Source organism: Streptomyces sp. NPDC025833 (assembly GCF_055558055.1).
This window is the reverse complement of record NZ_JBVHNF010000005.1, coordinates 57672-170594: the sequence shown is the minus strand read 5'-3', so window position 1 is coordinate 170594 and position 112923 is coordinate 57672. Positions and strand designations below refer to the sequence as shown.

Annotated in this window: 101 protein-coding genes, 2 tRNA genes, 1 other RNA gene, 2 pseudogenes and 1 riboswitch (2 of these 107 running past the window's edge); of the genes and pseudogenes, 40 read left to right on the top strand and 66 right to left on the bottom strand. The window is 72.2% G+C overall.

The window, feature by feature from the left end; all coding sequences use genetic code 11:
• Both ACZ4K2_RS10245 and ACZ4K2_RS10240 read left to right on the top strand, forming a co-directional pair.
• Positions 1-677 carry the 3' portion of a DNA cytosine methyltransferase gene (locus ACZ4K2_RS10245; RefSeq protein ID WP_467471535.1) on the top strand. The gene continues 298 nt to the left of window position 1, outside the view, so the window shows 677 of its 975 coding nt (coding positions 299-975); the start codon falls outside the window, past its left edge; its stop codon occupies positions 675-677.
• 32 nt (positions 678-709) lie between these two features.
• The gene (locus ACZ4K2_RS10240) at positions 710-2053 is read left to right on the top strand and encodes a DNA cytosine methyltransferase (RefSeq protein WP_467471533.1); all 1344 of its coding nucleotides are present in this window, start codon (positions 710-712) and stop codon (positions 2051-2053) included.
• Positions 2054-2103: 50 nt separating this feature from the next.
• On the opposite strand, the gene ACZ4K2_RS10235 is transcribed toward ACZ4K2_RS10240, so the two are convergent.
• From ACZ4K2_RS10235 to ACZ4K2_RS10225, 3 genes are read right to left on the bottom strand one after another with little or no spacing between them, the layout of a single operon-like run.
• Positions 2104-2979 (bottom strand): DUF6339 family protein, encoded by an 876-nt coding sequence (locus tag ACZ4K2_RS10235; protein WP_467471531.1) that lies wholly within the window; start codon positions 2977-2979, stop codon positions 2104-2106.
• Complete coding sequence (locus tag ACZ4K2_RS10230) at positions 2976-3971, bottom strand: hypothetical protein (protein WP_467471529.1); 996 nt, start codon at positions 3969-3971, stop codon at positions 2976-2978. The genes ACZ4K2_RS10235 and ACZ4K2_RS10230 overlap by 4 nt, the downstream gene beginning before the upstream one ends.
• Entirely contained in the window at positions 3968-6121 is a 2154-nt protein-coding gene (locus ACZ4K2_RS10225; RefSeq protein WP_467471527.1) for a helix-turn-helix transcriptional regulator, read from the bottom strand. Before ACZ4K2_RS10225 ends, ACZ4K2_RS10230 begins: the two co-directional genes overlap by 4 nt.
• Before the next feature lie 542 nt (positions 6122-6663).
• On the opposite strand from ACZ4K2_RS10225, the gene ACZ4K2_RS10220 reads away from it, so the two are divergent.
• The 5 genes from ACZ4K2_RS10220 to drmB all read left to right on the top strand — a co-directional run bounded on the left by ACZ4K2_RS10220 (position 6664) and on the right by drmB (position 18783).
• Positions 6664-6852, top strand: a complete 189-nt coding sequence (locus ACZ4K2_RS10220; protein ID WP_467471524.1) for a hypothetical protein — start codon at positions 6664-6666, stop codon at positions 6850-6852.
• A 153-nt stretch (positions 6853-7005) separates the two neighbouring features.
• The gene (locus ACZ4K2_RS10215) at positions 7006-11769 is read left to right on the top strand and encodes a sacsin N-terminal ATP-binding-like domain-containing protein (RefSeq protein WP_467471522.1); all 4764 of its coding nucleotides are present in this window, start codon (positions 7006-7008) and stop codon (positions 11767-11769) included.
• Positions 11766-13670 (top strand): UvrD-helicase domain-containing protein, encoded by a 1905-nt coding sequence (locus tag ACZ4K2_RS10210; protein ID WP_467471519.1) that lies wholly within the window; start codon positions 11766-11768, stop codon positions 13668-13670. The genes ACZ4K2_RS10215 and ACZ4K2_RS10210 overlap by 4 nt, the downstream gene beginning before the upstream one ends.
• Positions 13667-16921 carry a helicase-related protein gene (locus ACZ4K2_RS10205; RefSeq protein WP_467471517.1) on the top strand — a complete coding sequence of 1085 codons (3255 nt, stop codon included), beginning with the start codon at positions 13667-13669 and terminating at the stop codon, positions 16919-16921. The genes ACZ4K2_RS10210 and ACZ4K2_RS10205 overlap by 4 nt, the downstream gene beginning before the upstream one ends.
• On the top strand, positions 16918-18783 hold the full coding sequence (gene drmB / locus ACZ4K2_RS10200; protein ID WP_467471515.1) for a DrmB family protein: 1866 nt from the start codon (positions 16918-16920) through the stop codon (positions 18781-18783). Before ACZ4K2_RS10205 ends, drmB begins: the two co-directional genes overlap by 4 nt.
• A 60-nt stretch (positions 18784-18843) precedes the next feature.
• Here the strand turns inward: drmB and ACZ4K2_RS10195 are convergent, their stop codons facing one another.
• Positions 18844-19329 carry a DUF2267 domain-containing protein gene (locus ACZ4K2_RS10195; RefSeq protein ID WP_467471512.1) on the bottom strand — a complete coding sequence of 162 codons (486 nt, stop codon included), beginning with the start codon at positions 19327-19329 and terminating at the stop codon, positions 18844-18846.
• Between the two features lie 244 nt (positions 19330-19573).
• Positions 19574-19915, bottom strand: a pseudogene (locus ACZ4K2_RS10190) (Hsp20/alpha crystallin family protein); the annotation flags it as partial.
• 140 nt (positions 19916-20055) lie between these two features.
• Here ACZ4K2_RS10190 and ACZ4K2_RS10185 point away from each other — a divergent pair.
• Positions 20056-20361 (top strand): hypothetical protein, encoded by a 306-nt coding sequence (locus ACZ4K2_RS10185; RefSeq protein ID WP_467471509.1) that lies wholly within the window; start codon positions 20056-20058, stop codon positions 20359-20361.
• 160 nt (positions 20362-20521) lie between these two features.
• Here the strand turns inward: ACZ4K2_RS10185 and ACZ4K2_RS10180 are convergent, their stop codons facing one another.
• A complete protein-coding gene (locus ACZ4K2_RS10180) occupies positions 20522-21493 on the bottom strand; it encodes a GlxA family transcriptional regulator (protein WP_467471506.1) in 972 nt (323 codons plus the stop codon).
• A 163-nt stretch (positions 21494-21656) separates the two neighbouring features.
• Between ACZ4K2_RS10180 and ACZ4K2_RS10175 the strand changes: the two genes are divergently transcribed.
• Positions 21657-22151: a hypothetical protein gene (locus tag ACZ4K2_RS10175; RefSeq protein WP_467471503.1), complete on the top strand. Its 495-nt coding sequence runs from the start codon at positions 21657-21659 to the stop codon at positions 22149-22151.
• Between the two features lie 94 nt (positions 22152-22245).
• Here the strand turns inward: ACZ4K2_RS10175 and ACZ4K2_RS10170 are convergent, their stop codons facing one another.
• Together ACZ4K2_RS10170 and ACZ4K2_RS10165 are read right to left on the bottom strand one after the other, a co-directional pair.
• A complete protein-coding gene (locus tag ACZ4K2_RS10170; RefSeq protein WP_467471500.1) occupies positions 22246-23775 on the bottom strand; it encodes an MFS transporter in 1530 nt (509 codons plus the stop codon).
• Positions 23776-23997: 222 nt separating this feature from the next.
• On the bottom strand, positions 23998-25311 hold the full coding sequence (locus tag ACZ4K2_RS10165; RefSeq protein WP_467471498.1) for a DUF445 domain-containing protein: 1314 nt from the start codon (positions 25309-25311) through the stop codon (positions 23998-24000).
• Positions 25312-25505: 194 nt separating this feature from the next.
• On the opposite strand from ACZ4K2_RS10165, the gene ACZ4K2_RS10160 reads away from it, so the two are divergent.
• Both ACZ4K2_RS10160 and rdgB read left to right on the top strand, forming a co-directional pair.
• Positions 25506-26825: an SGNH/GDSL hydrolase family protein gene (locus ACZ4K2_RS10160; protein ID WP_467471495.1), complete on the top strand. Its 1320-nt coding sequence runs from the start codon at positions 25506-25508 to the stop codon at positions 26823-26825.
• 26 nt (positions 26826-26851) lie between these two features.
• Positions 26852-27454 carry an RdgB/HAM1 family non-canonical purine NTP pyrophosphatase gene (rdgB, locus tag ACZ4K2_RS10155; protein ID WP_467471493.1) on the top strand — a complete coding sequence of 201 codons (603 nt, stop codon included), beginning with the start codon at positions 26852-26854 and terminating at the stop codon, positions 27452-27454.
• Positions 27455-27510: 56 nt separating this feature from the next.
• Here the strand turns inward: rdgB and ACZ4K2_RS10150 are convergent.
• The 4 genes from ACZ4K2_RS10150 to bcp form a co-directional block, all read right to left on the bottom strand.
• A tRNA-Leu gene (locus ACZ4K2_RS10150) sits at positions 27511-27586 on the bottom strand.
• 15 nt (positions 27587-27601) lie between these two features.
• Complete coding sequence (locus tag ACZ4K2_RS10145; RefSeq protein WP_467471491.1) at positions 27602-28261, bottom strand: HNH endonuclease signature motif containing protein; 660 nt, start codon at positions 28259-28261, stop codon at positions 27602-27604.
• Positions 28258-28914, bottom strand: a complete 657-nt coding sequence (locus tag ACZ4K2_RS10140) for an HNH endonuclease signature motif containing protein (RefSeq protein ID WP_467471489.1) — start codon at positions 28912-28914, stop codon at positions 28258-28260. Before ACZ4K2_RS10140 ends, ACZ4K2_RS10145 begins: the two co-directional genes overlap by 4 nt.
• A 140-nt stretch (positions 28915-29054) precedes the next feature.
• On the bottom strand, positions 29055-29522 hold the full coding sequence (gene bcp, locus ACZ4K2_RS10135) for a thioredoxin-dependent thiol peroxidase (protein ID WP_467471487.1): 468 nt from the start codon (positions 29520-29522) through the stop codon (positions 29055-29057).
• Positions 29523-29615: 93 nt separating this feature from the next.
• Here bcp and ACZ4K2_RS10130 point away from each other — a divergent pair, with 93 nt between their 5' ends.
• The 3 genes from ACZ4K2_RS10130 (at position 29616) to ACZ4K2_RS10120 (ending at position 30824) form a co-directional block, all read left to right on the top strand.
• Positions 29616-29945, top strand: a complete 330-nt coding sequence (locus ACZ4K2_RS10130; protein WP_467471485.1) for a DUF3618 domain-containing protein — start codon at positions 29616-29618, stop codon at positions 29943-29945.
• 22 nt (positions 29946-29967) lie between these two features.
• On the top strand, positions 29968-30327 hold the full coding sequence (locus tag ACZ4K2_RS10125) for a GroES family chaperonin (protein ID WP_201830343.1): 360 nt from the start codon (positions 29968-29970) through the stop codon (positions 30325-30327).
• A 77-nt stretch (positions 30328-30404) separates the two neighbouring features.
• A riboswitch (guanidine-III (ykkC-III) riboswitch) is annotated at positions 30405-30467 on the top strand.
• A gap of 36 nt (positions 30468-30503) precedes the next feature.
• On the top strand, positions 30504-30824 hold the full coding sequence (locus ACZ4K2_RS10120; RefSeq protein ID WP_225810301.1) for a DMT family transporter: 321 nt from the start codon (positions 30504-30506) through the stop codon (positions 30822-30824).
• An 18-nt stretch (positions 30825-30842) separates the two neighbouring features.
• Here the strand turns inward: ACZ4K2_RS10120 and ACZ4K2_RS10115 are convergent, their stop codons facing one another.
• Positions 30843-33929 (bottom strand): transglycosylase domain-containing protein, encoded by a 3087-nt coding sequence (locus ACZ4K2_RS10115; protein WP_467471480.1) that lies wholly within the window; start codon positions 33927-33929, stop codon positions 30843-30845.
• A 1205-nt stretch (positions 33930-35134) separates the two neighbouring features.
• Here ACZ4K2_RS10115 and ACZ4K2_RS10110 point away from each other — a divergent pair.
• The 4 genes from ACZ4K2_RS10110 to ACZ4K2_RS10095 are packed head-to-tail and all read left to right on the top strand — an operon-like array spanning position 35135 to position 38481.
• Positions 35135-35935, top strand: a complete 801-nt coding sequence (locus tag ACZ4K2_RS10110; protein ID WP_467471478.1) for an ABC transporter permease — start codon at positions 35135-35137, stop codon at positions 35933-35935.
• Positions 35928-36776 (top strand): ABC transporter permease, encoded by an 849-nt coding sequence (locus ACZ4K2_RS10105; protein ID WP_467471476.1) that lies wholly within the window; start codon positions 35928-35930, stop codon positions 36774-36776. The genes ACZ4K2_RS10110 and ACZ4K2_RS10105 overlap by 8 nt, the downstream gene beginning before the upstream one ends.
• A gap of 1 nt (position 36777) precedes the next feature.
• Positions 36778-37740 (top strand): ABC transporter ATP-binding protein, encoded by a 963-nt coding sequence (locus tag ACZ4K2_RS10100; protein ID WP_467471474.1) that lies wholly within the window; start codon positions 36778-36780, stop codon positions 37738-37740.
• A 9-nt stretch (positions 37741-37749) separates the two neighbouring features.
• Positions 37750-38481 (top strand): DUF1707 SHOCT-like domain-containing protein, encoded by a 732-nt coding sequence (locus tag ACZ4K2_RS10095; RefSeq protein ID WP_467471472.1) that lies wholly within the window; start codon positions 37750-37752, stop codon positions 38479-38481.
• 50 nt (positions 38482-38531) lie between these two features.
• Here ACZ4K2_RS10095 and ACZ4K2_RS10090 read toward each other — a convergent pair whose 3' ends face one another.
• From ACZ4K2_RS10090 to ACZ4K2_RS10080, 3 genes are all read right to left on the bottom strand, one after another.
• On the bottom strand, positions 38532-38939 hold the full coding sequence (locus ACZ4K2_RS10090) for a hypothetical protein (RefSeq protein ID WP_467471470.1): 408 nt from the start codon (positions 38937-38939) through the stop codon (positions 38532-38534).
• 114 nt (positions 38940-39053) lie between these two features.
• Positions 39054-39788, bottom strand: coding sequence for a ribonuclease PH (rph, locus tag ACZ4K2_RS10085; RefSeq protein WP_467471467.1), 735 nt, complete (start codon positions 39786-39788; stop codon positions 39054-39056).
• A 77-nt stretch (positions 39789-39865) separates the two neighbouring features.
• Positions 39866-40099, bottom strand: coding sequence for a PTS sugar transporter subunit IIB (locus tag ACZ4K2_RS10080; RefSeq protein WP_467471465.1), 234 nt, complete (start codon positions 40097-40099; stop codon positions 39866-39868).
• A gap of 186 nt (positions 40100-40285) precedes the next feature.
• Between ACZ4K2_RS10080 and ACZ4K2_RS10075 the strand changes: the two genes are divergently transcribed.
• Entirely contained in the window at positions 40286-41587 is a 1302-nt protein-coding gene (locus ACZ4K2_RS10075) for a PTS transporter subunit EIIC (protein WP_467471463.1), read from the top strand.
• A 169-nt stretch (positions 41588-41756) separates the two neighbouring features.
• Complete coding sequence (locus ACZ4K2_RS10070) at positions 41757-43022, top strand: PTS transporter subunit EIIC (protein ID WP_467471461.1); 1266 nt, start codon at positions 41757-41759, stop codon at positions 43020-43022.
• Between the two features lie 65 nt (positions 43023-43087).
• Here the strand turns inward: ACZ4K2_RS10070 and ACZ4K2_RS10065 are convergent, their stop codons facing one another.
• The gene (locus ACZ4K2_RS10065; protein WP_467471459.1) at positions 43088-43840 is read right to left on the bottom strand and encodes an MBL fold metallo-hydrolase; all 753 of its coding nucleotides are present in this window, start codon (positions 43838-43840) and stop codon (positions 43088-43090) included.
• 237 nt (positions 43841-44077) lie between these two features.
• Here ACZ4K2_RS10065 and ACZ4K2_RS10060 point away from each other — a divergent pair, with 237 nt between their 5' ends.
• Entirely contained in the window at positions 44078-44536 is a 459-nt protein-coding gene (locus tag ACZ4K2_RS10060; RefSeq protein ID WP_467471457.1) for a type II toxin-antitoxin system PemK/MazF family toxin, read from the top strand.
• Between the two features lie 38 nt (positions 44537-44574).
• Here the strand turns inward: ACZ4K2_RS10060 and ACZ4K2_RS10055 are convergent, their stop codons facing one another.
• The 8 genes from ACZ4K2_RS10055 to clpS form a co-directional block, all read right to left on the bottom strand.
• Complete coding sequence (locus ACZ4K2_RS10055; RefSeq protein ID WP_467471454.1) at positions 44575-45021, bottom strand: hypothetical protein; 447 nt, start codon at positions 45019-45021, stop codon at positions 44575-44577.
• Positions 45022-45179: 158 nt separating this feature from the next.
• A complete protein-coding gene (locus tag ACZ4K2_RS10050; protein WP_467471452.1) occupies positions 45180-46130 on the bottom strand; it encodes a PLP-dependent cysteine synthase family protein in 951 nt (316 codons plus the stop codon).
• A 17-nt stretch (positions 46131-46147) separates the two neighbouring features.
• The gene (locus ACZ4K2_RS10045; RefSeq protein WP_467471450.1) at positions 46148-46426 is read right to left on the bottom strand and encodes a MoaD/ThiS family protein; all 279 of its coding nucleotides are present in this window, start codon (positions 46424-46426) and stop codon (positions 46148-46150) included.
• Positions 46427-46541: 115 nt separating this feature from the next.
• A complete protein-coding gene (locus ACZ4K2_RS10040) occupies positions 46542-46637 on the bottom strand; it encodes a putative leader peptide (RefSeq protein WP_467471448.1) in 96 nt (31 codons plus the stop codon).
• Between the two features lie 121 nt (positions 46638-46758).
• Positions 46759-47181 (bottom strand): M67 family metallopeptidase, encoded by a 423-nt coding sequence (locus tag ACZ4K2_RS10035; protein WP_467471445.1) that lies wholly within the window; start codon positions 47179-47181, stop codon positions 46759-46761.
• Positions 47182-47362: 181 nt separating this feature from the next.
• Positions 47363-48790 (bottom strand): amino acid permease, encoded by a 1428-nt coding sequence (locus ACZ4K2_RS10030; protein WP_467471443.1) that lies wholly within the window; start codon positions 48788-48790, stop codon positions 47363-47365.
• Between the two features lie 328 nt (positions 48791-49118).
• Positions 49119-49724 (bottom strand): DUF2017 domain-containing protein, encoded by a 606-nt coding sequence (locus ACZ4K2_RS10025; protein ID WP_467471441.1) that lies wholly within the window; start codon positions 49722-49724, stop codon positions 49119-49121.
• 12 nt (positions 49725-49736) lie between these two features.
• Positions 49737-50054 carry an ATP-dependent Clp protease adapter ClpS gene (gene clpS / locus ACZ4K2_RS10020; RefSeq protein WP_467471439.1) on the bottom strand — a complete coding sequence of 106 codons (318 nt, stop codon included), beginning with the start codon at positions 50052-50054 and terminating at the stop codon, positions 49737-49739.
• 57 nt (positions 50055-50111) lie between these two features.
• On the opposite strand from clpS, the gene ACZ4K2_RS10015 reads away from it, so the two are divergent.
• On the top strand, positions 50112-51443 hold the full coding sequence (locus tag ACZ4K2_RS10015; RefSeq protein WP_467471437.1) for a nicotinate phosphoribosyltransferase: 1332 nt from the start codon (positions 50112-50114) through the stop codon (positions 51441-51443).
• 99 nt (positions 51444-51542) lie between these two features.
• Entirely contained in the window at positions 51543-52136 is a 594-nt protein-coding gene (locus tag ACZ4K2_RS10010; RefSeq protein ID WP_467471435.1) for an isochorismatase family protein, read from the top strand.
• 19 nt (positions 52137-52155) lie between these two features.
• On the opposite strand, the gene ACZ4K2_RS10005 is transcribed toward ACZ4K2_RS10010, so the two are convergent.
• Entirely contained in the window at positions 52156-52479 is a 324-nt protein-coding gene (locus ACZ4K2_RS10005) for a hypothetical protein (protein WP_467471433.1), read from the bottom strand.
• Between the two features lie 121 nt (positions 52480-52600).
• Positions 52601-54961 carry an immune inhibitor A domain-containing protein gene (locus ACZ4K2_RS10000; RefSeq protein ID WP_467471432.1) on the bottom strand — a complete coding sequence of 787 codons (2361 nt, stop codon included), beginning with the start codon at positions 54959-54961 and terminating at the stop codon, positions 52601-52603.
• A 367-nt stretch (positions 54962-55328) separates the two neighbouring features.
• Here ACZ4K2_RS10000 and ACZ4K2_RS09995 point away from each other — a divergent pair, with 367 nt between their 5' ends.
• Positions 55329-55565: a hypothetical protein gene (locus ACZ4K2_RS09995; RefSeq protein WP_467471430.1), complete on the top strand. Its 237-nt coding sequence runs from the start codon at positions 55329-55331 to the stop codon at positions 55563-55565.
• 18 nt (positions 55566-55583) lie between these two features.
• Here ACZ4K2_RS09995 and ACZ4K2_RS09990 read toward each other — a convergent pair whose 3' ends face one another.
• Positions 55584-56264 carry an RDD family protein gene (locus tag ACZ4K2_RS09990; protein ID WP_467471427.1) on the bottom strand — a complete coding sequence of 227 codons (681 nt, stop codon included), beginning with the start codon at positions 56262-56264 and terminating at the stop codon, positions 55584-55586.
• Between the two features lie 70 nt (positions 56265-56334).
• Positions 56335-57912 carry an RDD family protein gene (locus tag ACZ4K2_RS09985; protein WP_467471425.1) on the bottom strand — a complete coding sequence of 526 codons (1578 nt, stop codon included), beginning with the start codon at positions 57910-57912 and terminating at the stop codon, positions 56335-56337.
• A 150-nt stretch (positions 57913-58062) separates the two neighbouring features.
• Here ACZ4K2_RS09985 and ACZ4K2_RS09980 point away from each other — a divergent pair.
• Positions 58063-58292 (top strand): annotated as a pseudogene (locus tag ACZ4K2_RS09980) (SsgA family sporulation/cell division regulator); the annotation flags it as partial.
• A 29-nt stretch (positions 58293-58321) separates the two neighbouring features.
• On the opposite strand, the gene ACZ4K2_RS09975 reads toward ACZ4K2_RS09980, so the two are convergent.
• Positions 58322-59728: an FAD-binding oxidoreductase gene (locus ACZ4K2_RS09975; RefSeq protein ID WP_467471424.1), complete on the bottom strand. Its 1407-nt coding sequence runs from the start codon at positions 59726-59728 to the stop codon at positions 58322-58324.
• A gap of 92 nt (positions 59729-59820) precedes the next feature.
• Between ACZ4K2_RS09975 and ACZ4K2_RS09970 the strand changes: the two genes are divergently transcribed.
• The gene (locus tag ACZ4K2_RS09970) at positions 59821-61293 is read left to right on the top strand and encodes a tetratricopeptide repeat protein (RefSeq protein WP_467471423.1); all 1473 of its coding nucleotides are present in this window, start codon (positions 59821-59823) and stop codon (positions 61291-61293) included.
• Between the two features lie 7 nt (positions 61294-61300).
• Here ACZ4K2_RS09970 and hppD read toward each other — a convergent pair whose 3' ends face one another.
• Positions 61301-62449: a 4-hydroxyphenylpyruvate dioxygenase gene (hppD, locus tag ACZ4K2_RS09965; protein ID WP_467471422.1), complete on the bottom strand. Its 1149-nt coding sequence runs from the start codon at positions 62447-62449 to the stop codon at positions 61301-61303.
• 122 nt (positions 62450-62571) lie between these two features.
• On the opposite strand from hppD, the gene ACZ4K2_RS09960 reads away from it, so the two are divergent.
• The 5 genes from ACZ4K2_RS09960 to ACZ4K2_RS09940 all read left to right on the top strand — a co-directional run bounded on the left by ACZ4K2_RS09960 (position 62572) and on the right by ACZ4K2_RS09940 (position 66791).
• The gene (locus ACZ4K2_RS09960; RefSeq protein WP_467471420.1) at positions 62572-63042 is read left to right on the top strand and encodes an Lrp/AsnC family transcriptional regulator; all 471 of its coding nucleotides are present in this window, start codon (positions 62572-62574) and stop codon (positions 63040-63042) included.
• 87 nt (positions 63043-63129) lie between these two features.
• Complete coding sequence (locus tag ACZ4K2_RS09955; protein WP_467471417.1) at positions 63130-63777, top strand: ABC transporter permease; 648 nt, start codon at positions 63130-63132, stop codon at positions 63775-63777.
• Positions 63770-65008 carry an ABC transporter ATP-binding protein gene (locus tag ACZ4K2_RS09950; protein WP_467471416.1) on the top strand — a complete coding sequence of 413 codons (1239 nt, stop codon included), beginning with the start codon at positions 63770-63772 and terminating at the stop codon, positions 65006-65008. The genes ACZ4K2_RS09955 and ACZ4K2_RS09950 overlap by 8 nt, the downstream gene beginning before the upstream one ends.
• Positions 65005-65835: an ABC transporter permease gene (locus tag ACZ4K2_RS09945; protein ID WP_467471414.1), complete on the top strand. Its 831-nt coding sequence runs from the start codon at positions 65005-65007 to the stop codon at positions 65833-65835. The genes ACZ4K2_RS09950 and ACZ4K2_RS09945 overlap by 4 nt, the downstream gene beginning before the upstream one ends.
• On the top strand, positions 65832-66791 hold the full coding sequence (locus ACZ4K2_RS09940; protein ID WP_467471412.1) for a glycine betaine ABC transporter substrate-binding protein: 960 nt from the start codon (positions 65832-65834) through the stop codon (positions 66789-66791). The genes ACZ4K2_RS09945 and ACZ4K2_RS09940 overlap by 4 nt, the downstream gene beginning before the upstream one ends.
• On the opposite strand, the gene ACZ4K2_RS09935 is transcribed toward ACZ4K2_RS09940, so the two are convergent.
• From ACZ4K2_RS09935 to ACZ4K2_RS09920, 4 genes are all read right to left on the bottom strand, one after another.
• On the bottom strand, positions 66792-67583 hold the full coding sequence (locus ACZ4K2_RS09935) for a YlbL family protein (protein WP_467471410.1): 792 nt from the start codon (positions 67581-67583) through the stop codon (positions 66792-66794).
• A gap of 68 nt (positions 67584-67651) precedes the next feature.
• On the bottom strand, positions 67652-68293 hold the full coding sequence (locus tag ACZ4K2_RS09930) for an IclR family transcriptional regulator (protein WP_467471408.1): 642 nt from the start codon (positions 68291-68293) through the stop codon (positions 67652-67654).
• Between the two features lie 321 nt (positions 68294-68614).
• Positions 68615-70423: a DEAD/DEAH box helicase gene (locus ACZ4K2_RS09925; protein ID WP_467471406.1), complete on the bottom strand. Its 1809-nt coding sequence runs from the start codon at positions 70421-70423 to the stop codon at positions 68615-68617.
• Positions 70424-70614: 191 nt separating this feature from the next.
• A complete protein-coding gene (locus tag ACZ4K2_RS09920; RefSeq protein WP_467471404.1) occupies positions 70615-72048 on the bottom strand; it encodes an MFS transporter in 1434 nt (477 codons plus the stop codon).
• 178 nt (positions 72049-72226) lie between these two features.
• Between ACZ4K2_RS09920 and ACZ4K2_RS09915 the strand changes: the two genes are divergently transcribed.
• Positions 72227-72298: transfer RNA gene (locus ACZ4K2_RS09915), tRNA-Cys, on the top strand.
• Between the two features lie 494 nt (positions 72299-72792).
• Entirely contained in the window at positions 72793-73623 is an 831-nt protein-coding gene (locus ACZ4K2_RS09910; RefSeq protein ID WP_467769952.1) for a helix-turn-helix domain-containing protein, read from the top strand.
• A 33-nt stretch (positions 73624-73656) separates the two neighbouring features.
• Here ACZ4K2_RS09910 and ACZ4K2_RS09905 read toward each other — a convergent pair whose 3' ends face one another.
• Both ACZ4K2_RS09905 and ACZ4K2_RS09900 read right to left on the bottom strand, forming a co-directional pair.
• Entirely contained in the window at positions 73657-74496 is an 840-nt protein-coding gene (locus tag ACZ4K2_RS09905; RefSeq protein WP_467471401.1) for an SAM-dependent methyltransferase, read from the bottom strand.
• Positions 74497-74686: 190 nt separating this feature from the next.
• On the bottom strand, positions 74687-74923 hold the full coding sequence (locus ACZ4K2_RS09900; protein ID WP_467471399.1) for a DUF397 domain-containing protein: 237 nt from the start codon (positions 74921-74923) through the stop codon (positions 74687-74689).
• 544 nt (positions 74924-75467) lie between these two features.
• On the opposite strand from ACZ4K2_RS09900, the gene ACZ4K2_RS09895 reads away from it, so the two are divergent.
• Both ACZ4K2_RS09895 and ACZ4K2_RS09890 read left to right on the top strand, forming a co-directional pair.
• On the top strand, positions 75468-75716 hold the full coding sequence (locus ACZ4K2_RS09895; RefSeq protein WP_467471397.1) for a hypothetical protein: 249 nt from the start codon (positions 75468-75470) through the stop codon (positions 75714-75716).
• Between the two features lie 136 nt (positions 75717-75852).
• Positions 75853-76110, top strand: coding sequence for a helix-turn-helix domain-containing protein (locus tag ACZ4K2_RS09890; protein ID WP_467471395.1), 258 nt, complete (start codon positions 75853-75855; stop codon positions 76108-76110).
• Positions 76111-76185: 75 nt separating this feature from the next.
• Here ACZ4K2_RS09890 and ACZ4K2_RS09885 read toward each other — a convergent pair whose 3' ends face one another.
• From ACZ4K2_RS09885 to ACZ4K2_RS09830, 12 genes are all read right to left on the bottom strand, one after another.
• Positions 76186-76401, bottom strand: coding sequence for a hypothetical protein (locus ACZ4K2_RS09885; RefSeq protein ID WP_467471393.1), 216 nt, complete (start codon positions 76399-76401; stop codon positions 76186-76188).
• 137 nt (positions 76402-76538) lie between these two features.
• Positions 76539-76919, bottom strand: a complete 381-nt coding sequence (locus ACZ4K2_RS09880) for a VOC family protein (protein ID WP_467471391.1) — start codon at positions 76917-76919, stop codon at positions 76539-76541.
• Between the two features lie 114 nt (positions 76920-77033).
• Positions 77034-77255, bottom strand: a complete 222-nt coding sequence (locus ACZ4K2_RS09875) for a DUF397 domain-containing protein (protein ID WP_467471389.1) — start codon at positions 77253-77255, stop codon at positions 77034-77036.
• Positions 77252-78127 (bottom strand): helix-turn-helix domain-containing protein, encoded by an 876-nt coding sequence (locus ACZ4K2_RS09870; RefSeq protein WP_467471388.1) that lies wholly within the window; start codon positions 78125-78127, stop codon positions 77252-77254. Before ACZ4K2_RS09870 ends, ACZ4K2_RS09875 begins: the two co-directional genes overlap by 4 nt.
• A 107-nt stretch (positions 78128-78234) precedes the next feature.
• Positions 78235-79371 carry an SUKH-4 family immunity protein gene (locus tag ACZ4K2_RS09865; protein ID WP_467471386.1) on the bottom strand — a complete coding sequence of 379 codons (1137 nt, stop codon included), beginning with the start codon at positions 79369-79371 and terminating at the stop codon, positions 78235-78237.
• Between the two features lie 166 nt (positions 79372-79537).
• Positions 79538-79666: a hypothetical protein gene (locus ACZ4K2_RS09860; protein ID WP_467471385.1), complete on the bottom strand. Its 129-nt coding sequence runs from the start codon at positions 79664-79666 to the stop codon at positions 79538-79540.
• Positions 79663-81972: a xanthine dehydrogenase family protein molybdopterin-binding subunit gene (locus tag ACZ4K2_RS09855; protein ID WP_467471383.1), complete on the bottom strand. Its 2310-nt coding sequence runs from the start codon at positions 81970-81972 to the stop codon at positions 79663-79665. The genes ACZ4K2_RS09860 and ACZ4K2_RS09855 overlap by 4 nt, the downstream gene beginning before the upstream one ends.
• Complete coding sequence (locus tag ACZ4K2_RS09850) at positions 81969-84395, bottom strand: (2Fe-2S)-binding protein (protein WP_467471381.1); 2427 nt, start codon at positions 84393-84395, stop codon at positions 81969-81971. Before ACZ4K2_RS09850 ends, ACZ4K2_RS09855 begins: the two co-directional genes overlap by 4 nt.
• Complete coding sequence (locus ACZ4K2_RS09845) at positions 84392-85285, bottom strand: FAD binding domain-containing protein (protein WP_467471379.1); 894 nt, start codon at positions 85283-85285, stop codon at positions 84392-84394. The genes ACZ4K2_RS09850 and ACZ4K2_RS09845 overlap by 4 nt, the downstream gene beginning before the upstream one ends.
• Before the next feature lie 224 nt (positions 85286-85509).
• The gene (locus ACZ4K2_RS09840) at positions 85510-87147 is read right to left on the bottom strand and encodes a beta-N-acetylhexosaminidase (RefSeq protein ID WP_467471378.1); all 1638 of its coding nucleotides are present in this window, start codon (positions 87145-87147) and stop codon (positions 85510-85512) included.
• A 222-nt stretch (positions 87148-87369) separates the two neighbouring features.
• Entirely contained in the window at positions 87370-87654 is a 285-nt protein-coding gene (locus ACZ4K2_RS09835) for a DUF3039 domain-containing protein (protein WP_467471376.1), read from the bottom strand.
• A 29-nt stretch (positions 87655-87683) separates the two neighbouring features.
• Positions 87684-88256 (bottom strand): YqgE/AlgH family protein, encoded by a 573-nt coding sequence (locus ACZ4K2_RS09830; RefSeq protein WP_467471374.1) that lies wholly within the window; start codon positions 88254-88256, stop codon positions 87684-87686.
• A 277-nt stretch (positions 88257-88533) separates the two neighbouring features.
• Here ACZ4K2_RS09830 and murA point away from each other — a divergent pair, with 277 nt between their 5' ends.
• Complete coding sequence (gene murA, locus ACZ4K2_RS09825; RefSeq protein WP_467471372.1) at positions 88534-89874, top strand: UDP-N-acetylglucosamine 1-carboxyvinyltransferase; 1341 nt, start codon at positions 88534-88536, stop codon at positions 89872-89874.
• 152 nt (positions 89875-90026) lie between these two features.
• On the opposite strand, the gene ACZ4K2_RS09820 is transcribed toward murA, so the two are convergent.
• From ACZ4K2_RS09820 to ACZ4K2_RS09785, 8 genes are all read right to left on the bottom strand, one after another.
• Positions 90027-90308, bottom strand: coding sequence for an HU family DNA-binding protein (locus tag ACZ4K2_RS09820; RefSeq protein WP_014673024.1), 282 nt, complete (start codon positions 90306-90308; stop codon positions 90027-90029).
• A 293-nt stretch (positions 90309-90601) separates the two neighbouring features.
• On the bottom strand, positions 90602-92017 hold the full coding sequence (locus ACZ4K2_RS09815) for an NAD-dependent malic enzyme (protein WP_467471370.1): 1416 nt from the start codon (positions 92015-92017) through the stop codon (positions 90602-90604).
• Positions 92018-92426: 409 nt separating this feature from the next.
• Positions 92427-94808, bottom strand: coding sequence for a HelD family protein (locus tag ACZ4K2_RS09810; RefSeq protein ID WP_467471368.1), 2382 nt, complete (start codon positions 94806-94808; stop codon positions 92427-92429).
• Between the two features lie 172 nt (positions 94809-94980).
• Entirely contained in the window at positions 94981-95817 is an 837-nt protein-coding gene (locus ACZ4K2_RS09805) for a zf-HC2 domain-containing protein (protein WP_467471364.1), read from the bottom strand.
• Positions 95814-96422 (bottom strand): sigma-70 family RNA polymerase sigma factor, encoded by a 609-nt coding sequence (locus ACZ4K2_RS09800; protein WP_467471361.1) that lies wholly within the window; start codon positions 96420-96422, stop codon positions 95814-95816. The genes ACZ4K2_RS09805 and ACZ4K2_RS09800 overlap by 4 nt, the downstream gene beginning before the upstream one ends.
• Before the next feature lie 195 nt (positions 96423-96617).
• On the bottom strand, positions 96618-97211 hold the full coding sequence (locus ACZ4K2_RS09795) for a CGNR zinc finger domain-containing protein (RefSeq protein ID WP_467471359.1): 594 nt from the start codon (positions 97209-97211) through the stop codon (positions 96618-96620).
• A gap of 179 nt (positions 97212-97390) precedes the next feature.
• Complete coding sequence (locus ACZ4K2_RS09790) at positions 97391-98524, bottom strand: uroporphyrinogen-III synthase (RefSeq protein ID WP_467471357.1); 1134 nt, start codon at positions 98522-98524, stop codon at positions 97391-97393.
• A 472-nt stretch (positions 98525-98996) separates the two neighbouring features.
• On the bottom strand, positions 98997-99989 hold the full coding sequence (locus ACZ4K2_RS09785) for a LysR family transcriptional regulator (RefSeq protein ID WP_467471354.1): 993 nt from the start codon (positions 99987-99989) through the stop codon (positions 98997-98999).
• An 84-nt stretch (positions 99990-100073) separates the two neighbouring features.
• Here ACZ4K2_RS09785 and ACZ4K2_RS09780 point away from each other — a divergent pair, with 84 nt between their 5' ends.
• Positions 100074-101390 (top strand): MFS transporter, encoded by a 1317-nt coding sequence (locus tag ACZ4K2_RS09780; protein ID WP_467471352.1) that lies wholly within the window; start codon positions 100074-100076, stop codon positions 101388-101390.
• A gap of 158 nt (positions 101391-101548) precedes the next feature.
• On the top strand, positions 101549-101719 hold the full coding sequence (locus ACZ4K2_RS09775; RefSeq protein ID WP_467471350.1) for a hypothetical protein: 171 nt from the start codon (positions 101549-101551) through the stop codon (positions 101717-101719).
• Between the two features lie 67 nt (positions 101720-101786).
• Here the strand turns inward: ACZ4K2_RS09775 and ssrA are convergent.
• From ssrA to ftsE, 5 genes are all read right to left on the bottom strand, one after another.
• Positions 101787-102155: a transfer-messenger RNA gene (ssrA, locus tag ACZ4K2_RS09770) on the bottom strand.
• 110 nt (positions 102156-102265) lie between these two features.
• On the bottom strand, positions 102266-102814 hold the full coding sequence (gene smpB / locus ACZ4K2_RS09765; RefSeq protein WP_467471348.1) for an SsrA-binding protein SmpB: 549 nt from the start codon (positions 102812-102814) through the stop codon (positions 102266-102268).
• Positions 102815-102869: 55 nt separating this feature from the next.
• Positions 102870-104039, bottom strand: a complete 1170-nt coding sequence (locus tag ACZ4K2_RS09760) for a S41 family peptidase (protein WP_467471346.1) — start codon at positions 104037-104039, stop codon at positions 102870-102872.
• Between the two features lie 68 nt (positions 104040-104107).
• Complete coding sequence (ftsX, locus tag ACZ4K2_RS09755) at positions 104108-105025, bottom strand: permease-like cell division protein FtsX (RefSeq protein WP_467471344.1); 918 nt, start codon at positions 105023-105025, stop codon at positions 104108-104110.
• Positions 105026-105061: 36 nt separating this feature from the next.
• Positions 105062-105751: a cell division ATP-binding protein FtsE gene (gene ftsE, locus ACZ4K2_RS09750; RefSeq protein ID WP_467471342.1), complete on the bottom strand. Its 690-nt coding sequence runs from the start codon at positions 105749-105751 to the stop codon at positions 105062-105064.
• A 257-nt stretch (positions 105752-106008) separates the two neighbouring features.
• On the opposite strand from ftsE, the gene ACZ4K2_RS09745 reads away from it, so the two are divergent.
• Positions 106009-106209 (top strand): hypothetical protein, encoded by a 201-nt coding sequence (locus tag ACZ4K2_RS09745; protein ID WP_467471340.1) that lies wholly within the window; start codon positions 106009-106011, stop codon positions 106207-106209.
• A 94-nt stretch (positions 106210-106303) separates the two neighbouring features.
• On the opposite strand, the gene ACZ4K2_RS09740 is transcribed toward ACZ4K2_RS09745, so the two are convergent.
• The 4 genes from ACZ4K2_RS09740 to ACZ4K2_RS09725 all read right to left on the bottom strand — a co-directional run bounded on the left by ACZ4K2_RS09740 (position 106304) and on the right by ACZ4K2_RS09725 (position 111877).
• Complete coding sequence (locus tag ACZ4K2_RS09740) at positions 106304-107362, bottom strand: hypothetical protein (protein WP_467769951.1); 1059 nt, start codon at positions 107360-107362, stop codon at positions 106304-106306.
• A 293-nt stretch (positions 107363-107655) separates the two neighbouring features.
• Positions 107656-108762 (bottom strand): peptide chain release factor 2, encoded by a 1107-nt coding sequence (gene prfB, locus ACZ4K2_RS09735; protein WP_467471336.1) that lies wholly within the window; start codon positions 108760-108762, stop codon positions 107656-107658.
• Positions 108763-108838: 76 nt separating this feature from the next.
• Positions 108839-110065 (bottom strand): serine/threonine-protein kinase, encoded by a 1227-nt coding sequence (locus ACZ4K2_RS09730; protein WP_467471334.1) that lies wholly within the window; start codon positions 110063-110065, stop codon positions 108839-108841.
• 111 nt (positions 110066-110176) lie between these two features.
• A complete protein-coding gene (locus ACZ4K2_RS09725; RefSeq protein ID WP_467471332.1) occupies positions 110177-111877 on the bottom strand; it encodes a serine/threonine-protein kinase in 1701 nt (566 codons plus the stop codon).
• A 383-nt stretch (positions 111878-112260) separates the two neighbouring features.
• On the opposite strand from ACZ4K2_RS09725, the gene ACZ4K2_RS09720 reads away from it, so the two are divergent.
• On the top strand, positions 112261-112923 hold the 5' end (the start) of the coding sequence (locus ACZ4K2_RS09720) for an FtsK/SpoIIIE domain-containing protein (RefSeq protein WP_467471331.1). The gene runs 2805 nt beyond the window's last position; 663 of the gene's 3468 nt are visible here — the first part of the coding sequence; it begins with the start codon at positions 112261-112263; its stop codon lies beyond the right edge, outside the window.

Genomic DNA, 112923 nt, shown 5'->3' with positions numbered 1-112923 from the left:
CCGCATACCTGGCGCACGCCGTCCAACCGCGTGCGTTGATCGTCGAGAACGTGCCCACCCTGGTCGACGACGACTCCTTTGCGCCGTTACGGGACTTCATGCGTGCGGAGTTGGAGCATCTCGGCTACGAGCTGACCTGGTTCGTCCTGAACGCCTCCGACTTCGGTGTCCCACAGGACCGCAGACAAGGCGTCCTCGTGGCCGTGAAACAGCCGTGGGCGCATGCTTTCCGGGTGCCGCTCCCCAGCGTCCGGGAGCACGTGTCGGTCGGAGCGGCACTGGCGCCCTCGATGCGTTCGCGTGGCTGGCCGGACGCGGACCGCTGGGCGGCCCAGGCGACGAGCCCGGCACCGACCCTGGTGGGTGGATCCAAAGCGCACGGCGGCCCGGACTTCGGACCGAGCGGTACGAAAGCCAGATGGCGACGGATGGGCGTCTACACGAAGTCGTTCGGGAACGAGCCACCCGGCCCCGACTTCAAGTGGGATCCGTCACTCGGTGACGACGGGCTGGTACGGATCACGGTGGATCAGACGGCCCTTCTCCAGGGCTTTCCCCCCGCCTGGCACTTCGCCGGTGGCAAGACCGCCCGTTATCGCCAGGTGGGCAACGCCGCGCCGCCGGCCGTGGGTGAGGCCTTGGGACGTGCGGTGGCCGAAGCGCTGGACCTGGAGTGAACAGTCCCCGCCGCCGGCTAGACTTCCGCCACATGACCAGCAAGGCGCCCCTTCAACCCATCCTCGACAAGCCCTATGTCCTGGACCTCTTCGCAGGGCCCGGCGGGCTGGACGTCGCGGGGCACTCGCTCGACATCCCGAGTCTCGGCATCGAGTGGGACAAGAGTGCGTGCCTGACCCGGTACGCCGCCGGGCTGGACACCCTGCACGCCGATGTGAGCGCTATACGCAGGGACGCCTTCGAGTCGTTGCCGCCAGAGATCAACATCCTCGCCGGTGGTCCTCCGTGCCAGACGTACTCGGTGGCCGGGCACGGGGCCGGGCGCCAAGCTCTGGACCGGGTCAAGCGGTACATCGAGCGTCTGATGGCGGGCCACTCCGACCAGGAGATCGACGACGGCCTGACGACTCTGCCCGATCCGCGCACCGCCCTGGTCCTCGAGCCTCTTCGATACGCGATCCAGGCGACCCGGAGTCCGAACCGGGAGAACCGGCCGTACGACGTCATCGTCCTGGAGCAGGTCCCCGCCGTGGCTCCGCTCTGGGAGCACTACGCCAAGGTGCTCGCCGAGACAGGGCTCCCCGACGGGACCAAGTACGAAGTCGTCGTCGATGTTCTCGACACCGAGACCTACGGGGTGCCGCAGACGCGGTCACGCGCGGTGCTGATCGCTCGACGCGAAGGACTCGGCGAACCCTCGCTGCCCTCCCCCACCCACCGTTCCTACCAGGCGAAGGAGTGGAACCGGAAGAACGGGACGGGAGCACCCGACCAGAACCACCAGCCGACCCTCGACGAGGACGCAAAGGCGGGGAGCGAGGAGGGCCTGCGGCCCTGGAGATCCATGCGCGACGCCCTCGCCGATCCGGTGGGTTCACACCCGGGACGTGTCGCTCCCTTCCTGGTCCGCTCGAACTACGGCAGTTCCGGGAACCCGGGGAGGCGTGGAGTGCGGACCGACCGGCAGCCCGCCACCACCGTCACCGGCCGCATCTCCCGCTTCGTGGTCTTCGAGCACCTGGACGAGAACATCGTCCGCGAAGGCCCGCGGTTCAGCATGAACGAAGCGGGGATGCTCCAGAGCTTCCCGCCGGACTATCCATGGTCCGGTACGGCGCAGGCCCAACAGGTGGGCAACGCCGTACCCCCCCTCTTCGGTGCGCATCTGCTGAGTGCCGCTCTCGGTCTCCCCGGGCCGGCCCCGGAGTCGCTGCGCAAGCCGTGGCAACCGGCCACCGAGGAACAGCGGGCCAAGCTGCGGAGCAACGGCTGCGGAGCCGCCGACCACTGCACCGACCGATGCCCACGGCCCAAGGACCAGGTACCGCCCCCCTCTTCCGTGCGCCCTCCCAAGAAGAAGACACCGACGAAGTAGGTTCGGGCACGGCAGCGGATGGTTCCTCGGCACCCCTCACTGCACCCTGTTCAATCCTCGCTCTTCCGGCCCCTGACCGGCGCGGTCTCGAACAAGTCCGCAAAGTGCCCGGTCAACCAGGCCACAGACTCCTCCGGGACGGTGTCCTCGTCAGGGCCCTTCGGGAGCTCGTACCGCTCGACCGGCGGCGCCGATTCCGCTTCCGCGATCCAGTCCCGCAGATGAGCGGGGTCACGGGGCCTGTCGGGCGCGAGGACGTCATAGGTCAGGGTCGCTCCGGCCGTGTTGATCGCGACGGCGAGACCATTGATCTCGCGTCCGGTGGTGACCGACCTCGTCTGCAGGAGACGGACCAGAGCCTGGGCAGTGGGGCGGTGGTCGATCGCATCCGTCCGAAGGACGGTGTGGATGAGGTCCTGGTTCCCGCACGCGATCTCTACCGGCTGATAGTCCGGCCCGTTCCGGAAAAGCTCGGCCGCCCACCACAGACGAGAGAAGCACTGACGGTCCGCGGGGCCGCGGAACCGCTCCGCAGAGATGCGCGCCGGCCTGTTCGCCGTCGCCTCCGACAGATGCCGCCAGGCCACATAGTCGGGGGCCACTGCCAGGGCGAGGTGGTTCCACAAGCGCTTGTCCGCCGCCTCTCGCCGTGTCAGGCGCAGCGTGGCGTGCAGCCGCGGCGCGAGCCAGGCGTCGGCTCGGGTGCGGTCCTCCCGAAACTCGAACATGGCGTCTTCCACGAGGCCTCGGACGGGTTCTACCCACCATCTGGCATCGTCCTCCGGAAGCGGCTCCACGATCTTGGCGAGATCGATGCCGCCGTGGACCTGTTCGCCCCTGAGCAGTTCCTCGGTGAGGAAGGGATCGACGGCGGAGGTGGCGAGCAGAGCCAAGCGCTCCGGCACGTGGTTCGGCTGGGTGATCACGCCTCAGACTCCCGGTTCATCTGTTCCAGACCGCGAATGACATAGCCGAGCGCCCTGGTGGCGTCGGCACGACGGACCGCGGCGTAGTGGATGCGCGTCTGGAGTTCCACCCAGCCCGACTCGCCGGTGCGTCGACGATGAACCTGTCGTAGGGCTTCCTCGACATGGACACCGGGAATCACGTCCGGGAGCATCTCCCGCAGCACCTCGCCCTGCCAGTCCGTCGGGAAGACCGGGCCGCCGCCGGGTTCCACCTCCAGGTCACCGATGGCACCGTGGAACACCGCTGTCCAGACGTCGGTGGCCATCTGTGCGACCAGAAGGTCACGCACCTTGCTGTCCACTCCCGAGCCGTTGCTGTCCAACAGGCCGATGACACCTTCGACGTCGGTGTTGACGAACACGGTGGGGACTCTGGCGGATGCGTCGACGATCCAGGGTGCGTCCGCGTAGGCATGGAGCCACTCTCTGGAGCTTCTCCTGAACGAGGCTTGTTGTACTTCCAGTTGGAGCCCACGGACCGGATCGTCGGAGACCGTGTCGATGATCCAGCTCCGGTCGGTCTCGGCGATCGACCGTCCGCTCACTCCGTCCACGGTGCCGACGGCGTGCACGGCGAGGGAAGCGCGACCCATGTGGTCGTCTCGGAGCACCTCCAGGGATCCCGACCAGTCCCGGCCGTCGGGTGCGTCACGCGTGAGCTCGGTGGAGGTACGCACATTGGTCTCACCGTCCGTGAGAACGGCGAGCACACAGAGATCGGACCAGGCCGCGTCCGGCGCGTTCGCCCCGGGTGGCAGCGTCGCCGAGAGCCCGATCGTGGCGCTCACCCAGTCGGTGTGGCCTGCGATGCCGAGCGCGACGGCCTGTTGCTGGGTCGAGTACGCGGTGGTCTCCAGCCGGTCACGGGTGCCGTCGGCGAGCCTGAGGGAGACCGCGGTCACTCTGAGCGTGACCGGCCGGTTGAGCCGCTTGTACGGATAGATCTTCACGCGTCACTCCCCTTGCCGGCGCGGAGTTCGACGACGAGGCGACTGAACATGGTCCTGACCGGATGGCTGGTGATGTCGGTGGCTCCTCGGAACTTCGCGCGCCGTGCGCCGGGCGTGAAGCGCAGTGTCCCGTCCTCCACCGCACAGCCCTCGACTGCCACGAGTTCCGCCCAGTCCAGCGTCGGACGGCCTCCGGAGCGCACATCGAGCTGGGCGACCGGCACCATCGGGACGATCTCGTCCCCACGTGGGATGCTCACTTCGGCGGCGATCCGCCACTCTCCGCCGTCCCCGATCGTCGCATCGAGTCCGTCCAGCACCGGAACGACGGGCCCGGCCGGCGCCTTGGCCTTGGGACGCGTTCTCACGGTCAACGCCTTGCGCAGGGCTTCACCGCCCTCACGGCTGCTGCGCTTCGGCCGCGCCACGAGTTCCCTGACCGCGCTGTTGACCTCGGCGGTCAGTGCGCTGAAGCGCCGATATGCGGACGGCGACCAGCGCAGGGTCAGTTCCTCCGTCTGTCCCCAGCGGTCGTGCTCAGGTGGTTCTCCCGCACGCAGGAATTCCTCGGCCTCCTTGGCGAAAGGGGCCGCTTCGCCGGCTGCCTCGCCCACGAGCAGAACGGCCTGGAACGGATTGGTGCCGAGCGGCAGCTTCGGAACCATGCTCCTCTTGACGGTCATGCGGTTGCCGCGCAAGGAGTGCACCTGGTTCTTCGCCCCGTCCCTGTCCCCCTCGGCCTCGGTCACCAGCAGAACCGCTTGGTGCGTACCGAGCGTCCCGTGGGCACCGCCGGAGAGTGGCAGCTTGAGCGGAACGCTCCGCGCAGCCACCTGCCCGGCCTCGGTGAGGCGATCCACAGTGGTGCCCTCGTAGTGCGCCCTCAGGGCACGAGTGCGGGAGGGCTGCTCGACGGACGGGTCCACCTGCTTCTCCGGCACGACCTCCTCGCCGTTCCGAAGGGCGCGAACCGAGACCTCCAAGAGCGGAAGCCTGCTGCCCCCACCGGTCATGGCGGCCCAGAAGTCACGCCCCAGAGCCTCGACCAGACGGCCGTGCATCTTACGGATGTCACGCGTGTCCTCGTCACCGGCCTCCACGTCACCGAGAGACTCGTCGTCGGCGTCGACCTTCGCCTCGAGGCTGGCCACGTCGTGCGCACCGACGATGAGGAAGGACGTGCCGGGTTCGTCGCCCTCCCTGGCCAGATGCAGGCGTGCCACAGTCTCCTCGTCAGCCCACCAGGAACGGGCGACCGTGGCACCGGGCGAGTCGGGGTCGGGGCGCCCCAACCATGCCGGGCCCGCGTACGGCTCGCCGTCCACCTCACGCCACGGCAGTTCCAGCCGACCGATGACCCGCCGCTCGGTACGCCCCTCATGAGGTACGGACAGGGTGGAGTTGATGAGCACGAGTCCGAGGGCGCTGGTGGCCCACAGCGTGGCCTTGCCCAGTCCGTACGAACCACCGGCCCCGGGACCGGACTTGAGGCTCTCCAGCTGACGGCGGACCACGGCGGCGAACTTGCCGTCCGCGTAGTCGTCGCCGATGAGCCCGGAAGCGTTGTAGTCGTCGACCCGGAGCAGGACCAGGCGGCCCTTCTCGTACATGTCGCGCACCCCGGCGTCCACCACGCGGCCGACCTTCTGGTGGGCGGCGGTCTCCGACACGGCGGAGTAGTGCGGAAAGAGATCGTTCCAGAGAATGGCCTCCCGGAATTTGTCCAGCGCCTCGCCCGTGAGTTCGTGCAGGGTGTAGCGGACGCGGACGGGGCGGCCGTTCTCCGTGAGCCGCTCGTCGAGGCTGTTCTGGCAGGTCTCCCGTGCGAGGACCTGCACGTCGGCGTCGAAGGCGAAGGCGGCGGCGTTCCCCAGGTCACGGCCGCCGTCGGGATAGCCGGGGCGGTGGTACCAGGTGACCGGAAGACCGACTTGAGTGTCGGTGGTGCGGGTGTGCACCGTACCCACGTCCGTACCGAGTGCCTTGGCGATGTCCGCCATGATGGTCGGACGAGGGGTCGACCTGCCAGTGATCCACGCGGACACAGCGGCCCGAGTCAGCTCCAACTCGTCGGCCAGGTCGGCCTGCGTCTTCCCCGCGAGCTTGAGCTGTCGAGCCAACCAAGGCCCGAACTCCTCACCTGTCTCCACGCGTCACCCGCTCCTTCCCTGAGAGATCCCATGCGCGTCGCCGGACCGCATGGTGCGGACCACGAGGCTAATTTGACGCAAGCCGACTCGTCAACCAACAGTTGATCGGGGTCGATCGTCCACGTCGCTTCAACTTGGTGACCGACTTGTCCCGAATGACCAGATTTCCCCCGCATGTGGGACTTCCTCAATTGGACCGCCCAACTCCCGTTAGCAGCACCGGAGTTGTGCTTGTACATTCAGGTGGATACCGGTATCGTCGTTAAAGATGGAGGAGCCATCTCGCCCATGAAACCCGAACCCGGGAAGGTTGGGCGACCCGGGGAAGAAGTGCACCCAAATTCAGCCCCCGTACAACCCGGACACCGTGGCGCACACCAAGCCGCCATTCCGGCACGAAGGTTTTCCACATAGGTCTGGCGACGTGGAGTCGGAGTCCGCTAACGTCCATCGAGAAGTGCCGTGACGAAGGATTTACAGTCCATTTATGCGGGGGAACGTGTGCCTGGCACATCCCTGCCTGGAACAGGGGTGTGTCATTCATGATTGAACAGGGATACAACGATTTTCTGATGTCCCATCGGGAGATGAGTTCACTCGAACTGGGCATCCGGTCGGCGACGACCAAGGACGAGTTGATGAAGGTTTTCGATGATTACGGCCTGTCCGAGAAGGAATTCCCCGAGGGGACCCTCCCCGGCTGGCCGCCGGATGAGCTCCCCACCTTCTGAGCTGTCCAAAGGCGGACTAAGGGCCCCACACGTCCCTCTCCGGGCGACCTGACGGCAAGACCTTTCTCATCTACGCGGGCACGCGCCGGCCGGCGCGACTCCCCCCTATTCACACATTCCCCTCGAGCTTATACGACCCAGGAGTGCAGAGCAGTGCCGCCTTCGTCCTCTTCGGTGATTGAAACTGTTCTCGAACAATCCTCACGCGTCCTGCAGACATACGCGGTGGACCCCGGCCTCGTAGCCGAGCACGCCAATGGCGAGCGCCGCATCACTCAAGGCGGATACGGCGACCGTCAGCTTTTTGAGCTCGTCCAGAACGCGGCCGACGAAATGACAGGCGAATCAAACGGACGAGTTCACGTCGTCCTCACGGACACCCACCTGTACTGCGCCAACGAGGGAAACCCGGTGACCCCGCAAGGCGCGGAGACAATTCTTCGGATGAGCCTGTCGAGGAAGCGTGGAGGGCAGATCGGACGTTTCGGAGTGGGCGTCAAATCGGTTCTCGTCGTGACCGACGCACCAGAATTCTTCAGCAGCACAGGAAGTTTTGGGTTCGACCGCGCCTGGTCGTACGAACAGATCAAGAACGTGCCTGGTGTCACGGCGCGCTACGGCCCGAACTTCGACGCCCCCGTGCTGCGTATGGCCCGGCCTCTCGACGTACAGGTCGAGCGCGCTTCCGACCATGTGCTGAACGAGTTGCTGACCTGGGCCACCACTGTCGTCCGCCTGCCCCTGCTCCCCAAGGCCGACGACCGGCTGGGCCGCGACATGCACGGCGGTCGCGCCAAGAACCACGGCGAATCCCGCGAGGAGTTCCCGGCCGGTTTCCAACTCTTCTCGCCGCACGTGGCGAAGGTCGTCCTGGAGGACCGCCGGCCTCGGCCCATGGCTCGGCGAACGCTGACCGCCCAACAGGCCGGTGATCTCCACACCGTCGTCGAGGAGCGCACCGGAAAGGCCGTCACCACCGAACGGTGGCGCGTGTTCACCACCACTCACGAGCCCGGCCTCGCCGCCCGCGCCGACGCCGGAGAACTGCACGACCGGCTCACGCTCGACCTCTCGTGGGGTGTCCCCGCTCTGGAGAAGGATTCGGAGAGCGGCCTTTACGTCAGCCCTCGGTCGCGCGGACGCGGAAGGTTCTGGTCGTTCTTCCCGACCAAGTACGAGATGTCGCTGAGCGGCATTCTCAACGGTGCCTGGAAGACCAACGAGGATCGACAGAACCTGCTGGACTCCTCTCCCTTCAACCAAGAGATGATCCGGGTGTCGGCGAAGCTGGTCGTCGATTCCCTCCCCGCCCTGGCACCTGCCGAGGATCCGGCCGCCTACCTGCCCCTGCTGCCCGGTCGCGTCAAGGAGGCGATCAGTTGGGCCGACGAGTACCTGACCCGGGAGATCTGGGCCCGTACCGCGGACCGTCCGTCGCTTCCCGACCAGGACGGTGTTCTGCGCGTCCCCACGGAACTGCGGATCCACCCGCGGCTCGACAGGGACCTGAAGAAGCTGTCCAGTTGGCTAAGGATGTGGCACGAGTGCCCCGGGCGTCCCTCTAACTGGCTGCACCCGAGCGTAGAGGCGGACGCCCTGCGCTCCGGAAAGGTCGAGCACGTCCTGGCAGCGGCCGGGCACGGACGGACCGATGTCCGCGAGTGGCTGGAGGCACTGGTCGAGAGCGGCACCGCCGAAGCTTCGGCGGTGGCCATGCGGATTCTCGCCGACATGATCGACGCCCGTTCCCCCCACGCCGAGGAAGCCCGCAAGGCGCACATCGTGCTCACCGAGGAGCACGGCATCGTCGCCCCTGTGCCCGGCAAGGTGTTCCGCCGCGCCGAACAGGGCGGACTGCGCGAGGCCCTGGTGTACGTGGTCGACGCTCTCGCCCAGGATCCATCGCTCGCTCACGCGCTCAACACCCTGGGCATCCGGGAAGCCGATGTCGAAGGCAGGTTCGTCAGCGTCCTCGATCAGGGCTTCGACCATTACAGCGACTCGGACTGGGAGCGCTTCTGGGAGCTGTTCCGCCAGGCGGGCATCCGTCGGCTGGCCCACAAAGTGCTGGAGCGGGTGACCACTCCGCGCCGGACACTGCGGGTGCGGACCGCCGACGGCCGCTTCCGGCCGGTCGAGGACTGCATGCTGCCGGGTGCCGTCGTCGACGCGAAACGCGATCCGAGCATCGCCGTCGACATGACGTTCCACTCCGACGACACCTCGTTCTTCTCGCAGGTCGGATTGCGGGAACGACCGTCCGGCGGGGTACAGCCCCAGGCGGACGAGGCTTGGTTCGAGGAGTACCGCGCGGCGGTGCACGCCGCCTATCTGCGAAGCCTGCCCACCAGCGCTCCCCGCCCCGCGCTGCACCGTATGAAGGTCGAGGGCGCCGCGGTCGGTGGCCCGCTCCACCTCTTCGGTGCCCTCTCGGAGGAATCCCGTGCGGCCTTCCTCAAGCTATTGCCCGACGACGCCGTGGTGGACAACTGGACGCTCCAGGTCGGCGCGCAGACCAACACCCGCCAGGCGGTGATCTCGCCCATCCGGTGGATGCTGAGGACTCACGGTGCGGTCGTCACCTCCCAGGGGATCAGGCCCCTGCGTGAGTCCGTCGGCCCCCAGCTCGCCGCCTATCGCGACGTGTTGCCGGTCGCCGACATCTCCTCCGAGAAGGCCCGCAAGCTGCGGCTCCCGACCACCGTCGACGAGGTTCCCGCGGACCGCTGGAACACGCTCCTCGACGAGGTCACCCGCAGCGAGGACGACTCGTTCGTCGGCGCCACGTACGTGATGCTGACCCGGTTCGGCGCGGACTTCCCCGAGGACTCCCTCACTCGTTGCCGGATCGGCAACGTCTGGGGCACCCGTCCCGACGACGAGATCACGATCGCCGTCGGAGCCGATCAGTACCGGGCGCTCCGCGCCGAGCAGCTCCCGGCGCTCCTCGTGCCGACCACCGAAGACGCCAATCTGATGATCGAGAAGTGGGGCATGCTCCGCTACGCCGACGTGATCAGCCGGGAAACCCGCGAAGTCCCGGAGGGAGACCCCGTCCCCCTGATCGAGCTGTTCCCCGCCCTGCGGCAGCGTCTGAACAGCGGGAACCGCAGCAGCACGGTGCAACGGTGCAGCGAACTGGAGGAGGTCACCCGTACGCCCAACGGCACGCACGCCTCCCCTCTGGACGCCGTACGGCAAGGCACCACCGTCAAGGTCCGGGTACCGCTGGATCCCGAGCCGATGCTGCGACTGCTCGATCGCGAGCTCGCGCTCGGCCTCGGTGCCGCCGGCTGCCGTGCGGTCCTGGAGCACCAGGACCGCATGGCGCGGGACAGCGAGCTGAGGGCGGCGCAGAAGGCGGTGCGCGAGGCCGATGACGTGGTGGCCAAGATCGAGCTTCTGGTCGGTGCCGAAGCGCTTCGCGCCGGCCTCCCTGAGGGATTGATGGAGGCCGAGCTGCAGGCCAACGACGGGGTGGAACCGTCCGGGCGCCGGATCGCGCAGATGGCGTTCAACGCACACGGTGACGGAGTCCTCCAGCAGCATGCCCGGGACATTCAGGCGCGCTTCCCCAACGCGCCCGTCGGGTACGGAGGTTCCTCAGCGGCCATCGCGTTCGTCTCGGAACTGAGGCTGCCTGTCGCGTTCGCCGGTTCACGGACTCCGTCGCCACCGGCGTTCGAGACTGTCGAGGGCCCCCGGGACTTCCCGGGTCTCCACGAATACCAGGAAGACCTGGTCCGGAACATCTCCACGATGCTCGACCGGCTGGCCCCTCAACGCGGCATGCTGTCTCTGCCGACCGGTGCCGGCAAGACTCGGGTCACCGCCGAAGCCGTGATCCGTTGGGTGAAGCGGGTCGGCGACCTCAAGGGCCCACTGCTCTGGATCGCGCAGACCGAGGAACTGTGCGAACAGGCGGTACAGAGCTGGAGATTCGTCTGGAGCAAGGTGGGCGCCGAGCGCCCTCTCACGATCAGCCGGCTGTGGAGCACGAACGAGGTCGGGGACGTCGTCGACCACCCGCACCTGGTGGTCGCGACCGACGCCAAATTGGAGCGGTGTCTGAGTACCGACCAGTACACCTGGCTGCGCCAGGCCGCGCTGGTGATCGTGGACGAGGCGCACACCGCCATATCCAAGCGGTACACCGAGATCCTCGGCCAGTTGGGGCTCACCCAGTACGAGACCGGCCGGCATCTGCTCGGCCTGACCGCCACTCCGTTCCGGAACAACAATGAGGAGGAGACGCGTCGGCTGGTCAAAAGGTTCGGCAACCGGCGGCTGGACCAGGGTGTCTTCCCGTCGGGCGATCCGTACCGCGATCTCCAGGACTGGGGCATGCTCGCCCAGGTCGAGCACCGCACCCTCGAGGGCGGCCGAATCGAACTCACTCGGGACGAGAAGACGCACGCCGATCGTATGGCTGTGCTCTCCCGCTCCGCCGAACAGCGGCTCGCCGACGATCACGCACGCAGTCGACGCATCGTCGAGTCGGTCGCCGAGCTGCCCGACGACTGGCCGACGTTGCTCTTCGCCACCTCGGTCGACCACGCCAAATACCTGGCGGCCATGCTCAACGACCAGGGGCTCCCGTCCGCCGCCGTGGACTCGACGACGAGTGCTCAGGACCGGCGAACGCGCATCGAGAACTTCAGGAACGGACGCATTCGGGTCCTTACGAACTACGGTGTGCTCACCCAGGGATTCGACGCACCGGCCACACGGGTCGTGGTCGTCGCACGACCGGTCTGGAGCACCAACGTGTACCAGCAGATGATCGGTCGTGGACTACGCGGACCACGCAACGGCGGCAAGGACAGCTGTCTGATCCTCAACGTCAGCGACAACATCGACAACTTCGACACCCGCCTCGCATTTACCCAGTTCGAGCACCTGTGGAGCCGTAAGTGACCGACGTCTACCAGGACAGCCCATCGCTCACCGACGAGCAACTGGCCGTGGTCGAGCAGCCCTGGGACGCACGCGTTCTGGTCACCGCGGGTGCCGGAGCGGGGAAGACACACACCCTCGTGCGCAGGCTGGACGCACTGTGCGGCCACGAGGACCCCGAACAGGCTCTGGAGGCCGCCGAGATCCTGGTACTCACCTTCTCTCGATCAGCGGCGCGGGAACTGCGCGAGCGGATCTCCCGACACGGAGAACGAGCGCATCGGGTGCGCGCTCGTACCTTCGACGCGTGGGCCTACGAGGTGCTTCTCCAGGCGTATCCGGACGACGAGTGGGGAGCGATCGGCTTCGACGAGAGGATCGCCGCCGCGATTCGCGCGATCGAAAAGGGCGCGTTGGAGCTCGGCGATTCGGTACCGCCGGCCCATGTCGTCATCGACGAGGTGCAGGACCTGCTGGGCGGGCGCCGCGAGCTCGTGGAGACGCTTCTCGATCGGTATCAGGACAGCTGCGGCTTCACCGTCGTCGGAGACTCCGCCCAATCGGTGTACGGCTTCCAGATCGCAGATCCGGGCGAACGCGCCGATGAGACCGGCCGATTCTTCGACTGGCTGCGTTTCTCCTACCCGGACGACCTGGTCGAGCTGCGTCTCACACGAAACTTCCGCGCTGCCACCGCCGAGGCCCGGGTCGCTCTGGCGCTCGGCCCCCGTCTCCAGCAACTGAGAGATTCCGAGGAGGCCGGTGCGCGCTACGACGAGCTGCGTGACCTCCTCCTGGATCCGGCGAACGGCATGGGTGGCCTCGACGACGAGTTCGCCCTGGACAGCCTGCGGGATCTCTCCGACACCTGTGCCGTCCTCACCCGTGACAACCAACAGGCCCTCGTGGTCTCCGACCTGCTGCATGCACACGGCGTCGACCACCGCCTGCGGCGCTCGCTGGAGGAGCGTCCGGTGCCGTACTGGGTGGCCGAGTTGCTACGCGGCACGGAGGCGACCGGCCTCACCGAGGACCGGTTCCGTGCGCTCCTCTCGGAGATCCCGTTGCCGTACGAACCGAACGTCCATGCCCTGTGGGCGGTGCTGCGTCGAATCGCCCGCGGAGCCGGCCGCGGGGTGCTCGATCTGGACCGGTTGCGCCGGGCGGTCGCACGAGGTGGATTTCCCGACGAGGCGGCTGACCCGGAAACCGCCCACATCGTCGTCTCGACGGTGCACCGGGCCAAGGGCCTGGAGTTCGACCGGGTGATCGTCCTGACGCCACCGTCTCTCGCCGAACTCCACAAGCGGTACCGGGCCGAGCTCGACCTTTCAGCCGAGGCTCGCGCCCTGTACGTGGCCATGACGCGTGCCCGCCATGACCTGTACCACGTGGCGTCTCCCGCACTGCCGATCTTCAGGAGGGCGGGGCATCAGCGCCACGGCCGTCGCTACCTCGGATCGTGGCGGTCCTACGACAGGTTCGGGATCGTCGCCGAGGCGAGCGACGTGTGCCGGGACAACCCGCCCGGCCGTGAAGGGAACGCCGGCGCCACCCAGACTTATCTCCTGGAACACGTCCGTCCTGGTCAGGAGGTTCTGCTTCGCAGGCTCCACGACCTGCCGACGGGCGAGACGGAGAGCCCACCGTACGCCCTGGTGCACAAGGGGCAGGAGATCGGCGAGGCCTCGCGGAGGTTCCGCGAGGAGTTGTTCCAGGTGCAGAAGGTGAACCGTAGCTGGGACCCTTGGTGGCCCGACGAGATCCACGACCTGCGGATCGACACCCTCGAGACCGTGACGGGCAGCATCGCCGCCGGCGCGAACGCCGGACTCGGTGACCGAGGGGTGTGGATCGTCCCGCGTATCACCGGCATCGGACGGTACCGCAGAGCCGAAGACAACGAGGAGCAGCGCGCATGACGCAGGTGGCAGGCCGCCACGCGGAGCACTACCGGGTCCGGGACGAGGAGCTTCTGGCGGGACTTCGTCGTGAGCTCCTCGGCCCCGCCGAGGATGCCGAGCCGGACGATCGGGAGGAAGTCCTCACTCAGGACGCGCCGATCGATCGTTACCTGACCGGCGTACTGTATCCGCGTGCCGCGGACAGGGCCGCGAAGGAGCGCAAGGACGAGGACGCTGCCGAGAAGGAAGGCCTGGACAGCGCCCCTCTGCTCACCCACGAGGACGTCGAGGAGTCCGGTACCGCGCAGGAGGTCGGTGCGGCGGGGGACAGGCGTCCCTCCTCGATGGGTCTCACCTTCGCGGTCCGTCCGACCATAAGCAGTTCGATCGTGGTCTCCGCCCGCGCGGCCGTCTACGAGCCCACCGACGCCGACGGCAAGGTTGTCCCGGCCCGTCGTGCCGAGGCCCGCACCACCGCCGACCAGCGTGAGTGGTGGAGGCGCAAGGAACTCGTCCTCCCGAAGCAGTACATCGACGTCACCCGTCCGAATCCCAAGATGACGATCGAACTCTCTCCGGAAGCCGCTCTGCACGTCAACGTCCGACGCCTCGACCGGACCAACAACACGGTGACCGTCACGGTCACGCTGATCAACACACAAAAAGTGGGCGAGCGAGATCTCCAAGATGCCTTCTCCCTCTTCCAGTGCGGTCTGACGGTCCGAGCGGTCGACGGTTCCACCGCGTTCGTCGAGCGTGCCGCCCCGGCCGCCGCCCACGACCGGGAGATCGCCACCAGTCGGTTGCTGCACCGTCACGCTCCGACCTTCGCGATCGGCCACGGCTGTGCCGCCGAATGGGACTGGAGTCCGCAGCCGATCGGTATGACGGAAGCCGAATCGCCTGCCGTTCCCGAGGTGCGAAGCCAGTTCGTGCCCACCGTGGAGGTACTGCTGACCGACTCCAACCCGGAGATCGACGACTCGGCGTTGTCGATGCTGGGGCTGGCCGAGCGGTCCGACACGGAAGTCCTGGCCGCTCTGGAAGGGCTGGCCACAGGGTATGAGCACTGGATCGATCGCAAGTCGGGCGAAGCGGACGCGCTGACGGGCACCACGTACGAGAAGCCCGCAAGGGATCAGGTGGACGCCTGCCGCGAGGCCCTCGACCGTGTCCGTGAGGGTATCGGGCTGCTGCGGACCAAACCCGATCTCATGCGTGCGTTCCGCCTCGCGAACCGCGCCATGGCGGATCAACGTGCCCGCAGCAAGTGGGTGAAGGACGGCCGGGTCGGTGCTCCGGTCCCGGAGGCCGGCCGCTGGCGCCCGTTCCAGATCGCGTTCCTCCTGCTGTGTCTGGCCGGCATCGACGACCGTGAGCACGACGATCGGCAGGTGTCCGACCTCCTGTGGTTCCCCACCGGTGGTGGCAAGACGGAGGCCTACCTCGGGCTGATCGCCCTCACGTCGTTCCTGCGTCGCATCCGCAGGGGTGCGGACGGCGGCGGAGTGACCGTGCTCATGCGCTACACGCTGCGGCTGCTCACCCTCCAACAGTTCGAGCGGGCGGCGATCCTCCTCTGCGCCATGGAACACATGCGACGCGGGACCCCCGAACTGGGCCAAGAGCAATTCTCCGTGGGCATGTGGGTGGGCCGGTCGGCCACCCCCAACACACTGGCCGCGGCGAGCCTGAAGCTCGAAGAACTGCACAGGAACCTGGACAAGCGCCTCGCCACCGAAAACCCCGTCCAGTTGCACGCCTGCCCCTGGTGCGGGACGCGGCTCGACGCACGGAACTACCAAGTCGACGAGGACGCCAAGCGCATGTACGTCCGATGCCACGGCACGGGCTGCGACTTCGCCGACGGCCTGCCCGTTCACCTGATCGACGAAGCGGTGTACGACGCGCGACCGACCCTGGTGATCGCGACCGTGGACAAGTTCGCGTCGATGCCGTGGCGCCCGGCCACCTCCGCACTCTTCAACCGGGACGACCCGGCCGGCGACACCCCTCCCCCGGAACTGATCGTCCAGGACGAGCTGCACCTGATCTCCGGCCCTCTGGGAACTCTCACCGGCCTCTACGAAACCGCCGTGGACGCCCTTGCCGATCGGCCCAAGGTGATCGCCTCCACGGCGACCATCCGTCGAGCCGCTGATCAGGGACGCCACCTCTTCGCCCGTGCAGTACGACAGTTTCCGCCCGCCGGCCTGGATGCCCGCGACTCATGGTTCGCCGTGGAGACACCGCGCGAGGACAAGGCGAGCCGGCGCTACGTCGGCCTCCTGGCCCCCGGTACCAGCCAGTCCACCCTGCTGATCCGCACGTACGCCACCCTGCTGCACCGGGCCAAGCAGGCCGAGACCGATGACGAGGTGCGCGACGCGTACTGGAGTGTCGTCGGCTACTTCAACAGCCTCCGGCTGCTGTCCGCAGCCGAACTCCAGGTCCACGACGACGTGGTGGCCTACCTGGAACTGCTCGCCGAGCGTGAGGGGGTGGAGGTCCGTTCGGTCGCGAACTACTCGGAGCTGACGAGCCGTATCGACGCAAGCGAGATCCCCACCCGTCTCAAGGGCATCGAGAAGCGACTGCCGGACGAGGACACCGTGGACGTCCTCCTGGCCACCAACATGATCGCGGTCGGCGTGGACGTGGACCGTCTCGGGCTCATGGCCGTGATGGGTCAGCCACAGACGACCGCCGAGTACATCCAGGCGACCAGCCGGGTCGGCCGCGCGCACCCGGGCCTGGTCGCGGTCATGCTCAACTCGACCCGCTCCCGCGACCGTTCCCACTACGAAGGCTTCCAGCATTTCCACTCGGCCCTGTACCGCGAGGTCGAGTCCACCTCCGTCACTCCGTTCTCGGCCCGCGCCCGCGAACGGGGCCTGCACGCGGTGATCGTCGCCCTCGCCCGCATCATGATCCCCGCCGCCCGCCCCAACGAAGGTGCCGGCCAGGTGGAATCCTATGAACACGTGCTCCGGAGCCGTATCAGGCCCATCCTCCTGGAACGGGTCGAGGCAGTCGTTCCGGAGGAGACCGACGCCGTGTCTCGAGCCTTCGACGAGTTCGTCGACTGGTGGTGCGAGGAAGCCGACATCCACAGCGGGCTGCTGTTCGAACCCCGGAGGGGCGGTCACACTCCTTCGCTTCTGAAGGCGTACGACGACGAGTCCCAGGATGCCCAGGCGTGGTCCACACTGTGGAGCCTGCGCGACGTCGATGCCGAGTCCGCCCTGTTCATGGAGGGAACCCGATGACCCCGCCTCCCGCCCGCCGTCGTCGGAGCGGCGCGAACGGCGCCGCTCCCGCTCACAGCCTGCCGCGGCGTGGTGCGGTCCGTCGGGCCCAGGTGATCACCACGTACGGCGTCGGATCACTCATCGCCGTGGATCACGAGTCCTTCATCGTCTCGGGGCTCGACGATGCCGATCAGAGCTGGTGCCGTGATGAGTCCCCGCGGATCCACGAACGGCGCCTGGCTCGCCTGCTCGACGTCGACTTCTTCCGGTTGCCGCCCGCTTCCGACGACGTCAGCAGGGACGGTCTCCGCATCCGGCGGTTCCCCTTGATGCACTCATGTCCCGAGTGCAACGACCTCCAGCGGCACCGCGACTTCAACCCTCCCGCCGGGAAGAGCGTCTGCGGCACGTGCGAGGTCGACCTGGTTCCCTCCCGTTTCGTCGTCGCCTGTGAGGCCGGGCACCTCGGCGAGTTTCCGTACCGGCAGTGGGTGCACCGCTCCAGAGACCGTGGCGCCTCGCCGGCCGCACAGTGCGGCGGAAAGCTCAAGCTGCGCACGTCCGGGCGCACCGCCTCGCTCCGCTCCATCCTGGTCTCCTGCACCTGTGGGCAAGCTCCCGAAGTCTCGATGGAGGGATCCTTCCGCAGGAACGCGCTCAAGGACTTGGGCCTCACGTGCCGGGGCTCCCGCCCATGGCTCGGTGCCTCCGCCCCGGCCCGGGATTGCGGACTGTCCCTGCGCACGTTGCAGCGTGGTTCCTCGGCGGTGTGGCAGCCGGTGCTGAAGTCGGCGCTCTCCATCCCCCCGTGGAGCGACGGCCGCGCGGATCCCCTGGCCGAGCACTGGGACGCGCTTCGTGAGTACGAGAAGCGCGAGCACGTCGAGATCTATCTCAAAGGTGTTTTCAAGGGGAAGTGTCCTATACCTCTCGACGAGGTGATGACGCTGCTCGACGCAGAGCGCGAGGAGGATTCCGCTGGTGGGTCGACGCCCACTTTCGACCACCGCTACCGCGCACTGCGCAACAAGGAGTACGACCGTCTCCGATCGGGCAACGACGAGAGCGAGCACGCGCGCGACGAGCAGTTCGTCTGCGAGACCCCCTTGGGCGATCAGAGCGTGCTCGACCCGCTCGGCGTCACCGGCCCGATGCTGGTCAAGAAACTCCGCGAGGTACGTGCCCTGAAGGCGTTCACCCGACTCATCGACGCCGAGGCGACGACCGGCTCGAAGGAAATGCCGCTTTCCGAACGGCCCCTGCGCTGGCTCCCGGCCATGGAGGTGCGCGGCGAGGGGGTCTTCCTCCGCCTGGACGAGGACCGACTGGCCTCCTGGGAGAAGGCCCCGGCGGTGGCGACCCGGATCGAGCGGGTGCGTACCGCCCACCAGCGGGTGCTGGAACAGCGGGCCGATGACCCGAGCCAGGTCGTCCCCTCCCCTGCCACCCCTCGCATGGTGCTGCTGCACACCTTGGCCCACGTCCTCGTCAACGAGTGGAGCTTGGAAGCCGGCTACCCGGCCGCAGCCCTGCGCGAGCGCCTGTACTCCGCTGACGACATGGCCGGGGTGCTGGTCTACACAGCGACGAGCGACTCGGCAGGCAGCCTGGGCGGTCTCGTCGCTCAAGGTGAACCGGAGAATCTCGCTCGCACGGTCCGTTCGGCTCTCCGTCGGGCCGAGTGGTGTTCCTCGGACCCGCTCTGCATGGAGACCGAGGCCTCCGGCGCCGGTGGAGTCAACCTGGCGGCCTGTCACGCATGCGTGATGTTGCCTGAGACCAGTTGCGAACACAACAACATCCTGCTCGATCGCGCGCTGCTCGTCGGCATCCCGGGTGACCCAGGACTGGGCTTCTTCGGGAGCGTCCTGGAGCGTTGACACGTACCGGACAGCCGGGGCGCCGCCCCCGTCGAGGCGGCGCCCGGGCCGGTGTGCGTGTTATGCCGCCGTCGCCAGTTCCGCCCTGCCGAACAGGAGGGCGTAGCCCGGGGGGAGTTGGGCGAGGAGGTTGGTGGTGAGGGCTTCGCCCAGGTGGGTCGACAGGACGCTGAGGACCGAGCTGACGTCCCAGCGGGCCGTCGCCGGGGTCGAGCCCTCGATGCGGGCGGCCACCGAGTCGACGAACTCACGGGCCGTCAGCGGGTGGGTCGCCGGGATCTGGGACGCGATCAGCCGGCCGGCCTCGCGGGGCAGCGCCTGGGCGACGGCCACCCGCTCGTCGCCGGTGACGTGGCTGCCCAGGGCGGTGAGGACGGTGCGGGTGACGCGTTCCGCCTCCGCGCTCGTCGGGTAGCGGCCCGCCTCGCGCACCGCCTCGGTCAGCTCCGGCCAGCCGGTGTCCTCGGCCGCGCCGTGGGTGGGGGGCCGCAACGACGGGGCCGGGGCGGGGATGGTCGTTCTCTGCTGCGGGGTCGTCACGGTCATCTGGTCGGTCCTCCTGTGGGACGCTTCGGGGCACCGGAAGCCCGGTACCCCGTAATGGGGTGTGCATGGGCGGGAGTTCGGCCAATGTGCGGCATGTGGTGTCATGCGACGCGTGGTGCCCCCCGGGGGGGTCGTGTCCTCCCCGTCCGCGGGTGGCGGGCGCCCTGGCCGCGGGCAGCGGACGGCCGCGTCCCGGGTCCGGGTGGACCCGGGACGCGTCCGTGGTGCGGCGATGGGGGCGGCGTCAGCCGGTGAGCTGCCCGCGGTCGCCGTCGCCGCCGCTGATCCGGATGCGGCGGGGCTTGGCCTGTTCGGCCACGGGGATGCGCAGGGTCAGGACGCCGGCCTCGTACGACGCGTCGATGCGCTCCGTGTCGAGGGTGTCGCCCAGGAACAGCTGACGGGTGAAGGTGCCCGTCGGCCGTTCGGCGACCAGCACCTGTGCGTCCTCGGGGGCGGGGCCGCGGCGTTCGGCGCGGATGGTGAGCACGTTGCGCTCGACGTCCAGCTCGACCGTCTCGGGGTCGACGCCGGGCAGGTCGAAGTGGACGAGGAACTCGTCTCCGGACCGGTAGGCGTCCATCGGCGCGCCGGGGCCGTGCACGCGCCCGCGGCCAAAAAGTTGACAAGCTCAGACTCAGGTCTGGGTGATCCCCGGCGTCGCGCGTAGCCTCGGGGCAGACATAAGGGACGACAGACGGATACGACGGATACAAGGAGGCACTCATGGCCAGGGTTCCCAGCGCGGTCGTCGCCGCTACCGGGCTCGTCGGCGGCTACGGCGTCGCCCGTTGGACGAAGAAGCGCGAGCTGGGCGGTGCCGTCCTGGCCGTCGCGGGTGCGGCGGCGGCGCAGCAGTGGCGTGCGCGGGCCGGCGGGAAGGCGGCGGGCGCGCTGAGCGCCGCGTACGTGGCCGCCTTCGCCGGGTCCCACCCGCTCGCCAAGAAGGTCGGCGCCTGGCCGTCCGTCCTCGGTGTCGCGGGCGCCGTCGCCCTCGCCTCCTGGGCCGTCGCCGACCGCAAGGCCGCCTGACCGGCTCCGCCCACGTCGTACCGCGCTTGACCGGCTCCGGCTGTGCCGTAACCCATGTGAACGGTTCGGTCCGTGTCGTACCAGCCCTGCCCGCGCACCCGTGTCGTACCGAGCCTGCCCGCGCCTGGCCGGACGCGGCTGCCGCAGAGCGCGGAGGGGGTCAGCGGCCGGTTCCGGCGGGGCTCACGGCGTCCTGCCGGAACGCCTTGCGGTAGGCCTGCGGGCTGGTGCCCGCCACCCGCCGGAACCGTTCCCGGAAGGCCGTCGGCGAGCCGAAACCGGTCTGCGCGGCGATGCGTTCCACCGGGTGGTCCGTCGTCTCCAGCAGGTGCTGGGCCCGCCGCACCCGCGCCCGGTGCAGCCACTGGAGCGGTGTCGTGCCGGTCTGGTCGCGGAAGCGGCGGTTGAGGGTACGGGTGCTCGTGCCGGCCTCCGCCGCGATCTCGTCCAGTGTGAGGTCGCGGTCGCAGTGGTCCTCCAGCCAGTGCAGCAGCGGCTCCAGGACCGTACCGGCCGGGGCCGGGGGCAGGTCGCGGACGATGAACTGGGCCTGGCCGCCATCCCGTTCCAGCGGCATCACGGACAGCCGGGCCGCGTGCGCGGCGACCGCCGAGCCGAAGTCCCGGCGGATCATGTGCAGGCACATGTCCAGCGCCGCCGCCGCGCCCGCCGACGTCAGGAACTGGCCGTTGTCGACGTACAGGACGTCCGGGTCGACGGTCACCTCCGGGTACAGCTCCGCCAGCCGGCCGGCCGCGACCCAGTGCGTCGTCGCGCGCGAACCGTCCAGCAGGCCCGTCGCCGCGAACAGGAACGCGCCCACGCAGACCGAGGCGATGCGGGTGCCGTTCGCCGCCGCCGCGCGGAGCGCCTCGGCGACCCCCGGGGGCAGCGTGCCGGGCGGCTCCGCGACCCCCGGCAGGATGATCGTGTCGGCCTCGGCCAGCGCCTCCAGGCCGTACGGCGCCCGTACCGCGAAGGCGCCGGCGCTCACCTCCTCCCGCACCGAGCACACCCGCACCCGGTACGGCTCCCGGCCGTCGGGCAGCCGGGCCCGGCCGAAGGTGTCGACGGGGGCGGAGAGGTCGAACGGGATGACGCCGTCCAGCGCCAGTACGGCCACGGTGTGCATGGCAGGAACCTAGCCGTACGAGGAGTCCTCGCCAACGCCCACCCACTGCGGGTGAGCCGTGGGAGCCGGTTTCCGTGCCAGGTCGGACGTGGTGGCGAGGATCCGTTGAGGGCTGGCAATCACGCCACTGTCCCGGGTGCTCCGCCGGCCCTAGCGTCCTCGCGTGACCAAGTTCCTCCTCGCCGTGCACGTGATCGCCGCCGTCCTCGCCGTCGGCCCCGTCGCCGTCGCCGCCAGCATGTTCCCGCCCGCCGCCCGGCTCGCCGCCGCCCGCCTCGCCCCGGCCGGGCCCGGCGGTCCGGGCCCGGCCGGGGCGGCTTCCGGTGACACCGGGGCCGTCGTGACGCTGCGGCTGCTGCACCGGATCTGCCGGGTGTACGCCGTCGTCGGCGTCGTCGTCCCGGTGTTCGGGTTCGCCACCGCGAGCCGGATGGGTGTGCTCGGCAGCGGCTGGCTGATCGCCTCGATCGTGCTGACCGCCCTCGCCGCCCTGATCCTCGTCGCGCTGGTGCTGCCCGCGCAGGGCGCGCTCGTCGAAGGCGGCGGCACGGGTGCGGTGGCCGCCCGGCTCGCGATGTCCACCGGGCTGTTCAACCTGCTCTGGGCCGCCGTCACGGTCCTGATGATCGTCCGGCCCGGCTCCACCACCGGAGCCTGACGGGCCGGGCCCCGGTGGCCTCTCGCACCACCGGGGCCCGGCCGCCGGGAACCTCACGCACCGCCGGGGACCCGCGGGTCCGGCGCCGGCCCGGTCAGGGCGCGCTCGCCGCCGGGGGTGCCGTCGGGCCGGAGCCGTGGGACGCGTTCCGCTTCGCCGTCCCGGCCCGGTCGGCCACCGCGGACAGCGGACGGGCGATGTCCTCCAGGGAGCGGCGCTCCGCCCGTACCGCCAGGAACGCCGCGACCAGGCCGGCTGCGCACATCAGCGTCGCGCCGACGCAGAAGGCGAGGACCGTGTCCCCCACCTTGCCGGTGCTCGTGAGGTCGGCGAAGAGCAGCGGGCCGCTGATGCCGCCGGCCGCCGTGCCGAGGGCGTAGAAGAAGGCGATGGACATCGCCCTGGTCTCCATCGGGAAGATCTCCGACACCGTGAGGTAGGCGCTGGAGGCGCCCGCCGAGGCGAAGAACAGCACCGCGCACCAGCAGGCGGTCAGCGTGCCCGCGCCCAGCGACCCGCGGTCGAACAGCCACGCCGTGCCGAACAGCAGGACACCCGAGAGCAGGTACGTCCCGGAGATCATCACCCGCCGGCCGACCGTGTCGAACAGCTTGCCCAGCAGCAGCGGACCGAAGAAGTTGCCGACGGCGATCACCGCGAAGTAGTAACCGGTGTGGTCGGCGGGCACGTCGTAGAACTTGGTGAGGATCGCGCCGAAGCCGAAGGTGATCGCGTTGTAGAGGAACGCCTGGCCGATGAAGAGGGAGAAGCCGAGGGCCGCGCGCTTGCGGTACCGGCCGAAGACCGTGCGGGCGATCTCCATGAACGTCACGCTCTCGCGCTGGTGGATCTCCAGCTCGCCGTGCGGCTCCGGCAGCCGCTCGCCCTTCTCGGCCTCGACCTGCCGCTCGATGTCCGAGACGATCTCCTCCGCCTCCGCGTCCCGGCCGTGGATCAGCAGCCACCGCGGGCTTTCGGGGACGTGCCGCCGTACGAGCAGGATGACCAGCGCGAGGACGGCGCCGAGGGCGAACGTCAGCCGCCAGCCGAGGTTCGCGGCCAGCAGGCTCGTGTCCAGCGCGACGATCGACAGCAGCGAACCGCCGACCGCGCCCAGCCAGAAACTGCCGTTGATCATCAGGTCGACCCGGCCGCGGTAGTTCGCCGGGATCAGCTCGTCGATCGCCGAGTTGATGGCCGCGTACTCACCGCCGATGCCGAAGCCGGTCAGGAAGCGGAACAGGAAGAACCACCAGGCCTCCCAGGAGACGGCCGTCAGCGCCGTCGCGGCGAGGTACACCGCCAGCGTGACCATGAAGAGCCGCTTGCGGCCCCAACGGTCCGTCAGACGGCCCCAGAACAGGGCTCCCAGGCAGGCGCCCGCCACGTACAGGGCCGCGGCGACACCGGTGACCTGGCCCGAGGAGATCGACAGGCCGCTGCCGGGCTCCGACAGCCGGCTCGCGATGTTGCCGACGACCGTGACCTCCAGGCCGTCCAGGATCCACACGGTGCCCAGGCCGATGACGATCGTCCAGTGCCAGCGTGACCAGGGCAGCCGGTCGAGCCGGGCGGGAATGTCGGTGGTGATGGTCCGGCCGGTCGCGGCCTCGGCTGTGCTCATGGGCACCCCTCCTCGCTGAAGGACGGATATCGGGTGCCCGGGCCCGGTCGAAATAGACGGACGGACCCCCGGCCCGCCCCGAGCGGCCGACCGGGGCTCCCCCACCCGGCCGATCACCCACTTCACCGGCACTCGACGGCCGGCCGCCTCCGCCCCGGCGCGGCCCCCGCCAGACGCCCGCCCGGGCGGCCCGGCAGCCCGACACGGCCCGACCGGCGTCCGTCAGGCCCCCAGCCCCCGGGACAGCGCGTAGATCAGCAGGCCCGCCAGGGAGCCCACCACCGTGCCGTTGATCCGGATGAACTGGAGGTCCCGGCCGATGTGCGCCTCGATCTTGCGGGTGGTGTGCTCGGCGTCCCAGCCCGCCACGGTCTCCGTGATCAGCGAGGTGATCTCCGCGCGGTACGTCGTCACGACGTGCACCGCCGCACCCTCCACCCAGTTGTCGACCTTGCCCTGCATCTTCGGCTCCGTCGCCATCCGCGAGCCCAGCGACAACAACGCGGCCCGCACCCGCTGCCGCAACTGGCTGCGCTCGTCCTCGGCGGCCGCCACGATCATCGACCGTACGGCCGTCCACGCGGACGCGATCAGGTCCTGCACCTCGCCCCGGCCCAGCACCTCGCCCTTGAGCCGCTCGACCCGCGCCCGCGTCTCCGTGTCGGACTGGAGGTCGGAGGCGAAGTCGGTGAGGAAGCGGTCCAGCGCGCCGCGCGCCGGGTGCGAGGGCATGTCCCGCATCTCCGTGACGAAGCGCAGCAGCTCCTTGTAGACCCGCTCACCGACCTTCCGGTCCACGAACCGCGGGGTCCAGCCGGGCGCGCCGCCCTCCACGGCCCCCATCACGTCGTCCCGGTGCAGCACCAGCCAGTCGTGCGCACGCGCCACCACCAGGTCCACCGCCCGCCGGTGCCCGCCGTCGGCGACGATCTTCTCCAGCATCTTGCCGATCCCCGGGGCGATCTCCCGGGCGTTGGCCCGCCGCGTGATCGCCTCGCCGACGACCGCCTGCACGTCCGAGTCGCGCAGCACCGTCAGCGCGCCGCGCAGCGCGGTGGCCAGCTCCGCCGTCACCCGGTCCGCGTGCTCCGGCTCCGCCAGCCAGGCGCCGAGCCGGCTGCCGATGCCGACGGCGCGCAGCCGCTCCCGCACCACGGCCTCCGACAGGAAGTTCTCCCCCACGAACTCCCCCAGCGAGACGCCGAGCTGGTCCTTCTTGGTGGGGATGATCGCGGTGTGCGGGATGGGCAGCCCCAGCGGGTGCCGGAACAGCGCGGTGACGGCGAACCAGTCGGCGAGCGCGCCGACCATGCCGGCCTCGGACGCCGCGGCCACGTAGTCCGCCCAGGGCCCGGCGCCCTCGTGCGCGGCCAGCTTGGCCAGGACGTAGACCACCGCCACGAACAGCAGCAGGCCCGTCGCCGTGAGCTTCATGCGCCGCACCCCGCGCCGGCGCTCCTCGTCGGCCGGCGTGAACGCCGTCATGGTCCGGTACGACACGGCCCGCGCCGGTGTGCCCGTCTCGGTAGGTTCCATCAGCTCCACCCGTTCGGTGATCCCGCCCACAATTGTCCCTTCCCGACCGACTCCCGGAACAGAACAGGAGTTCCCGGCGTCTGTCCGGGCGAGAGAAGTGACAGGGTCCTGTCAGTCCTGCCCGGTCCCTGACGAAGCACCGGCCCGCCTGATCGGAGCCTCGGGCTCCCGTCTCCGAGGAGAACAACACAAGCATGGCCAAGCGTCGCGGTTATGCCGTCCTGAGCGCCCTGACCGCGCTGGTCGTGGCGCTCAGCGCCGCCATCTACGCCGCCGTCGCCGCCGACGACGGCACCCCCCGCGGCCGCCCCGCCGACGACCGCCCGCACCACGGCACCACCGCCGGCACCTGGGTCGGCGCCTGGGCCACCGCCCCCGTGGGAGGCGAACCCGGCACCGGGACGGCCGGCCTCGCGGGCCACTCGGTGCGCAACGTGGTGCACGCCGGCACCGGTGGCACGAGTGCCCGCGTCACACTGTCCAATCTCTACGGCCGCTCCCCGCTCACCCTCACCCATGCCAGCCTCGCCCTGGCCGCGGGCGACGGCACCGCCGCGGCCGACGCGCGGACCATGCGGCGCCTCACCTTCGGCGGCGGCACCGGCGTCGTCATACCGGCCGGCGGCCAGGCCGTCAGCGACGCCGTGCCCGTGACCGTCCCGCACGACAGCGACGTCCTGGTCACCACCTACTCCCCCACCCCCTCCGGCCCCGTCACCTACCACCCGCACGCCCGGCAGACGTCGTACGTCGCGAACGGCGACCGCACCGAGGACACCAGCGGCGCCCCCTACACCGGACGGACCCCGTACTGGCGCTACCTGACCGCCCTCGACGTCCTCAGCCGCGAGGCCACCGGCACCGTCGTCGCCCTCGGCGACTCCCTCACCGACGGCGTCACCTCCACCCCCGGCACCGACCGCCGCTGGCCCGACATCCTCTCCGCCCGGCTGCGCCGCGCCCTGGCGGACGGCGAGCGACTGCCGCGCTACAGCGTCGTCAACGAGGGCATCAGCGGCAACCAGGTCCTCACCGGCGGACCCGGCCGGCCCCCCGAGAACCAGAACGGCATCGACCGCTTCGGCCGCGACGTCCTCGCCCGCCCGCACGCCAGGACCGTCGTCATCGCCCTCGGCGTCAACGACATCCTGCGCAACCCGCGCCTCGCCGACCCCGACCGCGTCGTCGCCGGCCTGCGCACCCTGGTCCGCCGGGCGCACGCCCGCGGTCTGACGGCCGTCGGCGCCACCCTGATGCCCTTCGGGGGCCACCGCGGCCACACCCCGGCCCGGGAGGCCGTGCGGCAGCGGATCAACGCGGAGATCCGGGCCGGCGGCGTGTACGACGCGGTCGCCGACTTCGACCGGGCCCTCGCCGACCCGTACGACCCGCGCCGCCTGCGTCCCGAGTACGACTCCGGCGACCACCTGCACCCCAGCGACCTGGGCTACCGCGCCATGGCCGCGGCCGTCGACCTGAGCACCCTGGACGGCGCGGGCCGGGCGGAGCCGTGACCGGGCGGCGCGCGATACTGGCGGGCATGACCCGCTTGATCCTCGCCACCCGCAACGCCGGAAAGATCACCGAGCTGAGGGCGATCCTCGCCGAGGCCGGACTGCCGCACGAACTCATCGGCGCCGACGCCTTCCCCGAGGTCCCCGACGTCAAGGAGACCGGCGTCACCTTCGCCGAGAACGCCCTGCTGAAGGCCCACGCCCTGGCCCGGGCCACCGGCCTGCCCGCCGTCGCCGACGACTCGGGCCTCTGCGTCGACGTCCTCGGCGGCGCCCCGGGGATCTTCTCCGCCCGCTGGGCCGGCCGGCACGGCGACGACGCGGCCAACCTCGACCTGCTGCTCGCCCAGCTCTCCGACATCGCCGACGAGCACCGCGCCGCCCACTTCGCCTGCGCGGCGGCGCTCGCCCTGCCGGACGGCACGGAGCGGGTGGTGGAGGGACAGCTCCGCGGCAGCCTGCGGCGCGCCCCCGCCGGCACGAACGGCTTCGGCTACGACCCGGTCCTCCAGCCGGAGAACGACACCCGCACGTGCGCCGAGCTGAGCCCCGAGGAGAAGAACGCGATCAGCCACCGGGGCAAGGCGTTCCGGGCGCTGGTGCCGGTGGTGCGGGAGCTGCTGGGCTGAGACACGAGGAGAGGCCCCGCACCTACGCATCGTAGGTGCGGGGCCTCTTCCGCCTGTGGGCCCGGTGGGACTCGAACCCACGACACACCGGACCTAAACCGGCGCCCTCTTGGCCAGCTGGGGTACGGGCCCTCAGCCGTGCCTACTCTACTGGGATCCACGAGCCGTTCGCCGCCCTCCTCGGCACCAGGTGCTGGTGATCGCGTGGCAGTTGGGGCAGAGCAGCCGGAGGTTCTCCCGTCTGTTGTCGCGCCAGTCCCCGTTGACGTGGTCGATCTCCAACGTCATGGGTTTGCCGAGCCACTCAGGGCCGACAGCGCAGCGGTCGCACCGCTCCGGCACGCCCGCCTCGCGCAGGGCACGGCGGAGGATCCTGGTCGCGGTCCGGTGCCCGCCGTCGTGCCGGACCAGGACCTCCTCCGGCCGCTTGGCCGTCGTGCCCCGTTTGCCTCGCTGGTGGCCCTGTCCCAGGAAGTGGGCCGTGTCGAGGCCGTAGTCGGCGATCCATTTGCGGAGCATCACACGCTGACCACCGTTCTCGGGACGGTGCAGACGGCGCAGGACCTCGGCCATGGATGCCGACTCACGAACCGCCGCCTGCAACTCGTCACGCAGGGGGCGTGGGCGCCTGCCGACGGGCGAGAAGTGCGAGACGTCGATACCGAAGTGGGCGAAGCGCTTCAAGAGGTACCCCCGCAAGGGGCCGTACGGCCGGACACCGAAGAAGGCGATCACGTCGTCCAGGTTCGAGCACTGCGCGGCGGCCAGAGCCAGCCGTTCACGTGTGTACCGCGGACCACCGCTCATTCGGCGCCCACCCGCTTGCGCCGCGTGCCCCGTCCTCGGTAGGTGTCCGTTGTCGAGTGACAGTTGGGGCAGAGGAGCCGCAGGTTCTCGATGCGGTTGTTCCGCCAGTCGCCGTCGATGTGGTCGACCTCCAGGGGCAGCCGTTCGCCGAGCCACACCGGCTCGGTGCCGCACAGCGCACAGCGCTCCACCACGCCCAGCTCGGCCATGGCCCTCTTGAGCCGACGGCTCGGGATCCGCGGAACGTGGGCCGACCCGTCCGCGACGAGGATCTCCGCGGCGGTCCGGCGGCGTCGGCCGTCCTTCGACCGTTCGCTGCGGACCACGGCCTCGAAGTGCGAGGTGTCGAGTCCGTACGCCTTGATCCGCCGGGCGATGTGCGCCTGGTGGCCCCCGACCGGATCGAGCCCGAGCCGGCGTACGACCTCGCTGACACTCCTGGACGCCGCGACGACCGGTTCCAGCACCTCCCGCGTCCACCGCACCCCCTCCCGCTCGAAGTGGGAGACGTCCACTCCGAGTGTGCGCATCCGGCCGCGCACGTACCGGCGTGTCGGGCCGTGCGGGTCCGCTCCCAGGCGGCGCAGGGCCTCGGACAGTGTCCGGGCCCCGCGTGCCGCCTCCTCCAGCCGTTCCCTCGGGTACGCGCCCATCGCTCCCCCTCCGCTACGGGCGTGCGTTCGCAGCCCGTACGGAGTAACGAACCGGTGGCCGGACCGTCACGCCCGGCGGGCAGGGCGACGGCCCGCGCCCGGGGTCGCCGGGGCGGGCCGTGGGTGGGCGGTGGGGCCGGTCAGATGCCCAGGTCCTTGATGATCTTGGCTACGTGGCCCGTCGCCCGGACGTTGTACAGGGCCCGCTCGACCTTGCCGTCCTCGTCGACGACGACCGTGGAGCGGATTACGCCCAGGTAGGTCTTGCCGTAGTTCTTCTTCTCGCCGTAGGCGCCGTAGGCCTCGGTGACCTTCTTGTCGGGGTCGGCGAGGAGGGTGACCTTCAGGGACTCCTTCTCGCGGAACCTGGCGAGCTTCTCCGGCGCGTCCGGCGAGATGCCGATGACGTCGTAGCCGGCGGAGGCAAGGACCTCCAGGTTGTCGGTGAAGTCGCAGGCCTGCTTGGTGCAGCCCGGGGTCAGGGCGGCCGGGTAGAAGTAGACGATGACCTTGCGGCCCTCGTGGTCCGACAGGGACACCTCGTTGCCGTCGGCGTCGGGGAGGGTGAAGGCCGGGGCCACGTCCCCGGGCTGGAGTCGCTCGCTCATCGGGCCAGCGTAACCGGGGGGCCTTGCGGTGCGGTGCGGCGATGAGCTGACAGACTGTCCGGAACAGCATCAGCAGACTTCGGAGGCCGTACGGTGGCGGACACGTCGGACACCAGAACCCCGGCGCAGATCGAGGCGGACATCAAGCGCCGCCGCGAAGTGCTGGCCGAGACACTCGACGAGATCGGGGTGCGGGTGCACCCGAAGACCATCGTCGGCGATGCGAAGGCCAAGGTCGTCGCGAACGTCGATCACACGGTCGGACGCGCTTACGTGCAGGTCAACCGGGTGGTGAGCGATGTCCGGGCCCGCTTCGTGGACGACGAGGGCGCGCCGCGGCTGGAGCGCGTCGTGCCCGTCGCGCTGGTGGTCGTGGGGGTCGTGGGGCTGCTCGCCCTCGGGGCCCGGCGGCGCCGGGACTGACCGGGACAGGTAGGTTCACAGCGTGAGCGCCAACAGAAACGAGCACAGCACCCCGCACCACGACAAGCTGCCCATCCGGATGCTGCACGACCGGGTCCTCGTGCGGCAGGAGACCGGTGAGGGCGAGCGGCGGTCGGGGGGCGGCATCCTGATCCCCGCCACCGCGGCGGTCGGGCGGCGGCTGGCCTGGGCCGCGGTCGTCGCGGTCGGGCAGAACGTACGGACGGTGGAGCCCGGCGACCGGGTCCTGTTCGACCCGGAGGACCGGGCGGAGGTCGAGGTGCGGGGCGTGGCCTACGTGCTGATGCGCGAGCGTGATCTGCACGCCGTGGCCGCGGACCGGTTCGAGGGGTCGGAGGACTCCACGGGGCTGTACCTCTGACGCGCGGGTCGTAGCCGCGACGACGACGGCGGAGGGGGCCGGTGACGATGGTCACCGGCCCCCTCCGCCGTGCTTTTGCTATGTTCGGAAGGAACCCGACGAGACGCGCCGTACCGGGTCGAAGGCAAAGACGACGCACCCCGGAGAAGAGTCGTCACGTCTCGGAGGTGCCTGTCATGGCCTGGGTTCTGCTTGTCGTCGCCGGTCTGCTGGAAGTGGGCTGGTCGATCGGGATGAAGTACAGCGAGGGTTTCACCCGGCTGGTCCCGAGTCTGTTCACCGGTGCCGGCATCGTCGCCAGCATGGTCCTGCTGTCCTACGCCGCCAAGTCCCTGCCCATCGGTACGGCCTACGGCGTCTGGGTGGGCATCGGCGCGGCCGGTGCGGCGGTGCTCGGCATGGTGGTGCTGGGTGAGCCGGTCACCGCCGCCCGGATCTTCTTCGTGTGCCTGCTGCTGGTCGCCGTCGTGGGGCTGAAGGCGACCAGCGGTCACTGATCCGTCGCGTCGGCCGCGTCAGGCGCCGGGGCCGCCCCCGGGTCCCCCGGGCGTGCCGGTGGCGCCGCCGGCGTCGGTACCGCCGCTCGGGGTGCCGCCGCCGGTGGCCGTCTGGCCGCCGCCCGGGTCGCCGCCGGTGGAGGCGGTGGTGCCGCCGTCGGTGGTCGGTGTGCCCCCGCCGCCGGTGGTGGTGGTGGAGCCGCCGTCCGTGGTCGTGCCGCCCGTGGAGGTGGTCGTGCCGCCGTCGGTGGTCGGTGTGCCCCCGCCGCCGGTGGTGGTGGTGGAGCCGGTGGTGCCGGGGGTCCCGCCGGTGGTGGGGGTGCCGCCGGTGGTCGGGCTGGCGGTCGCGCCGCCGGTGTCCTGGCCGCCGTCGGTGGTGGTGCCGCCGTCGTCCTGACCGGCGTCGGTGCCGGGCTCGGGGCTGCCGGTGGCGGGCGGTTCCTGGACCTGGTCGGCGCCCTCTTCGAGCCGGAGGTCGAAGTCGGCGGCCGGCTTGCCCTTCAGCGCGTCGCGCGTGTACTGGGCCCAGATCTCGGTGGGCGGACCGCCACCGTTCATGCGGGCCGCGCCGAGGGCGTTGTAGAGCGGCATGTGCTTGGCGGTCTCCGGGTCCTGGCCCATGACGGAGACGACGGTGGCCAGGTCGGGGGTGTAGCCGGCGAACCAGGCGGCGGTGTCGCTCTCGGCGGTGCCGGTCTTGCCGGCGGCCGGGCGGCCGGCGGCCTGCGCGGCCATGGCGGTGCCGCTCTGGACCACGCTCCGCAGGACGGAGGTGGTGGTGTCGGCGGCCTCCCGGCTGACGGCCTGCTTGACGGACTGCTCGGGCAGCCGGATCGCGTCCGTGCCGTCCTTGGTGATCTTCTCGACCAGGGAGTACGTGCCGTGCTTGCCGTGGTTGGCGAGCGTGGCGTAGGCCTCGGCCATCTCCAGGACGCTGGCGTTGGCGGTGCCGAGCGCGATGGAGGGGGACGGGTAGAGGTCCGGGGTGTCCTCGGGGATGCCGAGGGCGACCGCGGTCTGCTTGACCTTCTCGGGGCCGACGTCGGAGGCCATCTGCGCGTAGACCGAGTTCACCGACAGGTCGGTGGCCTTGCGGACGGTGATGGGCCCGTACGAGCGCTGGTCCTCGTTCTCCGGGCTGTACGGCGAGCCGCTCCAGCCCTGGACGAGGCGCTTGTTGGTGCCGTCGTAGATGGTGTTCGGGGTGATCGTCCGGCCGTCCTGGGTGGTCGAGCCGTTCTCCACCGCGGAGGTGAACACGAACGGCTTGAACGTCGAGCCGACCTGGAAGTCACCGCGGGTCGCGCCGTTGGTGTACTGCTTCACGTAGTCGATGCCGCCGTACATCGCGACGACCTTGCCGGTCCTGGGGTCGACGGAGGCTCCGCCGGCCCGGACGTAGGTGTCGGCCTTGCGGTTCTTCTTGTCCAGCTTGGACATGAGCTGGTCGTCGACCGCCTTGACGAAGGCGTCCTGCCGGTCCTTCTGGATGGTGGTGGTGATGCGGTAGCCGCCGGCCGCGAGGTGGTCGGCGTCGATGATGTCGTTGCTGGTCAGGTAGTGCTTGACCGCGTCCACCAGGTAGCCGCGCTGGCCGGACATGCCGGCGGAGACCGTCTGCTCCTTCGGCGTCGGGAACTTCAGCCCGGCCCGCTCGGACTCGCCGAGCCAGCCCTTCTTGACCATGCCGTCCAGGACGTAGTTCCAGCGGGCGAGGGCCGCCCGCCTGTTCTCCGGGTGGGCCACGACGTCGTACTCGCTGGGCGCGTTGACGAGCGCGGCGAGGTAGGCGGCTCGGGGGGCGTCGAGGTCGGTGGCGTCGATGCCGTAGTACGCCTGGGCGGCGGCCTGTATGCCGTAGGCGTTGCGGCCGAAGAAGCTGGTGTTGAGGTAGCCCTCCAGGATCTCGTCCTTGGACTTCTGCCGGTCCAGCTTGATCGAGATGAAGAACTCCTTGGCCTTGCGGGTGAGCGTCTGCTCCTGGGCCAGGTAGTAGTTCTTGACGTACTGCTGGGTGATCGTGGAGCCGGACTGCTTGCCCTTGCCGGTCGCGGTGTTCCAGCCGGCCCGGAGCATCGCCTTGGGGTCGACGGCGGACTCGGTGTAGAAGTCGCGGTCCTCGGCGGCCAGGATGGCGTGCTGGGCCGCCTTGGAGACCTGGGCGAGGCTCACGTTCTCGCGGTTGACGTCGCTGTCCCGGGTGTCGCGGGCGAGCTGGGAGCCGTCGGCGTAGAGGTAGACGTTGCTCTGCTTGGTCGCGAACGCGTTGGCCGGCGGGATCTGCACCAGGGAGTAGCCGAGGACGAGGATCCCGACGATCAGCAATATGCCGATGACGAAGGTGCCGAGCACCATGCGCCAGGTCGGGAAGAGCCGCCGCCAGCCGGTCCGCTTGGGCCGCTTGCCCTTCTTCGCCTTCTTGCCCTTGCCCTTGCCGTCGTCCTGGGCGGTCGCGGACTCGGCGGCGGCGAGGGCGGTGGTCTTGTCCGCACCGGCGCCCTGGCCTCCGCCCGGTCCGGTGCCCGGCCGCGCGGTGGCACCGGTCCCGGTCCGGGAGGCGGCGGCACCGGCCCCGGTACCGGCCTTGCCCGCCTGGGCGGCGGCACCGGCGCCGGAACCGGCCTGGGCCGCCTGGGCACCGGCCGCGGCCGCTCCGGCGGCGCCGGCGACGGCGCCGGCCGCGCGGGCGGCGCGGGCGGCCCGGGCGGCGGCCGGGGAGTTCGGGGTGGCGGCGCCGGACCTGCCGGGCGCGTCGGCGGCGGAGCCGGTGGCCCCGGCGTCGCGGTCCGGGCCGTCGGCGCGGGGGGTACGGCCGGTGGGGCCGGACTCCGCCGGGGAGGCCGCCGCGGGTCCGGAACCGGGGGTCTTGCCCGGCTCGCCCGAGCGGGGCGCACCGATGCGCCGCAGCACCTGGGTGGTCTCGGGCGCCTGCTCGGGCCCGGCGCCGGCGGTCTTGCCGGCACCGGCCGCGGCGGCGGCACCCGACGCGGCACCGGCCGCGGGGCCGGTCCGGTCCTGGCGGCCCGCCTTGCCGGTCCCCGCCGGGGACGCGGATCCCCGCGGGGGCTTCTGCGGGCCCTTGGGCGGGGTGATGCGCCGGAGCACCTGGGTGCTCTCGGCCGACGGAGGCTCGTCGGAACCGGCCGGGGGCCGGACGTCGGCGGGCTTCCTGGCCCCGGGAACCCTGCCGGAACCCTGACCGTCACCGGAGCCCTGGGCGTCACGGGAACCCTGACCGTCACCGGATCCCTGGGCGCCACCGGGGCCCTGGGCACCACCGGATCCCTGGGCGCCACCGGGGCCCTGGGCACCACCGGACGCGGGACCGCGGCCGGAACCCTGGCCACCGCCGGACGCCGAAGCACCACCGGCCGCGAAGCCGTTGGCCGGACCCGCCCCCGGACCACGACCGGACGCAGGACCGTCACCCGAGCCCGAACCGCCCCCGGACGCCGGGCCCTTGCCCGCGCCCGGAGCCCCACCCCGCGCCGGGCGGCCGTCGGTCACCGGGCCACCGCCCGGCACCGGCTCGCCACCGCGCACCGGCTCACCACCGCGCAGCGGTGCCGAACCACGGCCGGGGTGCCGGGTGTTGCCGGACGACGGGCCCCGGGACGGGGCCGCCGGACCGCCGGCGGACGCCGGGGCGCCCGCGGGGTCGTTCCGGTCCGTGCGGGCGTCGCGGGCGGCGGAGGCCGCACGGTCCCCGGCGGCCGGGTCCGGCCGTCGCGGCCCGTCGGCGGGCGCGGCGCCCGCCGGGCCCGCGTCGTCCCGTGCCGTCGGCTCCGCCCGGCCGGTGCCGCGTCCGGCGGCGCCCGTGCGGGCGTCCCCGGACGGCCGGCCGGCCGTGCGCGGACCGCCCGCGGCGGACTCGCCGGCGGACGGCCCGGTTCCCCCGGCCCGTTCGCCGGTGCCGCGCGTGGCGTCGCGGCGGGCGTTCCCCTCCCGGTCGGCTCCGGGGTCCCGCCGGGCGCGCCCGGGCGGGCCGGCGGACCGATCGGTGGCCGTCTGTTCGCGGCCCCCCGGGTTCCCGGGCCCTTCAGCCGGCAGCGGTTCTTCCGGCGCCACGCCTTCGTTCGGCTGCTGCGGCTGCGGCTCGTCGCTCATGTCGTGCACGGACTCCTGTTTCGCGTCGTACGTTCCCGTACGCCTCGTACGCTTCTGCGCTCCCCCTGCTTGAAGACTCTCGCACCCGGCGTTCCGTTCCCGGATTCCGGCATGGGTCCGGCCGGAAAACACGTGGCCGGCCCTCGGCCTCCGGACTAGGCTCCTGCGCTTCGGTGTCGAGCGGTCCGAGGAGGTCGACTGGCGTGGGCGCGGGATGGTTGTACGCGGCCGTCGCGGCAGGGGGATTCAGACGGTACGCGACCTACCGCGCGGCCACTGCGGCAGGGGTCTTCACGAACACGGTCTTCGGGCTGATCCTCGTGTACACGTACCGCGCCCTGTGGGACGAGAAGCCGCATCTCGGTGGATACGACCAGGCGCAGGCCATGACGTACGTCTGGCTCGGGCAGGCCTTCCTGTCGACGCTGGCCATCGGGGGCGGCGGCTTCGAGGACGAGTTGATGGGGCGCATCCGCACGGGGGACGTGGTCGTCGACCTGTACCGGCCGGCCGACCTCCAGCTCTGGTGGCTGGCGGCGGACCTGGGCCGGGCGTTCTTCCAGTTGCTGGGCCGCGGGCTGGTCCCGTTCGCGTTCGGCTGGCTGTTCTTCCCGCTGTACCTGCCCTCCGACGCCGGTACCTGGGCGGCCTTCGGCGTCGCCGTCGTCCTGGCGATGCTGGTCGGTTTCGGCATCCGCTACCTGCTGGCGCTGAGCGCGTTCTGGCTGCTGGACGGCACCGGCGTGATGCAGATGGCGTGGCTCGCGGGCACCTTCTGCTCGGGGATGCTGCTGCCGCTGAACGTGTTCCCGGGCGCGCTCGGCGAGATCGTCCGGGTGCTGCCGTGGTCGTCGCTGCTCCAGGCGCCGGCGGACATCCTGCTCGGGCAGGGCGACCCGGTCCCCACCTGTCTCTTCCAACTGGCCTGGGCGGTGGTGCTGCTGGGCGCCGGGCGGCTGGTGCAGTCGGCGGCCACCCGCCGGGTGGTGGTGCAGGGTGGCTGAGGGCGGAGCGCCGGCACCGGCGGCGCGGGCCGGCCGGCCGGCCGCGGGGCTGCGGACGTACCGGCTGGTCGCGGGGGCGTGGGTGCGCTCGACGATGGCCTACCGCGCCTCGTTCATCATGACCACGTTCGGGAACTTCGCGGCGACCTTCCTCGACTTCGCCGCGATCATGCTGATGTTCTCCCGAGTGGACGCGCTGGGCGGGTACACGCTGCCCGAGGTGGCGTTCCTGTACGGGCTGTCCGCGGTCTCCTTCGGGCTGGCGGACCTGCTGATCGGGTCGATGGACCGGCTGGGCCGGCGGGTGCGGGACGGCACGCTGGACACGCTGCTGGTGCGGCCGGCGCCCGTGCTGGCGCAGGTGGCGGCCGACCGGTTCGCGCTGCGCCGGCTGGGCCGCGTCACGCAGGGGTCACTGGTGCTGGGCTGGTCGCTGGCCCGGGTGGACGTCGACTGGACGGCGGGCCGGCTGCTGCTGATGCCGGTGACGTTGCTGAGCGGCTGCGTGATCTTCTGCGCGGTGTTCGTGGCGGGCGCGGCGTTCCAGTTCGTGGCGCAGGACGCCTCGGAGGTGCAGAACGCATTCACCTACGGCGGTACGACGCTGTTGCAGTACCCGCCGACGGTGTTCGGCAAGGAACTGGTGCGCGGGGTGACCTTCGTGCTGCCGCTGGCCTTCGTCAACTGGCTGCCCGCCACCCAGGTGCTGGGGCGGCCGTACCCGCTGGCGCTGCCCGGGTGGCTGGCGTGGACCCCGCCGCTGGTGGCGGCGGGGTCCGCCGCGCTGGCGGGGCTGGCCTGGCGGGCGGGACTCCGTTCGTACCGCAGCACAGGGAGCTAGCGTGGGTGAGTTCATCGCACTGGAGAACGTCGAGAAGGTCTTCGCGGTGCGCCGCAGGACGGGGTTCCTGCGGCGGGAGCGGCGCGAGGTGCGGGCGGTGGACTCGCTCTCGTTCGGCGTGGCCCGCGGGGAGATGGTCGGGTACATCGGGCCGAACGGCGCCGGGAAGTCGACCACGATCAAGATGCTGACCGGCATCCTGACGCCGAGCGGCGGGCGGCTGCGGGTGGCGGGCATCGACCCGGCGCGGGAGCGGGTGCGGCTGGCGCACCGGATCGGGGTGGTGTTCGGACAGCGGACCACACTGTGGTGGGACCTGCCGCTGCTCGACTCCTACCGGCTGGCGCACCGCATGTACCGCATCCCGGACGCCCGTTACCGGGAGAACCTGGACCGGCTGGTGGAACTGCTGGACCTGGGCGCCCTGTTGGACACGCCGGTGCGGCAGCTCTCGCTGGGGCAGCGGATGCGGGGGGACATCGCGGCGGCGCTGCTGCACGATCCGGAGGTGCTGTACCTGGACGAGCCGACCATCGGGCTCGACGTGGTGTCGAAGGCCAGGGTGCGGGAGTTCCTGCGTGAGCTGAACGCGGAGCGGGGTACGACGGTGCTGCTGACGACGCACGACCTCCAGGACATCGAGCAGTTGTGCAAGCGGGTGATGGTGATCGACCACGGGCGGCTGGTGCACGACGGTTCGCTGGCGGCTCTGCACGAGGCCGGGGGGAGCGAGCGGATGCTGGTGGTGGACCTGGAGCGGGAGTTGCCGCCGGTGGAGGTGCCGCTGGCGCGGGTGGTGCGGGTGGAGGGGCCGCGGCAGTGGCTGGCGTTCCCGGCGGGGCAGTCGGCGGCGCCGGTCGTCGCGCACCTGGCGGCCCGCTACCCGCTGCTGGACCTGTCGGTGCGGGAGCCGGACATCGAGGCGGTCATCGCCAGGATGTACGCCGGCAGGCCGGTCTCGTAGGCTGCTGCCATGACCGACGACGCAGCCCCGGACCTCCGGGCGTCCGACGCCGACCGGGAGCGGGTCGCCGAGGTCCTGCGGGACGCCCTGGCCGAGGGCCGGCTCGACATGGAGGAGTTCGGGGAGCGGCTGGAGGCGGCCTACCGGGCGCGGACGTACGGGGAGCTGGCGCCGCTGACCCGCGATCTTCCGGCGGCCCCGGCCGCGCCGGTCTCGTTCGTCAAGGAGCCGGTGCCGGACGGGAGCTGGGCGGGCCGGATCACCGGGGGCGAGGGGTCCTCGGCGGGCGCGGTGGCGATCCTGTCGGGGTTCGAGCGCAAGGGCCGCTGGACGGTGCCGAGGCGGTTCTCCTGCTTCGCCTTCCTGGGCGGCGGTGAACTCGACCTGCGGGAGGCGGATTTCGCGGACCGGGAGGTCGTGATCAACTGCGTGGCGGTCATGGGCGGGGTGCAGGTGACCGTGCCGCCGGGGGTCGAGGTGATCGTCCGCGGCTTCAGCGTGATGGGCGGGTTCGAGCACCCGAGGGACGACGGGCCGCCCGAGCCGGGCGCGCCGCGGGTGATCGTCGGCGGTTTCGCGTTCTGGGGCGGGGTCGGCGTGGAGCGCAGGCTGCCGCGTGCCGAGCGGCGGCGGCTGAAGGAGCAGCGCCGCCGGGAGCGGCTGGAGCTGCGCGCGGAGCGGCACGAGCTGCACCGGGCGCGGCGGGAGGACCGCGAGCGGCGGCGCCACGGCGGGTACTGAGCGCCGGGCCGGCCCCCGGGTCGTCCGTGGCCGGCCGGTGCCTGCGGGTGCTACTTCGTGCACACCTTCGTCAGTTCGCCCGCCGCTTCGGTGACGGGGCTGACGTCGGGCGTCGCGTCGCCGTTCTTGATGGCCGTGCGGACGTTGCCGACGGCTTCCTCGAGGTGGTCGACGGCCTTGCCGAGGTCGGTGTCGTCCGTGTCGTCGCCCATCCCGCGCAGGTTCTTCTCTATGGAGTCGAGCGAGGCGTCCGCCTGGGAGGGGTCGTCGGCGGCGTTCTCGACGGCCTGCTGGAGTTCGGTGACGCTGTCGGCGATGGTGTCGGCGGTCTGCACACAGTCCAGCGCCTTGTCCACGGCGTCGCAGCCGGTGGTCAGGCCGGCGGTGAGTACGACGGCGGCCACGGTGGTGGCGATGGCGGTGACCCGGCCCCGGTGTGCGCGGCGGCTGGCGGACATCGTGGGTTCCCCTCCCCTGGGACGACTGGCCGGGCGCACGCGGATGGGCCGTGCGCCCGTATCCAGAGGGACGTCCGGGGGGCCCGGCCGGTTGCCCGGGCCTTGGGGGTTTCTTTACGCGCGGGTGGCCGCCAGTGCCGCCTGCTGGGCGGCGGCCAGGTCGGTGCAGCCGGCGACGGCGAGGTCGAGCAGGGAGTTCAGCTCGTCGCGGGCGAACGGCTCGGCCTCGGCGGTGCCCTGGACCTCGACGAAGCGGCCGTCGCCGGTGCAGACGACGTTCATGTCGGTGTCGGCGCGCACGTCCTCCTCGTAGCAGAGGTCGAGCAGCGGGACGCCGCCGACGATGCCGACGGAGACGGCGCTCACGGTGCCGGTGAGGGGCTGCCGGCCGGCCTTGATCAGCTTCTTGCCCTGGGCCCAGGCGACGGCGTCGGCGAGGGCGACGTAGGCGCCGGTGATCGCGGCCGTGCGGGTGCCGCCGTCGGCCTGGAGGACGTCGCAGTCGAGGACGACGGTGTTCTCGCCGAGCGCCTTGTAGTCGATGACGGCGCGCAGGGAGCGGCCGATGAGCCGGGAGATCTCGTGGGTGCGGCCGCCGATCCTGCCCTTGACGGACTCGCGGTCGCCGCGGGTGTTGGTGGCGCGGGGCAGCATGGCGTACTCCGCGGTGACCCAGCCCTCGCCACTGCCCTTGCGCCAGCGCGGGACTCCTTCGGTGACGGAGGCGGTGCAGAGGACCCTGGTGTCGCCGAAGGCGATGAGGACGGAGCCCTCGGCGTGCTTGCTCCATCCGCGTTCGATGGTGACCGGGCGGAGCTGTTCGGGCGTACGGCCGTCGATGCGAGACATGGCATGGAGCCTAGCCGCAGATGCGGAAGGGGCTCCTCCCTGCCGGGAGGAGCCCCTTCCGGGGTGTGCCCGTGGGCTCACATCATGTCTTCGATCTCCGCGGCGATCGGGTCGGCGTCGGTGCCGATGACGACCTGGACGGCGGTGCCCATCCGGACGACGCCGTGGGCGCCGGCGGCCTTCAGAGCGGTCTCGTCGATGAGGTCGGGGTTGGACACCTCGGTGCGCAGCCGGGTGATGCAGCCCTCGATCTCCTCGATGTTGTCGATGCCACCGAGCCCGGCGACGATCTTCTCAGCCTTGCTGGCCATGTTCCTTCTCCCTGCTCCGAACCGCTTTGTCGCAGTAACCCACAGTTGGCCCATCTTCGCGAGCGGTCTTGCCGTCCGTGCCGAATGATGGCGACCACGACAGCGGAACCGTCCGCCGACTGGTCTACACCACCGTGGGGAAGGTCGCCAAACCGCGTCCCGGCGGGGCGGCCGGAAAGGACGCCCATGAGCGCCGGAAGCGCGGCCGGTCCGGTCCGGGTCCGGTGGAACCACCTGTTCCAGGGCCTCCAGAAGATGGGCCGCAGCCTACAGCTGCCGATCGCGGTGCTGCCGGCCGCGGGCATCCTCAACCGGCTCGGCCAGCCCGACGTCTTCGGGGCCGACGGCCTGGGCTGGACCGGCGTCTCGAAGGTGATGACGGGCGCGGGCGGCGCGCTGCTCGACGGCTCCTTCGGCCTGCCCCTGCTGTTCTGCGTGGGCGTCGCGATCGGCATGGCCCGCAGGGCGGACGGCTCGACCGCGCTCGCCGCGGTGGCCGGCTTCCTCGTCTACCACGGCGTCCTGCACCGGTTCCCCGAGCGGTGCCCGGGCGGCGCGACGGCGGTCCCGGACGTCGGCTGCCGGGTCGTCGTCGACACGGGCCCGGACACGGTGACGCCCTTCGCCTTCCAGAACCCGGGGGTCTTCGGCGGCATCGTGCTGGGGCTGCTGACGGCCCTCTTCTGGGTCCGGTTCCACCGCACCCGGCTGGTGGACTGGCTGGGCTTCTTCAACGGGCGGCGGCTGGTGCCGATCGTCATGTCGTTCGTCGCGATCGTGTTCGCGGTGCTGTGCCTGTGGGTCTGGCCGCCGGTCGGCGGCGCCCTGGAGGGCTTCGGCCGGTGGCTGCGGGACGCGGGCGCCTGGGGCGCGGGCGCCTTCGGGGTCGCGAACCGGGCGCTGCTGGTGGTGGGCCTGCACCAGTTCCTGAACGTGCCCGTCTGGTTCCAGTTCGGCACCTACACCAAGCCCGACGGCACGGTGGTGCACGGCGACATCAACATGTTCCTCCAGGGCGATCCGGCCGCCGGCCAGTTCACCTCGGGCTTCTTCCCGATCATGATGTTCGCGCTGCCGGCCGCCGCGCTGGCCATGACCCACTGCGCCCGGCCGGAGCGGCGCAAGGAGGTCGGCGGCCTGATGCTGTCGCTCGCGCTGACCTCGTTCGTGACGGGCATCACCGAGCCGCTGGAGTACTCGTTCCTGTTCGTCGCGCCCGCGCTGTACGCCGTGCACGCCGTCCTCACCGGGGTGTCGATGGCGGTGACCTGGGCGCTCGGGGTGCACGACGGCTTCAGCTTCTCCGCGGGCCTGATCGACTACGTCATCAACTGGAACCTGGCGACGCGGCCGTGGGCGGTCGTCCCGCTCGGCCTGTGCTTCGCGGCGGTCTACTACGCCGTCTTCCGCGTCGCCATCACGCGGTTCGACCTGAGGACGCCGGGGCGGGAGCCCGCGGACGAGGCCGAGGACGTGACCAGGGCCTGACCGGGGCCTGAAGGCGCACAGCGCGTAGCGCCGCGGTAGCGAATCCGCGGGTTCCTTACGCCGCCTTCATCGTGCTACAACAGGTCTACACCACCAAGTGGTGTAGACCAGAGACGCTGCCGTCCCCTTCCTTGGTTCCCGGGCGGCGCCATGCCCGATGGAGGAAGTTGTGACCACGGCCAGCGCCGCACCCGCGGCCGAGAAGAAGAAGGGCGCCGGGGTGATGTCCGTGCTCCAGCGTATCGGCCGCAGCCTCATGCTGCCGGTCGCCGTGCTGCCGGCCGCCGCCCTCCTGGTTCGCCTCGGCAACAACGACATGCTGGGCGACCCCTCCTTCCCGGCGTTCCTGACCAAGATCGCGTCCTTCATGGCCGCCGGCGGCAACGCGATCCTCGACAACATGGCGCTGCTGTTCGCCGTGGGCATCGCGATCGGCTTCGCCAAGAAGTCGGACGGCTCGACGGCCCTCGCCGCGGTCACCGGCTACCTCGTCTTCAAGAACGTCCTCGGCACGTTCACCGACAAGAACCTGCCGAAGGTGGCGACCGTCGTCGACGGCAAGGTCGTCATGGCGGACGCCCCGGTGGACGCGAAGGTCCTCGGCGGTGTGGTGATGGGCCTCGTCGTGGCCCTGCTGTACCAGCGCTTCTACCGCACCAAGCTGCCCGACTGGGCCGGCTTCTTCGGCGGCCGGCGCCTCGTCCCGATCCTGTCGGCCTTCGCCGGCCTCCTGATCGGCGTCGTCTTCGGCTACATCTGGCCGGTCCTCGGCACGGGCCTGCACAACTTCGGCGAGTGGCTGGTGAAGTCGGGCGCCGTGGGCGCGGGCATCTTCGGTGTCGCCAACCGCGCGCTGATCCCGATCGGCATGCACCACCTGCTCAACTCGTTCCCGTGGTTCCAGGCGGGCGAGTACCAGGGCAAGAGCGGTGACATCGCGCGCTTCCTGGCCGGCGACCCGCACGCCGGCCAGTTCATGACCGGCTTCTTCCCGATCATGATGTTCGCGCTGCCGGCCGCCTGCCTGGCCATCGTCCACTGCGCCCGCCCCGAGCGCCGCAAGGTCGTCGGCGGCATGATGTTCTCGCTCGCCCTGACGTCCTTCGTCACCGGTGTCACCGAGCCCATCGAGTTCACCTTCATGTTCATCGCGCCGGTGCTCTACGCCATCCACGCGGTCCTCACCGGTGTCTCCATGGCCCTGACCTGGGCGCTGGGCATGAAGGACGGCTTCGGCTTCTCGGCGGGCGCCGTCGACTTCGGCCTGAACCTGGGCATCGCCAGCAACCCGTGGGGCCTGGTCCTGGTCGGCCTGTGCTTCGCGGTGGTCTACTACGTGGTCTTCCGCTTCGCGATCACCAAGTTCAACCTGCCCACGCCGGGCCGCGAGTCCGACGAGGAGATCGCCGAACTGCAGAAGGCCGAGGGCAAGTAGTCCCGCCGCAGGCCGACGAAGGCCCCGGAACCGTCTGGTTCCGGGGCCTTCTCGCGTGCCGGGTGTCAGAGTTCGTACGTCCGCCGCGGCACGGCCAGCTCCACCGGGCCGGGGAACACCTCGCGGGCGTCCCGCAGGTTCACCTCGGGGTCCGTCCACGGCGGGATATGGGTGAGGAGCAGGCGGCGGGCACCCGCCCGGACCGCCGTCTCCCCCGCCTCCCGGCCGTTGAGGTGCAGGTCGGGGATGCTCTCCTTGCCGTGCGTGAACGCGGCCTCGCACAGGAACAGGTCGGCGTCCCGGGCCAGCTCGTCCAGCGCCGCGGTGACACCCGTGTCGCCGGAGTACGTCAGGGACTTCCCGCCGTGCTCGATGCGGATGCCGTACGCCTCCACGGGGTGGCGCACTCGCTCGGTGTGCACGGTGAACGGGCCGATCTCGAACGTGGACGGCTTGACCGTGTGGAAGTCGAAGACCTCGCTCATCGAGGAGGCGGAGGGGGTGTCGGCGTAGGCCGTGGTCAGGCGGTGCTCGGTGCCTTCGGGGCCGTACACCGGCAGGGGTGCGCACCGGCCGCCCTCGTAGCGGTAGTAGCGCGCCACGAAGTACGCGCACATGTCGATGCAGTGATCGGCGTGCAGGTGGCTGAGGAAGATCGCGTCGAGGTCGTAGAGACCGCAGTGGCGCTGCAGCTCGCCCAGGGCGCCGTTGCCCATGTCGAGAAGCAGCCGGAAGCCGTCGGCCTCGACGAGGTAGCTCGAACAGGCCGATTCCGCGGACGGGAACGACCCCGAGCAGCCGACGACGGTGAGCTTCATGAAGCAGAAACCTCCGTTGGCGGGGAATCGGTGGGCGGGAACGGGGGCCACTCGGGAAGAGGGCTGTCGGGGGTCGTGCGGTCCGTCGAGCCTAAGGCGCGAAGGCGCGGGTCGCTCCTCCGCCAGGGGCCGTTGTGGGCGAACTCACCTGTGCTGTCACCGGTTCGGCTGGACCGGGGGCGCACGAGGTTCGGAAGAGGGCGCGCGATGTACCGCGCGCGCCGGTAACGTCGTCGTATGGACACGTCATGGTGGCTGGCGCTCGCCGCGGTGGTGCTGCTCGCGCTGGTCGCCACGCTGGTCGACGGCTGGGGCCGCGGCCGCCGGCCCGCGGGACGGCGCTCGCGGCCCCCGGGCCGGCCGGGCCCGCGCCGGACCCGGGCGCAGCGGCCGTCGCCCGGGGACATCTGGTGGGCGAACGTCCCCTACGAGGACCGGGCCGGGGTCAAGGACCGGCCCTGTCTGGTGATCGCGGTGCGCGGTGACCGGGCCACGGTCGCGAAGATCACCAGCAAGTACCACGACGAGCGCAGCGGGGTGATCCCGCTGCCGCCCGGCGCCGTCGGCGACGCCCAGGGGCGGCCCAGCTTCCTGGAGACCGACGAGCTGCGCGAGGTGCCGGTGGACGGGTTCCGGCGCCGGGTGGGCGTGGTCGACCCGGTCCTCTGGGACCAGGTGCGCCACCTGGCCCGCTGAGGGGCCCCGTTCGGAGCCGCCAGGGGGTCCCGTCCGGATCAGCCCACGCGGACGGTGACCGTCCACTTCCCGGCGCCCGCGCAGGCGGTCCGGTCCGGCGCGGTGGGCTCGGCACACGGCGGGCGGGAGGACGCGAGCCGCGCCGTCCCCGGGGCCGCGGCCCGGTAGGCGGCCGTGGCGTCACCCGGTTCGAGGACGAAGCCCGCGTTGACCGCCGTCAGCCCCGTGCCGCTCAGGGCGACCGGCTTCCAGGGGCGGGCCTTCGTGCCGTCGAGGGTGAGCCGGACCTCGCCGCCCTCGCTCACGCACACGGTGCGGTCGTGGTCGGCGGCCGTCAGCTCCACGTGGGAGACGCAGCCGGCGCCGGACCGGGTGGGGGACGGCGGTGCCGGGGGTGCGCCGCCGCTCGGGGTGGTCTCCTCGGAGCCGCAGCCCGCGAGGAGCAGCGCTGCCGCCGTCAGGGCGAGGGGCGTCGTACGGCGCATGGGGTCCGCCTTTCTGCCGGCCGCTGCCGGGCCCGCCCGGCAGCCTGATGCAGATGTGACGTGCCGCGGCCGCGGACGGATCCCTCACGGCAGGCGGCCGGGCCGTCCCCGCGGAGCGGGCCGGGCCGGGCGCCGGGGCCCGGACCGGCCGCCGGGGCTCAGGCCCAGAGCTGGCCCCGCAGCGTCTCGATGGCCTCCTCCGTCGTGGCGGCCGTGTAGACGCCGGTGGAGAGGTACTTCCAGCCGCCGTCGGCCACGACGAAGACGATGTCGGCGCTCTCGCCGGCCTTGGCCGCCTTCCGGCCGACGCCGATCGCCGCGTGCAGGGCGGCGCCGGTGGAGACGCCCGCGAAGATGCCCTCCTGCTGGAGGAGTTCGCGGGTGCGGGTGACCGCGTCGGCCGAGCCGACCGAGAAGCGGGTGGTCAGCACGGAGGCGTCGTACAGCTCGGGCACGAAGCCCTCGTCGAGGTTCCTGAGCCCGTAGACCAGGTCGTCGTAGCGCGGTTCGGCGGCGACGATCCGGATGCCGGGCCGGTGCTCGCGCAGGTAGCGGCCGACGCCCATGAGGGTGCCGGTTGTGCCGAGTCCCGCCACGAAGTGGGTGATCGAGGGCAGGTCGGCGAGGATCTCCGGACCGGTGGTCGCGTAGTGGGCGCCCGCGTTGTCCGGGTTGCCGTACTGGTAGAGCATCACCCAGTCGGGGTGCTCGGCGGCGAGTTCCTTGGCCACGCGCACGGCGGTGTTGGAACCGCCCGCGGCCGGCGAGGAGATGATCTCGGCACCCCACATGCCGAGCAGGTCCCGGCGCTCCTGGGAGGTGTTCTCCGGCATCACACACACCATCCGGTAGCCCTTGAGCTTGGCCGCCATGGCGAGGGAGATGCCGGTGTTGCCGGAGGTGGGTTCCAGGATCGTGCAGCCCGGGGTGAGCCGGCCGTCCTTCTCCGCCTGCTCGATCATGTGCAGGGCGGGGCGGTCCTTGACCGACCCGGTGGGGTTGCGGTCCTCCAGCTTGGCCCAGACGCGGACGTCCGGCGCCGGCGAGAGCCGCGGCAGGAGCACCAGGGGGGTGTTGCCCACCGCGGCCAGCGGGGAGTCGTAGCGCATGGCTGGTCGGCGGCCGATCAGCGCATGCCGCCGGCCACGGCCGGCAGGATCGTCACGCTGTCGCCGTCGGACAGCTTGGTGTTGATGCCGTCCAGGAAGCGGACGTCCTCGTCGTTGAGGTACACGTTGACGAAGCGGCGCAGCTGGTCGCCGTCCACGATGCGGGCCTGGATGCCCGAATGCCGGGTCTCGAGGTCGGCGAACAGCTCGGCGAGGGTGTTCCCGCTGCCCTCCACCGCCTTCTGGCCGTCGGTGTACGTGCGGAGGATGGTCGGGATGCGGACCTCGATGGCCATGGTGGCGGGCTCCTGTCGGAAGGGTTCGTCGATTCGGTGTGCGTGCCTGGGTGGTCCCCCGGGCATCGGGCACTGGGGGGAGCGCCGCGGCCCGTGGCCGTACGGCGGGGGAACGTCAACAGATGGCGCTGCTCAGCCTGCACAGGTCGACGTGCAGCCGCGCCACGAGCAGCGTGCCCGGCGCCTTCTCGCTCACGTCGTTCAGAACCATGGGCTCATCGTATCGATTCCCGGTCCGCCTCCCGGAGTGTGATCCCACATGACGGACGGAATCGGTCCGGTCGTCGAGACGCTTGGTCGCACGGCGCGCCGGCCGGCCCGGGACGGGCGGCTCAGTAGGCCGCCACGATCCGTACCTCCTCCTCCGTGACCACGCCCTCCTGGATGCGGAAGGAGCGGAACTGGAACTCGCCGAGGCCGTCGGTGTCCGCGGTGGAGACCAGGACGTAGTGGGCGCCGGGCTCGTTCGCGTAGGAGATGTCCGTGCGGGACGGGTAGGCCTCGGTCGCGGTGTGGGAGTGGTAGACGACCACCGGCTCCTCGTCGCGGTCGTCCATCTCGCGGTACAGCCTCAGCAGGTCGCCGGAGTCGAACTCGTAGAACGTGGGGGACATGGCCGCGTTCGGCATCGGAACGAAGCGCTCGGGGCGGTCGGAGCCGGCCGGGCCCGCGATGACGCCGCACGCCTCGTCGGGGTGGTCCTTGCGCGCGTGGGCCACGACCTGGTCGACGAGTTCCTGGGTGATGGTCAGCATGGTGGCCAGGATAAGCGGGCGGGCCGTCCCGTACCGAGGGGTGGTACGGGACGGCCCGCATGGTGGGACGTCCTGAGCGGCGGCCGGCCGGGGGCGCCACGAGTGCTCCCGGCCGGCCGGACGTCCCGGGGAGGGTGTTCTGCCGGGGCGGTACGGCCGCCGTGCCCGCACGGCCGTCGCGTCAGCGCTTGCGGAAGGCGGCGGCCTCCGGGTTGCGGCGCTTGAGCACCAGGTAGGCACCGGCGAGGAGCAGACCCCACAGCGGGGCGCAGTACAGCGAGACGCGGGCGTCCTTGTCGATGCCCATCAGCACGACGACCATGCCGATGAAGGCGAGCGCGAACCAGCTCGTCCAGGGCGCGCCGGGGGCGCGGAACTCCGAGCGGGGCAGTTCGCCGCGGTCGGCCTTGGCGCGGTAGCGGATCTGGCAGATCAGGATGACGATCCAGGCCCACATGCCGGAGATGGTCGCGAACGACACGACGTAGTCGAACGCCTTGCCCGGCCACTGGTAGTTGATCCAGACGCCGACCAGCATCAGGGCGGCGGAGAACGTCGTGCCGACCAGCGGGGTGCCGCTGCGCGTCAGCTTGGTGAAGAACTGCGGGCCCTGGCTGTTGAGCGCCAGGTCGCGCAGCATGCGGCCGGTGGAGTACATGCCGGAGTTGCAGGAGGACAGCGCGGCGGTGAGGACGACGAAGTTGACGATGCCGGCGCCCGCGGGCAGGCCCATCTTCTCGAAGGCGACCACGAAGGGGCTCGCGCCGGCGTGGAAGTTCGTCCACGGCACGACCGACAGGATCATGATCAGCGCGCCGATGTAGAAGACGGCGATGCGCCACGGCACGGTGTTGATGGCCTTCGGCAGGACCTTCTCGGGGTCCTTGGACTCGCCCGCGGTCACGCCGACCAGCTCGACGGCGAGGAAGGCGAACATCACCATCTGGAGGGTCATCAGCGTGTTGCCGACGCCGTTCGGGAAGAAGCCGCCGTCGCTCCACAGGTGGCTCACGGAGGCGGTGTCGCCGGCGTCGGAGAAGCCGACGGTGAGGATGCCGACGCAGATCAGGATCATGCCGATGATGGCGGTGACCTTGACCATGGAGAACCAGAACTCCAGTTCGCCGAAGAGCTTCACGGAGATCAGGTTGGCGCCGTAGAGGACGACGGTGAAGATCAGGGCCGACACCCACTGCGGGACGTCGAACCAGTACGTCATGTAGGCGGCCGCCGCGGTGACCTCGGTGATGCCGGTGACCACCCAGAACAGCCAGTACGTCCAGCCGGTCACGAAGCCGGCGAACGGGCCGATGAACTCGCGCGCGTACTCGGAGAACGAGCCCGACACCGGGCGGTACATCAGCAGCTCGCCGAGCGCCCGCATGATGAAGAAGATGACCAGGCCCGCTATGGCGTACGCCAGGATCAGGCTGGGGCCCGCCTTGGAGATGCCCTTGCCCGCGCCGAGGAACAGGCCGGTGCCGATGGCTCCGCCGATGGCGATCATCTGGATCTGGCGGGCTCCGAGCCCGCGCTGGTAACCCTCGCCGCCCTCGCCGCGCACGGCCTCGTTGCCGTCGCGATGCTGGTCGACCTGCGCTGAGGTCATGTGTGGTGCGCCTTTCTCCATACCGAACCGGGCCTTTCGTCGGCCTCGGACCGGATCTCGATCCCCCCGGATTGCTGGAGCTGTTGCCTGGCCGACGGTCGTCGGCTCGGTGGCGCACCCGGCCGGACATGGGTGGTGTCGGCCGGGCGGTCGTGAAGATTTATCACGGCCGCAACACTGATCACAGAGGCGAGTTGTGACTCACCACACAAGGAAAAGCGGACAAAGAACGACCAAGCACGTCAAACTCGGCCACTAAGGTGACGGGATCGTTATCCGGATTTGAGCGTCCCCTGAGCGGACACCCATCCCGGGGTGAATCCGGCGATCACGGCAGAAGGGTCGTCACCAGGGTCTCCTGGAGCCCGCCCAGCCACAGGTAGGCCAGGACCATCGGCTTGCGCGGGTCCTCGTCCGGGAGGCGGTAGAGCAGATCGGTGTCGTCCTCGTCGGTGATCTCCAGCCGGGCGCCGATCGCCAGCCGGAGGTCGTTGAGGGCGCCGAGCCACTGCCGGGACTCCGCCGGCGACAGCTTCAGCACCGCGCCGCCCTCGTCGACCGGGGCGAGCGCGTCCAGGCTGCGGATCACGCCGAGGGCGTTGTCCCGCTTGCCGGCGCGCAGGTCGTTCTCGGTGTAGCGGCGGAACTCGGCGGAGTGCGCCCGCCGCTCCTCGGCCTCGGCCGGCGAGCCGGGGTCCCGCTCCGGGTCGCCGTAGGCGTCCGGGAAGAGCCTCCTGAGGACCGGGTCGGCCGGGGGCTCGCTGGGGCCCTCGGTGAACAGCTCGGCGAGCGGGTCCTCGGGGGCGTCACCGCCGGGGCCGGGGCCGATCAGTTCCAGGAGCTGGACGGCCAGCGACCGGATGATGGAGATCTCGACGTCGTCGAGCGCGACGGCCGCGCCGCCGCCGGGGAGCGGTTCGAAGTGTCCGGGCATGTGAGTCGGTCGCTACTTCCGGTCCTGCTGGAGGGTGGCCCACAGACCGTATCCGTGCATCGCCTGCACGTCGCGCTCCATCTCCTCGCGGCTGCCGCTGGAGACGACCGCCCGGCCCTTGTGGTGGACGTCGAGCATGAGCCTTGTGGCCTTGTCCTTCGAGTAGCCGAAATAGCTCTGGAAGACGTAGGTCACGTAGCTCATCAGGTTGACCGGGTCGTTGTGGACGATCGTGACCCAGGGGACGTCGGGCTCGGGTACGGCGAAGACCTCCTCCGCCGACTCGGTGCGTTCGATCTCTACGGGCGCGGGTGACGTCACAGTGACCATGCTGCCACGGCCCTCCTAAATCGTCACACCGACGAAAAGGGAGTACGATGCGACGCCATGAACACAGCGGACCTTGGGCTGCCGGTGGATGTTCCGTCGACGGCGCTCTTCACGGACCAGTACGAACTGACGATGCTGCGGGCCGCCCTGGCGGCGGGCACGGCCGAGCGGCGGAGCGTGTTCGAGGTCTTCACCCGGCGGCTGCCGGACGGGCGCCGCTACGGCGTGGTCGCCGGCACCGGGCGTGTCCTGGACGCGGTGGAGAACTTCCGCTTCGACCCGGCCGTCCTCGGCTTCCTGCGCGACCGCGGGATCGTGGACGAGCGGACCCTGGAGTGGCTGGCCGGCTACCGGTTCGGCGGCGACATATGGGGTTACCCCGAGGGCGAGGTGTACTTCCCGGGCTCGCCGGTCATGCGGGTCGAGGGCACCTTCGCCGAGTGCGTGCTGCTGGAGACGGTGATCCTCTCCATCCTCAACCACGACTCCGCGATCGCCGCCGCCGCCTCCCGGATGGCCTCCGCGGCCGGGGAGCGCCCGCTGATCGAGATGGGCGCCCGGCGCACCCACGAGCTGGCCGCCGTGGCCGCCGCCCGCGCCGCGTACGTCGGCGGCTTCACGACCACCTCCGACCTGGCCGCCGGCTTCCGCTACGGCATCCCGACCGTCGGCACCTCGGCGCACGCCTTCACCCTGCTGCACGACCGGGAGCGGGACGCCTTCCGGGCCCAGGTGGACACGCTGGGCCGGGGCACCACCCTGCTGGTGGACACCTACGACGTCGCCGAGGCCGTGCGCACGGCGGTCGAGGTGGCCGGCCCCGAGCTGGGCGCGGTGCGCATCGACTCCGGCGACCTGCTGCTGGTGGCCCACCGGGTGCGCCAGCAGCTCGACGAGCTGGGCGCCGTCCGGACGAAGATCGTCGTGACCTCGGACCTGGACGAGTACGCCATCGCCTCCCTCGCCGCGGCGCCCGTGGACGCGTACGGCGTCGGCACCCAGCTCGTGACCGGCTCCGGGCACCCTACGGCCTCCATGGTCTACAAGCTGGTCGCCCGCGCCGAGACGGCCGGCCCCGACGCGCCGCTGGTCCCCGTGGCGAAGAAGTCCAGCGGCGGCAAGACGTCCGTCGGCGGGCGCAAGTGGGCCGCGCGCCGGGTGGACGCGGACGGGATCGCGGAGGCCGAGGTCGTCGGCACCGGCCCGGTCCCGGCCGAGCTGGCCGGCCGGGAACTGCTGGTGCGGCTGGTCGAGGGGGGCGAGGTGGTCGCCCGCGAGCCGCTGGACGTGCCCCGGGACCGGCACATCGCCGCCCGGGCCCGGCTGCCCCTGTCCGCCACCCAGCTCTCGCGGGGGGAACCCGTCCTCCCGACGGAGTACGTCCGGTAGCGCCCGGGTAGCCAGAACGGGACCACCGTCCGCCCCTCCCGCACGGGCCCGGAAGTCTCTGGGCCCGGTAGCCTGAACCTCAGCCGAAGGACACCCACCATGCGCCGCGCCTTGATCGTCGTAGACGTGCAGAACGACTTCTGCGAGGGGGGCAGCCTCGCGGTGGCCGGCGGGGCCGACGTGGCCGCCGCCGTCACCGAGCTGATCGGGCAGGCGGCGGGCACCGGATACCGGCACGTGGTGGCCACGCGTGACCACCACATCGCCCCCGGCGGCCACTTCGCCGACGACCCCGACTACGTCCGCTCCTGGCCCGCGCACTGCGTCGCGGGCACGGAGGGGGTCGGCTTCCACCCGAACTTCGCCCCCGCCGTCGCCTCCGGCGCGGTCGACGCGGTGTTCGACAAGGGCGCGTACTCGGCGGCCTACAGCGGCTTCGAGGGCACCGACGAGAACGGGGTGCCGCTGGCCGACTGGCTGCGCGCGCGGGAGATCGACGAGGTGGACGTCGTCGGGATCGCCACCGACCACTGCGTGCGGGCCACCGCGCTGGACGCCGCGCGGGAGGGCTTCCGGACCCAGGTGCTGCTGGACCTGACGGCCGGCGTCGCCCCGGGGACCACCGAGCGCGCCCTGGAGGAGCTGCGCGGGGCCGGAGTGGAGCTGACGGGCAAGCCGGTCGTGGGCGGCTGACGGGCCGCGCGGCCCGGGGTCAGGCCCGCGGGACCGCCGGTGAGCGCCTGAGCAGGGCGCGGATCGGGTGCCACAGTTCGCCGACGACGACACCGCCGGCCGGGGCCGTGCGCCATATGAGGCCGTCCGGGTGGTGCAGCACCGCCGTGATCTCGTCCGGGGTCGGGGGCGCCGAGTTCCCCCGCAGGTAGATCGCCCGCAGGCCGAGGTTGCGCAGCCTGGTCAGGGCCTGGGCCCGGTTCCGGGCGTGCACCAGGACCCGCACCGCGGCGGCTCCGTACGGCAGGTTCAGCGCCACCACCACCGTGCCGTTCGGCAGCTTGCAGAAGCCTCCTGCGGCCATGCGCTCACGTCCCCGTTCCGGTCGGTGTCAATAAGCGGTTCACAAGACGCACCTAAACACGATCGGCGGCAACCCGCCAAGGGGTTGCCGCCGATACACATCTGACCTGCGGTTTCGCGGACTACTTCACCGCGGGACCGACCTTGAGCTGGATCGTGGAGCCGTTCTTGGCCTCCTTGACGATCGTGATCTTGGTGTTGGTGTCAGTGACCTTCACGCCGCCCGTCGGGTTCGACGGGTCCCAGTAGGTGCTGGTGTGGTCGTTGAAGACCGGGACGCCCTTGGACGCCTTGACCTTCAGCGCGACGTCGGCCTTGTGCAGGGTGATGCCGTCCGTGCCGTAGAGGCTGAACGGGGAGTCGTAGGCCTGCATGCGGTTGCGCAGCAGCGTGCCGTCGGTCCACTTCAGCGCCTTGTAGTGCGAGTCGACCGGGAGGATCAGACCGGTGCCCGGGTGACCGCCGGGGTTCGCGTTGGTGTTGTTGTCCGCCTGGGAGGTGTCCCACTTCCAGATCAGCAGGCCGTTCTGGTACGGGTAGTGCTCCACCCAGTCGGGGCGCGACGCGAAGCCGAAGTTGTACGGGCCGGTCTTCAGGGTCTTGTCGTACGAGACGTACTGGCGGTTCTCGGCGAGGTAGTACTGCGCGTAGTCCTTGGTGAAGGACGCGCCGATGCGGGAGAAGCCGTTCGCGGTCCACGCGGCGTCCGGGGTCTCGGCGTTGTCCGCGAAGACCGTGCCGCCGTCGGCGGTCACGGTGATCCGGTCGGCGGTGAAGCCGTTCTCCGCGACACCGCCGTCGGTGGCGTAGCGGAAGCGCAGGTCGATCTTCTTGCCCGCGTAGGCGTCGAGCGGGAACTCGAGCTTCTTGTACGTCTGCGAGAAGCCGCTCAGCGCCGACTTGCCGCTGGCGTCACGCGGGAGGGGCTGGCCGTCGGCCGTGCCGTCCAGGGTGGTCCAGTTGGCGCCGCCGTCGGTCGACGCCTCGGTGTAGACGTAGTCGTAGCCGTCCTCGGTGGCCCACCAGCCGTCCAGGTCCAGCTTCGCCGACGACTTGCCGGTGAGATCGACGGACCGGGTCAGCGTGTTCTTCAGGTCGTTGCCGCTGCCGCTCCACCATTGGTACGAGCCCTCGGCGGGCTGGGTGATCGTGGTGGTGACGGCCTTCTGGGGCAGGTTGACCACGAGGGCCTGCTTGTCCCACGTGTTGTACTCGGCCACGCCCAGCTTGTGGCTGGACTGCGTGCCGGCCTTGGCGGTGTCGTAGTTCAGCCAGCCGAGCTGGAGCTTGTCCCAGGCGTTCATGTCGCCGGGCAGGTCGCCGATGGACTCCTTGCCCGTGCCGAGCCAGGAGCCGGACGACATCAGGGTCCAGAAACCGGTGGAGTTGTCGCCGCCGGCGGTGTCGTACTCGTCCGGCAGACCGAGGTCGTGGCCGTACTCGTGGGCGAAGACGCCGAGGCCGCCGTTCTCCGGCTGGACGGTGTAGTCGCCGACCCAGATGCCGGTGTCGCCGACCTGGGCGCCGCCGAGCTTGTTGTTCGACGGGCCGGTGGCGCCGGCGTCGGTGCCGAAGGCGTACCAGCGGTGGGCCCAGATCGCGTCCGTGCCCTGGACGCCGCCGCCGGCGGACTCGTCCTCACCGGCGTGCACGATCTGGAAGTGGTCGACGTAGCCGTCCGGCTCGTTGAAGTTGCCGTCGCCGTCGTAGTCGTACCGGTCCCACTGGTCGTACTTGGCGAGGTCCTTCTTGATGTCGGCGTCGGTGCGGCCGGCCGCCTTCTGCTGGGCGACCCAGGCCTTCAGACCGTCGCTGACGACGTTCCAGACGCTGGCGCAGTTGGTCTGGCCGCAGGCGTTGTTGCCGTAACGCGCCTCGTTGTACGGGACCTTGACCCAGTCCGTGACCTCGCCGGCGACCGAGTAGCGGCCCGAGGACTGCTTCTCGTAGTACTTCTTCAGCGACTCGGTCTTCTTGCCGGTGCCGAAGTAGAGGTCCTGGTAGTGCTTCTTGTTGTAGTCCTTCTGCCAGGCCGTGGAGTTGTCCTTCTTGCGGTCCGGCGCGGCGATCTTGTTGTGCAGCGGGCCCGGGGTACCGCCGTACTTGGGGTCCGTCTGGTCGCCGAACTCCACCAGGATCGTGAAGATCTTGTCGGTCTTCTCGCGGCTCAGCTCGACGTACTTGCTCTGGCCCTTGCGGCTCTTGAGCTTGACGACCTTGGAGCCGTTGCGGTCCTCGGCCTTGGCCTTGCCCGCTATGAGCTGCTTGAGGGCCTCCTCGCGCTGGGCGTCCTGAGTCTTGCTCAGCGGCCCGTCGAGGTCGTGCTTCTGCTGCTTCACCGGAGCCGGGTCGTGCCGGTTCGCGGCCGCGGGCGGCGCCTGGGTGCCGGCCTCCGCGACGGCGAAGGTCGCGAACGTGGCCGAGGCCGCCGTGAGCGTGACACCGATGGCGGCAGCTCTGAAGGTCCAGGATCTGCTGGTCACTTGAGTTCCTCCCCCGCGCCGCGCACACGGACAGGGGGTTCCGAATCATGGAGGAATCCGTGCGCGCACGATCAACGCGTGTAATCAAGTGACGACATTTGACTAGAGGTTAAGCCGAAAAGACAGACCTTGACTTGACCAGGACAAGTGCACTATGCGGAGTCGGCGTTCGCTTTGCGGACACGTGTCGACATGCCGACAGGCTCGGCGGGCCGTCCACCCGTGAGCAGCGGTGACTCCGTGCGCCCCCCGTGCACCGGTACCGTGGGTAAGGTCGTGCTTACCCGGCGCCCGGCTCGGGCATGCAGGCCAGGAGAGCCGCACGGCACCCCGCCCCCGCCCGAAGACTGCCGAGGACACGATCGCCATGCCTCGTCCGACCGTCGCACAGTTCGGCTACGGTTCCTGCACCGTGGTCCTCTCGACACTCGCCATGCTGCTGCTGTCCCAGACGAGGTCGGGTCTCGGGATCGTGGTCATCGCCCTCGCGGCACTCGCGCTGGGCCTGCTGGTCGCGTGGACCGTGCCCGTCCCCGGGGGACGCCGGGCGCAGGCGCCGGCCGAGCCCGTCCAGGGCGAGGAGCGCGTCCCCACCTCCCTGTGAGCGGACGGCGCCGCCCGCTCAACCGGTGCTGACCACCACGGTCTTGGCCGCCTTGTCGTGCAGGCCCTGCTTGTAGGGCTTGTCGAAGAAGCTCCAGCCGCCGCAGATCGCCGTCCAGACGCAGGCGCAGCAGAAGGCGAACGGCAGCCACAGCACCAGGGCGCGGTTCAGCGAGGACCGCGCGGAGGGCGTGGCCCCGGTGCCCAGGTCGGCCACCCGCATGCCGAGCCACTTCTTGCCGAGGGTCTGTCCCGTCCTGCTGATCATGACGGTGTCGTAGGCGACGTAGAGCACCGCCGCGATGACGGACTGGGCGAGGGAGCGGGCGACCTGGACGCGTTCGCTGTCGACGGTGTACTCCCGCACCCCGAACGCGGACGTGAGCAGCCAGACGACGATGCCGACCAGGATCATGTCGATGATCCGCGCGAGGGTCCGCTTGCCGCTGTCGGCGAGCGGGGGCATGCCGGCCAGCGGGTCGGCGGGATATCCACCGCCGGGTCCGTAAGGGCCGGGGCCACCGGGTCCGTAGGGGCCGCCGCCGTAGGGCCCGCCGCCGGGCGGGGGCGACTGCCCGGCGCCGCCGTACGGGGCGTCGTACGGCGAACCGGGGCCCGGGCCGCCGGACGGGGGCCGCTTCCTGAACGGGTCGTCCTCGGGGGGCTGCTCTCCGGAGCCGGGGGGCGGTTCGCTGCTCATGGCCCGAGTGGAACCCGAACGCCCCGGTTCCGCATCAGGCGGACGGCCGTACGGAGTAACCGGGCCGCGCTCAGCCCGCGACGAAGGTGTGGGCCGCCTTGTCGTGCCAGCACTGGTGCCAGGGCCGGTCGAACAGGCACCACAGCACGCCCACGATCCCGACGGCCAGCAGGCCCGGCACGCTGAGGACCAGCCAGCGGCGCAGCGCCGCCCCGAACGCCGGGGGCTCGTGCCCCTCGATGTCGCGTACGTCCAGGCCGCACAGCCGCTTGCCGAGGGTGCGGCCCCACTTCGCGGTGGGCAGCACCTCGCACAGGACGCCGGCCACCAGCAGGACGGCGACGACGATGCCGAGGCTGGTGCCGGTCGTGCCGTCGAGCAGCCAGACGGTGACCTCGCGGCCGGACAGCCGGGCCGCGTCGATCTTCTGCTGGACGTGGTCCACGGCCCGCATGCCGAGCGGGACGGCCGCGGTGGCCGTCAGGGCGCCGAGCACCAGCAGGTCGATCAGCCGGGCGGCGAGCCGCTTGCCGAGTCCGGCGGGGCGGGCGGCGGCCTGCCGGCGCGCGGCGGCCTGGAAGACGTCCTCCACCGGGGGCTTCCACGGCGCCACCGGCTGCTCGTCCCCGCCCCCGGCGAGCCGGTGCACCTGCTGCGCCCAGGACGCCTGTCCGCCGCCGGGCCCGGGGGCCGGCGGGGCGGAGGGGGCGGGCGCGGCCGGTGCGGGGCCCGCCTGCCGGGGAACCGGCGGGGCCGTGCCGACGGGGGCCACCGGACCGCCCGGGACGCCGGGCAGGGCCGGTGACTGCGGGACGCCGGACGCGGGCGACGGCTGCGGGGCACCGGGCAGGGCCGGTGACTGCGGGACGCCGGGCACGGGCTGCGGTTGCGGGGCGCCGGGCAGGGCCGGTGACTGCGGGACGCCGGACGGGGCCGACGGCTGCGGGACGCCGGGCAGGGGCTGCGGCTGCGGGGCGCCGGGCAGGGCCGGTGGCTGCGGGGTCCGGGGCGGCGGTGCCGATCCGGCGCGGTCCGCGGCGGGCTGCCCGGGGCCGGCGCCCGGGTGCGCGGGCGTGCCCGCCGGTCCCCGCGCGCCGGCGCCGGACGGGCCGGTCCCCCGGCCGGACGGGTCCGGCGGCACCGGGCGGAACGTCATCGTGCCGTCGTCGGCGGGGCCGGCGGACGGGCCGGGGATCGGCCGGCGGAAGACGAAGGTGCTCGGGTCCGGGGCACCGGCCTCCTCGGCAGGGGCGGCGGGGCGCGGGGAGTCCGCCGGCACCCTCGGGTCGGCGGGCAAGTCCGGCCGCCCGCCCCACTGGGCGCCCTGCGCGGCCTGCCCGGGCGGCTCCGCCGGGGCGGTCCACGGGCCGCCCTGTCCCGCGGGGCCCTGCCGGGGCAGGCCGCCCGGCAGGGCGGTGTCCGCCGGGTCCTCGTCGAAGAAGTGGGGGCCCGTCTCCTCCACGGCCGGGGCGGCCGGCCGGGCGCCGGGCGGCGGGGTGAGCGGCTCGCCGTCCTTGGGCGCCGGACGGCTGGTGCCGGGCACCCAGGAGGCGCCGTTCCAGTACCGGACGTAGCCGGGGATGGACGGGTCCGGGTAGTAGCCCTCGCGGGGCCTGTCGTCGCCGGGTGCCGGGGTTGGGGCGCTCATGTCCGTCGTCCCGTATCTGCTCGGAGGTGGTAGGGGGGCCACCACATCTATCAGACCCGGGCATCCGGCACCGCCGGTCCGGCCGGACCCACTCCTTTCCGGGCAACGCCGGGTCCGGCGCGCCGGTCCGCGGGCGGGGGAAGCGCCCCGATCCTGTCGCCGGGGCGGAGCGTCCCGGTCCCGGCCCGGCTCGGCTACCGCGCCGACGACCCCTACGCCGTGCGCCTCGCCTTCCACGTCTAACCGGACGCTCTCCCGGGACCTGCTCGTGGGGGGGGTTCCGGCCGTGCGGGGACGGGGACGTGCGGGTCCGGCCGGCCGAGGCGGCGGGGCGCGGCGTGGTGCTGCCGGCGCTGCGTTCACCGGACGGCGACGCGCTCGACCGGCTGCTCGCCCGGTGAGCGCGGGGTCAGAGGACCTTGCCGGGGTTGAGGATGCCCAGCGGGTCGAAGGCGTGCTTGACCGCCCGCTGCATCTCCACCCCGACCGGGCCGATCTCCCGGGCCAGCCACTCCTTCTTCAGCACGCCGACCCCGTGCTCGCCGGTGATGGTGCCGCCCAGTTCCAGGCCGAGGGCCATGATCTCGTCGAAGGACTCGCGGGCCCGGCGGGACTCGTCGGGGTCCTGGGCGTCGAAGCAGACGGTGGGGTGCGTGTTGCCGTCCCCGGCGTGCGCGCAGACGCCGATCGTGAGGCCGTGGCGGGCGGCGATCCGTTCGACGCCGTCCAGCATGGCGCCCAGCCGCGAGCGGGGCACGCACACGTCGTCGATCATCGTCGTGCCCTTGACCGCCTCCAGCGCGGGCAGCGACATCCGCCGGGCCTGGAGCAGCAGTTCGGACTCGGCGGGGTCCTCGGCCGGGACGACCTGCGTGGCGCCGGCGGCCTCGCACAGGGCGCCGACGGCGGCGAGGTCGGCCGTGGGGTCCGGGGTGTCGAAGGCGGCCAGCAGCAGCGCCTCGGTGGTCTCGGGCAGCCCCATGCGGGCGAGGTCGTTGACCGCCTTGACGGTCGTACGGTCCATCAGTTCGAGGAGGGAGGGGACGTGACCGCCCGCCATGATGCGGCAGACGGCGTCGCAGGCGGCCGTCGCGGAGGGGAACTCGGCGGCGAGGACGAGCTGCTGCGGCGGCTTGGGCCGCAGGGCCAGGACGGCCCGGACGATGACGCCGAGGGAGCCCTCGGAGCCGACGAAGAGCCGGGTGAGGTCGTAGCCCGCGACGCCCTTCGCGGTGCGCCGGCCGGTGGACAGCAGGCGGCCGTCGGCGAGCACGACGTCCAGTCCGAGGACGTACTCGGCGGTGACCCCGTACTTGACGCAGCACAGGCCGCCGGAGGCGGTGCCGATGTTGCCGCCGATGGTGCACGTCTCCCAGCTGGAGGGGTCGGGCGGGTAGTACAGGCCGTGCTCGCCGACCGCACGGGAGAGGGCCGCGTTGACCACGCCGGGTTCGACCACGGCGATCCGGTCCACGGGGCTGATCTCCAGGATGCGGTCCATCCTGGTGAGGGAGAGCACGATGCAGCCGTCGGTGGCGTTGGCGCCGCCGGACAGGCCGGTGCGGGCCCCCTGCGGGACGACGGGGACGCGCAGCTCGGTGGCGATGCGCATGACGTGCCGGACCTGCTCCACGGTGCGCGGCAGGACGACGACGGCGGGGCTGCCCGCCGGGCAGAAGCTCGCCATGTCGTGCCCGTAGGAGGTCGTGACGTCCGGATCGGTGAGGACGGCCTCGGGCGGCAGGCCGGCCAGGAGCCGGTCGGTGAGGTTACCCGTGTGCTCGTCGCGCGGTGCTTCGATACGGCTCATGATCACAGCGTGTCACTCGCGGCCATCGGTGTGAACCCCGACCGCGCCGCCCATGGGCCACCCGGATGTGCTCGTCATATTGACGCACAGTAAGCCCCATGGAGAACCGACTGAGCGTGCCGGGTACGTCCCCGGTCCCCGGGCCGCCGCCGCGGCGCCCCCGGCGGGTGCTGCGGCGGGCGCTGGTCTCGGCGCTGGCCGGCGGCGCCGTCGCGGGCGCGGCGCTCACGCTGCTGCCGGGCGGGCCGCAGCGGCCCGCGGCCGGGCCGCCCGCCGCCGCTCCCGGGGCACCGGCGCGGCCCCGGACGCAGGCGCTGACGACGGTGACCTACGGCGTGCCGGCCGCGCTGCCCGGCCTGACCGCGCTCATCGGCCGGCAGGAGGCGCGGGTGCGGGAGCGGCCGCGGGACGCCCGGGCGTGGGCGGTGCTGGGGTCGGCGTACGTGGAGCGGGGGCGCCGGGCGGCCGACGCCGTCGACTATCCGCGGGCCGAGCGGGCGCTGCGGACCTCGCTGGAGGTGCGCGGCACCGGGAACTCCGAGGCGCTGGACGGGCTGACGGCGCTGGCGCTGGCGCGCCGGGACTTCCCGGCGGCGAAGGGGTACGGCGAGCAGGCGCTGAAGGCGGCGCCGAAGCGGTGGCAGGCGTACCCGCCGCTGATCGACGCGTACACCGGGCTCGGCGACTACAAGAACGCCCGGTCCGCCCTGGACAGGCTGCTGGGGCTGCGCACCGGCGCGGCGGACCGGCCGGCCGTGATGGCGCGGGCCGCGGCGGTCTACCGGGACCGGGGCTGGCGCGAGGACGCGGCGGCGCAGCTGACCGACGCGGCGGCGGGCGCCCGTACCCCGGCCGAGCAGGCGGCCTGGCTGGCCGGGACCGGTCAGCTCGGCTGGGAGCGCGGGGACCTGCCGGACGCGCTGGCGCACTTCGAGGCCGCGCTGCGGCTCGATCCCGACCAGCGGGCGGCGGCGGCCGGGCGGGCGCGGACGCTGGCCGCGCTGGGGCGCACCTCGGAGGCGCTGGCCGCGTACCGGGCCGCCGTCGCCGAGCGGCCGAGGCCCGGGGACCTGCTGGAGCTGGGTGAGCTGTACGAGTCGCTGGGGCGGACCTCGCTCGCCGACGAGCAGTACGCGCGGCTGCGGGCGGCGGTGCGGGACTCGGAGGCGGGCGGGGTCGACGAGGAGTTGCTCGTCGGGGTGTTCGAGGCGGACCACGGGGACCCGGTGGAGGCCGTGGAGCGGCTGCGGGAGGAGTACCGCAGGCAGCCGGGGACCGAGGTGGCCGACGCGCTGGGCTGGGCGCTGCACCGCACCGGCGAGGACCAGGAGGCGCTGACCTACGCGTCCGCCGCCACGGACAAGGACAAGGGCGGCGGGGTGCGCAGCGCGCTGTACGCGTTCCACCTGGGCGTGATCGAGGGCGAGCTGGAGCGGTACGGGCCGGCGCGGCGGCACCTCCAGGAGGCGCTGCGGATCAACCCGTACTTCTCGCCGCTGCGGGTGCCGGTGGCGCGGGAGGCGCTGCGGGAGCTGGGCGACGTCCCCGACGAGCCGCCGCCCAGCGAGTAGCTCCGCGCTACAGGTTGCCCCGCTTCTCCTGCTCGCGCTCGATCGCCTCGAACAGGGCCTTGAAGTTGCCCTTGCCGAAGCCCATCGAACCGTGCCGCTCGATGAGCTCGAAGAACACGGTCGGCCGGTCCTGGACCGGCTTGGTGAAGATCTGCAGCAGGTAGCCGTCCTCGTCGCGGTCGGCCAGGATCTTCAGCTCGCGCAGGGTGTCGACCGGCACGCGGGTGTCGCCGACCCACTCGCCGAGGGTGTCGTAGTAGGAGTCCGGGGTGTCGAGGAACTCGACGCCGGCCGCCCGCATGGTGCGCACCGTCTGCACGATGTCGTTGGTGTTCAGCGCGATGTGCTGGACGCCGGGGCCGCCGTAGAACTCCAGGTACTCGTCGATCTGGGACTTCTTCTTGGCGATGGCCGGCTCGTTGAGCGGGAACTTGACCTTGAGGGTGCCGTCCGCGACCACCTTCGACATCAGCGCGCTGTACTCGGTGGCGATGTCGTCGCCCACGAACTCCTTCATGTTCGTGAAGCCCATGACGTTGTTGTAGAACCCGACCCACTCGTCCATCCGGCCGAGCTCGACGTTGCCGACGCAGTGGTCGATCGCCTGGAAGGTGCGCTGGGCGGGCTGGGCCACGAGGGGCTCGGCCGCCGTGTAACCGGGCAGGTAGGGGCCGTTGTACCCGGAGCGGTCGACCAGGGTGTGGCGGGTCTTGCCGTAGGTGGCGATGGCGGCGAGGACGACCGTGCCGTGCTCGTCCTTCACCTCGTACGGCTCGGCGATCGAGCGGGCGCCGTGCTCGACGGCGTAGGCGTGGGCGCGGCGGGCGTCCGGGACCTCGATGGCCAGGTCGACCACGCCGTCCCCGTGCTCGGCGACGTGCTCGGCGAGGAAGTGGCCCCATTCGGTGCTGGGCTTGATCACCGAGGTGAGGACGAAGCGGGCGGAGCCGTTCTCCAGGACGTAGGCGGCGGTCTCGCGGCTGCCGTTCTCCGGCCCGGAGTAGGCGACCACCCGCATGCCGAAGGCGGTGGAGTAGTAGTGCGCCGCCTGCTTGGCGTTGCCCACGGCGAAGACGACGGCGTCCATTCCCTTGACCGGGAAGGGGTCGGCCTGCCGGGCGGTCGCGTCGGGAGTGTGCTGTGTGGTCTGCGTCATAGCCGAAGGGTGGACCCGCTCTGCAAGGTGCGCAATAGTTCGCGAATCCGCTGGGCAATCTGTGCAGCGGTAGGACCGCTTCAGCGGCCTTTCTGTACAGGATGACCATCTCGGGGGGTCCCGTGGCGATCGATCATCTGGACGGCCGGATCATCGTGCTCCTGGCCGAGGAGCCGCGCATCGGCGTGCTGGAGATGTCCCGTCGGCTGGGCGTGGCGCGGGGCACCGTGCAGGCGCGGCTCGACCGGCTTCAGTCGAACGGAGTCATCCGCGGCTTCGGCCCGCAGGTGGACCCGGCGGCGCTGGGCTACCCGGTCACCGCGTTCGCCACGCTCCAGATCCGGCAGGGCCAAGGACCGGACGTGCGGGCGCACTTGACGACCGTGCCGGAGGTGCTGGAGCTGCTGACCACCACCGGCAGCGGAGACATGCTGTGCCGGCTGGTGGCCCGCTCGAACGCCGATCTCCAGCGGGTGATCGACCGGGTCGTCGGTTTTGATGGCATCGTCCGGGCCTCCACGACGATCGTCATGGAGAACCCCGTTCCGCTGCGGATCATCCCGCTGGTGGAGCAGGCGGCCGGCGGCGAGTGAGCCGAGGGGGCGTGCCCCCGGGGTGAGCGCGCCGCGGGGCGCGGACCGGGAAGAGACACGGCCGACCCGACCCGGGGGTGAGCGCGGGTGAACTTCTGGCAGTTCCTGGGCAGCCGCCACCAGCAGCTGCTCGCGGACGCGTACCAGCACGCGAGCGCGGTGTTCCAGTGCATGGTCCTGGCGACCGTCCTCGGGGTGCTCGTCGCGGTCGCGACCTACCGCAGCGCGTGGGCCGGGCAGCTCGCCACGCTGACCACCTCCACCGTCCTCACCGTCCCCTCCCTCGCCCTGATCGGCCTGCTGATCCCGGTCGTCGGGCTGGGGGTGGCGCCGACGGTGATCGCGCTGACCCTGTACGGGCTGCTGCCGATCGTGCGGAACGCCCTCGTGGGCCTGCGCGGGGTGGACCCGGCCCTGGTGGACGCGGCGCGCGGCATCGGCATGTCCCGCCCGATGCGCCTGCTGCGGGTGGAGCTGCCGCTGGCCTGGCCGCCGATCCTGACCGGCATCCGGGTCGCCACCCAGATGCTGATGGGCATCGGGGCCGTCGCCGCCTACGCCTCCGGTCCCGGCCTGGGCAACGAGATCTTCCGCGGACTCGCCTCGCTGGGCAGCAGGAACGCCCTCAACCAGGTGCTGGCGGGCACCCTCGGGATCATCGCCCTGGCCCTCCTGTTCGACGCCGCCTACGTCCTGCTCGGCCGGCTCACCGTGGCGAGGGGGATCCGTGCCTGAGACCTCGGTCGCGGGGGCCGCCATCGAGCTGGAGAACCTGAGCAAGCACTACCCGGGCAGCGCGCAGCCGGCCGTGGACGAGGTCAGCATGGAGATCCGGGCCGGCGAGACGGTGGTCTTCGTCGGGCCGTCGGGGTGCGGGAAGTCCACCACCCTGAAGATGATCAACCGGCTGATCGAGCCGACCGGCGGGCGCATCCGCATCGACGGCGAGGACGTCACCGGCATCGACCCGGTGCGGCTGCGCCGCAGGGTCGGGTACGCCATCCAGTCCTCGGGGCTCTTCCCGCACATGACCGTCGCCCAGAACATCGCCCTCGTGCCCCGGATGACCGGCTGGTCCAGGTCCCGCACCCACGACCGGGTGGAGGAGATGCTCGACCTGGTGGGCCTCGACCCGGGCGAGTTCCGCGACCGCTACCCGCGCCAGCTCTCCGGCGGCCAGCAGCAGCGGGTCGGGGTGGCCCGGGCGCTGGCCGCCGATCCCCCGGTGCTGCTGATGGACGAGCCGTTCGGCGCGGTCGACCCGATCACCCGCGACCACCTCCAGGACGAGCTGATCCGGCTCCAGCGCGAGCTGCGCAAGACGATCGTGTTCGTCACCCACGACTTCGACGAGGCGATCAGGCTGGGCGACCGGATCGCCGTGCTGCGCGAGCGCTCGCACATCGCCCAGTTCGACACCCCCGAGGCGATCCTCACCAACCCGGCCGACGACTTCGTGTCCGGTTTCGTCGGGGCGGGCGCGGCCCTGAAGCGGCTGAACCTGACCCGGGTGCGGGACGCGGAGGTGCGGGACTGGCCGGCGGCGACCGTGGACACCCCGCTCCGGCGGGTCTCCGCCCTGCTGCGGGCCGGCGGCACCGGCGAGATCCTGCTGCTCGACCGGCGCCGCCGCCCCTACAAGTGGCTGCGGCGCGACGACCTGGCGCGGGCCCGCGGCTCCCCGGCCCGCGCCGGGACGCCGGTGCACGGCACGGTGGCCCGGGACGCCACGCTCCGGGACGCGCTGGAGGCGGTGCTGACCGACCACGCGGGCCGGGTGGCCGTGACCGGGCGGCGCGGGGAGTTCATCGGGGTCGTCGACCTGGAGACGCTGGTGGACTCGGTGCACGAACTGCTGGAGGCGGACCGGCTGGAGGCCGCGGAGGCGCGGGCCGAACTGCTGGAGGCGCGCGCCCGGCAGACCCATGCGGAGCAGGAGGGGCACGGAGGGGAGCGGAAGGCGTGAGCACCGGCACCCGGCCCGGGGACGCGCGCGGGGCGACCCGGCCCGGCCCCCGTGACGAGGCCCCGCCGCCGGGGCGGCGCCCGGCCGCGCGGCGCCCCGGCTGGAAACGGCTGACGGTCCTGCCGGCCTTCCTGGTGCTGCTGCTGCTCGCCACCTGGCTCTGGATCGGCCGGACGCACCCGGACCCGATCGCCGCGAACGCGCTGTCCGGCGGGCAGGTCCACAAGGCGCTGTGGCAGCACGTGCGGCTGACGGTGATCTCGACCTTCCTGGTGCTGGTCATCGCCATCCCGCTGGGCATCGTGCTGACCCGGCCGGCGTTCCGCGCGGCCTCCCCGGTGGCGCTGACGATCGCCAACACGGGCCAGGCCACCCCGGCGATCGGCCTCCTCGCCCTGCTGGTCATCTGGCTGGGCACCGGGACCAGGGCGGCGCTGATCGGCATCGTCGTCTACGCCGTCCTGCCCGTCCTCGCCAACACCATCGCCGGGTTGCGGGGCAACGACCCGGCCCTGCTGGAGGCGGCCCGCGGCATCGGCATGTCCCGGCTCGGCGTGCTGACCCGGGTGGAGCTGCCGCTCGCCGTGCCGCTGATCCTCGCGGGCGTGCGCACGGCGCTGGTCCTGAACGTCGGCACGGCCACCCTGGCGACGTTCGGCGGCGGCGGGGGCCTCGGCACGCTGATCACCACGGGCATCACCACCCAGCGGATGCCCGTACTGGTGCTGGGCTCGGTCCTCACGGTCGCCCTCGCCCTGCTGGTCGACTGGCTCGCCTCGCTGGCCGAGGTGCTGCTGCGGCCGCGCGGGCTGACGGAGGGGCCGTGAGACGCCGTGCCGCCGGGCCCGCGGCCCTCCTGCTCGTCCTGGCGTCCGGCTGCGGCCTGACCAGCGGCTCCCCCATGTCCGACGACGTCGCGCCGGGCAGCATCGGACGCGGCCGGCCGCTCGACGGCGCCCACCTGACCGTCACCTCCAAGCAGTTCACCGAGCAGCTCATCCTCGGCGCGATCCTGGGGATCGCCTTCCAGGCGGCCGGGGCGGACGTCGTGGACCGCACCGGCATCCAGGGCTCCGTCGGCTCCCGGGAGGCGGTCCGCAAGGGCGACGCGGACGCCCAGTTCGAGTACACGGGCACCGGCTGGATCACCTACCTCGGCAACAGCGGGCCGATCCCCGACCCGATGCGGCAGTGGCGGGCGGTCCGCGACGCCGACCTGCGCAACGGCCTGACCTGGCTGCCGCCGTCGCGGCTCGACAACACCTACGCGCTCGCCATGAACCGGGCGCACTTCGCGAAGTACCGCACGACGACGCTGTCCGGGGTGGCGGCGCTGTCGAAGCGGGACCCCGGCGCGGTCACGCTCTGCGTGGACGGCGAGTTCGCCAACCGCGCGGACGGGCTGCCCGGCATGGAGAAGGCGTACGGCATGCGCATCCCGGCGGGGAACGTCACGCAGATGGACGCGGGAATCGTCTACACCCAGGTGTCGAAGGGGAGCTGCGCCTACGGGGAGGTGTACACCACCGACGGCCGCATCAGGTCGATGGACCTGGTGGTGATGGCCGACGACCGGAAGTTCTTCCCCAGCTACAACGCCACCCCCGTGATCAACAGCGCGGTCCTGCGGAAGTGGCCGGCCATCGCGGGCGTCCTCGCGCCCGTCACGGCGCGGCTGGACAACACGGTGGCCCGGACCCTGAACGCGAAGGTGGACGTCGACGGCTCGGACCCGCACCAGGTGGCCCTGGACTGGATGCGGCAGGAGGGGTTCGTGAAGTGACTAGCAGCTCGGGACGGTGCCCTTGCCGCTCTCCAGGGCCCGCAGGGAGTCGACCGCGCCGTCCAGCGTGGTCACCGGGACCAGCCGCAGGCCCTTCGGCAGCTCCGCCCGGGCGTCGGAGCACTCCGCCTTCGGGACCAGGAACACCGTGGCCCCGTCCCGGCGCGCGGCCTGCGTCTTCAGGGCGACCCCGCCGACCGCGCCGACCTTGCCCGAGGCGTCGATCGTGCCCGTACCGGCGATGGTGCGGCCGCCCGTGAGGTCGCCGCCGCTGCCGTCGCCGCGCAGCTTGTCGATGATGCCCAGCGTGAACAGCAGGCCCGCGCTGGGCCCGCCCACGTCGGCGAGGCGCAGCGTCACCTTCACCTTGTCGGGGCTCAGGCCCAGGTACTTCAGCGCCGCCTGGGTCGCCGCGTCCTGCGACTGCCGCATCTGCGCCTGGTTGTGCCGCTCGACCTCCTTGACGGTGTCCCCGCTCGGGTAGACCGCGTCGCGGGGCATGACCGCCCGGTCGGTGCGGAACCAGTCGCCGACCACGTCGCCCAGGGAGACCCGGGCGTCCGGCCCGGTCGCCACGATGGTGACCATCCGCAGTTGCCCGCTGGTCTTCCGGGTGGGCGCGCCGGAGACCGTGATCACCGGGGTGCCCTGCTTCTCGCCGAGCACGTTCGCCGTCGGGCCGGGCTGCGCCAGGGAGAACGGCAGCGGCGCGAGCACCGCCGTGGCGAGCAGACCCACGACGGGCAGCGCGCAGACGGCGAGGGCCTGGGGGCGTGTGAGACGTGAGAGCACGGAGTCAATCTAACCCGCCACCGGGGTGATCCCGGGGCGGGGAAGCCGGGCCCGACGGGCGCGGCCGGTCAGCGCAGCGCCTCCGCCACCTCGCGGGCCGCCTCCACCACCCGGGGTCCCACCCGCTCGGGCACGGAGTCCGTCAGCATCACCACGCCCACGCTGCCCTCGACGCCCGTGACCCCGACCAGCGGCGCCGCGGCACCGCTGGCCCCGGCCTCCAGCTCCCCGTGCGTGAGGGTGTACTCGGGGTCCAGGGCCGGCGACCGCCGCGCGGCCAGGATCGCCCGGCCCGCGGCCCCCCGGTCCAGCGGGTGCCGGAACCCGGCCCGGTAGGCCACGTGGTAGTCGGTCCAGGTCGGTTCGACCACGGCGACGGCCAGCGCCTCCGACCCGTCCACCAGGGTCAGGTGCGCCGTCGCGCCTATGTCCTCGGCGAGCGAGCGGAGCGCGGGCAGCGCGGCCTCCCGCACCAGCGGGTGCACCTGCCGGCCGAGCCGCAGGACACCGAGCCCGACCCGGGCACGTCCGCCCAGGTCACGCCGGACGAGCGCGTGTTGTTCCAGGGTGGCGAGCAACCGGTACACCACGGTCCGGTTCACGCCCAGTTTGGTGGACAACTCGGTGACGGTCAGCCCGTGGTCCGTGTCGGCCAGCAGCTTGAGGACGCGTAGTCCCCGGTCGAGCGTCTGAGAGGTCTCCGCGGTCACGACGCCCACTCCTTCGGCGGTGAGGTCGGCGGACCCCCTGAGCGGCGTATGCGTCACCGAGTCCCGTCGGCGACGCGCTTGAGAGGCCGCCGATCGGCAATGCGGCCCGGCAGCTCCGAGCCTTGTCGCTTCACGGCTGCGCTCCGCGGCGGCGCTGCCACGGGGCGTATGCGTAGCCGGACAGTAGCGAAGCCGGTTCGCTGAGCGGAAGCCTTCGTCCAGAATCCGGGCAAGACCAGATCCGGCCTGCCTGCATTCGTCCGGATACGCACATCCACCAGCAAGTGACACGCGCCACTCAAGGGCCCCGAACGGGCCCTCTCACTTCATGCGCGTGGCCCACTCCTGCACCTTGGCGATCCGCTGCCGGAGCTGCCCCGCCGTCGCCTCCGCGCTCGGCGGTCCGCCGCACACCCGCCGCAGCTCGGTGTGGATGACGCCGTGCGGCTTGCCGCTCTGGTGCACGTAGGCGCCGACCATCGTGTTGAGCCGCTTGCGCAGCTCCATCATCTCCTTGTGCGAGACCACCGGCCGCCGCTCGGCGGGCAGCTCCAGCAGGTCCGCCTCGGCGTCCGGCTTCTTCTTGCTGTGCGCGATCTGCCGGGCCTGCCGCTTCTGGAGCAGGAGCTGCACCTGGTCGGGCTCGAGCAGCCCGGGGATGCCCAGGTAGTCCTGCTCCTCCTCGCTGCCGGGGTGGGCCTGCATGCCGAACTCGGCGCCGTCGTACAGCACCCGGTCGAAGACGGCCTCGGACTCCAGCGCCTCGAAGGAGAACTGCTCCTGCTCGCCGGTGTCCTCGTCCTGCTGCTTGTTCGCCTCGTCCATCTCCTTCTCGGACTCGGCGTACGGGTCCTCCTCACCCTCCTTCCGCGGCTTGTCGAGGGCGTGGTCCCGCTCCTTCTCCATCTCGTTGGCGAAGGTCAGCAGGTCGGGCACGGTCGGCAGGAACACGGACGCGGTCTCGCCGCGCCGCCGGGACCGCACGAAGCGCCCGACGGCCTGTGCGAAGAAGAGGGGGGTGGAGATGGTCGTGGCGTACACGCCCACCGCGAGCCGCGGCACGTCGACGCCCTCGGACACCATCCGCACAGCGACCATCCACCGGTCGTCGCCGCCGCTGAAGTCGTCGATCCGCTGCGAGGCGCCGGCGTCGTCCGACAGCACGAGCGTCGCCCTCGCCCCCGTGATCTCCCGGATGAGCTTGGCGTACGCGCGCGCGGAGTCCTGGTCGGAGGCGATGACGAGGGCACCCGCGTCCGGGATGGCCTTGCGGACCTCGGTCAGCCGCCGGTCGGCGGCGCGCAGCACGCTCGGCATCCACTCGCCGCGCGGGTCGAGGGCCGTCCGCCAGGCCTGGCTGACCGCGTCCTTGGTCATCGGCTCGCCGAGCCGGGCGGCGATCTCGTCGCCGGCCTTCGTGCGCCAGCGCATGTTGCCGCTGTAGGAGAGGAAGATGACCGGCCGCACGACGTGGTCGGCGAGGGCGTTGCCGTAGCCGTAGGTGTAGTCGGCGGAGGACCGCCGGATGCCGTCCGCGCCCTCCTCGTACGTCACGAACGGGATGGGGTTGGTGTCGGACCGGAACGGCGTACCGGTCAGCGCCAGCCGCCGCGTGGCCGGTTCGAAGGCCTCCAGGCACGCCTCGCCCCAGGACTTCGAGTCACCGGCGTGGTGGATCTCGTCCAGGATCACGAGGGTCTTGCGCTGCTCCACCCGGTTGCGGTGCAGCATGGGCCGGACGCCGACACCGGCGTACGTGACGGCGACCCCGTCGTACTCCTTGCCGAGCGGGCCCGCGCTGTACTCGGGGTCGAGCTTGATCCCCACCCGCGCGGCCGCCTCGGCCCACTGCTTCTTCAGGTGCTCGGTGGGCGCGACCACCGTCACCTGCTGCACGACGTGGTGGTGCAGCAGCCAGGAGGCCAGCGTCAGCGCGAAGGTCGTCTTGCCGGCGCCGGGCGTGGCGACGGCGAGGAAGTCGCGCGGCTGCTCCTGGATGTACTTCTCCATCGCACCCTGCTGCCAGGCGCGCAGCTTGCTGGCGGTACCCCAGGGGGCCCGGCCCGGGAAGGCGGGCGAGAGGTGGTGCGAGAGAGCGGACGGCGGGGAGGAAGCGGCGGTGGTAGTCACGGTCTCCGTGGATCAAGGTCGGGCGGCAACGTATGACAACCGGGCCACCCTACCGGCGCCGCCGCACGGCCGACGCGCGAACGGGCCCGGGGCACACGCGGGTGGGAGACACGTCACAACCGCCGCGGCCGCCCCGTGCGCACCACCGGCCCGCACTCCCCCCGCACCGGGGAAACCGGTCCCTTCCCCGCTCACGCCCGCAGCCGGCGGGTCACCCAGGAGCCCGCGAGCGCCACGACCGCCATCGGCAGGAAGACGGCGGCGAAGGCGGCGGGGTGGCCGGGCGCGGCGTGCGCGGTGGTGGTGGCCGCCGTGCTGCCGCCGCCGAGGGCCGCGAAGGCCGCGCCGGTGCCCGCGAGGAGGATGACGTTGGACAGGCCGTCGGAGATCTGGAGCGCGGCGGAGTTGCTGCCGGCCTCGCCCGGGGCGGAGAGCTGGAGCAGCAGCACGCTGGTGGAGGAGATCACCAGGCCCATGCCGAAGCAGCCCACGCCCCAGGCGACGGCGACGGTCCACACGGGCACGGAGTGCACGAGCACGCTCGGCGCGGCCAGGATCGCGGCGGCCACCATCACCATGCCCATGGTCATCAGCCGCTCCCGGTGCGGCTCCGCGCCCGGCCGGGACTGCACGAACGAGCCGAGCGCCCACGTCCCGCCGCCGGCCGCCAGCGAGAACCCGGCGAGCGTCGGCGACAGCCCGCGCTGGGTGACGAGCATCAGCGGCACGAAGGACTCGGCGGCGATGAAGGACCCCGCGGCCAGCCCGCGCAGCAGTACGACCGAGGGCAGGCCGCGGGCGGCCCGGCAGGTGCCGCGCGGGAGCAGCCCGAGGACGGCGGGCACGAGCAGCGCGGCACCGGCCAGCCCGGGCAGCAGGGAGAGGGGGCGCAGGTCCTGGGCGGCGTACTGGAGCAGGCCGGCGCCCAGGGAGATGCCGAACGCGAGCCGGATGCGCCGGCGGTCGAAGGAGCCGGCCCCGGCCTTCTCGTCCACCGGGCCCGCCGCTCTGCGCCGTATCTGCGGCAGGGCGAGGGCGAGCGGGAAGACGACGAGGGCCGGGATGCCGAGGAAGACCCAGCGCCAGCCGAGGTGCTCGGTGACGGCGCCGGAGGCGAGCGGGCCGACTATGGAGGGGACGACCCAGCCGGCCGCGAACGACGCCATGATCGCGGGCCGCAGCCGCTCGGGGTAGGCGCGGCCGACGACGACGTACAGGGCCACGATGACCAGTCCGCCGCCCAGCCCCTGCACGGCCCGGCCGAGGATGAACACCCACATGTCCCGCGCGGTCCCGGCGACCACCAGCCCCACCGCGAAGGCGCCGATCCCCGTGGTGAGCGCGCCGAGCGGGCCCCGGCGGTCGGACCACTGCCCGGCGAACACCATGCCGAACAGGCTGGTCGTGAAGTAGCCGGAGAAGGCGAACGCGTACAGCGCCAGCCCGTCGAGCTCCCGCGCGGCGACCGGCATCGCGGTGCCGACGGCGGTGGCCTCGAAGGCGATCAGCACCACGACGGACACGATGCCGACGCTGAGCGCCCGGTACGCCCGGCCGAGCACGCCGTCTTCGGGTGCGGGGTGCGGTTCGAGGACGGCGGGATCACGGGATTCGAGGGCACTCATGCGGTCAGGGTAAGGCCCGCAACCGACATTGACCCCTGTCAGGAGTCCGACCCCCACTCGGCCCTTGGTCGTACGCCGCCCGCCCCGCTTTGTGAACGCGGCATGGCAGTACCGTTGCGGCCGCGCCGCTCCTCTTGAGCCGCTGTCCCGCATGCCCGTACGTTCGTCTCATCAACACGGCCGTGTGCCCGAGTGGTTTAGGGGCTCGCCTGCAAAGCGAGTTACGTGGGTTCGATTCCCGCCACGGCCTCTTATCAGTGACCGGGCGCCTGTCTCTGGGGCGTCGAGCGCCGCCGCGTCCATCGATGCCGCGGCGGCCCCCACGGCCGCAAGGCGACCGCGTGGGCTTCCTTCACGCGACGCCGTTCGCCCGCACCGCGACCAGCAAAGGCCGGTGTGTTTCCCGCCATCCCGTCACCGGCAGCGGCGGCCGCTCCGCGCGGTCGCGTGGCCCGGCATGGTCACTTCGCCGGGCCGTCAGCCTCGGCATATGCCCTGGGCACACGTACGGCGGGTGCTGTCGTCCGCGGCCCCTCGGGCGGCCTCGTGAATCGAACAAATAGAGATGATTGAGTCGGTTATCCGATTTGCTGTGTACCAGTCGCGGACATGCTGCACGATGGTGATCGCGTCCAACTCGGCGACTCAGCTCTGGTGTTCACCCGGGGAGATCAAGTGGGAGCCCAACCGCAGGCTCGACGGCAGGTTCGACAACTCCACAACGCGGTGCCCAAGGCACAGCACATGGTGGTCGGCCGTGAGCTGCGGCGGCTCCGCGAAGCACAGGGGCTCTCGCAGCAGGAAGCGGCCGTTCGACTGGGAGTCTCCAAGTACGTCCTCTGCCGCACCGAGACGGGCGAGACCCCCGGCAAGCAGGACTTCGTACAGAGGGCTCTCCGGGTCTACCGAGCGACCGTCGAGGAAGAGGCGCACCTCCTGGAGGTCCTGGACAACGCCCACCGGCGCCGCTGGTGGCAGGAGCCCGAGTGGCGCGGGGTGGCCAAGCACAAGCTTCACACCCTGGTGACGTTGGAGGAGGGCGCCAAGCTGATCCGGGTGTACGACCGCGACCGGGTGCCCGGGATGCTCCAGACCGCCGAGTACGCCCGCGCCGTGATCCGGAACGGGATGCCGGGAGCACCCGAGGAGGAGACCGAGAAGCGGGTGCTGTTCCGGCTGGAGCGCCAGATGCGATTTCGCGCGTCCCCGCTGGCCGCCCGTTACCTCTGCCTCCTCGACGAGGTGAGCCTCATCCGGGGCTTCGGGTCCAAGGAGATCATGCGGGGCCAGCTCAGGCACCTCGCCGAGCTGGCCGACGACCCGCGTTTCAGCCTGCACATCGTGGAACTGTCGCGCCTGAACACACCGACCGGCATCGGACAGACCATGCTGTTCGACTTCGAGGAGCAGTTGCTCCCCACGGTCCTCTACGAAGAGCGCTTCGAGAGCGGTCTCGTCTGCCAGGAAGCGGACGAGGTGGACCACCGCAGCAAGGCCTTCGACCGCCTCCTGAAGGTCAGCCTGTCGAAGAAGCGCTCGAAGCAGCGGCTTCTCGACCTGCTCGCCAAGCAGTAGCGCTCAGGACGCGGGGACCGTGAGGAGGACGAGTCACCTCTTCACGGCGACGCCCGCGTAGAGGGACGCGTCGGCGTCCGTCACCAGGCTGGGCCCGCTGGCCGGCGCCGGCCGCCAGTGGTGAGCGACGACGAGGCCGGGGTCGACCAGGTCGAGGCGGTCGAAGAAGCGCAGCACCTCGGCGTGGGACCGCACCTGCGCCGGGGTGCCCCGCTGCGTGTAGAGATCCACGATGGCCTGCCAGGATTCCGCGGCGAAGTCACCGGTGCAGTGCGACAGGCTGAGGTACGAACCCGGCGGAAGCTCGTCGAGGAGCCGGTCCACGACCCCGTACGCGTCCTGCTCGTCGGGGACGAAGTGCAGCAGGGCGTGGAGCGTCAGGGCCACGGGCTCGTCGAAGGAGATGCAGCCGTCCTCCTTGACGGCCTCGATGACCGCCTCGGGCTCGGTGACACTGGCTTCCAGGTAGCTCGTCTCGCCCTCGGGAGAGCTGGTGAGAAGCGAATCGGCGTACGCCAGGACGATCGGGTCGGTGTCGACGTAGGCCACCTTGGAGCGCGCGTCCACCGCTTGCACCACCTCGTGGAGGTTGGGCGCGGTGGGGATGCCGGTGCCGATGTCGAGGAACTGCCGGATGCCGCGCTCCGCGGCGAGGAAGTGCACGGCCCGGTGCATGAAGGCGCGGTTTATCCGGGCCGCCGTGACGATGGCGGGGAACTGCCGGATGACGGCCTCGGCGGCCTCACGGTCCACCGCGTAGTTGGTCTTGCCGCCCAGGTAGTAGTCGTACATGCGGGCACTGTGCGGCCGATCTTGGCCTAAATCGGTTGCTCCCTCGTCCGAGAGTCCGGCCTTCTTGCCGACGCCATCCACTTGGACATCCCCCCTCTGTCGTCGTGGTTCTGAGCACCCCTTTTCCGAACTGACCAAGGGATGCGTGCAGTTGCACGCCTCACATGATGGCCTGTCAGTACGGAGCAGTTCCAGAGCCGTCGTGCTTCCTTCGCTGTGATCTTGCCAAGCGAGGCCACCTCGGCGGGCGCGAGGTGGCCGAATCATCACCTCAGGACCGGCCGGCGGTCATCCGGCCGCTCGTCAGGGCGGAGACGAAGGCCGTCATCGCCCGCCGGTCCACCCGGACCACGGGTCCCTGGGAGTCCTTGGAGTCGCGGAAGGCCACCACATGACCTAACTCGGCCAGTTCGACGCAGTCGCCGTTGTGATCGCTGTACGAACTCTTCCTCCAGACGGGCTTCGCGTCGTCACGCCCGATCCGCACGGTGCTGGACTGCTGCTCCATCACGCAACCTCCGCGTTCTGCACTTCCCCGTTACAGGCGTGCAATTGCACGTCTGCCGAACGCTAGGAGTATCACCGCTCGCCGTGGCGGTTATGCCCCGGCGCACAACAGATTTGGGATTCAAGGAGGTGCGCCCGCGCGCAACTGCACGTGATCGCCAACTTCTTTTCATACCGTCACATCAGCCGGAGGGGACCTCACCGGTGCCGGACGGGAACAGAAGAATATGCGTCGGACATATGTTCAATGATCACTGAGAGAGGCCCCGACCTGCGGTGATGCAGCAATTGCCGGTCGTGCCGGGCACCAGAGAACGCGGGTCGCCCTAAACGACTCCCGCGTATCGCAAACGGTGGCGCCATTCGTGCGCCACTCGAAGCGCGGTGGGGCGCACTGGGGGCGCGTTAACCGGCCGAGGGGGCGCGTGGTGCGCACTACTGTCTGAGCAAGCTGATCAGATGATCAGCCGCAGGGCCCTGGCAGCACAGTTTCGCGGCCGTAGCGCCAGGGCCCTGCGCTTACTCCGACCAAAGGAGATACGTCCATGACGTCCTCTCTTGATCGCATGGGCGGCAAGCGCAGCATGCGCACCCGTGCGAAAGAGGCTAGCAGCCACCTCCGAGGCGCCGTCCGCTCGATCCGCCTCACCGACCAATTGGCCGTGCTGACGCAGACGTATGACGTAGTCCGGTCGCTGCAGGAGCCGCCCGCGGCTCCGCTCGACCGCGTCACGGCGGCGCTGAACCTGATCTCTCACGGCTACCGGCTCTACCGGACGCTCAAGGACGGCTAGCGAAGTCCCGGCGGTCTCCTCGGTACGGGGCGGCCGCCGGGCCCCGGCTCGACACGTCCAGGTACACGCGCCCGGCCCGTCACCGCGCTGCGCGCACGCTCAGTCGAACCTCCACTTCGGACCAAGGCCACCTCACATGGACCATGACGAAGGACGCACGACTCCCCGATGGCACATAGGGCAGATCATGGAGCGCGTTCTCCGGTTGGCGCGGATGCCCCGGGACGAAGTCGCCGCCAGTGTGGGCGTATCGCCCCACGTTCTCGGCCGCTACCTCGCGGGCGCGGAGCTGCCCAGCCGCCCCATGCTCGAACGGTTCGCCCGCGCGTGCGGCGCCGACCCGACCGTCCTCCTCATAGTCCGCGAAGACCAGCAAAGACGTACACGCCATTGAGCCCCCGACCGCCCGGGAAGCACCCGGTGGGCCGGCGCCCCGCGGTGGGTGGCCGCGGGGCGCCTTTCGCGGGGTTCAGTCGACATCCTGCCCGTCGTACTTTCCGCCCTTACAGGGGTTGCCCGGCAGGTCGATCCGGGGCGTTCCGCCACCCTCCCTGCACTCGGAAGGAGTGACCGAGGACGGGGCGCCCTGTGCTGTGGCGGCGGCGGCTGTGGCGGCGCCCGTGAGGCCGAGTCCGGCGAAGGCTGCCGTGGCGAGGCCGGCGGCGAGGATCGGTCGGATGCGCATGTGGTTCCCCTTTCACGGATTGCCTCGGTTAGGCACTCATCAGCCTGATCTTCACCCATGTGGGTGGCACGCCATGTACCGCCATTCGGGTGACAGTGCTGTTGAGTGCACGGGGGGGGAACAGCCAGAGCGCGTCGTCAGAGCGGGTTGAGGCGGGCCTTGAGGAGGCAGAACTCGTTGCCCTCGGGGTCGGCGAGCACGTGCCACTGCTCCCCGCCGGTCTGGCCGATGTCGGCCGGGCGCGCGCCGAGCTTCAGGAGGCGCTCCAGCTCGGCGTCCTGGTCGCGGTCGGTGGCGTTGACGTCGATGTGCAGCCGGGCCTTGCCCGGCTCCGGCTCGTCCCGGCGGCTGAGGATGATCGTCGGCTGCGCGCCTCCGAAGCCTTCGCGCGGCCCGATCTCGATGTAGCCGTCCTCGCCGCGGTCGAGCTCCACGAAGTCCAGGACCTCGCACCAGAACCGCGCCAGCACCTCGGGGTCGCGGCAACCGAGCACGAGCTCACTGATACGACATGCCATCGACGAAACCTGCTCTCAGCGTGGGAACGGCGGCGTGGGAACGGCCGGTAAGGGGTTCGCCGCGACCGTACCGGCCGGAGCGGGCGGGCGCGAAGGCTTTTCGCGCCCCGGCACCTACGCGTCGTCCCCCCGGGAGGCGTACGTCACGAAGTCCGCCCAGGCACCCGGCGCCAGCGCGAGCCGGGGCCCGGCGGTGGTCTTCGAGTCACGGACGTACACCGTGGCGGAGGTGGTGGCCACCTCTACGCAGGACTCGCCATTGGTACCGCTGCTGTAGCTGCTTTTGAACCACGCCAGTTCAGAGGTGTGCTTGGCGGCGGACGCCTTGCGCATCATGTCTCTCCCAGCAGTTCTTCGATGAAGGCCAGCGACTCCCGCGGCGGGAGGGCCTGCGCCCGGATCGTTCCATACTGCAGGTCCAGGATGCGGAGCTGCTTGGGGTCCGTGACGGGCCGGCCGTTGTAGAGGCCGTCCGAGCGGCCGGCCGCCTTGCCGTCCGAGAACTTCAGCAGCTCGATCCTGCCGTCGAGCCCGGGATGGGCGTCCGTGTTCGTCGGCATGACCTGAAGCGTGACGTTGCGCAACCGCCCTACCTCCAACAGGCGTTCGAGCTGTCGTTGCCACACCATTGTGCCCCCGACCCTGCGGCGCAGCGGTGCCTCTTCCAGCACAAAGTGGATGGACGGCGCCGGTGTCCGTTCGAAGACCGACCTCCGGGCGACGCGGGCAGCCACCATGCGGTCCACATCGTCCTGCGAGTACGGCGGCTGAGCCGCCTCGATCAGGGCCCGGGCGTGTTCCGGGGTCTGCAGGAGGCCGTGCACGCTGTTGCACTCGTACACCCCGATTTCCACGGCCCTGCTTTCCAGCGCCTTCAGTTCGCGGACCTTCTTCGGGTACCGGACCTTCTCCACGTCCTCCTTCATCGCCGTGAGCAGGCCACCGGCGCCCAGGACCTCGTCGGCCTTGTCCAGGTACTCGGGGCGGGGGATGCGCTGTCCGCTCTCGACCTTGTAGACCAGGTCCTCGCCGTAGCCGATGGCCCGGCCGAATTCGCCGGCCGTCATGCCCGCCGCCTCCCGGCGCAGCCTGAGCTGCCGTCCCACCGTGGTGATGACGGCGACGCCCCACTCGTCGTCCGGGTCCACCTCCCAGCCCCGCTCGCCGGTCTCGTCCTTGAGTGGCTCCACGCCCTCGTCGACCGTCATCGGCAGCCCTCCGTCACCGTGTGTCGCGGCACCATCACGGGCAACGGTAGGGCGGTGCGGCCACGCTGAGTGACCTGAATGCGGAAATGCACCAGGTCGGGTGGGGCTCAGTAGACGCCGCCCGCCTCGTCCCGGAGGAGTTCCGTCCACTGGTGCCAGGTCGCGGGGTCCAGGCTGTCCAGGGTGTGGATCATGGCCGCCACCAGGTGGTCGTAGGCGTGTGTCGCCAGCTCGTGGCCCAGGTGGGCGTCGATGGTGCGCTCGTGGTGGATGAGCCACAGGGTGAAGGCCAGGGTGGAGACGTCCGTGTTGAGGGAGTGGAGCGTGGCGTCCGGCTCGCTGAAGGTGAGGACCCGGCCCGTCCTGCCGTCGACCACCAGGCCGGTCTCCTCCAGCAGGTGGCCCAGGTGGATCAAGTGGTCGCAGTGGGCCGGGAGTTCACCGGTGCGGCCGGGGCGCTCCTGGGCGAAGTACTCGCGCAGCGTCGGCAGGGGCAGGTCGCTGTCGACGGAGAAGAACACCGCCTCCTCCGGCAGTCCCGTCTCGCGCAGGAACCGGCGGGTCGGCTCGTGGGTGAGCGTCCCCGGGAAGTCGACCTCCTCGAAGCGGACCACCCTGCCGTGGCCGAACTCCTGGTCCAGGACGCGCGCGGGGAGGTCCAGGGTGAGTCCGGAGGCCGTGCCGGGGCCGGCGACCAGGGAGAGCGGGCGGATCAGGGCCGCCGCCTTCCAGTACGGCGGGATCCGGCCGTCCGTGCCCTCCTCGAAGAGGGTGAGCAGGCGCCGGGACGCCTCGGTCGCCGTCCCGGGGCCGTACTGGCCCGCCAGGGAGGCGAAACGGCCGCGCAGGCCCGCCAGTTCCTCGGTGACCGCGGCGAAGCGCAGCAGGGTGTGCAGGGAGGGCGCGAAGGGGCGCGGGGCGGCCGGGTCGAAGAGGTAGGCCGTCGTCAGCTCGCCCGTGGCGCCGTCGAGCAGGATCGACTCGCGTTCCAGGCCGGCCGGGGTGAGGAGTTCGCCGATGACCAGGCGGCCGCGCAGCTCCTCCGCGAGGCGCAAGGGGCCGTCGGCGGCGTCGGCGAGCGTGCGCAGGCCGTGCGTGCGCAGCGGGGAGAAGGTCAGCAGGTCGGTTTCGGCGGGCAGTCCGGCGCCCGTGAGGAGGCCGCGCGTCGGCGCGTGGGTGATCAGGCGGTCCAGCTCCGCCTCGGTCAGTGTGATCGCCGGAACCCCGGCATCGGTCGTGCTCATCGCTCCCCCGCGATCGTCCCCGTGCGTGCCGGACGCGCACACCGTCGTACGGCGCCCCCGGGCGGGTTCCCCCACCAGTGGGCACAGTACGCCGCCCCACTGACAACGGCCCGCACCGGGCAAGACGCCGGGCGGCCCGCGCGCGTTGCGCGCCCGCGGGCACCGGCTACGTGAGACGGATCCCGCCGAGCACGACCGCCAGGGCCGCCACGACGAACAGCAGGATCCAGCCGAGCAGCCTGCCCGGGCCGGGCGCGGGTTCGTAGCGGGGCTCGCCGGCCGGCGGGGTGCTCACCGGTCCGTCACCACCGCGGCCTGCGGGCGGATCGGGAGGCGGTTGACCGGGCGGCCGGTGGCCGCGCGGACGGCGGAGGCGATCGCCGCCGGGGACGTCACCACCGGGACCGCGCTGACCGACTTGGCGCCGAAGGGCGCCACCACGTCCCGTTCCTCGACCAGTTTCACGATCCGGACGTCGGGGGCGTCCAGGGCGGTCGGCAGGGCGTACCCGGTCAGGTCCGGGTGCCGGACCAGGCCGCGGGGGGTGCGGAGGTTCTCGGTGAGGGCGATGCCCACGCCCTGGGTGACGCCCGCCTCGATCCGGGCGGCGAGCTGGGCGGGGTTGAGGACCCGGCCGACGTCCTGGGCGACCGCCAGCTCCACCACCCGGACCGAGCCCAGCTCGACGTCGACGTCGACGACCGCGCGGATCGCGCAGAACGCGAGGCCCACGAAGGCGTCGCCCTGCCCGGAGGCGTTCAGCGGCTCGGTGGGGTGCGGGCGGCACTGGGCCGTGGCCCACAGCTCCTTGCCCTCCATCGCCTCGGTGACCGTGGTCGACAGCACGCCGTCGTACGAGGTGATCTTGCCGTCCGTGATCTGGAGCAGCTCCGTCGACATGCCGAACTGGTGGGCGAGCGGCTGGAGGAGCTGGGAGCGGACCATCTTCGCCGCCCGCTCCACCGCGCCGCCCGACACCCAGGTGTGGCGTCCGCGGCAGCCGGCGCCGGCGGACGGCTGGTCGGTGTCGACCGGGGCCACGTGGACCTCGTCGATGCCGAGGGTCTCCTGGACGATCTGCCGGGCCAGCGTGGTGAAGCCCTGGCCGGTCTCCACGGCCGCGCACAGCACGGTCGCGATGCCGTCGTGGACCTTGACCGTGGCCGTCGACACCTCGTCGGCGCCCTCCGCGCCGAGCATGTGGACCATGCCGAGGCCGTAGCCGACGCCCCGGCGCACCGCGCCCGGCTCGCCCGCGCCCTCGGGGCCGCCGGGCAGCAGCCAGTCCTCCTCGGGGGTGTCCTTGGGCAGGGCGGGCAGCGGGAAGTCCCGGACCGCCTGGAGGAGTTCGGCGACCGGCGCGGGGCAGGTCACCGTCTGGCCGATCGGGAGGACGTCGCCCGTGGCCAGGACGTTGCGCAGGCGCAGTTCGGCCGGGTCCAGGCCCAGCTTCCTGGCCAGCTTGTCCATCTGGCCCTCGTAGGCGGCGCACACCTGCATCGCGCCCTCGCCGCGCACGTGCCCGGACGGCGGGTTGTTGGTGCGCACGGCCCAGCCCTCGATGAACGCGTTCGGCACGACGTACGGGCCGCACGCGAAGGAGACGGCGGCGGCCAGGGCCTCGGCCGAGGTGTCGGCGTACGCGCCCGCGTCCAGCAGGATCTGCGCCTCCACCTTCACCAGCCTGCCCTCGGCGTCGGCGTGGTGGCGGTACCGGAGCAGGGTCGGGTGCCGGTGGGCGTGGCCGAGGAAGGACTCCTCGCGGGTGGCGGTGAGTTTCACCGGGCAGCCGGTCCTGAGCGCGAGCAGGCCGAGCGGGAGCTGGAAGCCCTGGTCCTCGCGGTCGGCGGTGGCGCCGGGCACCCCGGTGACGACGATCTTCACCTGTTCGGGGGACAGTCCGTAGCAGGCGGCGGCCGTGTTCCGGTCGGTGTGGGGGTCGGTGGAGGCCAGGTACAGCTCCACCCCGCCGTCGGAGCGCGGCACGGCGAGCCCGGCCTCGGCGCCGATCGGGGCGGGGTCCTGGCGGCCGATGCGGTACAGGCCCTCGACGACGACCTCGCCGGCCGCCTCCGGGTCGCCGTGGTGCAGCGGGATGTGCCGGATCAGGTTGCCGTCGGGGTGGAGCGGCTCGGCCTCGAAGGCGTGTTCCGGGTCGGTGACCGGGTCGAGCACCTCGTACTCGACGATGACGGCGGCGGCGGCCATCCGCGCGGTGTCCGGGTGGTCGGCGGCGACGGCGGCGATGGGCTCACCGTGGTGCCGTACGACCTCGGAGGCGAACACCGGCCGGTCGGGCGTGCCCCGCCCGTGGCGGGGCGTGCCGGGCACGTCCTCGTGGGTGATGACGGCGCGGACGCCGGGCATCTCGCGCGCGTGGGTGGTGTCGATGGAGACGATGCGCGCGTGGGCGTGCGGGGAGCGCAGCACGGCCGCCCACAGCAGGCCCTCGGCCCACAGGTCGGCCGCGTACGGGAAGGTGCCCTCGGTCTTGGCGCGGGCGTCGGCGTGCGGCAGCGAGGCGCCGAGGCCGTGCGGCAACGGGTCGGCCGCGGGGGCGGGTTCCGCCGCGGTGGTCGCGATGCCGGCTTCGTTGCTCACGCCTGGCCTCCGTCCTGGCCGTAGTGCTGGGGCTGCGGTCCCGGCGGCGCGCCGTACGGGTCCGGTGCGGTGGCGTAGGGGTCCGGTGCGGCGGCGTACGGGCCGGGTGCGACGCCGTGACCGCCGTGCTCGTCGGGTACACCGTGCTCGCCGTGGCCACCGTGCACACCGTGCTCGCCGTGGCCGTCGTGCCCGTCGGGGGCGGTCCGCGGGGTGTCGAACACGCCGGGCGTGTCGAACGCCGACGCGTGGACGCCGCCGGAGCCGGGGCCCGCCTGGTGCGGGATGCGCGCCTCGTCCCCGTTTGCGTCGGGTCCGGCGTGGGACGCCTCGCGTTCCGCGACGACCTCCCGGACGGCCTCCAGGACGCCCCGGTAGCCCGAGCACCGGCAGAGGTTGCCGCACAGCGCCTGCCGGGCCTCCAGCTCGGTCGGCGCCGGGTTTCCCTCCAGCAGGTCGTGCACGGTCATCGCCATGCCCGGCACGCAGAAACCGCACTGCACGGCACCGCACCGGGCGAGCGCGCGCTGCACGTCGGAGGGCTGCCCGTCCGCGGCCAGGCCCTCGACCGTCCGTACCTCGCTGCCGGCCGCGGTGACCGCCGGGACCAGGCAGGAGGCGACCAGGCGGCCGTCCACCTGCACGTTGCAGGCACCGCACTCGCCCTGCGAGCAGCCGTCCTTGGCGCCCGCGAGGCCGAGCCGTTCGCGCAGCACGTAGAGCAGGGACTCGCCGATCCAGGCCTCGGTGACCGGGCGGTCGGTGGCGTTGACGCGCAGCGCGTAGGAGGCGAGGGGGTGGTCGTCGTGCAGCGGCGGCGGTACGGCGGCCGGGGCCCCGGCGTCCTCGGCGGCGGCCCGCGGGGCGGACTCGGCCTCGTGGTCCGGCGCGGCTTCCTGGTCCACCGGTGCGTCCTGGGCCGGCGCGGTGGCCTCGGGGCCGGAGGCGTCGTCGTGCCCGGCGGGGTGCGCCGCGGCCGTCGGCTCGGGTTCCCCGGCTCCGTCCCGGGACTCCGTCTCCGGGTCGCCGCCGGAGTGTTCCGCGGCCGGTTCCGCCGGGCCGGCCTCGGGGGTCTCGGCGTGGCCTTCGGCCTCGGTGCCGGGCTCGGGCTCGGCCGGGGCTGCCGGGGCCTGCGGTGCCGCCGGGTGGGCCGGGGCCTGCGGGGTCTGCGGGGTCAGCGCGGACTGCGGGTCAACGGCCGCCGCCGGGGCGCCGGGTGCCGCCTGGGCGGCCGTGTCGGGCGCCGGGGCCGGGTGGGGCGCGTCGGCCGGGGCGGTGGGCTGTTCGTGGCCCGCGGGGGCGTCGGCGGGGCGTTCGGGGGCCTCGGCGAGGTCGTGCGCGTCGGCTTCCGCCGCCGGAAGCGGCACCCCGGGCGTGGCGGCGTCACCGGCGGCGGGACGGCCCGGCCCGGCGTGACCGGCCTCGGCACCGGCCTCGTCCGCGTGAGCCGTCTCGGCGTACTCCGCGTCCGCGTGAGCCGTCTCCGCGTACTCCGCCTCCGCGTACTCCGTCTCGCCGTACTCCGTCTCGACGTACTCCGTCTCGACGTACTCCGTCTCCGCGTGAGCGGCCTCGGGGCCGTCGGCCTCCGGGTGACCGCCCTCGGTACGGGCCGCGTCCGGGTGGCCGTCCTCGGCGTGCCCCGCGTCCGCGTGCGCACCTGCGGCGTGGCCGGCCTCCGCGTGACCGTCGGCCGCATGACCGTTCGTCGGGTGGCCGGCGTCCTCGGGGCCCGGCTGGTCCGGGTAGCCGGTCCCGTGGCCGTATCCGGTCTCCGGGGCGTACGCCTGCGGTGCGAGGGCGCCGCCCGCCGGGTGGGCGCCGGTGTGGTCGGGCAGGGGGGTGTGTCCGGGTGCGGGGGTGTCCGGGCGGGCCTGGGGGTGGCCCCACGCGTGGCCCGCGCCGTCCGTCGCCCAGGGGGCCGGCGCGCCGCCGGGCAGCGTGGCCGGCGGGGTGCCGCCCCACTGCTCGACCAGCGAGGACGTGGTGAACTCGCCCGACTCGTCCGGCAGTTCGCCGCCGGCGACGGGGATGGACCACTGTCCGGTGACGTCGTGCCCCGGCGCGGCCGGTGCCGTGGGCTCCTCGAAGGTCCACTGCTGGGTGGCGCCGGACGGGTACGTGAACCGGTCGTCCGTGCCCGGCGCCCGGTCCTGCGCCGTGTTCGCGTCGGGCCACCCGGCGCCGTCGCCCGGCGCGGGCCAGCCGCCCGCGGCGCCCTCGGCGTGCGTGGCCGTGATCCGCGGCGGCACGTAGCCGTGTCCGGGCGCGGCCAGCGGGCTGTCGCCGGACAGCAGGGCGTCGATGCCGCCCTCGGGGAGTTCGACGAAGGCGGTGGCGCCGTCGTCGTAGTCGCCCTGGGGCAGCGGGTTCCAGCGTCCGCCGCCCTGGGGCGTGCCCTCTCCGTGCTGGTCGTCGGTCACGACAGCGCCCTCCCCAGTGCTCGTCGGGCCAGCGCGGCGACGGTGCGCCGCAGGTGCAGTACGGCGGGCGGAAGCGGGGTCACCGAGCCGTCGGGCTCGGGGACCGGGTCCGGGATGCAGGCCGCGGCGACGTACTCCCCGAAGGCGTGCAGCGCCTCCGGGACGAGGACGCGGTCGTTGTCCCAGTCGATCAGCCCGGCGACCCACTGCTCGGCCTCCAGGGGCCGCAGCGGCATCGGCGCTATGGCCCCGACGGCGCAGCGCACGCCGCGCCGGGCGGGGTCGAGGACGAGGGCCACGGAGGCCAGCGCGCGGCCCGGCCCGGTGCGTCCGGTGGCCTTGAGGAAGACCTGCGGCGCGTGCAGCAGCGGTACGCGCACGTAGCCGATGAGTTCACCGCCGCGCAACATGTCCACGCCGGCCAGCAGGTGCGACACCGGGATCTCCCGGCGGGCCCCGCCCTGGCCCGCGATGATCAGCGTCGCCTCCAGGGCGGCCAGCACCGGCAGCGCGTCCCCGGTGGGGGCGGCCGTGGCGATGTTGCCGCCCAGGGTGCCCGCGTTGCGGATGTGCGGCGGGCCCGCGGCGCGCGCGGCGGCGGCGAGCGCCGGGATGAGGGCCGCGAAGTCGGGGCGGCCCATCCGCGCGTGCGTGAGGCCCGCGCCGAGCAGCGCGTGGCCGTCCTGGTACTGCCAGCCGCGGATCTCGCTGATCCGGCCGAGGCCCACCAGCGCGGCGGGCCTGAGCTGACCGGAGTTGACGGCGGCCATCAGGTCGGTGCCGCCCGCGACGGGGACGGCGGTGGGCACGGCGGCGAGGGCCGCCACCGCCTCGTCCAGCGTCGTGGGCAGCGTGACGGCCTGCGCCGCCTGCGGTGCGTGCGTGGTCAAACCGGCTGCCCCTTCCCGCTGCCCCACCTGGTCCCGCCTGTGCTGCCGTACCGTACGTGCTCACAGGGCGGACGACGCAACTCTGGCACATCTTCGCAAGGCTCGAACGCGGGGGTCCGCTAGGAGGCGTTCGCCCACCTCAGCGGGGGGATGGTCCGGTTTCACACCGCATCACCGGTAGGCGCGGATTGCCACTCTTCGGTGATCCTGCCGGGGTTTCGCCGTTACCTGTTCGGGGGCAGCCCCTCGATCGGGCGGCCGGGCACGCCGGGGCGCCGCTGCCACGGGCGGGGCCCGGCCGGCGGCCGGTAGGCGACGCCGAGCGCGTCCAGACGCCGGTAGTGCGCGGCCATCCGGCGCTCGAAACCGGCGAAGTCCCGTTCCCCGGAGGCGGGCAGCGGGCTCCAGGCCACCTCGGCGAAGGCGGCGAGGCGGGGGAAGGTCTGGTAGTCCACTCGCCCGGCGTCCTCCATCACCTCGGTCCACACGTTGGCCTGGGTGCCCAGTACCCGGCGGGCCTCCTCCTCGGTGAGTCCGGCCGGCACCGGCTCGAACCGGTAGACGTCCTCCAGGGTGCGCACGTAGCCGATCGGCACGGGCTCGTCCTCGCCCGGGTCCTGACGGTGGTCCAGGTACACGTACTGCTCGGGGCACATGACCACGTCGTGGCCGGCCCGCGCGGCGGCGACACCGCCGCCGTAGCCGCGCCAGGAGGAGACGGCCGCGCCCGGGGCTAGCCCGCCCTCCAGGATCTCGTCCCAGCCGATGAGGCGGCGCCCGCGCGCGGAGAGCCAGGTGTCGAAGTGCCCGATGAACCAGGACTGGAGCTCGTCCTCGTCGGTGAGGCCGAGGTCCGCGATCCGCGTCTTGGCGGTCACGGACTCGGTCCACTGCTCCTTGCGGCACTCGTCGCCGCCGACGTGCACGAACCGGGAGAACTCGGCGGCGTCCGCGGGGAACAGCTCCAGGACCTCCTCGAACACGCCCTCGTAGAACCGCAGGGTGGCGTCGGTGGGGGCCAGCACGTTGCCGGAGATGCCCCAGTCGTCCCAGACGGACAGGGCGGCGGTGTCGACGACGTCGGTGTTGCCGAGTTCCGGGTACGCGGCGATGGCGGCCTGCGAGTGGCCCGGCACGTCGATCTCGGGGACGACGGTGATGTGCCGCTCGGCGGCGTAGGCGACGATCTCCCGGATGTCGTCCTGGGTGTAGTAGCCGCCGTGCGGCTTCTCCTCCCACAGCGGCGAGGCGCGGTGGCCGAACCGGGTGCGCGAGCGCCAGGAGGCGACCTCCGTCAGCCTCGGGTACCGCTTGATCTCGATCCGCCAGCCCTGGTCGTCCGTCAGGTGCAGGTGCAGGACGTTGAGTTTGTGCGCGGCCATCAGGTCCAGGTAGCGCAGCACGCCGTCCTTGGGCATGAAGTGCCGGGCGACGTCGAGGAGGAGGCCGCGCCAGCGGAACCGCGGCGCGTCCTCGACGGTCAGGCGCGGCACGCCGAGGGCGGTGCCCGGCCGCACGGGGGCGCGCCGGAAGGCGTCGGGACCGAGCAGCTGGCGCAGGGTCTGCGCGCCCCAGAACACGCCGGCGGGCCCGCCGCCGCTGATCTCCACGCCCCCGTCGGTGCCGGCGCGCAGGCGGTACGCCTCCGGCTCCAGGGTGTCGTCCAGGAGCAGCCGCACCGCGTCGGGGGCGTCCCGCGGCCCCGGGCGCAGCGGCAGCCCCAGGGCGGCGCCGAGGGTGGCGCGCAGCCACCGTTCGGCGCGCTCCGTCCCCGGAGCGGCCCAGAGCGTGGTCTCTCGGCCGAGCGGCACGGCGTCCCGTGCCGGTCCCTCGATGGCGCGCGGCGCCGGAATCAGTTCCACGACCTCAGCCCTTCACCTCGCACGCCGCGTTGCGCGACGTGCAACGTCCTTTGCTTCATGCACAACGGAGCATGACGCATCGAAGGCTAGGCACTGCGCCGGACCCTCACAAGGGGTGGGGAGAAGAGGTCTGGACCAGTTGCGGGTGCGGAAACGCGAAGGTCCCCGGGAACGCGCCCGTCGCGCGTCCCGGGGACCTCACCGCCACCGGACGGATGGGACCTACTTGTCGCCGCCCTTGCCCTTGTCGTCCCCACCGCTGCTCATGGACTCGTAGATCTCCTTGCACATCGGGCAGACGGGGTACTTCTTGGGGTCGCGGCCCGGCACCCACACCTTGCCGCACAGCGCCACGACGGGGGTGCCGTCGAGGGCGCTCGCCATGATCTTGTCCTTCTGGACGTAGTGGGCGAAGCGCTCGTGGTCACCGTCACCGTGGGACACCTGCGGCGTCGGTTCTACGAGGGTCCCCGTACCAGTCCCGCGCTCGGGCTCGAGAGTGCTCATAAAAGCCAGGGTACTGAAGCCCGGCGGCATCAGTTGAGCGACGGGTCGTCCGGGTAGGTGGCGACCATGGCCAGCTCGTTGCGCTGGCGGCGCAGCACCTCGCGCCAGAGTCCCTCCGGCGCGGGCGAGGAGATGTCGCCCGGTTCGGACTCGACGACGTACCAGGCGCCCTCGGCCAGCTCGTCCTCCAGCTGGCCGGGCCCCCAGCCGGCGTAACCGGCGAAGATCCGCAGGCTGCCCACGGCCGCCGCGAGCAGTTCCGGCGGCGCCTCCAGGTCGACCAGGCCGATCGCGCCGTACACCCGCCGCCAGCCGAGGGGGGCGCCGTCCCCGCTCGCGCCGCCCGGGATGACCGCCACGCCGAGCGCCGAGTCCAGGGACACCGGTCCGCCCTGGAAGACCACGCCGGGCTCGCCGGCGAGGGCCGCCCAGTCCTCCAGGATGTCGCCGACGCCCACGGGGGTGGGCCGGTTCAGGACGACACCGAGCGATCCCTCCTCGTCGTGGTCGAGGAGGAGCACCACCGCGCGGTCGAAGTTCGGGTCCGCCAGGGCGGGGGTGGCCACGAGCAGCCGCCCTGTGAGCGAGGACACCTCGGTCATGCCAGACATGATCCCGCATCTTCCCCCGGAGTGGGGACCCAATCGAGGGCGCGGGAGTGAACGCAGCTCAGAGCGCATCGAAGCGGAACGGGCGCACACCCGCGCGCCCGGTGACCCCATGTGCCCGGCGGGGAACCGTTCGTGTTGTGACACGGCCATGACGTCACTGGCGGCCTTGGGCTTACGGGGCGGGGGCAGGAGGCGATTACGCTGTCTTCCCGGCCCCCGCGCACAGTGATCGGCCGGACCCTGACCAACTCATCGGAACGCGAGATTCATGACCGTCAACGACGATGTCCTGCTTGTCCACGGCGGAACCCCGCTGGAGGGCGAGATCCGTGTCCGCGGTGCGAAGAACCTCGTGCCGAAGGCCATGGTCGCCGCCCTGCTGGGCAGCGAGCCGAGCCGACTGCGCAACGTTCCGGACATCCGTGACGTGCGAGTCGTCCGCGGCCTGCTCCAGTTGCACGGGGTGACGGTCCGTCCGGGCGAGGAGCCCGGCGAACTGGTGATGGACCCGACGCGCGTCGAGAGCGCCAACGTCGCCGACATCGATGCCCACGCGGGTTCCAGCCGCATCCCGATCCTCTTCTGCGGCCCGCTGCTGCACCGTCTCGGCCACGCGTTCATCCCCGGTCTGGGCGGCTGCGACATCGGCGGCCGGCCCATCGACTTCCACTTCGACGTGCTGCGCCAGTTCGGCGCGACCATCGAGAAGCGGGCCGACGGGCAGTACCTGGAGGCGCCGCAGCGGCTGCGCGGCACGAAGATCCGGCTGCCGTACCCGTCGGTCGGCGCGACCGAGCAGGTGCTGCTGACGGCCGTGCTGGCCGAGGGCGTCACCGAGCTGTCCAACGCGGCCGTCGAGCCGGAGATCGAGGACCTCATCTGCGTGCTGCAGAAGATGGGCGCGATCATCGCGATGGACACCGACCGGACGATCCGCATCACCGGTGTGGACAAGCTCGGCGGCTACACCCACCGCGCCCTGTCGGACCGCCTGGAGGCCGCTTCCTGGGCGTCCGCCGCGCTGGCGACCAACGGCGACATCTACGTCCGCGGCGCCCAGCAGCGCTCGATGATGACGTTCCTGAACACCTACCGCAAGGTGGGCGGCGCCTTCCAGATCGACGACGAGGGCATCCGGTTCTGGCACCCCGGCGGGCAGCTCAAGTCCATCGCGCTGGAGACGGACGTGCACCCCGGCTTCCAGACCGACTGGCAGCAGCCGCTGGTGGTGGCGCTGACCCAGGCCACGGGCCTGTCCATCATCCACGAGACGGTGTACGAGTCCCGGCTCGGCTTCACCTCCGCGCTGAACCAGATGGGCGCGCACATCCAGCTCTACCGCGAGTGCCTGGGCGGTTCGGACTGCCGTTTCGGCCAGCGCAACTTCCTGCACTCCGCGGTCGTCTCCGGGCCCACCAAGCTCCAGGGCGCCGACCTGGTCATCCCCGACCTGCGCGGCGGCTTCTCGTACCTGATCGCGGCCCTGGCGGCCGAGGGCACCTCCCGCGTCCACGGCATCGAGCTGATCAACCGCGGCTACGAGAACTTCATGGAGAAGCTCGTGGAGCTGGGCGCGAAGGTGGAGCTGCCGGGCAAGGCGCTCGGCTGACCGAGGCCCCCGCGCCGGCCCGGGACCACACCGGTCCCGGCCGGCCCCGGCCGCACAGCACGATGGGGCGGCACCCGGAAGACCGGGTGCCGCCCCATTCGTTCCTGCTCAGGTGATCCCCACGCCGTCCCGTTCGCACGGGGGCGGCGGGGTCACTTGCCCTTGGCCGCTTCCTTGAGCTTGCTGCCCGCGGTGACCTTCACGCTGAAGCCGGCCGGAATGTTGATGGGCTCGCCGGTCTGCGGGTTGCGCGCGGTGCGAGCGGCACGGTGGGTGCGCTCGAAGGTCAGGAAGCCGGGGATGGTGACCTTCTCGTCGCCCTTGGCGACGATCTCGCCGACAGTCTCGGCGAACGCGGCCAGCACGGCGTCGGCGTCCTTGCGGGTCACCTCGGCACGGTCGGCCAGCGCGGCCACCAGCTCACTGCGGTTCATGTTGTTACTCCCGTGTGTTTCTTGCCGTTGGGGTGTGCCTCGCGGCGGAACCGTGCGAGGCACTGCGATGCCGATGCGCTCGCGCCCAGGGACGCATCCTGCCCCTACCTGCGGCGGGAAAGCCAATCCGGCACCGGCAGGAGTCGTGAGAACACCCTGGGGAGTCACACGAAAAGCGCCCGCTCGGCCGTCACCCTAGAGCGCACCGGGCATCCGGTGGTTCCGCGACGCGCCGGGGCGGGGGGCCACCGTGGCGATGCTCACAGTCCCCCGCGCGCATCGGCGGCGCGTGGTCAGGCCGTCGCGCCGGCCGCCTTGGCGGCCTCGCGGACCGCGCCGGCCACGGCGCCCGCGACCTTGTCGTTGAAGACGGACGGGATGATGTAGTTCGGGTTCAGCTCGTCCTCGGTCACCACGTCGGCCAGGGCCTGCGCGGCGGCGAGCATCATCTCGGTGTTCACGGTCCGGGACTGGGCGTCCAGCAGGCCGCGGAAGACGCCCGGGAAGACCAGGACGTTGTTGATCTGGTTGGGGAAGTCGGAGCGGCCGGTGGCCACGACGGCCGCCGTCAGCCGGGCGACCGCCGGGTCGACCTCGGGATCCGGGTTCGCGAGCGCGAACACGATGGCCCCCTCGGCCATGGCGGCCACGTCGCTGCCGTCCAGCACGTTCGGGGCGGAGACGCCGATGAAGACGTCGGCGCCGCGCACGGCCTCCTTCAGGGTGCCGGTGAGGCCCTCGGGGTTGGTGTTGTCGGCGATCCAGCGCAGCGGCGAGTCCGCCGCGGCCTCCACCAGGTCCTCGCGGCCGGCGTGGACGACGCCGTGGATGTCGGCGACGACGGCGTTCTTCACGCCCGCCGCGAGCAGCAGCTTGAGGATGGCCGTGCCGGCCGCGCCGGCGCCGGACATGACGACCCGGATGTTCTCGATCGCCTTGTCCGTCACGCGCAGGGCGTTGGTCAGCGCGGCGAGCACGACGATGGCGGTGCCGTGCTGGTCGTCGTGGAAGACCGGGATGTCCAGGGCCTCGCGCAGCCGGGCCTCGATCTCGAAGCAGCGCGGCGCGGAGATGTCCTCCAGGTTGATGCCGGCGAAGCCGGGGGCGATCGCCTTGACGATCTCCACGATCGCGTCGGTGTCCTGGGTGTCCAGGCAGAGCGGCCAGGCGTCGATGCCGGCGAAACGCTTGAAGAGGGCCGCCTTGCCCTCCATGACGGGCAGCGCGGCCTTGGGGCCGATGTTGCCGAGGCCGAGCACGGCGGAACCGTCCGTCACGACGGCGACCGAGTTGCGCTTGATGGTGAGGCGGCGGGCGTCCTCGGGGTTCTGGGCGATGGCCATGCAGACGCGCGCCACACCCGGCGTGTAGACCATGGAGAGGTCGTCACGGTTGCGGATGGGGTGCTTCGAGGCCATCTCGATCTTGCCACCGAGGTGCATCAGGAACGTACGGTCGGAGACCTTGCCCAGGGTGACGCCCTCGATGCCGCGCAGCTTCTCGACGATCTCGTCGGCGTGCGCGGTGGAGGAGGCCGCGATGGTGACGTCGATGCGGAGCTTCTCGTGGCCGGACGCGGTGACGTCGAGGCCGGTCACCGAGCCTCCGGAGGACTCCACGGCGGTGGTGAGCTGCGAGACGGCGGTTCCGCTCGCGGGCACCTCCAGCCGGATCGTCATCGAGTAGGAGACGCTGGGCGCCGTTGCCATGGCCGACTTCCTCTGCTTTCACCGTGTCGCGAGTTGTGCCGTCCGATCGTCGCACCTACCACTGAGTACGTGGTAGTCGCCCTCGATTGCGGACGTTTTGTTCACGCGAGGTTCGCTGCCGGATTGCTGATTTCGGAAAACTTCTTCCACCATACGAGAATCAGGCGGGTGGGGAAAGAGGGTGGCGGGGCAAAGAAAGAGGCCCACGTCACATCCGTGACGTGGGCCTCCCACGTTGACGACACCGACCCGCCATGCTCGCCTCGCGGCAAGTGGTCGCTCGTGGCGACTAAGGTTGGGCCCGGGGGCTTGGATCGGGCCGGTGCCACGACAAGGCTAACAAACGGATGCCGTACGGCCATTCCCGTGCACCGGGTTTCCCCCGCATCCGGATCACGGCGACCCGGACCTAGTCCCGCAGCAGGTCCGGGACCCCCGCCGCGTCCGGCTCGTCCCGGTCGCCCGACACCACCGTGAGCTGCTGGGTGGCCCGGGTCAGCGCCACGTACAGCACGCGCAGGCCGGCCGGGGACTCGTCGGCGATCTCCGCCGGGGAGACGACGACCGTCGCGTCGTACTCCAGGCCCTTGGCCTCCAGGCTGCCGAGGGCGACGACCCGGTCGCCGAGCCCGGCCAGCCAGCGCCGGGCCTCATCGCGCCGGTTCATCGCCACGACCACGCCGACCGTGCCGTCCACCAGGTGCAGCAGCCGTTCGGCCGCCGCCCGTACGGCCTCCTCCAGGGAGCCCCCGGCGACCGTGAAGCGCGGCTGGACCCCGGTGGACCGGACGGCGGTCGGGGACTCGGAGCCGGGCATGGCGAGCGCGAGCACCTTCGCGGCCAGCTCGGCGATCTCCGCCGGGTTGCGGTAGTTCACGGTGAGCCGGAAGCGGCGCCGGGGCCGGGTGCCGAGGGCCTCGTCACGGGCCTCGGCCGCCTCGTCCGGGTCGGACCAGGAGGACTGCGCCGGGTCCCCGACGACCGTCCAGGTGGCGTGCCGGCCGCGGCGGCCGACCATGCGCCACTGCATCGGCGTGAGGTCCTGCGCCTCGTCCACGATGACGTGCGCGTACTCGGTGCGCTCCTGGGCGAGCCGCTCGGCCCGCTCCCGCTGCGACTCCTCGCGCACCGGCATCAGCTCCTCCAGGCCGGTGAGCTGGTCCAGCGGGTCGAGTTCGCGCTTCCTGCGGGGCCGGGCCGGCGCCCCGAGGATCGCCTGGAGTTCGTCCAGCATGGCGATGTCGTGCACGGAGTGGCCGTCGCGTCTCAGGGAGCGGGCGACCTTGCGGACCTCGCCGGGGTTGAGGATGCGCCGGGCCCAGCGGCCCAGCCGCCGTTCGTCGGCCATGGCGGCGAGCACGGCCGCCGGGGTCAGCTCGGGCCACCAGGCGTCGAGGAAGCCGGTGAAGGAGTCCTCGCCCGTGACGTCCTCGTCGAAGGACGAGCGCAGCTCGGCGGCCAGCTCCGGGTCGGTGTGCCGGGCGCCGCCGCCGGACCTCGCCCACAGCGCGTCCAGCAGCAGCCTGCGGGCGCGCGGGCGGAGCAGGTTGACGGGCGCGGTGCCGCCGAGCGCGGTGCGGCGGACGCGGTCCAGCTCATCGGCCTCCAGTTCGAGGCGGCGCCCGAAGGCGACGACCCGCAGGCGCGTGGGCGGGCCGGCGAAGACCGGCCGGTCGTCGGCGGCGTCGGCGGCGGCGGCGGCGTCCAGGGCGAGCTGCCCCGCGGGCGCGGCCGTGCCCAGTTCCAGGGCGCCCCGGGCGGCCTTGCGCAGCACCTTCAGCATCCGGTGGGAGCCCTTGGCGCGGGCCACGGCCGGGGAGTCGTACAGCGTGGCCTCCGCGCCGTCGACCAGGGAGCCGATCGCGCGGATCGCGACCTGGCCCTCCTCGCCGAGCGAGGGCAGCACGCCCTCGGTGTAGGCGACGAGCAGCGGCGTCGGGGAGACGATCAGGATGCCCCCCGCGTAGCGTCTGCGGTCCTGGTAGAGCAGGTAGGCGGCGCGGTGCAGCGCGACGGCGGTCTTGCCGGTGCCCGGCCCGCCCTCGACGTAGGTGACGGAGGCGGCGGGGGCCCGGATGACCAGGTCCTGTTCGGCCTGGATCGAGGAGACGATGTCCCGCATCGTGTGGCCGCGGGCCCGGCCGAGGGCGGCCATCAGCGCGCCGTCGCCGATGACGGCCAGCTCGCGGCCGTCCAGGCGGGCCGACAGCTCGGGCCGCATCAGGTCGTCCTCGACGCCGAGCACCCGGCGTCCCTTGGACCGGATGACCCGGCGGCGCACCACCCGGCCCGGGTCCACGGGCGTGGCCCGGTAGAACGGCGCGGCGGCGGGCGCGCGCCAGTCGATGACCAGCGGGGAGTAGTCCTCGTCGAGGACGCCGATGCGGCCGATGTGCAGGGTCTCGGCGATGTCGGCGGTGCCGTCGTCCCGCACCGCGCCCTCGGCGGGCTCCACCGCCGTGTACGCGCCGTCGGGCCCCTTCTTGCCGTCCTTGCCGAGGAGCAGGTCGATGCGGCCGAAGAGGAAGTCCTCGAACTCGTTGTTGAGCCGGTTCAGGTGGATGCCGGCGCGGAAGACCTGGGCGTCCCGTTCGGCCAGCGCGCCCGGCGTGCCGACCTGGCCGCGCCGGGCCGCGTCCTGCATCAGGAACTCGGCCTCGTGGATCTTCTCCTCCAGCCGCCGGTACACCCGGTCCAGGTGTTCCTGCTCGACGCTGATCTCTCGGTCACGGACGGAATCGGGTGCGTCCTGTACCGAGCCGACCGCGGACTGCTGAACCTGAGCGGCCACCTGGCCCCCTTCTGACGTGCTGGGCAGCCGTCAACCGTACGCGAAGGGGGGCCGTCAAAGCTACGTGGCCGCCGCTTCGCCGGGGCGCGGGCAGCCGTGCGCACGGCCGCGGCGACCGCGCGGCCAGGGGGCGGAACGGCGCCCGCCCGCGCCGCCGGGACCGCCGGGGGCGTCACGCGCCGATCCGGACCAGTCTGCGGCCCTCGAACGTCACCACCTCGAAGTGGTCGATCTCGTCCGGCCGGAAGGCCGCGGTCCCGCCGATGTACAGCGGCTGCCCCGCGCCCCCGGGCCCGGCGCCCGGCCCGCCGTACCCCCGGCCCGGCACCGACCACGACGCCATGGTCACGCGCTGCCCGTTCCTGGCGACGAGCACCAGGGAGCACTTCAGCGGGCCGGTGACGTTCCGCAGTTCCAGCACCGCCTGGGTGCCCCAGTCCTCGGGCGCCACGGCGACGGTCGCGCTGACCCGGGTCGCCGCGTCCGTGGCGGACCTCCTGTCGGGCATGGTGCCGAACGTCACCCGGGCCGGTGCCGCCGCGGCCCGCGGGTGGGCGCCGGAACCGCCGCTCGTCGCCGCCACCGCGGTCAGCGGGCCGGCGATGATCAGCGCGGCCGCCGCCGCGATCAGCCGTCGGCCGCGCCGGCGCTCGCGGGCGCGCTCCCCGGCGACCTCGGCGAGCAGCTCCGCCACCGGCCGCGGAGTGGGCTCCGCGGACAGCGCGTCACCGATCGCGGGCGTGCCGCCGGAGCCGGGCAGGTCCGCGAGCGCGGCCAGCACCGGTTCCAGCCCGGCCAGTTCGTCCAGTTGCCGGGCGCACCACGCGCAGCCGGCGAGGTGCGCCTCGAAGGCGGTCGCCTCCGCGTCGTCGAGGATCCCGAGGGCGTAGGCGCCGACGCTCTCGTGCGCGCCCGCCTCCGGAGATCCCGGACCGGGGCCCGTGCGCCCGGCCCGGTCCGGACCACCCGGAGCGGATCCCCGCGTCCCTGCGTGCCCGCCGCTCGTCACGCCGTCACCCCCCGCTCCCGCAGTGCCAGCTTCATCGACCGCAGGGCGTAGAAGACCCGGGAACGGACGGTGCCGGCCGGTATGCCCAGCGTCTCGGCCGCCTCGTTGACCGTGCGCCCTTTGAAGTACGTCTCGACGAGCACCTCCCGGTGGGCCGGGGTGAGGTCGTCGAGCGCGTCCGACAGGGTCATCAGCCACAGCGCCTTGTCGATCTCGTCCTCCGCGGGGACGGCCTCCAGCGGCGACGGATCGACCTCCTGCGGCCGGGCCCGGCGGCTGCGGTGGCCGTCGATGACGATGCGGCGCGCGACCGTCACCAGCCAGGGGCGTACCGAACCGGTCGTCCGATCGAGCCGGCCGGCGTTCCTCCAGGCCCGGATGAGGGTTTCCTGCACGACGTCCTCGGCGCGCTGCCGGTCCCCGGCGACCAGGCGCAGGACGTACGCGAGCAGGGGACCCGCGTGTTCCCGGTACAGCGCGCGCACCAGCTCGTCGTCGGGCTCCTCGTCCGGCTCCTCGTCCGGCTCCGGGAGCGGTGCGGACAGGCGGTGCCGGGCCCTCGCTCCACGCCCTTCGGCCACGGCCGCATCCTCGCGCACGCCCACCTCCGGTGTCCGGGGCCTCCCCCAGTCGGTCGCTCGCCCACGGGTACGGACGCGGGGGGCCGGGTGTTCAAGTGGCGGGCGGATTTCTCCGGGCAAGCGCGACGGGCGGGATACGCGCTGTCGCGGACGCGGTCGTGCAGGGCAGGCGCGGTGCCGTGGCCGGTGTCCCGGCCGTCCGGGCGCCGGGGGCGCCCCTCAGGCTCGTGCGAGGGCGGCCCGCCGGCGGTGCCGGGCGACCCGTTCCCGGTTCCCGCACACCTCGCTGGAGCACCAGCGCCGGCGCCGGCCGCGGGAGGCGTCCACGTACACCAGGGGGCAGTCGTCCCCCTCGCACTCCCGTACGGCGGCCCGCGCGGCGGGGTCGGTGAGCAGCTCCACGGCGTCCCGCGCGACGACGGCGAGCAGGGCCGCGCAGCCGGGCGGCCCGGCCAGCGCCCGTACGAGAGCGCCGTCCTCCCCGGGCACGGCGAGCGGGACCGGGGTCGCGGCCCGCGCGATCTCGTTGACCCGGGCGAGCGCACGCCCGTACCCCGGTGCCGGCGCGCCCCGCACGCCCCGCACCAGCACGGCCACGTTCGCCCGCAGTTCCCGGAACCCCGGCAGCCAGGAGCCGTCGGCGTGCGCCAGCGACGTACCGGGCGGCACCAGCCCAGCACCCCCGATCCACGCGCGCAACGCCCCCGGCCCGTCGAGCCGTTCGCCCGGATGCGCGGTGGCTAGCAGGTCCAGGCACACGCGCCCGGCGTCGAACCGGGGCTCGTAGGGGGGTGTGGCGCTGCCGGATGCCATGTGCGAGTCACCGCCTGGGCAGGAAGCGTGCGGGGAGCCGTCGCGTCCCCGCCTCCACAGTGCCCGCCCGGCGGGTGGGCCGGAACCCCTCGTACCGCGGTCCGCCGTACCCGGCCGCCGTCCCGGCACCGGCGGCCGGTCCCCGGCGGACGGCAAGGGCGCCGGCCGGGGCGGTCCGTCTACGCGTCCGGGTCCGCGCGGTCCGGGTCCGTGGCCAGGCGGTAGCCCTCGTCCGCCACGGCCTGGATCAGTTCCGGGGTCCCGAGGGCCGTGCGCAGGTCTGCCACCGCCGTCTCCACCGCGTGTGCGCCGGGGAGGGCGCCGAGCAGACCGGTGTGGGACACCATCCGGCCGGGGTGGTGGGAGAGGGCGCGCAGCAGGGACATGCCGGCCGGCGGGACGGGCCGTAGGGCGCCGTCGACCAGGACGGCGTGGCCGCGGATCTCCAGCCGGTGCCCGGCGACGGACAACGACCCTGCCCGGGCCGGGAGTTCCTGGCACAGGAGCTGGACGAGGGGGCCCAGCCGGAAGCGTTCCGGCTGGACCGTGCGGACCCCGCGCGCCTGGAGCGGCACCGCGGTGACCGGGCCCACACAGGCGGGCAGGACGTCGTGGGCCAGGGCCGACAGCAGCTCGTCCAGCAGGCCGCGGTCCTGCGCGCGCGAGAGGAGGGAGGTCGCGGCGGGAGCGCTGGTGAAGGTGACGGCGTCCAGCCCGCCGGTGACGGCCGCGTCCAGGAGCCGGTCCAGGGGGCCGGGGTCCTCCGGGGGCATCCAGCGGTAGACCGGCACCGGCAGCACCTCCGCCCCGGCGGCGCGCAGCGACTCGACGAAGTCGAGGAGGGGGTCGCCGTGGAGCTGTACGGCGATGCGCGAACCGTCGACGCCCTCCGCCAGGAGGCGGTCGAGCACCTCGGCCATGGCTTCGGAGGAGGGCGACCACTCCTCCGTGAGTCCCGCGGCCCGCAGGGCGCCCTTGACCTTCGGGCCGCGGGCCAGCAGTCGTGCCCCGCGCAGCCGGCCGAGCAGCGGCTCGCCGAGTCCCCAGCCGTCGGCGGCCTCGACCCAGCCGCGGAAGCCGATCGCGGTGGTGGCCACGACGACGTCCGGCCCCCGGTCGACGATCCGCTCGGTGGCGGCGCGCAGTTCCCCGTCGTCGGCGAGCGGCACGATCCGCAGGGCGGGGGCGTGCACGACGTCGGCGCCGCGCCGCTGGAGCAGGGCGCCCAATTCGTCCGCGCGGCGCGCGGCGGTGACGCCCACGGTGAACCCGGCGAGGGGACCGTGCGGGGCTTGCTGCTCTTCCTCGTACATGGGCTCTCCTAGCTGACCGGCACGCCGGCCGGGCTCGTCGACACTGCGTGACGGTGCCGGTCCGGCCGGGTGTCGCCGGTGCCACGCCCGGCACCGGGCCGGGCCCCCGCCTGCGGGACCCGCCCGGCGGAACGGCGAAGGAACGCGACCCGGCCGACCACGGAGCAGACAGCGTAGAAGACGACCACAACGCGCGAACGCGCGGTGCCGGTACCGCTGCCGCTTGCTGGGGCGAGCCGGGGTGAGGTGAGGGTGCGAGACGGGGCGGCGACGTCACCGGGGCGGCCGGAAGGGCCGAACCAGCACGGCCGGAGGCAACAGCCCGATTCAGCGAGCCCCCGAAGAAGCGGGCGCCGACAGCACAGGTCCCCGCGGAGGCGGACGCCGACAGCGCAGGCCACCGGAGAGGCAGACACCGACAGCTCGGGCCACCAAGAAGGCGGGCCGTCTGAGGGGGCGGGGGGTTTTCCGGTCAGGGGTTTCGGTCGGCCCGGGGCGTGGGGCTCATCGCTGCCGCGTCCGAGGGCGGGAGCCACGCGTCGGCCGGCCGTCGCAGCCACCCCCGCGCCGCCGCGATCTCCCGTGCCGCCCCGCGCAGCGCGTCCAGGCCGGGGTGGGCCAGGCCCTTGCGCCACACCAGCGAGACCGGGGACAGCGGTACGGGCGCGACCAGGTGCCTGCTCACCCGCCGGGCCATGGGCGGGAAGTCCACCACGGCGAGCACCGGGTTCCCGGTCCGGTCCATCATCCGCCCGAACTCCTCGTCGCCGACGGCCAGCGGGAGCGGGGCGGCCAGCCGGATGCCGCGCCCGTCGAAGAGCGCGCGGGCCAGATCGGTCCACTCCCGGGTGCGCGGGTTGCCCGCACCGGCGTACACCGTCTCCCCGGCCAGCGCCGCCAGCGGGACCTCCGGCAGGGCGGCCAGCGGGTGTTCCTCGGGGAGTACGACGGTCATCGGCTCGTACCGCACGGGCTGGTGGGCGAGTCCCGCGCGCAGGGCCGGGTCCAGGCCGGCGAACCGGCCGAAGGAGACGTCCAGCCGGCCGGCCAGCAACTCGGCTGCGGCGCCGGTCAGTCCGCTCTCGTAGCGGGCCATCAGCTCGCAGTCCGGAGCGAGTTCACGCGCCCGGCGCAGCACCCGGTGCCCGGTGGCCAGGCCCCGGAAGTTGAGGTCGACCAGGAGCGGGCGGGCCTGCCCCGGGGCGAACGCGGCGAGCAGGTCGTCCAGGGCGCCGAGGGCCCGGCGGGCGTGCGGCAGCAGGCGTTCGCCGTCCGGGGTGAGCGCGACCTGCCGGGTGGTGCGCAGGAAGAGTTCGGCGCCCAGCTCCCGTTCCAGCCTGCGCACGTCCCGGCTGAGCGCCTGCTGGGCGACGTACAGGCGGGCGGCGGCGCGGGTGAAGTGCAGTTCCTCGGCGACGGCCACGAAGGCGCGCAGCAGGCGGGGGTCCGGGTGGGCGGCGGGCATGGCGGCGAATCTACAACTCCGGTGCGTCAATCGGCCGCCACCAGGTGTTGGACCCAGTGATCCACCTGCCGGGACCGTGGACGCATGCCGCAACAGACCACCCAGGACAGCCCGATACGGGACGCAGGCCGCCGGTTCGCGGGGTACCGGCGCATGTTCGGCCTGCCCGGCGCCCGCGCCTTCACCGCGGGCAACCTCCTCGCCCGCCTCCCCATGGGCATGTTCAGCGTGAGCGCCGTCGTGATGATCGCCGGCGCCCGGGGCTCGTACGCCCTCGCCGGCGCGGTCACCGCGACCGGACTCGCGGCGACCGCGCTGGCCGGACCCTGGCTGGCCCGGCTCGTCGACCGGCACGGGCAGGCCGCGGTGGCCCTGCCGGCCACGGTCCTCTCCGCGCTCGGCAGCCTCGCGCTGCTGCTGTGCGTCCGCTACGACGCCCCCGGCTGGACCCTGTTCGCCGCCTACGCCTGCACCGCGGCGACCCCCAACATCGGCGGCTTGTCCCGCGCCCGCTGGGCCCACCTGCTGCGCGACGAGCCCGGCGCGCTGCACACCGCCAACGCGTTCGAGCAGGCGGCGGACGAGCTGTGCTTCATGCTCGGCCCGGTGCTCGCGTCCTTCCTGACCGGCACGTGCTTCCCGGAGGCGGGCACGCTCGCCGGGGCGGTGCTGCTGCTGGCGGGGATGGTGCTGTTCACCGCCCAGCGGGCCACCGAGCCGCCGCCGCGGGCCCGTTCGAAGGCGCCGTCCCCGCTGCGCAGCCCCGGCATCCCGCCGCTGCTGGCCTGCTTCACCGCCACCGGCGCGGTCTTCGGTTCGATGGAGGTCGTCACGATCGCGTACGCCGACGCGCAGGGACACCGCGCGGCGGCGGGCGCGGTGCTCGCCCTCCAGGCGGCCGGCTCGTGCGCGGCGGGGCTGGTGTACGGGGCGCTGCGGCCGGCGGCCCCCCGGCTGCACCGCTGCCTGGCCGCCATGGCGGCGCTGATGACGCTGCCCTGGGCGGCGGCCGGCACGGGCTCGCTCCCGGTCCTGGCCGGTGCGCTGCTGGTCGCGGGCATGGCGACAGCGCCGACCATGGTCACGGCGATGGGCCTGGTGCAGCGGCGTACCCCGGCCGACCGGCTGAACGAGGGGATGAGCCTGATGGTGACCGGCCTGCTCGCCGGCATCGCCTGCGGTTCGGCGACGGGCGGCTGGGCGACGGAGCACCTCTCCCCCGTCACCGCGTTCGCGGTACCGGCCGCGGCGGGCACGTCGGCCCTGCTCCTCAGCCTGGTACCGGTGGCCGCGCGGCGCGTCGCCGCCCGCCGGACACGGCGGGGTGCGGCTCCGCGGCGGTCGGACTCCGCACCCGACTCGATCACCGTGCGTTCCCTTACGGACGGCGACCGGAAGTAAGCGGATTGTTATCAGCGTGACCGATCCCACACGATCGGATGTCGTCTACGACCGGGAACGGTCACGGCGCCCGTCCGGCGTCGTCACACGCCCCACGCACCCCACCGGTCCCCCGGACCCGTAACGACTCCCCGTACCGGGCGCGGGGTTGTCGATCGGTGGCGAAGCTGCTCACCGCCGACGTCGAGCTGCTGCCGCCCCACCTGGTGGAGCGGCGGCGCATCGAGGACGTGGGCGTCTGCCGGCTGACGGCGGCCGGGCTCGCCCACCTCAACCTGCCCGATCCGAGGCTGCTGGGCGAGGAGTGGAAGGACCCGGCGCAGTCATGACGAAGGCCCCGCCGCGGGAGCGGCGGGGCCTTCGCCCACATGGGAAGGAGACTCGGAAGCCTCCTGATCGTGGAGATGGCGGGAATCGAACCCGCGTCCAACGGTGCGGAACCAGGGCTTCTCCGTGCGCAGTCCGCTGTGCTTTTCTCGGCCCCGGCGATCACGCGAACAAGTCGCCGACGGGCCCAGTCACTGTTTGATTTCCCTCTTCACCCCGTGACCGGGATCAAGGTTTAGTTCCCTAGCTGATGCCAGGATCCGGGTCGGGAACAGCCCCGGGCTGACACTTCGCACGTCGCTACTTAGGCAGCGAGGGCGAAGGAATCGCGCTTGGTATTGGCGATTATTTTTTTCGGCCTGTGGTTTACGAGATCATGGCCGCTTTCTCGACACGCTTCCCCTGCTTCGACAGCCGCTGTCGAAACCGATCATCCCCATGTTGTTTTTTCAATCCCTCCGAAGAGGGGGCGCGCACCCTCCGTGGGGTGCAGTGCCATCGTACGTGACCAACGCACGAAGGTGCCAGCGTATTCCCCGGGGGGACGGTCAGGCGTCGCCGCGCTGCTTGCGCCGGACCGCCGCGATCGCCCGGTCCGACTCGCGCCGGTCCTGCTTCTCCCGCAGGGTCTGCCGCTTGTCGTACTCCTTCTTGCCCCGGGCGAGGGCGATCTCCGCCTTGGCCCGGCCGTCCTTGAAGTACAGGGCGAGGGGCACGATCGTGTGACCCGTCTCCTGGGACTTCGTCTCCAGCTTGTCGATCTCCTCGCGGTGCAGGAGCAGCTTGCGCTTGCGGCGCGCGGCGTGGTTGGTCCAGGTGCCCTGGGCGTACTCGGGGATGTGGGCGTTGTGCAGCCACGCCTCGTTGCCGTCGATCTGCACGAAGCCGTCGGTCAGCGAGGCGCGGCCCTGGCGCAGCGACTTCACCTCGGTCCCGGTGAGCACGAGCCCGGCCTCGTAGACGTCGATGATCGCGTAGTCGTGCCGGGCCTTCTTGTTCTGCGCGACGAGCTTGCGCTTGCCGTCCTTGGCCGTCTTCGCGGCCCCTCCGCCCTGCTTGGGCTGGGACTCCTTGGGTACGTACATTCCCTTGCTCATAGTGCCGACCATTTTCGCACCACACAGGGGGTGCGGGGGAAGCGCATTTACGGGGTCACGACGGGCCGCCGAGGCCCGTGAGGACCGTCTCGGCGCGTTGCAGGGCCCGGGAGCCGGCCTCCAGGTCCGGGTTGATGCCGCGGCCGTCGACCGTGCGCCCGGCCGGGGTGCGGTAGTGGCCGACGGTCAGCTCGGCCACCGAGCCGTCGGGCAGTTCCGTCGGCATCTGGACGGAGCCCTTGCCGAAGGTGCGGGAGCCGATCACCACGGCGCGGCCCCGGTCCTGGAGGGCGCCGGTGAGCAGCTCGGCCGCGCTCATGGTGCCGCCGTCGACGAGGACGACCAGGGGCCGGGCGGTGTCGCCGCCCGCGGCGGCGTGCAGGGCGCGCTGGTCGCCGTCGACGTCGTAGGTGGCGACCAGGCCGCCATCCAGGAAGGCGGAGGCGGTCCCCACCGCCTCGGTGACCAGGCCGCCGGAGTTGCCCCGCAGGTCGAGGACGGTGCGCCCGTCGGCCGGGGCGGCGCGCAGGGCCTCGCGGACCGCGCCGGCGGAGCCCTTGGTGAACGCGGAGATCTTCAGGACGGTGGGTCCGCCGGGCAGCCGACGCACGGTCACGGAGTCGGTGGACAGCTCGGCCCGGCGCAGCGTCCGGGTCCACGCGTGGGTGCCGCGCCGCAGGCCAAGGGTGACGCTCGTGCCGGCCGGGGCGTCCTGGGCGTTGCCGCGGAGCAGGGCGATCACCTCGGTGACCGGCCGCCCGTCGACCGGGCGGCCGTCGACGCTGCGCAGCCGGTCGCCAGTGCGGATGCCGGCGTCGGCGGCGGGCGAGCCGGGCTGCACCCGGGTGACCTCGATCCGGCCGTCCGGCCGCCGCCGGGCCCACAGGCCGACGCCGGTGTACCGGCCGTCGAGCGCGTCCCGCAACTCCTCGTACTCGCCCTCGGAGTAGACCGCCGCCCAGCGGTCGCCGCTGCGGCTGACGGCCCGTTCGGCCGCCTCCATGGGGGACTTGCCGTCGGCCGCGGCCTGCGCGGCGGCCCGTTCGACGGCCCGGTGCCGGGCGGCCGCGCCCGCCGGCGCGGCGGCGGTGCCGGGCGCGGGCTCGCCGGGCTCCGGGAGCGAGCCGGTGGCGGCCCCGGTGATCAGCACGCCGGCGAAGACCAATGTCAGGGCGGCCCCGTGGCGGATACGGCGGGGCTGACAGAACGGGTCACGGCCTGACATGGCGGTGAGTCTAGGACAACGCGAAGGGCCGTACGGGCGGATGCGCGTACGGCCCTTCTTGGGATGCGTCACACCTTGAGGTACTTGCGCAGCGCGAAGAACGCCGCGAGCGCCGGCATCAGCACGCTGGTCGCGAGGATCAGCGGCAGCTTGGTCAACACCGCGTCCCAGCCCACGAAGTTGATGAGCGTGAGCTTGTGGGAGAGGTCCATGCCGTGGTCGATGGTGAAGTACCGGCCGACGACGAGGCCCACACAGGCGAGGCCGCCGCCGATGAGCCCGGCGACCGCGGCCTCGGCGATGAACGGCGCCTGGATGTAGAAGCCCGAGGCGCCGACCAGGCGCATGATGCCGGTCTCGCGCCGGCGGCTGAACGCGGAGACGCGCACGGTGTTGACGATCAGCAGGAGGGCGACGATCAGCATCATCGCCATCACGCCGAGCGCGCCGCGGTTCATCAGGTTCAGCAACTGGAAGAGGTTGTCCAGGATGCCCTTCTGGTCCTGCACCGACTGCACGCCGTCGCGGCCGTTGAACGCGGTCGCGATCACCTGGTACTTCTGCGGGTCCTTGAGCTTGATGCGGTACGACTCCTGCATCTGGTCCGGCGTCAGCGACCCGGCCAGCGGGGAGTTGCCGAACTGCTCCTTGTAGTGCTTGTAGGCCTCGTCCTGCGTCTCGTAGGTCACCTTCTCGACGACCTGCATCCCCTTCAGGTCGGAGAGGATCTGCTTCTTCTGGTCCTCGGTGACCGCGCCCTTGGCGCAGTTGACGTCGTTCTCCGCGTCGTGCTTGTTGCACAGGAAGATCGAGACGTTGACCTTGTCGTACCAGTAGCCCTTCATGGTGCTCACCTGGTCGCTCATCAGCAGCGAGCCGCCGAACAGGGCCAGGGACAGGGCGACGGAGACGATGACGGCGAAGGTCATCGTCAGGTTGCGGCGGAGACCGACACCGATCTCGGACAGGACGAACTGGGCGCGCATGGCGGGTTCTTCGGGCCTTTCGGGAACTGGGTGCGGTCAGTGCTGGTAGCCGTAGACGCCGCGGGCCTGGTCGCGGACGAGGCGGCCCTTCTCCAGCTCGATGACACGCTTGCGCATCTGGTCCACGATGTTCTGGTCGTGCGTCGCCATGATGACGGTGGTACCCGTCCGGTTGATGCGGTCGAGCAGTTTCATGATGCCGACGGAGGTCTGCGGGTCGAGGTTGCCGGTGGGCTCGTCGGCGATCAGCAGCTTGGGCCGGTTGACGAACGCGCGGGCGATGGCGACGCGCTGCTGCTCACCGCCGGACAGCTCGCCCGGCCTGCGGTCCTCCTTGCCGCCCAGGCCGACGAGGTCGAGCACCTGCGGCACCGACTTGCGGATCTCGCCGCGGGACTTGCCGATGACCTCCTGCGCGAAGGCCACGTTCTCCGCCACCGTCTTGTTCGGCAGCAGCCGGAAGTCCTGGAACACGGTCCCCAGCTGGCGGCGCATCTGCGGCACCTTCCAGTTGGAGAGACGGGCGAGGTCCTTGCCCAGCACGTGCACCTGCCCGTGGCTGCACCGCTCCTCGCGGAGGACGAGCCGCAGGAAGGTCGACTTCCCGGAGCCGGAGGACCCCACGAGGAAGACGAACTCGCCCTTCTCCACTTCCAGGGAGACATCCCTGAGTGCGGGACGGGTCTGCTTGGGGTAGACCTTGGAGACACTGTCGAATCGGATCACGGATGCACCACGGGTCGCCGGGGGTAGATGAGCGTGACCATACGCGAACCGGGTGCGCGAGCGCAGTCGCAGGCTGAGGTTGGGCAATACTTGTGCGTATTTGTACCGCCCCCTGTCCGCACCCCCTCCGCACGGGCCCCGCGCACGCGCCCGGGGAACCTGGCACAGTGGAAGCTGGAAGGGGCGGGGGACGAGGGGAACGTTCTCGTTCCCCTGAGCGTTGTACGTGTGATGGCCGGTGCAAGGAGGGCGAGCGCATGACGTACGACCGGTTGGTGTGCGCGAACTGTGCGGCGCCCGTGAGCGAGGGCCGGTGCCCGGTGTGCCGTGCCAACCGCGCGCGACTGCAGCAGGAAGGCTTCCTCGGCGGGCTGAACGGGCTGAACCCGATGGCGCTGGTCGCGCTGCTGGCGGTACTGATCACCGCGGTGGCGCTGCTGGCGCACCAGACCGCGTAGGAAGCCGGCGACGAACGTGGTGAGGGCCCGGAGCCACAGGCTCCGGGCCCTTACGTCTGCCCCGCAGGTGCGGCGCGTGAGCGTGGGGCTACGCTCAGGCGGCGGCACCCCGGCCGGCCGCCAGGCGCGGCAGGACGCGGAAGCCGATGCCGCCGGCGATCATCGTCGCGGCGCCCACGAGCAGGAACGCGGTCTGGCCGGCACCGGTCTCGGCGAGCTGCGTGTCGCCGCCCTGGGCCGTGGTGTCGGAGCCGGTGTCGGTCAGCGCCGAGGAGCCCGCGTCCTGCGGCACGTTGTTGTTGCCGCCGTCGGGGATGGTGTTGTTGCCGGTGGTGCCGCCGTCGGCGGTCCCACCGATCCCGCCGGTGCCGCCCGTGTCGCCGGAGTCGCCGCCGGTCACGGTGCCGGTGTTGCCGTTGCCACCCGAGTTGCTGCTGTCGCCCGAGGTGCCATTGCCACCGGAGGTGCCGTTGCCACCCGAGTTGCCGTTGCCGCCGGAGTTGCTGCTGTCACCCGAGGTGCCATTGCCACCGGAGGTGCCGTTGCCACCCGAGGTGCCATTGCCACCGGAGGTGCCGTTGCCACCCGAGTTGCTGCTGTCGCCCGAGTTGCCGTTGCCACCCGAGTTGCTGCCGTCGCCCGAGTTGCCGTTGCCACCCGAGTTGCCGTTGCCACCCGAGTTGCTGCCGTCACCCGAATTGCCGTTACCACCGTTGTTACCGGTCTCACCGTTCGTACCGGTCTCGCCGTTCGCGCCGGTCTCACCGTTCGTACCGGTCTCGCCGTTCGCGCCGGTCTCACCGTTCGTACCGGTCTCACCGTTCGCGCCGGTCTCACCGTTCGTACCGGTCTCACCGTTCGTACCGGTCTCACCGTTCGTACCGGTCTCACCGTTCGCGCCGGTCTCACCGTTCGTACCGGTGCAGACCACGATGTCGCAGCCGCCGTCGCCGCCGTCGCTGCCCTCGGTGCCACCGCCGATGCCGCCCTCGGTGCCGCCGCCGTCCGCTCCGACGCCGCTCACGCCGAGACCGATCGGACCCGCCTGGATGTCCAGGGCGGAAGCCGCGCCGGCCGCTGTCAGCGACGCACCGGCCGCGATCACGGCGCCGGCGGCTATCCGCGCGACCCGGATCCGCGTCTTCTTCGTCATATGGTTGCTACCCCCAGTAGCTGTTCGTCAAAGGGCGTCGCGTGGGGCGTGCCGTGATCGACGGAGGCAGCTGGTGACGAAGCGCGTCAACTCGGTCCCCCGGTTCACATGCGCCCCTCAAACACGCATGCCGCGCCTCACCCTTCCGATTTTTCAAGGGATCGTCAAGGGCGTTGCGCGCGCAATGTCCGACGGGGTGCCGTTTGCGGGGAATCGCCGCCTGTGAGGCTGGCGTGGAAGCCGGACAAAAGACAACTGCCGCTCGGCGAGCGGCAGTTGGCTTGTCGGCAAAGTTACTTCTCCTGCTGCTTGCGCCAGCGAATACCGGCCTCCAGGAACCCGTCGATCTCGCCGTTGAACACGGCCTCCGGGTTGCCGACCTCGTGCTCGGTGCGGAGGTCCTTGACCATCTGGTACGGGTGCAGCACGTAGGAACGCATCTGGTTGCCCCAGGAGTTTCCGCCGTCGCCCTTGAGGGCGTCCATCTTGGCCTGCTCCTCCTGGCGGCGCCGCTCCAGCAGCTTGGCCTGGAGGACGTTCATCGCGGTGGCCTTGTTCTGGATCTGCGACCGCTCGTTCTGGCAGGAGACCACGATGCCGGTGGGCAGGTGGGTGATGCGGACCGCGGAGTCGGTCGTGTTGACGCCCTGGCCGCCGGGGCCCGAGGACCGGTAGACGTCGATGCGCAGCTCGCTCTCGTCGATCTCGACGTGGTCGGACTGCTCGACGACCGGCAGCACCTCGACGCCCGCGAAGGAGGTCTGGCGGCGGCCCTGGTTGTCGAAGGGCGAGATGCGCACCAGGCGGTGCGTGCCCTGCTCGACGGAGAGGGTGCCGTAGGCGTACGGCACCTGCACGGAGAAGGTGGTCGACTTGATGCCGGCCTCTTCGGCGTACGACGTCTCGATGAGCTCCGTCTTGTAGCCGCGCTGCTCGGCCCAGCGCAGGTACATGCGCTGGAGCTTCTCGGCGAAGTCGGCGGCGTCGACGCCACCGGCCTCGGCGCGGATGTTGACGAGCGCCTCCCGGGAGTCGTACTCGCCGGACAGCAGGGTGCGGACCTCCATCTCGTCCAGCGCCTTGCGGACGGCGGTCAGCTCGGACTCGGCCTCGGCACGGGTGTCCGGGTCGTCCTCCTCCTCGGCCATCTCGAAGAGGACCGCGAGGTCGTCGATCCGGCCGCGCAGCCCCTCCGCCTTCCTGACCTCCGCCTGGAGGTGGGAGAGCTTGCTGGTGATCTTCTGTGCCTCGTCCGGGTTGTCCCACAGGGACGGGGCCGCCGCCTGCTCCTCAAGCACGGCGATATTCGCCCTCAACGCATCGAGGTCCAGGACGGCCTCGATCGACTCCATGGTCGAGGAGAGGGACTTCAGCTCTTCGGATACATCGACGACTGCCACGCCTTCCAGCGTAACGGCTGTGGCAAGCGACCTCGGCCGAGCGGTCCCCGCACCGCGGCGGCCCTCCCGGCGCGGCTCAGGGCGCCGACGTGCTGTGGTCGGCCGGCGCCGGCCCGTCGTCCCCGTCGGCCGACGCCCACCAGGCGCCGACGCCCACGGCCGCCGCGACCACCACCCCGGCCACGCCCAGCGTGATCCGGCGCCGCCGCACCGCGGCCCGGTGCCGGGCCGAGCCGGGCCGGGGCGCGCCGGGGGACCGGGGGACGCGGGCGGTCCCGTGCGCCCCGCCCGCCAGCTCGTCCGGCCCCGGCACCCGCATCGACGTGTGGGTGTCCCGGTTGGAGTCCGGCTTGGCGCCGGGCACCAGGGACACCGCGCCGCGCCGCCGTACCGGCTCGCCGTCCTCGGGGGCCGCCGGCGCGGGCTCGGCCGCGCCCTCCTCGGCGGGTCCCGGCTCGTCCACGTCCAGCGGCGGCATCCCGGCCAGCACGGGCAGCTGCTCGCGCAGCCGGGCCGCCAGCTCCGAGGCCCGCAGCCGGGAGGCGGGGGCCTTGGCCAGGCACTGCACCAGGAGCTGCCACAGCTCCTCGGGGATGCCGGGCAGCGGTACGACGGTCTCGGTGACGTGCCGGCGCAGTACCGCGCCGGGGTGTCCGCCGCCGAACGGCGTGAAGCCGGCCAGCAGCTCGTACAGGAGGGTGGCCAGCGCGTAGATGTCCACGGCGGCCCGCGGCGGCAGGCCCTCGACGATCTCCGGGGCCAGGTAGTCAGGCGTCCCGATGATCTTCGTGGCCTTCGTCCGCTTCGGGGAGTCGATCAGCTTGGCGACGCCGAAGTCGGTGAGCAGGGCGGGGTGCGATCCGCCCGGCCCGAGCGGGCCCTGCATGTCGAGCAGGACGTTCTCGGGCTTGACGTCCCGGTGGACCACCCCGGCCGCGTGCGCCGCCGCCAGCGCGTCGGCGACGTCGGCGGCGATCGCCACGGCCGCCTCGGGTGCCATACGGCGTTCCCGCTCCAGCCGGGTGCGCAGGTCGGTGCCGCGCACCAGGTCCATCACCAGGGCCAGGTCGTTGCCGTCCACGACCAGGTCCCGCACGGTGACGATGTGCGGGTGCTCCAGGCCGAGCAGCGCGGTGCGCTCCTGCACGAAGCGGCCGACCAGCTCCTGGTCGGAGGCGAGGTCCTCGCGCAGCAGTTTGACGGCGACGGGGCCGTCCGGTCCCTCGCCCAGCCACACCGTGCCGGCGCTGCCCCGGCCCAGGATCTGGTTCGCGGTGTACCGGCTGCCGATCTTCCGTGCCAAGACTGCTCCTACAGACGCGTGTTGTCGTCAAAACTACGCGTCCGACGAGCCAACCTTCACCGCGGAGCCGGAAATCACCCGGCAGATGTCGACAAATCCCCAAGCCTGTGGTCAGTTCCCGCCGGACGAGCCGCCGAGGTCCTTGATCCAGCCGCCGACCGTGCCGGCCCAGTCGCTGAGCTGGTCCCAGTAGCCCTTGCCGGTGCCGATCCAGTCCTGCAACGGGGTCAACTCCCAGATCAGCCAGCTCGCCACGACCAGGATGACGATCGTGAACAGGCAGCCCTTCAGGCAGCCGAGGCCGGGGATCTTCATCGGGTTGGCGCTGCGCTGCCGCGGCGCCCGGGGCTCGCGCTCGGGCCGCCGCGGCTCGGGCCGGGCCGGCGGGGCGTACTGCTGCGGCTGCGGCGTGGAGTACCGCTGGGGCTGCTGCTGCGGATAGCCGTACCCGGGGGCCTGCTGCGGACGCTGCCGGCCGCGCGGCTGCGGCTGCTGCGGGCGGCCCTGCGGGGCCGGGTGCGGCTGCTGCTGGGGCCGGGGGGCGACCTGCCGCTGGGGGCGGCGGCGCAGCGGGTCCTCGTCCGGGGGCAGGTACTGGACCTGCGTCTGCTCGTTGCGGTCGCGGGCCGCGCGCAACTGGTTCTGCCAGGGGTGCGGCTGCTGCGGTCCGCCGGGGCCGTCCTGGCCCGGCTGCCCGGGCGGGACGGGCGGCAGGACCGCGGTCGGGTCCGCCCCGCCGGTGTGCGGCAGCACGGCGGTGGGGTCGGCGGCGCCGGCCGGGCCGCCGGTGTGCGGCATGACGCTGGTCGCCGCGTTCGGGTCGTACGCCCCCTGCGGCGCGTTCGTCGGCAGCACCTGGGTGGGGTCGGCGGCGCCGGGCTCACCCGGGACGGCGGCCGGGGCCGGGTCGGGCGCGAGCAGCGCGCCGACGCCCTCGGCCGCGGCGATCTGCGCCGCGTTCGCGTGCACGCCGACGCCCTCGGCGACGACGCGCAGCCCGCGCGCGAGGTTCGCCGCGCTGGGCCGCTCCGCGGGGTTCTTGCGCAGGCAGCGTTCCACGACCGTCCACAGCGGTTCGGGCACGGTGGAGGGGCGGCGCGGCTCGGCGCTCAGGTGCTGGTGCAGGACCTCCAGGGCGCTGCCGCCGCCGAACGGCGGGCGCCCGGTGACCAGCTCGTAGAGCAGGATGCCGGCGCCGTAGACGTCGACGGCGGAGGTCTGCGGGCGGCCCTCGGCGGACTCCGGGGCCACGTACGCGGGCGTGCCGACGAACTCGTGGGTGCGGGTCAGGCCCGGGGAGTCGGCGAGGCGGGCGATGCCGAAGTCGGTCAGCATCGGGTGCATCTCGCCGCCCTGCTGGAGGAGCAGCACGTTGGCGGGCTTGAGGTCGCGGTGGACGACGCCGTCGGCGTGGCTCGCGGCGAGCGCGTCGGCGATCTGGGCGGTCATCAGCGCGGCGGCGACCGGGGTGAGCGGGCCGTTCTCGCGCAGGTAGCGGTGCAGGTCGGGACCGTCGACGAGGTCCATGACCAGGGCCAGCAGGTCGCCCTCGACGACCAGGTCGCGGACCCGGACGATGTTCGGGTGGGTGAGCCGGAGCAGGACGGAGCGCTCGCGCAGGAAGCGCATCACGATGTCCGGGTCGTTCGCCAGCTCCTCCTTGAGGACCTTGATCGCGACGGTCTCCCCCGGCTGGCCGGGCACGGCCGCCTCGGCGCCCGCGGTCTCGCGCTGGCGGGCACGCCAGACGGTGCCTGTGGCGCCGCGTCCGAGCGGCTCCTCAAGCAGGTACTTGCTGCCGACTGGCCGCACGTCACGCGCTCCCTGCTGGTTGCTGTCCTGAAGTCGTTCCGCCCCACTGTAGTGCCGTGCTCCGGGGCGGCAGGTACGCGTTCCCGGGCAGGTTCGGGGGGTCTCGACGGAAAGACGCGCGTCCCGGTCGCCCGGTTGCCGGGACCGGACGTGACCGATCTCAACTGATCGTCGGCGGGGTACCGGTCAGGCACTTTTGGGGGCAGAGCCGACCAATCAAGATCACTTCTGTCCGGGTCCCGGGCGCGTCGTCGGCGGCAGGTGCGAGGATGCCTCCAGCGGCCTGCCGGGACGGCTCCGGCGGCCGGTGGCCGACGTGCTCGTGCGGGGTGGGGGGAAGTCCGCGCCCGCGCAGCCCCGCGCAGAAGGGACCGCTGACGCCGATGCAGATCCGGCTGACCGTCGTAGACCCGCTCGGCCCGACCCCGCAGCGGGGCCGCGCCGCGTGCCGCGACGTGCTGGTCACGGCGCCCGCGGGCACGGAGCTGGCCGCGGTCGCGGCGGCGCTGGCCGGGGCGGTCACCGGCGAGACCGGCGCGGGCCGGGAGGCCGGCGGCGCCTCCGTGGTGCTGTACGCGGGTTCCGAGCGGCTCGATCCGCGCCGGTGCACCCTGGGCGAGCCCCCGCTGGTCGACGGCGCCACGCTCTTCCTGGGCGCTCCGGAGGCCCCGGAACCGCACCCCGAACCGGACGGCGCCCCGACCCGGCTGCACGTGGTCGCGGGCCCGGACGCGGGCGGGGTCCACCTGCTGCACGGCGGCCGGATCACCGTCGGCCGCTCCGCCGACGCCGACGTCCCGCTGGACGACCCCGACGTCTCCCGGCTGCACTGCGCGGTCACCGTCGGCGCAGACGGCCGCGTCTCGGTCGCCGACCTCGGCTCCACGAACGGCACCCTGCTGGACGGCACGCGCGTGACCGACCGGCCCGTGCGGTTCCCGGCCGGCGCGCTGCTGAGGATCGGCGAGTCCGGCCTGCGGGTGACGCGGTCCGGCGGGCCCGGGACGCGGATCCGGACGCAGCCGGACGGCGAGGGGTGCGTGCGG

Bases quoted from the DNA above. Each gene is read 5' to 3' on its own strand.
- murA (WP_467471372.1), top strand. From the start codon at position 88,534: ATGACCGTCAACGACGATGTCCTGCTTGTCCACGGCGGAACCCCGCTG.
- ACZ4K2_RS09780 (WP_467471352.1), top strand. From the start codon at position 100,074: ATGCCGCAACAGACCACCCAGGACAGCCCGATACGGGACGCAGGCCGC.
- drmB (WP_467471515.1), top strand. From the start codon at position 16,918: ATGACCCCGCCTCCCGCCCGCCGTCGTCGGAGCGGCGCGAACGGCGCC.
- ACZ4K2_RS10240 (WP_467471533.1), top strand. From the start codon at position 710: ATGACCAGCAAGGCGCCCCTTCAACCCATCCTCGACAAGCCCTATGTC.
- ACZ4K2_RS10165 (WP_467471498.1), bottom strand. From the start codon at position 25,311: ATGGAACCTACCGAGACGGGCACACCGGCGCGGGCCGTGTCGTACCGG.
- ACZ4K2_RS10005 (WP_467471433.1), bottom strand. From the start codon at position 52,479: ATGGCCGCAGGAGGCTTCTGCAAGCTGCCGAACGGCACGGTGGTGGTG.
- ACZ4K2_RS10075 (WP_467471463.1), top strand. From the start codon at position 40,286: ATGAGCGCCGGAAGCGCGGCCGGTCCGGTCCGGGTCCGGTGGAACCAC.
- ACZ4K2_RS09895 (WP_467471397.1), top strand. From the start codon at position 75,468: ATGACGTCCTCTCTTGATCGCATGGGCGGCAAGCGCAGCATGCGCACC.
- ACZ4K2_RS09890 (WP_467471395.1), top strand. From the start codon at position 75,853: ATGGACCATGACGAAGGACGCACGACTCCCCGATGGCACATAGGGCAG.
- ACZ4K2_RS10185 (WP_467471509.1), top strand. From the start codon at position 20,056: ATGGCCAGGGTTCCCAGCGCGGTCGTCGCCGCTACCGGGCTCGTCGGC.
- ACZ4K2_RS09745 (WP_467471340.1), top strand. From the start codon at position 106,009: ATGACGTACGACCGGTTGGTGTGCGCGAACTGTGCGGCGCCCGTGAGC.
- ACZ4K2_RS09815 (WP_467471370.1), bottom strand. From the start codon at position 92,017: ATGGCAACGGCGCCCAGCGTCTCCTACTCGATGACGATCCGGCTGGAG.
- ACZ4K2_RS10220 (WP_467471524.1), top strand. From the start codon at position 6,664: ATGATTGAACAGGGATACAACGATTTTCTGATGTCCCATCGGGAGATG.
- ACZ4K2_RS09820 (WP_014673024.1), bottom strand. From the start codon at position 90,308: ATGAACCGCAGTGAGCTGGTGGCCGCGCTGGCCGACCGTGCCGAGGTG.
- ACZ4K2_RS09740 (WP_467769951.1), bottom strand. From the start codon at position 107,362: ATGACGAAGAAGACGCGGATCCGGGTCGCGCGGATAGCCGCCGGCGCC.
- ACZ4K2_RS09970 (WP_467471423.1), top strand. From the start codon at position 59,821: ATGGAGAACCGACTGAGCGTGCCGGGTACGTCCCCGGTCCCCGGGCCG.
- ACZ4K2_RS09985 (WP_467471425.1), bottom strand. From the start codon at position 57,912: ATGAGCGCCCCAACCCCGGCACCCGGCGACGACAGGCCCCGCGAGGGC.
- ACZ4K2_RS09880 (WP_467471391.1), bottom strand. From the start codon at position 76,919: ATGGCATGTCGTATCAGTGAGCTCGTGCTCGGTTGCCGCGACCCCGAG.
- rph (WP_467471467.1), bottom strand. From the start codon at position 39,788: ATGTCTCGCATCGACGGCCGTACGCCCGAACAGCTCCGCCCGGTCACC.
- ACZ4K2_RS10170 (WP_467471500.1), bottom strand. From the start codon at position 23,775: ATGAGCACAGCCGAGGCCGCGACCGGCCGGACCATCACCACCGACATT.
- ACZ4K2_RS10035 (WP_467471445.1), bottom strand. From the start codon at position 47,181: ATGCTGACCATCACCCAGGAACTCGTCGACCAGGTCGTGGCCCACGCG.
- ACZ4K2_RS10045 (WP_467471450.1), bottom strand. From the start codon at position 46,426: ATGGCCATCGAGGTCCGCATCCCGACCATCCTCCGCACGTACACCGAC.
- ACZ4K2_RS09920 (WP_467471404.1), bottom strand. From the start codon at position 72,048: ATGAGTGCCCTCGAATCCCGTGATCCCGCCGTCCTCGAACCGCACCCC.
- ACZ4K2_RS10025 (WP_467471441.1), bottom strand. From the start codon at position 49,724: ATGCCCGGACACTTCGAACCGCTCCCCGGCGGCGGCGCGGCCGTCGCG.
- ACZ4K2_RS09870 (WP_467471388.1), bottom strand. From the start codon at position 78,127: ATGACGGTCGACGAGGGCGTGGAGCCACTCAAGGACGAGACCGGCGAG.
- ACZ4K2_RS09795 (WP_467471359.1), bottom strand. From the start codon at position 97,211: ATGGCATCCGGCAGCGCCACACCCCCCTACGAGCCCCGGTTCGACGCC.
- ACZ4K2_RS09900 (WP_467471399.1), bottom strand. From the start codon at position 74,923: ATGGAGCAGCAGTCCAGCACCGTGCGGATCGGGCGTGACGACGCGAAG.
- ACZ4K2_RS09910 (WP_467769952.1), top strand. From the start codon at position 72,793: ATGGTGGTCGGCCGTGAGCTGCGGCGGCTCCGCGAAGCACAGGGGCTC.
- ACZ4K2_RS10090 (WP_467471470.1), bottom strand. From the start codon at position 38,939: ATGTCCGCCAGCCGCCGCGCACACCGGGGCCGGGTCACCGCCATCGCC.
- ACZ4K2_RS09885 (WP_467471393.1), bottom strand. From the start codon at position 76,401: ATGCGCATCCGACCGATCCTCGCCGCCGGCCTCGCCACGGCAGCCTTC.
- ACZ4K2_RS10060 (WP_467471457.1), top strand. From the start codon at position 44,078: ATGGACACGTCATGGTGGCTGGCGCTCGCCGCGGTGGTGCTGCTCGCG.
- ACZ4K2_RS09790 (WP_467471357.1), bottom strand. From the start codon at position 98,524: ATGTACGAGGAAGAGCAGCAAGCCCCGCACGGTCCCCTCGCCGGGTTC.
- ACZ4K2_RS10145 (WP_467471491.1), bottom strand. From the start codon at position 28,261: ATGAGCGGTGGTCCGCGGTACACACGTGAACGGCTGGCTCTGGCCGCC.
- ACZ4K2_RS09760 (WP_467471346.1), bottom strand. From the start codon at position 104,039: ATGTCAGGCCGTGACCCGTTCTGTCAGCCCCGCCGTATCCGCCACGGG.
- ACZ4K2_RS10040 (WP_467471448.1), bottom strand. From the start codon at position 46,637: ATGGTTCTGAACGACGTGAGCGAGAAGGCGCCGGGCACGCTGCTCGTG.
- ACZ4K2_RS10050 (WP_467471452.1), bottom strand. From the start codon at position 46,130: ATGCGCTACGACTCCCCGCTGGCCGCGGTGGGCAACACCCCCCTGGTG.
- ftsX (WP_467471344.1), bottom strand. From the start codon at position 105,025: ATGCGCGCCCAGTTCGTCCTGTCCGAGATCGGTGTCGGTCTCCGCCGC.
- ACZ4K2_RS10120 (WP_225810301.1), top strand. From the start codon at position 30,504: ATGGCCTGGGTTCTGCTTGTCGTCGCCGGTCTGCTGGAAGTGGGCTGG.
- ACZ4K2_RS09995 (WP_467471430.1), top strand. From the start codon at position 55,329: ATGCCTCGTCCGACCGTCGCACAGTTCGGCTACGGTTCCTGCACCGTG.
- bcp (WP_467471487.1), bottom strand. From the start codon at position 29,522: ATGAGCGAGCGACTCCAGCCCGGGGACGTGGCCCCGGCCTTCACCCTC.
- ACZ4K2_RS10180 (WP_467471506.1), bottom strand. From the start codon at position 21,493: ATGCACACCGTGGCCGTACTGGCGCTGGACGGCGTCATCCCGTTCGAC.
- ACZ4K2_RS10195 (WP_467471512.1), bottom strand. From the start codon at position 19,329: ATGACCGTGACGACCCCGCAGCAGAGAACGACCATCCCCGCCCCGGCC.
- ACZ4K2_RS09875 (WP_467471389.1), bottom strand. From the start codon at position 77,255: ATGATGCGCAAGGCGTCCGCCGCCAAGCACACCTCTGAACTGGCGTGG.
- ACZ4K2_RS10055 (WP_467471454.1), bottom strand. From the start codon at position 45,021: ATGCGCCGTACGACGCCCCTCGCCCTGACGGCGGCAGCGCTGCTCCTC.
- ACZ4K2_RS10080 (WP_467471465.1), bottom strand. From the start codon at position 40,099: ATGGCCAGCAAGGCTGAGAAGATCGTCGCCGGGCTCGGTGGCATCGAC.
- clpS (WP_467471439.1), bottom strand. From the start codon at position 50,054: ATGGTCACTGTGACGTCACCCGCGCCCGTAGAGATCGAACGCACCGAG.
- ACZ4K2_RS10065 (WP_467471459.1), bottom strand. From the start codon at position 43,840: ATGAAGCTCACCGTCGTCGGCTGCTCGGGGTCGTTCCCGTCCGCGGAA.
- ACZ4K2_RS10030 (WP_467471443.1), bottom strand. From the start codon at position 48,790: ATGACCTCAGCGCAGGTCGACCAGCATCGCGACGGCAACGAGGCCGTG.
- ACZ4K2_RS09785 (WP_467471354.1), bottom strand. From the start codon at position 99,989: ATGCCCGCCGCCCACCCGGACCCCCGCCTGCTGCGCGCCTTCGTGGCC.
- ACZ4K2_RS10010 (WP_467471435.1), top strand. From the start codon at position 51,543: ATGCGCCGCGCCTTGATCGTCGTAGACGTGCAGAACGACTTCTGCGAG.
- ACZ4K2_RS10160 (WP_467471495.1), top strand. From the start codon at position 25,506: ATGGCCAAGCGTCGCGGTTATGCCGTCCTGAGCGCCCTGACCGCGCTG.
- ACZ4K2_RS09830 (WP_467471374.1), bottom strand. From the start codon at position 88,256: ATGACCGAGGTGTCCTCGCTCACAGGGCGGCTGCTCGTGGCCACCCCC.
- smpB (WP_467471348.1), bottom strand. From the start codon at position 102,814: ATGAGCAAGGGAATGTACGTACCCAAGGAGTCCCAGCCCAAGCAGGGC.
- ACZ4K2_RS09865 (WP_467471386.1), bottom strand. From the start codon at position 79,371: ATGAGCACGACCGATGCCGGGGTTCCGGCGATCACACTGACCGAGGCG.
- ACZ4K2_RS09990 (WP_467471427.1), bottom strand. From the start codon at position 56,264: ATGAGCAGCGAACCGCCCCCCGGCTCCGGAGAGCAGCCCCCCGAGGAC.
- ACZ4K2_RS10015 (WP_467471437.1), top strand. From the start codon at position 50,112: ATGAACACAGCGGACCTTGGGCTGCCGGTGGATGTTCCGTCGACGGCG.
- hppD (WP_467471422.1), bottom strand. From the start codon at position 62,449: ATGACGCAGACCACACAGCACACTCCCGACGCGACCGCCCGGCAGGCC.
- ACZ4K2_RS10140 (WP_467471489.1), bottom strand. From the start codon at position 28,914: ATGGGCGCGTACCCGAGGGAACGGCTGGAGGAGGCGGCACGCGGGGCC.
- ACZ4K2_RS09835 (WP_467471376.1), bottom strand. From the start codon at position 87,654: ATGAGCACTCTCGAGCCCGAGCGCGGGACTGGTACGGGGACCCTCGTA.
- ACZ4K2_RS10095 (WP_467471472.1), top strand. From the start codon at position 37,750: ATGACCGACGACGCAGCCCCGGACCTCCGGGCGTCCGACGCCGACCGG.
- rdgB (WP_467471493.1), top strand. From the start codon at position 26,852: ATGACCCGCTTGATCCTCGCCACCCGCAACGCCGGAAAGATCACCGAG.
- ACZ4K2_RS10205 (WP_467471517.1), top strand. From the start codon at position 13,667: ATGACGCAGGTGGCAGGCCGCCACGCGGAGCACTACCGGGTCCGGGAC.